The sequence below is a fragment of the Pseudomonas sp. E1MeOHC2 genome (assembly GCF_058745025.1).
The window spans coordinates 1,762,416-1,876,537 of sequence record NZ_CP196675.1 but is presented as its reverse complement, the minus strand read 5'-3'; the positions used below and the strand labels follow the sequence as shown (position 1 = coordinate 1,876,537).

The following is a 114,122-nucleotide window of genomic DNA, read 5'->3' as shown; positions in this document are numbered from 1 at the left end:
CATTTGTGCGCTGCAGCCCTTGATCACGGCATCGATGAACAACAACCCGCATGAGCGCAGTGGTCGGCAGGAGTGGCTGGGGCTTGGGGTGGGGTTCGCTGGTGTCAGCATGATCATTTTCGCAGAGCACAGCTTGTCCGCGAGTCAGCTTAGCCTCTGGCTGTACGCCCTGCCGCTCATCGCCGCGATCACACTGTCCATTGCCACCCTGTATCAGCGCCGGCAATCGATCATGGCGACCGATCACAGCAAGGACGGTCTGCTGATGCCGCTGTTTCTGCAATCGACTGCGACGCTCTTACTGCTCACGGCTACAGGCTTGCCGCTGGGTTTGATCGAAGTGCCTGCCAGCACACAGGTCTGGGCGGCTGTCGCATGGTTGACCCTGTTCTCCACGTTCATTGCCTACTTGAGCCTGTGGATATTGCTCACAAAGCTCTCGGCGACCCGCGTCTCGGCGCTGGTCTACCTGGAGCCACCTGTGACGTTGTTATGGGCGGCACTGATGTTCGGGGACGTGATCCATTGGACAACCTACGTAGGCATTGCGGTGGTCGCGGCAGGCATTGCCATTACTCGCCATCCCGGCAGGTCGCCCACGCCTGCAAATGCGCTGAGCGACACGGGTGACAGATAGAGGTTGGCGCGTGCAGCAGTGCGCTGGAACCAAACATGCGCGAGCATCTGTTTACACGGTGGCGCCTAGAACCACTCGTCTTGCATGGCTAGGCAGGTATCGTCGCGCACCTCGAGCAAGGCCAGTTCACTATGGCAGCCAGGTACTTCCCAGGTCAGGAAATAACGCGCGGCTTGTAGCTTGCCAAGGTAGAAGTCGCGGTCGGCGGGGTTGCCATTGAGCACGCCAAGCTCGGCGCGAATTGCCTGTTCCAGCCAGCGCCAGCCGATCACGCAGTGGCCGAAGGCCTTGAGGTACAAGGCCGAGTTGGCCAGTGCGGCAGTGACTTTGCCCTGGGCCAGATCGCCCAGCAGGGCGAGGGTAACGGCTTGCAGGCGATTGACCAGTTGTTCCAGTGGCTGGCGCAGGGTGTCGAGGCCTGGATGATGGCTGGCGCGCTCGGCCGTGCTGGCGATCAGGCGGATCAGTTGCTTAAGCCCGGCGCCACCATTTTGCGCAAGCTTGCGCCCGAGCAGGTCGAGCGACTGGATACCTTCAGTGCCCTCGTGGATTGGGTTCAGGCGGTTGTCGCGGTAGTACTGCTCGACCGGGTATTCGCGGGTATAGCCGTGGCCACCGAGGATCTGTATGGCCAGCTCGTTGGCTTTAAGGCAATACGCCGACGGCCAGGACTTGACGATCGGGGTCAGCAAGTCGAGCAGTGTCTGGGCCTGTTGCCGTGTGCTTTCGTCGTCGGCGGTCTGGGTGTCGTCGAACAGGCGTGCGGCATACAGGCCGAGATCGAAGGCACCTTCAACGTAAGCCTTTTGTGCCAGCAGCATGCGTTTCACGTCGCTGTGTTCAATGATAGGGACTGCGGGGCTGTGCGGGTCCTTGTTGTCCGGCAACCGTCCTTGGGAGCGTTGGCGTGCGTATTCCAGGGAGTAGAGGTAGCCGGCGTAACCCAGCATCACCGCGCCCATGCCGACGCCGATGCGTGCCTCGTTCATCATTTGGAACATGCAGGCCAAGCCCTGATGCGGTTGGCCGACCAGGTAGCCGACGCATTGGCCATGGTCACCAAAGTTGAGCGCGGTCGAGGTGGTGCCGCGCCAGCCCATCTTGTGGAACAGGCCGGCCAGCAGCACGTCGTTGCGCTCGCCACGGCTGCCGTCCTGATTGACCCGATACTTGGGCACGATGAACAGCGAGATGCCCTTCACGCCAGCTGGGGCGTCCGGCAGCTTGGCCAGGACCATGTGCACGATGTTTTCCGACAGTTCGTGGTCGCCGCCGGAGATGAAGATCTTGTTGCCCTTGAGCCGGTAGAGGCCATCGCCGGCAGGTTCTGCGCGGGTGCGGATGTCGGCCAGCGAAGAGCCCGCATGCGGTTCGGTCAGGGCCATGGTGCCGAAGTAGCGGCCTTCGATCATCGGTTGCAGGAACAGGCGCTTTTGCTCATCGGTGCCGAAGTTTTCGATCAGATTGGCCGCGCCCATGGTCAGGAATGGGTAGGCGGTGGTGCCGGCGTTGGCAGCCTGGAAGTGGGCGAAGCAGGCTTGTGAGACCAAGCTGGGCAGCTGCATGCCACCGACCTCGAAGTCGCGGTTGGCGTTGAGGAAGCCGGCTCCGAGGAAGGCATCGACGGCGGGTTTTACCTCGGGGATCAGCTCGGCGCAGCCGTCCACAAAACGCGGCTCGTTTTCATCGGCCTTGCGGTTGTGCGGGGCAAAGTACCTTTCGGCGATGGTGCGAGCCGTGGCCAGCGCGGCGTCGAAGGTCTCGCGGCTGTGCTCGGCGAAGCGCGGGCGCTGGGCCAGGGCTTCGGCGTCGAGGACTTCATAGAGTTCAAAGGCGAGGTTGCGGGGGCTGAGCAGGGTCTCGGGCATGGGGCGGTCCTTGAGCGGGCATTGGCCGAGTCTAGGTGGGAGTGCGGATTTGGGAACAGGTCAATAGATGCGGGTGATATGGGTTTAAAAGAGCCTGAATGCCTGCAAGGCTTGTGAGTGGGATGTAGGGCCTTGGGCTGACTGATCTTCTACGGTATTGCAGTCTTTGTACTTATCGAAGTCTGGCGGGCGGTGAAGCTGCAATCGTGCTTCATCTTGGGGATAAGTGAGGTAGTGCGTGTCACTAATCGAACCGCAGCGCTGGGTTGGTTTGTTTTGGGGAAGTATGGATGCTGTTTATGTGGGCTTTGTCGTGGTCGCTGGATTAAATCGGGGTGTCACGCCATTTCTTAGCGATTTCGATTCTGCGTGTTCGGCGGAATATTCGGTTAAGGCTGACAGGTGCCTGCCATTGTTCTTTCAGCGCCTATGAGATCGAGCGCCGCCCGCGCGGCGCTCGATCTGCGCCCCTCTGAAGAAACAAAGCCAGGCACCTGGCAGCCCAACCACACACTCAAACCCTATAGAAACCCCAAAAAAAAGGAGAGCCGAGGCTCTCCTTTTTCATCAACAACCCGTAGCCATCAGCCGATGGTCATCAGGCTGGCGTTACCACCCGCAGCAGCAGTATTCACACTCACCGCCCGCTCGATCACCAAGCGCTCCAGCGCAATCTGATGATCGCCGCTGGACAGCCCGTGCACACCGACGATCGCACCGGCACGCTTGGCCACCTGCTGGCACACGCTACGCAGCTGGTCCGAGTCGCCATGGTGGATCACAGCGTCGAATGCCACTTCATCCTTGTTCCAGTCCGCGACCAGCTTGACCTTGGCCTGCAGTTCACGTGGCAGGCGGGCGCGCAGGGCTTTGCCCGGTTCGCCGTCAGCCCATACCGCCGAGCTGCCAACGGCCAGGACTGCGGCAAACTGCGCCAGCAGGTCGGCTTCGTTGTCCGCCAGGCACAGTACGTGCTCGCGCGGCAGGATGGTGTAGCTGTTGCGCTCGCCGGTCGGGCCTGGCAGTAGGCGGGCAATGCCGCTTTGCGACTGGCCGGCAAACTGGGTGCACAGTGCAGCCAGGTCGGCCTGCTGGTTGCTCTCGGCCCAGGCCTTGAGGCTGTGCAGCGGCTTGATCAGCTGTTCGTGCAGGGTACGGTCGGGCTTGCCTTCACCATCCTGAAGCTGGAAGTGGCGGCCAATGGCGTCGGCCGGGCGAGTCGACAGCAGGCGGTACAGGTACAGCGGGCCGCCGGCTTTCGGACCGGTGCCGGACAGGCCTTCACCACCGAACGGTTGAACGCCGACCACCGCGCCAACGATGTTGCGGTTGACGTACATGTTGCCGGCGTTGGCGTTTTCCACCACCTTTGCAATGGTTTCGTCGATGCGGGTGTGCACACCCAGGGTCAGGCCGTAACCGGAGTTGTTGATCTGCTCGATCAGTTGATCGAGGTTGCGGCGGTTGTAGCGCACCACGTGCAGCACTGGGCCGAAGATCTCGCGTTTGAGCTCGTCGAAGCTGTCCAGCTCGATCAGGGTCGGCATGACGAAGGTGCCGCGCTTGACCTCGGCAGCATCGGCGATGGCGACTTGATAGACCGAGCGGCCTTTCTCGCGCATGCCCTGGATGTGCTTCTCGATACCCGCCTTGGCTTCGGCGTCGATCACCGGGCCGATGTCTACGGCGAGGCGGTCTGGATTGCCCAGGCGGCTTTCAGCCATGGCGCCCTTGAGCATTTCGATTACGCGGTCGGCGGAGTCTTCCTGCAGGCACAGCACGCGCAGTGCCGAGCAACGCTGGCCAGCGCTGTCGAAGGCCGACGAGACCACGTCGATCACCACCTGCTCGGTCAGTGCCGAGGAGTCGACGATCATCGCGTTCTGGCCGCCGGTTTCGGCGATCAGCGGGATCGGGCGACCCTGGTTGTCGAGGCGACCAGCGACGTTGCGCTGCAGTAGGCGGGCCACTTCGGTGGAACCAGTGAACATCACGCCTTTGACGCGCTCGTCACCGACCAGGCCGGCACCGACGGTTTCGCCACGGCCTGGCAGCAGCTGCAGCACGCCTTCGGGGATGCCGGCTTCCAGCAGCAGGCGCACGGCTTGGGCGGCGATCAGCGGGGTCTGCTCGGCTGGCTTGGCCAGTACCGGGTTGCCGGCAGCCAGGGCCGCGGCCACCTGGCCGCTGAAGATCGCCAGCGGGAAGTTCCACGGGCTGATGCACACCACTGGGCCCAGTGGGCGGTGGGCGTCGTTGCTGAAGTCGTTGCGTGCCTGCACCGCGTAGTAGCGCAGGAAGTCCACGGCCTCGCGCACTTCGGCGATGGCGTTGGCGAAGGTCTTGCCCGCCTCACGGATGAGCAAGCCCATCAGCGGCTGGATCTCGGCCTCCATCAGGTCGGCGGTGCGTTCCAGAATGGCGGCGCGCTCGGCGGGCGGGGTGGCCTGCCAGATCGGCGCGGCGTTGAGCGCGCACTGGATGGCGTTATCGACATCGGCAACAGTGGCTTCTTGCACATGGCCGACCACGTCGCGGTGGTCCGCCGGGTTCAGCACCGGCGCGGCAGCGGCCTCGCTGGCGGCGCAGGCCAGCAGCGGGGTGGCTTTCCAGTCGTTGTGGGCGGTAGCCAGCATGGCGCAGGACAGCGACGCCAGGCGGTGTTCGTTGGCCATGTCGATGCCGGCCGAGTTGGCCCGCTCAGTGCCGTACAGGTCACGCGGCAGCGGGATGCGCGGGTGCGGCAGGCCGAGGCTGCCTTCCTGGGTGCCCATGCGCTCGATGCTGGCGACCGGGTCGGCGACCAGTTCCTGGATGGAAATGGAGTGGTCGGCGATGCGGTTGACGAACGAGGTGTTGGCGCCGTTTTCAAGCAGGCGGCGGACCAGGTAGGCCAGCAGGGTTTCGTGGGTGCCGACCGGCGCATAGACGCGGCACGGACGGTTCAACTTGCCTTCGGAGATCTTGCCGACAACCTGTTCGTACAGCGGCTCGCCCATGCCGTGCAGGCACTGGAACTCGTACTGGCCCGGGTAATAGTTCTGACCGGCGATGTGGTAGATGGCCGACAGGGTGTGGGCGTTGTGGGTGGCGAACTGCGGGTAGATGGCTTCTGGCACGGCCAGCAGCTTGCGGGCGCAGGCAACGTAGGACACATCGGTGTACACCTTGCGGGTGTAGACCGGGTAGCCTTCCAGGCCTTCGACTTGGGCGCGCTTGATTTCGCTGTCCCAGTAGGCGCCTTTCACCAGGCGGATCATCAGGCGGTGGCGGCTGCGCTTGGCCAGATCGATGACGTAGTCGATTACATATGGGCAGCGCTTCTGGTAGGCCTGGATGACGAAACCGATGCCGTTCCAGCCGGCCAGCGAAGGCTCGAAGCACAGGCGTTCGAGCAGGTCGAGCGACAGCTCCAGGCGGTCGGCCTCTTCAGCGTCGATGTTCAGGCCAATGTCGTACTGCTTGGCCAGCAGGGTCAGCGATAGCAGGCGCGGGTACAGCTCTTCCATCACGCGTTCGTACTGGGCGCGGCTGTAGCGCGGGTGCAACGCCGACAGCTTGATCGAGATGCCTGGGCCTTCATAGATGCCACGGCCATGGGAGGCCTTGCCGATCGAATGGATCGCTTGCTCGTAGGACGCCAGGTACTTCTGTGCGTCGTGCTCGGTCAGTGCGGCTTCGCCGAGCATGTCGTAGGAATAACGGAAGCCCTTGGACTCGAAACGGCTGGCATTGGCCAGGGCTTCGGCGATGGTTTCACCGGTGACGAACTGTTCGCCCATCAGGCGCATGGCCATGTCGACGCCCTTGCGGATCATCGGCTCGCCGCTTTTGCCAATAATGCGGGTGAGCGAGGAGGTCAGGCCGGATTCGTTATGGGTGGACACCAGCTTGCCGGTCAGCAGCAGGCCCCAGGTCGCGGCGTTGACGAACAGCGATGGGCTGTTGCCCAGGTGCGGCTGCCAGTTGCCGGTGCTGATCTTGTCGCGGATCAGCGCGTCACGGGTGCCTTTATCAGGGATGCGCAGCAGCGCTTCGGCCAGGCACATCAGTGCCACGCCTTCCTGCGAAGACAGCGAGAATTCCTGCAGCAGGCCCTGAACGATGCCAGCACGGCCGCCAGCGCTCTTCTGGTTACGCAGTTTTTCGGCGATGCCGGCCGCCATTTTATTGGTGGCTTCTGCCAATGGCGCGCTCAGGCGGGCCTGCTCCAGCAGCATCGGAATGACTTCCTGCTCGGGGCGGCGATACGCGGCGGTGATGGCCGAGCGCAGGACCGATTGCGGCAGGATGCTTTCGGCGAACTCCAGGAAGCACTGGTGGGCGTGGTCCGCTTGTACTTCGCCGGCATCGTCGGCCAGGCTGCTGGTGTGACCGTTGAGTTCGGTCAGGGTGGCACCACCCTCGAGCTTCTCCAGGTAGTTGAAGATCGCTTGCTTGATCAACCAATGCGGCGTGCGGTCGATAGACTGCGCAGCGGCTTTGAGTCGCTCACGGGTTGGGTCGTCGAGTTTGACCCCAAGGGTGGTCGTCGCCATTTCTTATCCTCGTTATTGCCACGGCTGTGGCCTAAGCTGGCGCCAAGAGTATCTTGTAGGACATTTCGGGTGCAACCAGGTGCAACCCTAATTTTTTGTGTAAAAGGTGCAACTCGTCTGATGCGCAATTCCACACCCTGAAAAGGGTCGGATTCGGTGCGTTTTCTTCTGAAAATTACGGTTTTTGCTCCAAAAGGGAGCAAAAAAGCGGCATTTACTGAAAATGCGTCGGCGGGTGCAACTTGTAAAAGAAAAATGGTTGCACCTGCTTTGCGTTGTTGCATAGGATGCGCCGCCTGGGTGCAACCGTCTCGTGGCGGGCTGCAAGAGATAAAAACAAACGCCAGGGCACACGCATGGGCAATCCACTAACGATCACCTTCGTGATCTACATCGCGGCAATGGTGCTGATCGGCTTCGCTGCCTATCGCTCCACCAACAACCTTTCCGATTACATCCTGGGCGGTCGCAGCCTGGGTAGCGTGGTTACCGCGCTGTCCGCCGGCGCCTCCGACATGAGCGGCTGGCTGCTGATGGGCCTGCCGGGCGCCATCTACTTCTCGGGCCTGTCCGAAGCCTGGATCGCCATCGGCCTGACCGTTGGTGCCTACCTGAACTGGCTGTTCGTTGCCGGCCGCCTGCGGGTGCAGACCGAGCACAACGGCGATGCGCTGACCCTGCCGGACTACTTCTCCAGCCGTTTCGAAGACCAGAGCGGCCTGCTGCGGATCATCTCGGCCATCGTCATTCTGGTGTTCTTCACCATCTATTGCGCCTCTGGCATCGTCGCCGGTGCCCGCCTGTTCGAAAGCACCTTTGGCATGCCGTACGAGACCGCGCTGTGGGCCGGTGCTGCGGCAACCATCGCCTACACCTTCGTCGGTGGTTTCCTGGCGGTGAGCTGGACCGATACCGTGCAGGCTTCGCTGATGATCTTCGCGCTGATCCTCACCCCGGTCATCGTGCTGATCTCCACGGGCGGCTTCGACACCACCTTCCTGGCCATCGAAGCGCAGAACCCGGCGAACTTCGACATGCTCAAAGGTGCAACCTTCGTCGGCATCATCTCGCTGATGGGTTGGGGCCTGGGTTACTTCGGCCAGCCGCATATCCTGGCGCGTTTCATGGCCGCCGACTCGGTCAAGTCGATCGCCAACGCCCGCCGCATCTCCATGACCTGGATGATTCTGTGCCTGGCCGGCACTTGCGCCGTGGGCTTCTTCGGCATCGCTTACTTCTCGGCACACCCTGACCTTGCAGGCCCGGTCACCGAGAACCATGAGCGTGTGTTCATCGAGCTGGCGAAGATCCTGTTCAACCCATGGATCGCTGGCGTGCTGCTGTCGGCCATCCTGGCGGCGGTGATGAGTACCCTGAGCTGCCAGCTGCTGGTGTGTTCCAGTGCCTTGACCGAAGACTTCTACAAAGCCTTCCTGCGCAAGAATGCCTCCCAGCTTGAGCTGGTCTGGGTCGGCCGTCTGATGGTGCTGGCTGTGGCGCTGATCGCCATCGCCATGGCGGCCAACCCGGAAAACCGCGTGCTGGGCCTGGTGGCATACGCCTGGGCAGGCTTCGGCGCTGCCTTTGGTCCGGTTGTGCTGATCTCGGTGCTGTGGAAGGGCATGACCCGCAACGGCGCACTGGCCGGGATCGTGGTCGGCGCGCTGACCGTGATCTTGTGGAAGCAGATCGATACCTGGGGTTTGTACGAAATCATCCCGGGCTTCCTGTTGGCCAGCATCGCCATCTTCGTAGTGAGCAAGCTGGGCAGCCCTTCGAAGGCTATGATTCAGCGCTTCGAGACGGCTGATGCGGCGTATCACGCTGACAAGTAACACCTGCTGATTCGGTGTTGCGCTTTTCGCGGGCAAGCCCGCTCCCACCGATACGACACCCCCTTGAGGGTTGTGATGTACCGGTGGGAGCGGGCTTGCCCGCGAATGGGCCTGACGCTGATCGACAGCCAGGCCTGACTCCGCCTGCAAGGCAAGGTAAACTTGCCACCCCCGCAGGAGTTGCCATGAACTATCGTCACGCCTTCCACGCCGGCAACCACGCCGACGTCCTCAAACACATCGTGCTGACCCGCCTCATCGCCCTGATGTCGCGCAAGGAACAGCCGTTCGCCTATATCGATACCCACGCAGGCCTTGGCCTGTATGACCTGCAGGGCGACCAGGCGACCCGCACCGGTGAATACCTCGAAGGCGTTGCCCGGTTGTGGAATCGCGACGACCTGCCGGCCATGGCAGGCGATTACCTGCGCGTCATCAAGCGCCTCAATGCCGATGGCGAGCTGCGCTACTACCCAGGCTCGCCCGAGCTGGCCCGCCGCCTGATGCGTCAGCAGGACCGCGCCCTGCTCAACGAGAAGCACCCCGAAGACGGGCCGCTGCTCAAAGAGAACATGAAGAAGGACCCGCGCGTCTTCGTCCACCTGGGCGAAGGCTGGCATGTGCCGCGCGCCTTGCTGCCGGTGCAGGAAAAGCGCGCGATCATGCTGATCGACCCGCCATTCGAGCAGGCCGACGAGCTCAAGCGTTGCACCCAATCGCTGAAAGAGGCGATTGGCCGCATGCGCCAGACCGTCGCGGCCATCTGGTACCCGATCAAGGATCAGCGCTCGCTGACCCGTTTCTACCAGGACCTGACCAGCACTGGCGCCCCGAAGCTGCTGCGGGTTGAGTTGTACGTGCACCATCAGGACAGCCCACAGGGCTTGAACGGCTCTGGCCTGGCCATCGCCAACCCGCCATGGGGGCTGGAAGACGAACTCAAGGCGCTGCTGCCGTGGCTGGCGAAAGAGCTGGCGCAGACTGATGGCAGCTTCCGCATGGACTGGCTGATCGCTGAGTAAGCAGGCGCCACAAATCTCCTGTGGGAGCGGGCTTGCCCGCGAACACCGGCAAAGCCGGTGCCAAGCACCGCGGTGCCTGCTTCGCGGGCAAGCCCGCTCCCACAGGTTAATGCAGTGCCTCTGCTGATCTTTGCGTTATAATCCCGCCCTTTAGCCGCCATCCGCCCACGAGGCCGTTGGCGCATCTCTACCGAATGAAGAGGCTAATCCCTTGGCATTGACGATTCTTGGCCTGTCCGGCGCCCTTAGCCATGACCCTTCCGCGGCCCTGTACATTGACGGCAAGCTGATTGCCGCCGCCGAAGAAGAGCGCTTCGTGCGTGACAAGCATGCGAAGAACCGCATGCCCTACGAGTCGGCGAAGTTCTGCCTGGAGCAGGCCGGCATCAAGCCATCCGACGTCGACGTGGTAGCCATTCCGTTTGCCCCGATCAGCCTGTTCGGCAAGGCTCGCTGGCACTATGCCAAGCGTTACTGGTACGCCCCGGACCGCGCCCTCGACGCGATCCTGATGGGCAACCGTCGCTACAAGCGCTACCGCAAGAAGATCGTCTGGTGCCTGGAACAACTGGGCTTCGACCCGAAAAAGGTCAAGATCGAACCGGTCGAGCACCACCTGGCCCACGCCTCCAGCGCCTACCACTGCTCGGGCTTCAAGGAAAAGACCGCGATCCTCGGCATCGACGGTAAGGGCGAGTACGCCACCACCTTCTTCGGCTACGGCGAAAACGGCAAGATCCACAAGATCAAGGAATTCTTCGACCCGGACTCCCTGGGCGGCCTGTATGGCGCGATCACCGAGTTCCTCGGTTTCGAGATGCTCGACGGCGAGTTCAAGGTCATGGGCATGGCGCCGTACGGCGATGCCAGCAAATACGACTTCTCGCGCCTGGCCAGCTTCGAGAATGGCGAATTGGTGATCAACACCGAATACGCCAACGTCATCGGCCTGCGCCGCTATAAAGAGAAGGGCAAGGGTTTCTACTTCTCGCCGAAGCTGATCGAGTGGCTGGGCCCCAAGCGCGAAGGCGATATCGCCGACGAGCCATACATCCACTACGCCGCCAGCATGCAAGCGCTGTTCGAGAAGCTGGCCTTGCAGATGATCGACCACTACCTGGGCGATACCTTGAAGCAGACCGGCAAGCTGGCCTTCGCCGGCGGCTGCGCACTGAACGTCAAGCTCAACCAGAAGATCATTGCCCGCCCGGATGTTAAGGAGCTGTTCGTCCAGCCCGCTTCCGGTGATGCCGGTACTGCGGTGGGTGCCGCTGCCTATGTTTCCCACGCCCGTGGCGTGCCGGTCGAGAAGATGGAGCACGTCTACCTCGGCCCGTCGTACTCCAACGAGGACGTGATCGCTGCCTGCGCCCGCCACCCGGACCAGCCGAAGTGGCGCAAGCTTGACAACATGCCCGAGCAGATCGCCAAGATCATGGTCGACGGCAACCCGGTGGCCTGGTTCCAGGGCCGCATGGAGTTTGGCCCGCGCGCCTTGGGTGGTCGTTCGATCATCGGCTGCCCGAGCGTTGAAGGCGTGGCTGACCGCATCAACCACCAAATCAAGTTCCGCGAGCGCTGGAGACCGTTCTGCCCGTCGATGCTCGACACCGTCGCCCCGCAGATGATCAAGGTCGATCACCCGGCGCCGTTCATGACCTTCACCTTCGAAGTGGCTGAAGAGTGGAAAACCCGTGTACCGGAAGTGGTCCACGAAGACGGCACTTCGCGTGCCCAGGTGCTCAAGCGCGAGTACAACCCGCGTTACTACGACATGATGAAGGCGCTGGAAGACCTGACCGGCAACGGCGTGTCGCTGAACACCTCGCTGAACCGCCGTGGTGAACCGATGATCTGCTCGCCGACCGATGCCCTGAACATGTTCTTCGGCTCGGACCTGCAGTACCTGATCATGGAAGACATCCTGGTAGTGAAGGACGGCGCGGCCGCGTATGACCAGCCGCTCTGAACCGCGTATCCTGCAGTTCTGCCATGGCTATGACGGGCCGTTCCTGGACTGTGCCCGTCAGTACGCCAGCCTGTTCCAGGGGCGTGGCTACCAGGTCACCACGGTATTTCTCACCGGCGCCGCCGACCCGCAGGTCGCGGCGGGCTGCGCGTCGGACGAGGTGCTGTTCCTGGAGTTCAGCTCCAAGGCCGTGCGTGGCCTGAAACTCGGCGCCATCCGTGCCTTGCGGCGGATTGCGGCCGAGCGCAATTTCAGTTTCTGCATCGCCCACCGTTTCAAGCCGATCTATGTGGCCTTGCTGGGCACCGGCCTGCCGGTGATCGGCGTGCACCATGCCTTTGGCGACTACCAGCGCAAAGGGCGGCGGCTGTTTGCCAACCTGTTCAGCAAGCGCTTGAGCCTGCTGGGCGTGTCCGATGCGGTGCGTGACGACATGCGCCGCTGCCTGCCGCAGTGGCCGGCCGAACGCATCCAGACCCTGTACAACCGTATCGACATCGAGGCCCTGCAAGCTGCCTTGGTGCCACGTGACGCGGCGCGCCAGGCCCTTGGCCTGGACCCTCAGGCGTGGATCGTCGGCAACGTCGGCCGCCTGCACCCGGACAAGGACCAGGCTACGCTGTTGCGTGGTTTTGCCGAAGCGTTGCCGGGGCTTCCCGCCGGTGCGCGCCTGGCGATTTTGGGTAAAGGCCGCCTGGAAGCCACGCTCAAGGCACTGGCTGCCGAGCTCGGCATCGCCGGCCAGGTGGATTTCCTCGGCCAGGTGCCGGATGCCCGGCGCTATTTCACGGCGTTCGATGTCTTTGCCCTGAGTTCCGATCACGAGCCGTTCGGCATGGTCCTGCTCGAAGCCATGGTCGCGGGCGTACCGGTACTGGCCACGGCCTGTGGTGGTGCCCGCGAAGTGGTCGAGGGTGTTGGCGTGCTGTTCCCGCTCGGTGATGCTGTGCAGCTGGCTCAAGGCCTGAAGCATATGGCCACGCTGGACGAGCAGCAGCGCGAGGTATGCGCCGAGCACATGCTGCAACGCCTGCACCAGCGTTTCTCCGACCCCGCTGTGCGCGAAGCCTTCTGGCAACTGCCGCAGGTGCGTAGCGTGGTGGCGCAGGCGTGATGCTTAATCGTATTCAAGCCTTCCGCGAGCGCGGTTGGCAAGTCATCGACGCCAAGGCCTATGCCGAGGCTTGGGCGCGTTTTGGTGGCAGCGTTGCCACGCATCCGCAGGTGGTCGAGCAGTTGGCCGAGCTGGCGCAGATTCCCGTGCGCTACCTGGGTTGGCTGCAAGGCGGCGAGTTGAAGGCGGCAATCCCTACTTGGGGGCGCCACCTGGCGCTGTCCAAGGACGTGCTCAAACGCGCGGGCAAGAAAGGCCTGTTCGACCTGGGCAATGCCGAGATCATTCTGCCGGCCGCCGCCGATGCCGGCGCGCCGCTGCGCCATGGCGCGCGTTACCTGTCCGAGCTGAACCAGGGTCGTTTTACCGGCCTCAAGGCGCAGACCGAGCAGTTGGCCATGGCCCGCGCCCATGAAGACCTGTCGAAGAAGTTCCGTTACAACCAGCGCCGCGAGTTGCGTTTGCTGGAGGAGGCGGGCGGGGTGGTACGGCCGATCAGTGACTTTGACGCCGGCCAGATTGCCGCGATGTACCGTGAGCTGTTCCAGCGCCGCTGGGGCTTCCCGGCCACCGGTGCCGAGCGCCTGGACGAGGTGCTCGAGCGCTTGCGCGAGCTGCTGATCGGCTCGGTGCTGCTGCTGGACGACAAGCCCATCGCGATTCAGCTGGTATACCGGGTCGAAGCGCCCGAGTGGATCAGCGTCGAGTACGTCAATGGCGGCGTTGACCCTGAGACCAAGGCGTTCAGCCCTGGTAGCGTGCTGAGCTTCCTCAATACACAGGCCGCCTGGGAAGACGCCCGGGCGCGTAGCAAGCCGCTGCGGTTCTCGTTCGGTCGTGCCGACCGCGAGTACAAGGACCGTTGGTGCAACCCCGTGCCGGTGTTCCAGGCGTGAGCCGCAAACAGCAGTTGCTCAAGCGCCATCGGCGCAACAAGCGCCTGGGCCTGCTCGCAGGCCTGGTCGCGCTGATCGCGTTGGGTGTGCTGGCCTGGTGGTGGTTACCGCTTTTGTTGCTGCCGCTGGCCTGGGCCGCCCATGAGGCCTGGTTCGCTGACCACCTGTTCTACGCGCCGGGTGAGGACTACGCCTACGACTTCGGTGATCAAACCCATGCAGTGGCGGCCAGCCTGCAGGGTGGGCTGCTGAAGGCCGACGCGGCACTCAAGGGTGACGAAACCCTCGTCCTGGAGCTGCGGGTAAAGAGCAGTTGGTTGGGGCGATTCCTTGACCCTCGGGTAGAACTGTTGGCAGGTGAATTCAGTGATCGGCAGGCTTTCGAGCGCGGTGTCGATGGGCTTCGCTTCCTCAACCTGACCGGCATGGCCGCATCGCTCAAGGCCGGTACGCTGCGTGTGCGTGGCCGCCATTGTCGGCTGCAGGGCGAACCGCGCCTGTGGATAACCCCCAGCGTCGAGCTGCAGCGCCGCCGGGTGATGGTGATTGCGCCGCATGCCGATGATGCCGAACTGGCAGCTTATGGCCTGTACAGCCAAGCCGACGAAACCTGGGTGGTCACCCTGACTGCCGGCGAGATCGAAGCCGAACACTATCAACAGATGGGCCTGGGCAAGGCCGAGGCGGCGCGTCTGAAAGGGCGTTTGCGCGCCTGGGACAGCATTGCCGTACCGCGTTGGGCCGGCGTGCCGGAATCGCGTTGCGTGCAGTTGGGCTACTTCTGCCTGCAATTGCCCGCCATGCAGGCGGCGCCGGATGTGCCGGCCGCTTCACGCGAAGCCGACATGGCCGATATCCGCCCGTTCCGCCAGTTCAACCCCTTTGCGCTGCCTGCCGACAGTGATGGTGCGCCGACCTGGCACAACCTGCTGGCCGACCTGCGTGCGTTGCTGGAGATGGCCCGGCCAGAGGTGCTGGTGATGCCACACCCGCAACTCGACCCGCACCCGGACCATATCTGTGCCCAGGCTGCGGTACTGGAAGCCTTGCAGGGGCTGGCCTGGCAGCCGCAAACGCTGCTGTGCTACGCCAACCACCTGCATGACAACGACCGTTGGCCGATGGGCGACAGCGGCGACGGCGTGGCCTTGCCGCCGCAACTGAGCGCCGAGCAGCCCTGGGCGCCGTGCGCGCTGGTGCTGGACCTGCCGACCCAGCACGACAAGGCCATGGCCTTGGGCATGATGCACGACCTGCAGCCACCCGCGCCGTTCAAGCGCCGCCTGCGCCGGTTGTTGCAACGCTGGCTGGCCGGGCGCCGGCCATCGCCCTATGGCGAGAACGAATTCTTCCGCAAGGCTGTGCGCCGACATGAACTGTTCTGGCGCCGAGAGCTGTAAACAATGCCTATGGTTGACCGCGATGGCGCAGCGCGCCCAAGGAACGCAATGAAAGTCTTATTTCTGGTGCAGAAGGAACAGCGGGCGATCCTCGACCGCCTGTACGATGGCGTCGCGGCCAACTGCGAATGTGACCTGCGCTGGCTGACCAGTGAAGACCAGCGTAACCTGCGCCGCTACTTCAAGCGTGAAGTGCAGGTTGAACGTTATGACCGCATCGTGTTCTTCCTGCGCTTCAAGCAGGAGATCCGCCAGGTGGCGTTCATCCAGACGGTGCCGAACCTGGTCATCCTCGAACATGACGCCTACCAGAACTACATCCCCTGCAAGTACACCGGCAAGTTCAGCGCGCATTACCGCAAGCTGCCGTGGGCGCGGGTGATCAGTTCGGGCTACATGGTCAGCGAGCGCCTGCGCCAGGAAGGCTTTGACGCGGTCTTCGTGCCCAAGGGTTACGATGAGCGCCTGCTGACCGACCAGGGGCGTGAGCGCGATATCGAGCTGGCGTTCGTGGGCAGCACCAACAGCGTTGCCTACAGTGGGCGCAAGGCGCTGCTGGACGAGCTGGGGCGGGTCGAGAACCTGGTAGTAACCCGTACCAAGTCGGGCGAGGACTACTGCAACACGCTCAACCGTATTCGTTTCTTCGTCAGTGCCGACGTCGGCATGGGCGAATACATGATCAAGAACTTCGAGGCCATGGCCTGTGGCTGTGTGTTGCTGGCGTTCGACCAGGGCGAGGAAGAAAACCGCGCCCTGGGCCTGCAGGACATGCACAACGTGGTGTTCTACGACAGCATCCCGACCCTCCAGGAAAAGCTTCGCAGTTTGCGGGCAGACCCTGCGCTGGCCCAGCGGATTGCTGAAAACGGCCGCCATCTGGCGGTTTCTCGTTTCAGTTTCGGTGAAGTTGGACGTAGCATCGTCGACCACATGCGCCCTGCGCTCAGGCCTCATCCGCCGTTGTCTGCCTGGCAGCGGTTACGCCTGAAACTGGGCATTTAATAAAGCACTTTCGTGCCTACGGAGCGGGTGCTGGAAGTCGATTGTCGCAATGCGGAGGGAGTCCGGTGCGCTTTTCAAATGAGAGTGATGTCACGCTTGTCGTGACCAGCTGTGGGCGGTTCGAACTGCTCAAAGACACCCTTGAGAGTTTCGATCGCTACAACACTGCGCCCATTCGCGAAGTTTTCATCACCGAAGATTCAGGTGACGAAGCCGTGCATGGGGCTGTGCCAGAGCACTGGAAACCGCACTGCAAGGTGTTCGTCAATCGGCCAAAACTGGGCCAGCTGCCGTCTATCGACCTGGCCTACAGCCACGTCAAGACGCCTTACATCTTCCATTGCGAAGATGACTGGCATTTCTATCGCCAAGGCTTTGTCGAAGACTCCCGGGCGATCCTTGAGGTCAGCCCGAACCTGCTGCAGGTCTGGCTGCGCAGCCATGCCCATGACCTGTCCGTGCACAGCCCTTACATCCACCTGGGCGATCGTCAGGTGATCGCGGGTGTGCCTTGCTATCCGCTGCTTTCCGATAAGGCAGAGTGGCAAGCGTTTTCGCTCAACCCCGGCCTGCGTCGTTTGAGCGATTATCAGCGCTGTGCGCCATTTGCCGCCTATGCTGGAGAAAAGGCGCTTTCCCGTCGCTATGCTGAGTTAAATCTGACAGCGGTCACCCTGGAGGGTGACGCAGTATTGCACACTGGTTTTGGTAATCATGTGACATTGCCCGTGGAAGTGGAGCGCAAGGCCAAGCGTCGTCAACGTGATCGGATAAAGCTGGCATTGACGCTGGTGGCGGGTGCCGTGATCGGCATGGGTATCACCATTTTTGTTCAATGAAGTCGCAGTCCCACCTGACTTGAGCGGGAGAGGGGCGCTAACCCCATGAACATCGTCAATATGATGTGGGCAGGCGGTTCGCCGTACATGTCCATCCACAAGGTTCATCGGCAGGTGCTGTCTCACGCAGGGCCCGATGCCCGGATCAGCAACTGGCTGCTGCTGGGCAGCGGGCTTTGCTGTGGGCTCGGTTCGACCCGGGAGTGGCACATGCCGCCGCGTGCGCTCAAGGGGCGTCACCTGTGGCGCCTGCTGCGGCCCTGGCTGCGCATGCGTTTGCGCAAGGCACTAGCCGAGGCCCAGGCCGAGATCGTGCTGCTCGACGGCGTCGGCGTCGCGAGGCTGGTACTGCCGCTTTTGCAGCAGATTCCCGGGGTGCGTGCCAAGGTGCTGTTCCACGGCAAGACGCGCCTGACGGCGAGTGATATTCGCCTGTTGCGCGCGCTCCCGCCCGAGCGCTTGAGCATCGCCGCGGTTTCGCACACGCTTGCCGAAACCCTTGAACATGATCTCGGCAGACCGGTACAGACCTTGCGCATGGCGCTCGACCCTCGGGCCTTCGTCGAACCGCTGTTGAGCCGGGAGCAGGCCAGGCAGGCGCTGGCGTTGCTGCCAGGTAGCGGGCAAGTGCTTGGCGCGGTGGGGCGGCTGGTGGAGAGCAAAGGGTTTGAAATGCTGATCGAGGCGTTTGCCAAGGCGGTTATCCGCAAGCCCGATCTGCAGCTGGCAATTATCGGTGAAGGCCCCCTGCATGCCGTGTTGCAAGCGCGCATCGACGAGCTAGGCCTGGCCGGGCGTGTTCACCTGTGCGGCCACCGAGAAGACCTGCAACAGCTGTACCGGGCATTTGACTGGCTGCTGGTGCCTTCGCGTTCAGAGGGCCTGGGGCTGGTGGTGCAAGAGGCGGTGATGGCCGATGTGCCGGTGGTCTGTAGCGATCTGCTGGTGTTTCGTGAGCAGTTGCTGGACACCGGGGGCTACCTGCCGATTGCCGACGAGTGCGCCTGGGCCGAGGCCATAGAGCATTGCAGCGTGCCAGACAGCGCGGCCGTGGCCGCCCGGCAGCGCCAGGCGCTGGCACCGGAGCAGGCCTGGCAGGCATTTCAGAATGGTTCGCAAAGCCTGCTGCGCGGTTGACGCTCAGCGGGCCAGCAGGGCTGCCTCGAAGTCGGCGAGGGGGAACTGGTCACCCAGGTTCTCCCGCTCGATGTAGCGCACCATGTGCTGCACGTTGCGTCGAATCATGCGTGCAGACAACGGCGGGCGCAGGAAACGCATGTCGGCGACGTCGATCAACCCCAGGTGCTGATCGGGGGTGACCACGACATTGCCCAGGTGCAGCGAGCGGAAGTAGACGCCCGAGCGGTGCAGTTGGCGGATCAGATCGATCAACCGTGGCAGATAGGTGTCCCAACTGAAGTCGGCGTCGCGCGACATCTGCAACAGGGTCCGCCCGGGCAGCGGGCGATACAGCACCGCGGTTCTGCCTGGCAGGTCGAGCTTGTGCTGGCTGATCACCTCAAGGGTGGGAATGCCCAGTTGCGCCAAGCGCGCGGCGTTGTCGACGAAGCGCTGGGAGTAGGGGCGCAGCAGCGCAGATGAAATCAATCGCTTACGGCGAAAAACCTTAAGGAAATTACCATCCTTGAGCAGGTAGACTTTGGCGCCATGGCTGTCTGCCTCTAGCACCTGTGCGCCTAGTGTCAGCTGATCGAAGTCGACCTGGGTGAGCCGGGAGCATTGCATGAATAGAGCCTTGTCGTCTGGCGAGCAAAATGACCGGCAATAATGCCGAAAATAATGCGGTAGCACCATGGATGGTGTCTTTGATTCATCGGGGGAGAAGGATGTTGTATCAAAAAAACTGGGCTCGGGCCTGGTTGGGAATGGGTCTGGTCTGGTTCCTGGCGGCGATTGCATTGGCGCCCAGCAACAAGATCTACCAGCAAGGGCTGGTGTTGTTCTTGTGGTTGCCGACACTCGTGCTGGCGTGGTCTGCCCGGCAGGTGCTGGCCCAGGCCTGGCAGCGTCAACCGGCATTGTGGGGCAGTATTTTGCTGCTGTTGGCCTGGAGTGGGCTGAGCCTGGCCTGGTCGCCTGCCGAAGAGCCGGGGCGTGAAATCAAGCGTCTGATCTACATTCTGGTGTTCTTGATGGCGTTCCCGTTGCTGGCGCAGCTGGGGCTGGCCCGGGTTCGCCAATTGCTGCTGCTGGGTAGCGGTTTGCTGGCGGTCGCCGCACTGGTCTCGATCATCAACTTCTACGGGTTGCAGGGCAGATCGCTGCTGGCCCGGCTGTCGGGTATCGGTGAAATTTCCCACCCCATCCTGGGGGCCTATGTGGTCGGTGCCGCCGCGCTCTTCCTGCTGTACGAGCCGCCGCAAAAGCGCGGCATGCAGTTGCTTTGGCTGGCGGCGCTGGCCTGCCTGGGCGCCTTTGCGGTGCTCAGCCAGAGCCGTGGAGCGATCCTGGCCCTGGTGATCACGGTGGTGATCGCGCCGTTGTGGTTCCGTGATCGTCACAGCCGGGTGTTCTCGATCCTGGCGGTCATCGCCACTGGCGCTGCGTTTATTGTCATGTACGACCTGATCGCCAAGCGCGGCTCGTCCTATCGGCCGGAGATCTTCAACGCCGTGGTGGACATGATTGCCGCCCACCCGTGGACCGGCCTGGGCCTGGGCGCGGGTTACGACGTGAGCGCGGTCGGCAAGCACTTCGACCATACCCACAACATGTTCACCCACGTTGCGGTGGAGATGGGCCTGCCGGGCATGCTGCTGTGGGTGATCGTGTGGCTGTACACCCTCGGTGAAATCCTCCGGGCACGTGGCACACTGTTCGGCAAGATCCTCTTGTGCTTCTGGGTCTACTCGACCCTGGCCATGCAGTTCGATGCCGCCAGCCTCACTGGCACGCCGCGTGCGGAGTGGTTCATCAGCTGGTTGCCGGTCGGCCTGGCCATGTTGTTGCCCTGGGGGCGTGCCGAAAATGACGCGTGTGGTAAAATTTCCGGTTCAACCTGAACAGCGAGCTCGATGATGGCCGAAACACCGCGAACCGCGGAGCACACCTCCAGCCTGAAGATCTACTTCCGGCTGCTGAGCTACGTGAAACCCTATGCCGGCATTTTCCTGCTGAGCATCGTCGGTTTCGTGATCTTCGCCTCGACCCAGCCGATGCTGGCCGGCATTCTCAAGTACTTCGTCGATGGCCTGAGCAATCCGCAAGCGGTGTTGTTCCCTACCGTGCCGTACCTGCGCGACCTGCAGTTGCTGCAGGCGGTGCCATTGCTGATCATCCTGATCGCGGCCTGGCAGGGTCTGGGCTCGTTCCTGGGTAACTATTTCCTGGCCAAGGTTTCCCTGTGCCTGGTGCATGACCTGCGTGTCGAGTTGTTCAACAAGCTGTTGGTGCTGCCTAACCGCTACTTCGACAACCACAACTCGGGGCACCTGATCTCGCGCATCACCTTCAACGTGACCATGGTCACCGGGGCTGCGACCGATGCAATCAAGGTGGTGATCCGCGAGGGCTTGACCGTTGTCTTCCTGTTCGCCTACCTGCTGTGGATGAACTGGCACCTGACCCTGGTGATGGTTGCCATCCTGCCGGTGATCGCGGTGATGGTCAGCGTCGCCAGCAAGAAATTCCGCAAGCAGAGCAAGAAGATCCAGGTGGCCATGGGCGACGTGACGCACGTCGCGTCCGAGACCATCCAGGGTTATCGCGTGGTGCGCAGCTTTGGCGGCGAGGCGTACGAACAGCAGCGTTTTGGCCGTGCCAGCCAGAGCAACACCGACAAGCAGCTGCGCATGACCAAGACCGGCTCGCTGTATACGCCGATGCTGCAACTGGTGATCTACTCGGCCATGGCGGCCTTGATGTTCCTGGTGCTTTACCTTCGTGGTGATTCCACTGCCGGTGACCTGGTGGCCTACATCACCGCAGCGGGCTTGCTGCCGAAACCGATCCGCCAGTTGTCCGAAGTCAGCTCGACTATCCAGAAGGGCCTTGCTGGCGCAGAAAGCATCTTCGAGCAGCTCGACGAAGAGCCAGAGGTGGACACTGGCACCATCGAGAAGGCGCAGGTCGAAGGCCGTCTGGAAGTGCGCAACCTGAGCTTCACCTACCCAGGCACCGACCGTGAGGTGCTGAGCGACATCAGCTTTAACGCCGAGCCTGGGCAGATGATCGCCCTGGTGGGTCGCTCCGGCAGTGGCAAGTCGACCCTGGCGGCGTTGATTCCGCGCTTCTATCACCACGACAAGGGGCAGATCCTGCTCGATGGCGTGGAGATCGAAAACTATCGGCTGCGCAATCTGCGTCGCCATGTTTCCCAGGTTACCCAGCACGTCACCTTGTTCAACGACACGGTCGCCAACAACATTGCCTACGGTGATCTGGCCGGTGCGCCGCGCGAGGACATCGAGGCGGCGGCTGCCGATGCCTACGCCAAAGAGTTCGTCGACAAGCTGCCGAAGGGCTTCGACACCGAGGTCGGCGAGAACGGCGTGCTGCTTTCCGGCGGCCAGCGCCAGCGCCTGGCGATTGCACGGGCGTTGCTCAAGGATGCGCCGCTGCTGATTCTTGACGAGGCGACCTCGGCACTGGATACCGAGTCCGAGCGGCACATCCAGGCTGCACTGGATCATGTGATGGAGGGCCGTACCACGCTGGTGATCGCCCACCGCCTGTCGACCATCGAGAAGGCCGACCAGATCCTGGTCATGGACCAGGGCCGCCTCGTGGAGCGCGGCACCCATGCCGAACTGCTTCAGGCTAATGGCCATTATGCCCGCCTGCATGCCATGGGCCTGGATGAACCGGCCAAGGCCGATATCACCTGAACCTCTTTGATCGGGGCCGTGCCGGCCCCGATTGTCACCGGAATTTTCAAGGGCCCGATCTGGCCATAAAGCCGTCGCTTGCCCTGTGCTAATATCCTGCCCCTGTTCATTATTTTCATATGGGTTGCCCATGAAGTTGTCCATGCCGCGTTTCGATCAAGCCCCGGTACTGGTGGTCGGCGATGTCATGCTCGACCGCTACTGGCATGGCGGTACTTCGCGTATCTCGCCTGAAGCGCCAGTCCCGGTGGTCAAGGTCGATCAGATCGAGGATCGCCCCGGCGGCGCGGCCAACGTGGCCTTGAACATCGCCGCCCTGGGTGCGCCGGCGTCGCTGATCGGTGTCACCGGCCAGGACGAGGCGGCCGACAGCCTGGCCAACAGCCTGCAAGCCGCGGGCGTGCGCTCGGTGTTCCAGCGCATCGCGCACCAGCCGACCATCGTCAAGTTGCGGGTCATGAGCCGCCACCAGCAGCTGCTGCGTATCGATTTCGAAGAGCCGTTCGCCACCGACCCGTTGTCGCTGGGCGCAGAGGTCGACAGCTTGCTCGATGGCGTCAAGGTGCTGGTGTTGTCCGACTACGGCAAAGGCGCACTGAAAAACCACCAGAGCCTGATCCAGGCGGCGCGTGCCAAGGCCATTCCGGTGCTGGCCGACCCCAAGGGCAAGGACTTTTCCATCTACCGCGGCGCCAGCCTGATCACCCCTAACCTCAGCGAGTTCGAGGCCATTGTTGGCCGTTGCGCCGATGAGGCGGAACTGGTCGCCAAAGGCCTGCAACTGCTGCTGGACCTGGACCTGGGCGCCTTGCTGGTGACCCGTGGCGAGCATGGCATGACCCTGCTGCGTACTGGCCAGCCAGCGCTGCACCTGCCGGCCCGAGCCCGCGAAGTGTTCGATGTTACCGGTGCCGGCGATACGGTGATCTCCACCCTCGCAGCGGCCATTGCTGCCGGTGAGGACCTGCCGCACGCGGTCGCGCTGGCCAATCTGGCGGCGGGCATTGTGGTCGGCAAACTGGGTACCGCCGCGATCAGCGCACCTGAGCTGCGCCGGGCGATCCAGCGCGAGGAAGGTTCCGAGCGTGGTGTGCTGGGCCTTGAGCAATTGCTGCTGGCGATCGATGACGCACGCGCTCACAACGAGAAGATCGTCTTCACCAACGGTTGCTTCGACATTCTGCATGCCGGCCATGTCACCTACCTGGAGCAGGCGCGCGCCCAGGGCGATCGGCTGATTGTCGCGGTCAACGACGATGCGTCGGTCAGCCGCCTGAAAGGCCCGGGTCGCCCGATCAACAGCGTCGACCGCCGCATGGCTGTACTGGCAGGGCTGGGTGCTGTGGATTGGGTGATCAGCTTCCCAGAGGGTACGCCGGAAAACCTGCTAAGCCAGGTCAAGCCGGATGTGTTGGTCAAAGGCGGTGACTATGGCATCGACCAAGTGGTGGGAGCCGATATCGTCAAGGCTTATGGCGGTACCGTGAAGGTACTGGGGTTGGTCGAAAACAGCTCGACCACCGCGATTGTCGAGAAAATCCGCAAGCACTGATGTAATTGGGGCCGCAATGCGGCCCCAACATCTACTTGTGCAGCGAAGTCCGCGCTCGCTCCAGCAGCGCCCGAGCCTTGTCGCCAAACCGTTGCAGGTGTGAAGCCCGGCCAGGCTTGACCTCCACCAACCCCTGCTGCTTCACCCAATCCCGCCAGCGGATCCGCTCATCCTTCACCACCCAGCCTTCCTGCTGGGCAAAGCTCTCGGCCAGGTAAAGCCCGCGTGTGCTCGCCGGCACCAACTCGTCCTTTTTCAAGGTATAGAGTTCGGCCAAGGGTTGACCGTCCTTCAATGGCATCAGGTACAGGTCTGGGCGTTTGCGATTGAGCCGGGCCACCAGTTGGTCACCTTCCAGACGTTCATCGACATGGAACAGGCTGAGTTTCTTGGCGTCCCTGGGCACTTGCAGGCGCATGTCATAGATCAGCTGCAACGAGGCGGTCGGCAGGTGCACATAGGCGCGTGGCCGTTCGAGCAGCATCAGGTTGCCGCAATGCACCGGCCTTGCGGCGCCAGACTCAGGCGTTAGCACAAAGGGCAGTGCCTCGCGGTAGTGCAATGCGGCGGCGTAGGGGGCCGGTAGCCAGGTGTCGTTGAAACGCCCACCCAGCCAACCCTCCGGAGTTTCCAGCAGGCACTCTTCGGCCACTTCCTGGACGGCGGTGTGCAGCGGCAAGTTGAGCTCTTGAGCAGGCACATAGCCAGAAATCAGCTTCAGCACTACGTCGCCGCGGTCCTGGCGCCGCTGGCGCACCAATACCCAGTAATCACGGTTTTGCCAGTGCAGGGTCAGGCGTACCGATACGCCCAGGTTGGCCAGTTCTGCGACGAAACGATGTGCATCGGGCAACTGGATGGCCCGGCGCCGCTGTTGGGTCTGGGCGAAGTTCAGTGGCATGCCGATGCTCTGGTAGACCAGGCCTTCGGCGCTGGCCTCGACATGCAGCGGCAGTGTTTTGAAGTTGCTCGGGTTCTTGCGGATCAGCGTACGCGGCACGAGGTTCCTCCTCCTGTCGGACGCCCGCGAGGGCGGCTCAATGCTGGCCCAGAATACGGGCGACGGTGGCCACGTTGTGGGCCAGGTGCAACGGATTGATGGTGCCGACGATAGCACTGCTGACGCCTGGGTGGGCGAACAGCAGCTCGAAGCTGGCCTGCACCGGGTCGACTCCAGGTGCCAGGCAGATGTGGCCGCTGGCCAGGGCCTTTTTTACCAGAATCGCCTTGCCGTGTTCGGCAGCGTAGTCCAGCACCGGGCGTTCTGCCTGCTCGTTCAGATTGTAGGTGACCATGGCGCAGTCGCCCTGTTCCAGCGCTTTGAGGCCGCCAGCGACGGTCTTGCCGGACAGCCCAAAGCCAAGGATCTTGCCTTCTTGCTTGAGCGCGGCAAGCGTCTGGTAGACCTCCTGCTGTTCAAGGATGGCCAGGTCATTGCCGTCGGAATGCACCAGCACCAGCTCGATGTGGTCGGTTTCCAGCAGGCGCAGGCTGCGCTCCACGGAGCGGCGAGTATGGGCGGCGCTGAAGTCGAAGTGCGAGTGGCCGTTGTCGAACTCTTCGCCGACCTTGCTGACGATCACCCACTCATCACGCTGGCCGCGCAGCAGCGGGCCGAGGCGTTCTTCGCTGCGGCCGTAGGCGGGTGCGGTGTCGATCAGGTTGATACCCAGGTCGCGGGCCTGGGCCAGCAACAGGCGGGCCTCATCATCGCCGGGGATGGTGAAGCCGGTGGGGTATTTCACGCCCTGGTCGCGGCCAAGTTTGACCGTGCCCAGGCCCAGCGGCGAGACCGTGAGGCCGGTGCTGCCCAGGGGGCGATGGAAGTCGTGCAGGGTTGGCAGGCTCATGGCAGCAGTTGCTCCCAGGCTGGCACGCCCAGCGCAGGGCGAGGCAGGCCGGCGAGGTCGGCCTGCGCAGTTGGGCGGATGCCGTCGCGCTCCAGCATGGCGATTACCCGGTCGCTGAAGTCCGGGGCCAGTGCCAGCTTGGTCGGCCAGCCAACCAGCAGACGTTGCTGGTCAGCGATGAAGGCGTTATCCGGGCGCACCAGGCCGGATTGCGCAGGCTCGGCGCGATCGACACGCAAGGTTGCCCAGCGTACCTGGCCTTGGTCGACCCAAGGCAGCAGGTTGGCGATTTCCTTTTGCGCCGCTGCAATCTGCGCGGCTGGCTCGCGGGCCACGCCATCGGCTTCGGCCAGGTCGCCGCCGAGGTACCAGACCCACTGGCCGTCGGCCGCCGGGTGGGTGGTAATGGTGACGCGCGGCTTGGGCCCACCGCCCAGGCAGTGTGCATACAAAGGCTTGAGGTTCGGCCCCTTGGCCATGACCATGTGCAAGGGGCGGCGTTGCATAGCCGGCTGGTTCAGGCCCAGGGCTTGCAGTATGTCTTCGGTGCCGGCGCCAGCGCTGAGCACGATACGTTGTGCACGGATTTCACGGTCGTCCACGCGCAGGCCAACCAGCTCATCGCCTTCACGCAGGGGTTCGATACGCTCGCCAGCAAGCAGGCTGTCGCCGGCCAGCTCAGCCAGGTTGGCCAGCAGGCTGGGCACGTCGATGACCAGCTCGGCCAGGCGATAGACCTTGCCCTTGAAGGCACGGTCCTGCAGGGCAGGCGGCAGTTGCTCACCCTTGACCTGATCGACGCGGCCGCGCACGGCCTTGCTGGCGAAGAAACTGGTCAGGTTGCCGGCCAGAGTGCCGGGGGACCAGAGGTAGTGCGCATCGGACAGCAGGCGGGTCTTGCCCAGCGGCAGCTCGCCATCGCCAGCCAAGGCTTCGCGCCAGCGGCGCGGCATGTCGGCAATGGCTTCCGAGGCGCCGGTCAGGGCGCCGTGCAGCGCGTATTTGGTGCCGCCGTGGATGATGCCCTGGGACTTGATGGTTTGCTCGCCACCGAGGCTGGCGCGTTCCACCAGCACGGTCGAATACCCCTGGCGGCGCAACCGGGCATTGAGCCAGAGGCCTGCGACCCCGGCGCCGACGATCAGCACGTCAGTGGAAATGGCGGTTGGCATGGCGGTACCTCGAAGACTGGGACAGCTGGCAAGTATACAGCCCGTATCAATGCCCGGCAGTTTTCGAAAACAGCTGAATCACAACCACCCCGCCCACGATCATCGCCATGCCCAGCATTGCCGGCACATCCAGCTTCTGCCCATAAATCACCAGTGCCGCCACGCTGATCAGCACGATCCCCAGTCCCGACCAGATGGCATAGGCAATACCTACCGGAATGCTGCGCACCACCAGGGTCAACATCCAGAAGGCGATGCCATAACCGACCACCATCAACAGCAAAGGCAGCGGCGTGCTCAGGCCCTTCACCGCTTTCATGGAGGCGGTGGCGATGACTTCGGCGCAGATGGCGATGGCGAGGTAGGTGTAGGCATTCATGGCGATTCTCCGGTGACTGGTCGGGCATTCTAGACGGTGCCTGGATGGGGTAAAGTCATTACCTATCACCCCTGGAGATAGGTTGATGGCCGAACAGTGGAACCTGGAGCAACTGCGGACCTTCGTGCGTGTTGTCGAACTGCGCTCGTTTTCCGCCGTTGCCCGTGAGCAGCGTAAAGCCCAGTCGGCGGTCAGCAATGCCATTGCCTTGCTTGAGGCGGACCTGGGCGTGACCCTGTTCGACCGCAGCAGTGGCCGCCAGCCGAAACTGACCGAAAACGGCACCGCGCTGCTGGAGGACGCCCGCGAGTTGCTGCGCCAGTGCGAACGGCTGGACGGTCGCGCCTTGGCCCTGATGCGCGGCCAGGAAGCCTTGCTGCGGGTCGCCCAGGACGAGGCCATGCCCTATCAGCCGGTCATCGACAGCCTTGATGAACTGGCCAGCCGCTACCCGTACCTGGAAGTGCAACTGGCCAGCGGCGCCCAGGGCGATGTGGCACGCAAGCTGGTGGAGCGGCGTGCCGACCTTGGCCTGTTCTTTCATCATGAGAGCATGCCGGCTTCGCTGGAGCGCCGTGCTCTGGGGAGTGTGGAGATGGTCACGGTGTGCGCGATCGGCCATCCGCTCGCGCAGCAGGCAAGGGTCAACCGCCAGCAGTTGGCACGCCATCGCCAGCTCTTGATCACCCCGCAGCAGAGTGGCTACCCCGGCGGTGAGGCGATCAGCCCGCAGATCTGGCGCGCTGACAGCTTCTACGCCATGGCCGAGCTGCTGATGCGTGGCCTGGGTTGGGCGTGGTTGCCCCGGCACGTGGTGCAGTACCCCACTTACCAGGCGCAAATGGTCGAGCTCGCCAGCGAGTGGCGGCCGCCGGCACTGGTCGTAGAACTGGCCTGGCGCCGTGACGAGCCACTGGGCCCGGCCGCGCAATGGCTGGCCGAGCGCTTTGCGGTGCACCTGCGCGCGATCGGGTAAACTTCGCCGCCATGAACAGAACACTCTATACCTTGCTGTTTCACCTGGGCCTGCCGCTGGTTGCGCTGCGCCTGTTCCTGCGGGCGCGCAAGGCCCCGGCCTACGGCCAGCGCATCGGCGAGCGCTTCGCCTTCAACCTGCCAGCCATGCGCCAGGGCGGCATCTGGGTGCATGCGGTGTCGGTGGGTGAGAGCATTGCTGCAGCGCCGATGGTGCGGGCTTTGCTCAAGGCCTACCCGGACCTGCCGATCACACTCACCTGCATGACCCCGACCGGGTCCGAGCGGATACGCGCGATGTTCGCCGATGAGCCGCGTGTTCAGCATTGCTACTTGCCCTACGACCTGCCATGGGCGGCAGGGCGTTTTCTCGACCATGTGAAGCCGAAGCTGGGCATCATCATGGAAACCGAGCTGTGGCCCAACCACATCCACCAGTGTGCCAAGCGTGGCATCCCGGTGGCCCTGGCCAATGCCCGGTTGTCCGAACGCTCCGCCCGTGGATATGGGCGTTTTGCCAAGCTGACCCGGCCGATGCTCGCCGAGATGAACCTGATTGCGGTACAGACGGAGACCGAGGCCCAGCGCTTTCGCGACCTGGGTGCGCGTCCTGAATGCGTGCAGGTGACCGGTTCGATCAAGTTCGATCTGAAGATCGACGAGCAACTGCTGCCACGCGCCGAAGCGCTGCGCGAGCAATGGGGCGCACGCCAGCGCCCGGTGTGGATCGCCGCCAGTACCCATGACGGCGAGGATGCGCTGATCCTGCAGGCTCATCAGAAGCTGCTGCAGGTGCATGGCGATGCGCTGCTGATCCTGGTGCCGCGTCACCCTGAACGGTTCGATGCGGTGCATGCCTTGTGCAGCGAACAGCTCACTACCGTGCGCCGCTCTGTCGGCACCTCGGTCGATGGCCAGACCCGCGTGCTGCTCGGCGATACCATGGGCGAGTTGCTGTTTCTGTATGCCCTGGCCGATATCGCCTTTGTCGGCGGCAGCCTGGTGGCGACCGGTGGCCACAATCCGCTGGAACCTGCGGCGCTGGCATTGCCGGTGATCTTGGGGCCGCATGTGTTCAACTTCCTGGAGATCAGCGCGATGCTGAAAGAAGCCGGGGCGTTGCAGCAGATCGAGGATGCCGAAGGGCTGGCCGAGGCGGTGCGGCGGTTGATCGAATTGCCGCAGGATCGTCAGCGCATGGGCGAGGCGGGCAGGGCGGTGATGCGGGCCAATCAGGGGGCTTTGCAGCGGCTGCTGGATGGTCTAGGCAAACTCATCGGCTAAATTTTAACCCTGCGACCCGCAGCGCCCCGATCCCTGTAGGAGCGGCCTTGTGTCGCGAAAGGGCGCTCCTACAGGGGCCGTGCGTTGCCTTGAATCAGGGCCTGCGTTCGAAGTTCTTTGCTGCCGCTGCCGCCAGGTCTGGTGGCAGGAAGTCCTTGTCCGGGTTGTAGTCGGGTTTCAGGTACCGCTTAAGATCCACCAGGTCTTGCGGGCTCAAGGTCCCGGCGGCCTGCTTCAGGCTCAGGTTGTCGAGAATGTAGTCATAGCGGCTGTTGTTGTAATCACGCACCGAGGTGTACAGCTGGCGCTGAGCATCGAGCACGTCGACGATGTTGCGGGTACCGACCTGGTAGCCGATTTCGGTGGCTTCCAGTGCGCTCTGGTTGGAAATGATCGATTGTTTACGCGCCTGCACCTGTTCCACATCGGTGTTCACCGCCCGGTGCAGGTTGCGGGTGTTTTCCACCACCTGGCGGCGCAGGCTTTCGCGCTGTTGCTCGGTCTGGCTCAGGCGCTGGTAAGCCTCGCGCACTTGCGAGCTGGTCAGGCCGCCGCTGTAAATCGGGATGTTCAGCTGCAGGCCGATGCTGGTCTGCTCCACATCACTGCCGTAACGTACGTTTGGCTGCACGGGCGAGTTGGTGAAACCAAGGCTGTCGTTATCGCCTTTCTGGTATTTGGCTACCGCATCCACGGTCGGGGCGTGGCCGGCCTTGCGCTGGCGCAGGGTTTCTTCGGCGGCATTGACGGCGTAGTTGGTTGCCAGCAGGTTGAGGTTCTGGCGGGCAGCTGTCTCTACCCAGGATTTGGCGTCATTGGGCGCGGGTACCTGAATCGGCAGGGTGTGGACAACGCCCTGGATCGACGAATACTCGCGGTTGGTCAATGTCACCAGGGCTTCGAAGGCATCCTGTACCTGGCGCTCGGCGATGATCCGGTTGGCCCGGGCCGTGTCGTAGCTGGCCTGGGACTGCAAGACGTCGGTCTTGTCGGACAGGCCCACGTCGAAACGCTCGTTGGACTGGTCGAGCTGGCGCTTGAAGGCGGACTCTTCAGCCTTGGTCGCGGCCAGGTTGTCCTGGGCCCGCAGCACGGCGAAGTAGCTTTGCGCGGTCTGCAGGATGAGGTTCTGCTCGGTGGCCGACAGCTCCAGCGCCGCCTGCTCGTTGACGGCCTCGGCGGCCTGCAACTGGAACCAGCGGTCGGCACGGAACACCGGCTGCGCCAGGGTCGCACTCCAAGAATTGCCACTGCGGTTGGAGGTAATCGAGGGCTCGTCGAGCTTGGTGCGGGTATTCATCATTTCGGCACCCGCCGACAGGTTGGGCAGCAGCCCGGCACGGGCCTGCGGCACCACTTCGCGACGAGCGCCATAATCGGCGCGGGCCGCAGCAAGATCGGCGTTGTTGTCGACCGCTTCCTGGTAGACGCTGACCAGGTCGGTCTTCACCGTCGTGGGCACATCCGCTGCCCAGACCACTCCGTTGGACGCACAAGACACGGCTATCGCCAGTGAGAGTTTGCGCAGCATAGAGGCAATCCTTGTACGAAATTTAATTACTGAACTGTTGAGTATCGAGCGATGGGCCAGTGTAGTGCCATGCGTCCCCGGCAACAATCGCCCGGTACGCCTTTCATCATCGCCCGCATTTACCTGCTTGGCTTTGCCGACCACTCCAGTCTAGACTGCGCATGTTCTTGTCGGGGTGCCTTGAAGCAAAGGCTGAGATCGCAAAGTTGCGGATCCCGTTGAACCTGATCAGGTTAGCGCCTGCGTAGGGAACAAGATTGCTCACCTTCCCGGGGAGCCTCTTGTGCCAGGTCCGGGATTGTCTTAGCTGCAAGCAGCTCACGGCACCCCCATGTATCCGGCACTGCACACCCAAAAAGGGGTGCGTCCGCGTCTTTCAGGTTCTCCCCGACATTCCATCCGCTAGGAAGCTGTCTGGAGAGCCCGTGATGAGCAAACAAGAAAAAACGATCAACCTCAGCGAATCGGCACAAGTCGATCAGCAGTCCGTGCAACCGTTCCCCCGTTCGCGCAAGGTCTATGTCGAGGGCTCCCGCCCTGACATCCGCGTGCCCATGCGCGAAATCAGCCTGCACGACACCCCTACCGACTTCGGCGGCGAAACCAATGCCCCGGTGCTGGTCTACGACACTTCCGGCCCGTACACCGACCCCAACGTCATCATCGACGTGCGCAAGGGCCTGGCCGATGTGCGTTCGGCCTGGATCGACGCCCGCGGCGACACCGAGCGCCTGGGCGGCCTGAGCTCGAACTTCGGCCAGCAGCGCCTGAACGATGAAGAGCTGGCCAAGCTGCGCTTCAACCACGTGCGCAATCCGCGCCGCGCCAAGGCGGGCGTCAACGTCTCGCAGATGCACTATGCCCGCCAGGGCATCATCACCGCCGAGATGGAATACGTGGCCATCCGCGAGAACATGAAGCTGCAGGAAGCCCGTGCTGCCGGCCTGCTTGACCAGCAGCACCCTGGCCACAGCTTTGGCGCCAACATCCCGAAAGAAATCACCCCCGAGTTCGTCCGCGAGGAAATCGCCCGCGGCCGCGCGATCATCCCGGCCAACATCAACCACACCGAGCTGGAGCCGATGATTATCGGCCGCAACTTCCTGGTGAAGATCAACGGCAACATCGGCAACAGCGCCCTGGGTTCCTCGATCGAGGAAGAAGTGGCCAAGCTGACCTGGGGCATCCGCTGGGGCTCGGACACGGTCATGGACCTGTCCACCGGCAAGCACATTCACGAAACCCGCGAGTGGATCATCCGCAACTCGCCGGTGCCGATCGGTACCGTGCCGATCTACCAGGCCCTGGAAAAAGTCGGCGGCGTGGCCGAGGACCTGACCTGGGAGCTGTTCCGCGACACCCTGATCGAGCAGGCCGAGCAGGGCGTGGACTACTTCACCATCCATGCCGGTGTACTGCTGCGTTATGTACCGCTGACCGCCAAGCGCGTCACCGGCATCGTCAGCCGTGGTGGCTCGATCATGGCCAAGTGGTGCCTGGCGCATCACCAGGAAAACTTCCTGTACACCCACTTCGACGAAATTTGCGAAATCATGAAGGCCTACGACGTCAGCTTCTCGCTGGGCGATGGCCTGCGCCCGGGCTCGATTGCCGACGCCAACGATGCTGCTCAGTTCGGTGAGCTGGAAACCCTCGGCGAGCTGACCAAAATCGCCTGGAAGCACGACGTGCAATGCATGATCGAAGGCCCGGGCCACGTACCGATGCAGTTGATCAAGGAGAACATGGACAAGCAGCTGGAATGCTGCGACGAGGCGCCGTTCTACACCCTTGGCCCGCTGACCACCGACATTGCGCCGGGTTACGACCACATCACCTCGGGTATTGGTGCGGCGATGATCGGCTGGTTCGGTTGCGCCATGCTGTGCTACGTGACGCCCAAGGAGCACCTGGGCCTGCCGAACAAGGACGACGTCAAGACCGGCATCATCACCTACAAGATCGCTGCCCATGCCGCCGACCTTGCCAAGGGCCACCCAGGCGCGCAGATTCGTGACAACGCCTTGTCCAAGGCGCGTTTCGAATTCCGCTGGGAAGACCAGTTCAACCTGGGCCTCGACCCGGACACCGCCCGCGCGTACCACGACGAAACCCTGCCCAAGGAGTCGGCCAAGGTCGCGCACTTCTGCTCGATGTGCGGGCCGAAGTTCTGCTCGATGAAAATCACCCAGGAAGTGCGTGAATACGCCGCCAAGATCGAAGCCGTGGACGTGACGGTTGAAGACGGCATGCGCGAGCAGGCCGAGCGGTTCCGCCAGGAAGGCAGCCAGCTGTACAAAAAAGTGTAAGACCCGCCGCAGTACCCCTGTGTGAGCGGGCTTGCCCCGCGAAAGCGTCAGCTGGGCCAACGCGATTGGCAGGCCCGATGCCTTCGCGGGGCAAGCCCGCTCCCACCTGAGGGTGTGTGCGACTCCTCCTCTTTCCGGCGAACATGACAATGACAACCCCCAGCCATTTCTCCCCTGACCACCCGGTCCCCACCAGCCAGCGCATCTTCGGCTTTGGCGACCTTTTTGCACTGTGGTTCTCCCTCGGCATCGGCCTGATGGTGCTGCAGGTCGGCGCCATGCTCGCCCCAGGCCTGGGCCTGGCCGGCGCGGTGCTGGCCATCGCGCTCGGCACCGGTGTGGGCGTGCTGTTGCTTGGGGCGGCCGGCGTCATCGGCAGCGATACCGGCCTGTCGGCCATGGGCACCCTGCGGCTCAGCCTGGGCAGCCATGGCGCGCGGCTGCCGGCATTGCTCAACCTGCTGCAACTGGTGGGCTGGGGTTCGTTCGAGATCATCGTCATGCGCGACGCTGCCAGCCTGCTCGGTGCGCGGACGTTCGGTGAAACCAGCGCGTGGAACAGCCCCATGCTCTGGACCCTGTGTTTCGGTGCCCTGGCGACCCTGCTTGCGGTCAGCGGGCCGCTGGCGTTCGTGCGCAAGGTGTTGCGCGCGTGGGGGATCTGGGTGCTGCTGGGGGCATGCCTGTGGTTGACCTGGAACCTGTTCGCCAAGGCAGACCTGGCCGACCTGTGGCGCCGCGCCGGTGACGGCTCGATGTCACTGGCCGTTGGCTTCGACATCGTCATCGCCATGCCGCTGTCGTGGTTGCCGCTGATCGCCGACTACTCGCGGTTCGCCCGCAGTGGCAAGCGCGTCTTCGGCGGTACCGTGCTGGGCTACTTCATCGGCAATACCTGGCTGATGAGCCTGGGCGTCGCCTACACCCTGGCCTTTGCCCCCAGTGGCGAAGCCAATGCCTTGCTGCTGGCCCTGGCGGGTGCCGGGCTGGGTATTCCGTTACTGTTGATTCTGCTGGACGAGTCGGAAAAAGCCTTTGCCGATATCCACTCGGCCGCCGTCTCCACGGGCGTGCTGGTACGCCTGAAGGTTGAGCACCTGGCCTTGGCCATCGGCGTGCTGTGCACGTTGATCGCGCTGTTCGCGCCGCTGGCCCAGTACGAAAACTTCCTGCTGCTGATCGGGTCGGTGTTTGCGCCGCTGTTCGGCGTGGTGCTGATGGACCACTACGTGATCCGTCACCGCCGCTTGCCGTCGCAAATCGATGGCCTGCACTGGCAGGCGTTGCTGGCCTGGGCCGTGGGTGTGGCGGCTTATCACCTGATTGCCGCGCAAGCACCGGACCTGGGCGCGACCCTGCCGGCACTGGTGCTGGCAGGTGTGCTGCATGCGCTACTGAGCTTCAGCCGCGGCCGGGAAACAGCTCGGGCTTGATCACGCCGTTCAGGCGCGGGTAGGGGATTTTCAGCTCGACGTGGCCCATGGAATAGGGCGCGATGGCATAGACCTCATACTTGACCACCACCGCGCCGTACGTCAGGGCGATGTGCGGCGACTTCTTGAAGGGCCAGGTTTTGACGAACTCGGCGTCCTTGTCCATGCCGACGCTGATCATCCACGCGCGGTGCGATTCTTCGACGGTTTTCCAGAAGGTCTCTTCCTGGCCGGGCACCAGCATGTCCTGCAGGGTCAGTACCTTGTCCTGCTTGCGCGAATAGTTGATGAAACCGCGCCCCGGCATGCCATGGGCGCCACCGCTGTCCAGGTAGCTGGACAGCTCGATGATCACCAGTCCGTCATGCTGCTCGCGTACCTTGGCCTGCAGGTAGCTGCTGTTGCGCTTGTCGGCACTGGCCAGATACTGCTGCTCATAGGCCTGCAAGGTGGTCGGCGCGGCGCCGCGCTGGTTGTCTTCGGTCAGTTGCAGCAGGCGCTGTTCGACAATGCCGTCGAGCTTGGGCAGGGCCGGGAAGTGAATGGTGTCGATGTTAACCAGGGGGCAGTCGCTTTCGCTGCAGCCGGGTTTGACGTGCTCCCAAGCGTCGCGCTTGACCTCAAGTGGTGCTCGATAATTGGGCGTGAACAGGCTCTGGCAGGCACCCAGGGCCAGTGCCAGCACGGCCACGGAAGTCAGTTTGACAAGTGTCATGATGATCCTTGCAGAACAGGGAAAAGTCGGCCTTTGACCGTCGGCGCGACCGTCAGTTCGCCACTAAGCTAACAGACAGAAGGCGCGCTGTCCCGAGTGCGCGAACGGTCGCTAGAAAGGGGTGAAACGCGCCAACGTGCAGAGTAGGATGGCGCGATGCGGTACTTGAGGTAATGAGGATTTCCATGTCAGACACGTTGAATTCAGTCCCCAAGGCGGTCGAGATCGTCAAGCGGGCCAACTGCTTCCAGGGCTTCTACAAGCTCGACAAGGTGCACCTGCGCCACGAGCTGTTCGCCGGGGGCATGGGGCGGGAGATCAGTCGCGAGCTGTTCGTGCGTCACGATGCCGTTTGCGTGTTGCCTTACGATCCACTGCGCGATGAAGTGGTACTGATCGAGCAGTTTCGTGTCGGTGCCCTCGACAAGGTCGGCAACCCGTGGCTCATCGAGATGGTCGCCGGGCTGATCGACAAGGACGAGCAACCTGAAGAGGTTGCGCACCGCGAGGCTGAAGAAGAGGCTGGCCTGAAGTTCAGCGCCTTGTGGCCGATGACCCGCTACTTCCCGTCGCCCGGCGGCAGTGACGAATACGTCCATCTGTTCCTGGGGCGTTGCACCAGCGAGGGTGCGGGCGGCCTGCATGGTCTGGAAGAAGAGGGCGAGGACATCCGTGTACGCGTCTGGTCGTTCGAAGATGCCTTGCAGGCGGTGCGTGACGGCCGTATCTGCAACGCGGCGACGATCATTGGCCTGCAATGGCTGGCGCTCAACAGAGACGAAGTTCGAGGTATGTGGAAGTGAACCTGCTGCGCGAGCGATATCGGGTCGACCTGGTCGGGCTGCAAGCAGCCTGCGAGGCCAATTACGCCCGCTTGATGCGCTTGTTGCCTGACATGCGCACCACCCAGAGCTCGCGTCGCATCGGCATGGCCCAGGGCGATCAGATGCTCGGTGTGCTGGTGCTCGATGTGGTGCTGGCCTGCCCTTACACCACCACGCTGCACGTGCGCCAGGAGCACAGCTTGCCGTGGCTGCCGGTGCCGCACCTGGAGGTTCAGGTGTACCACGATGCGCGCATGGCCGAGGTGGTCAGTGCCGAGCATGCCCGGCGTCTGCGCAGTATCTACCCGTACCCGAATGCGGGTATGCACCAGCCGGATGAAAAAGCGCAGCTCAATCTGTTCCTCGGCGAATGGCTGAGCCACTGCCTGGCCTGCGGTCACGAATTGGCAAGCGTTCGCTGAAATGTGACGTGGGTCGGTTCCGGGTGTTTGCTCGCAACCGTTGCCCGGCCATAATTCGGGCTGAATCCGATCGAGGAGACGGCCGTTGCCGCACCTAGACCCAACCCGCCCCGTGCATGTGGTGCAACTCACCGATGCCCACCTGTTCGCCGACCCGGCCGGCACCATGCTTGGCCTGAACACCCGTGACAGCCTGCGCCATGTGGTCGCCCAGGTGCGGCGCGAGCAACCGTACATCGATCTGCTGCTGTGCACCGGGGATCTTTCCCAAGACGCCAGCGTGGCGTCCTATGAAGCGTTCCGCGAGCTGACCGGGGCGTTTGGCGTAGCGACCCGCTGGTTGCCGGGCAACCATGACGAAGCCAGGGTCATGGCCGAAATCGCGCAGGGCACAGACCTGGTACACGCGGTGACCGATTTAGGTGGCTGGCGCATCGTGATGCTCGACTCAGCGGTACTGGGGGCGACCCATGGCCTGCTTGAGGAGGCTCAGCTGAGCATTCTGGAGCACGCGTTGAAAACCGCTGGCGAGCGCCATTGCCTGGTGTGCTTGCATCATCAGCCTGTGGATATCGGCTGCGCCTGGATCGCGCCTATCGGGCTGCGCAATGCCCAGGCGCTGTTCGCCATCGTCGAACGTTATCCACAGGTGCGGGCGTTGCTCTGGGGGCATGTGCACCAGACCTGGGACGAAATGCGCGATGGGCTGCGCTTGATGGCCACGCCGTCGACCTGCATTCAGTTCGCTGCGCAAAGCGAGGACTTCAAAGTGAGCGAAGAGCAGCCTGGCTATCGCTGGATGCGCTTGCATGCCGACGGGCGGTTGGAGACCGGCGTGGAACGGGCGCGGGACTTTGAGGTGAAGCTGGATTTCGACAGCCCGGGGTATTGACGACCTGGGGGCTGCTGCGCAGCCCTTTCGCGGCGCAAGGCCGCTCCCACAGGGATAGCGTTGGCAAGCGCGAATGCATTCTTCTGTGGGAGCGGCCTTGCGCCGCGAAAGGGGGGCGAAGCGCCCCCAGGTTTTGCAGAAAGTGTTGCGAAATCCCCGTCACTGCGTCAAAAGCCGGCGAACGCGCTACACTGCGCGTCCCTGCGCCCGCAACAAGGGCGCGAAGCCGCAGATTCCGGGGGCAGCATGTCGGGTTCCATCCTCTATATCCATGGCTTCAACAGCTCGCCGCTGTCCAAGAAGGCGCGTCAGCTCGAAGCGGTCATGCAACAGCTGGGGCTGCCCGAGCAACTGCGCGTGCCGGCCTTGCACCATCATCCGCGCCAGGCCATCGCCCAACTGGAGCGCGCCATCGCCGAGCTGGGCGAGCCCTTGCTGGTCGGCAGTTCGCTCGGCGGCTACTATGCCACCTATCTGGCCGAGCGCCACGGCCTCAAGGCCTTGCTGATCAACCCGGCAGTGGCACCGCACCGCTTGTTCGATGGCTACCTCGGCACCCAGCGCAACCTCTACACCGATGAGGCCTGGGAGCTGACCCACGATCACGTGCAGGCCCTGGCCGAGCTGGAAGTGCCAGCCCCCGAGGACGCCAACCGCTATCAAGTGTGGTTGCAGACCGCCGATGAAACCCTGGACTATCGCCACGCCGAGCGCTATTACCGTGCGTGTGCCCTGCGTATCCAGGCCGGTGGCGACCATAGCTTCCAGGGCTTCGTCGAGCGCCTGCCGGCACTGCTGGCTTTCGCCGGCATTGCCCCTGGCGTGTATGCGTCGCTCGACTTTTCTGTGCTCTGACCTTGTATTCTGAGCTTCTTGCATTCACCTGACTGACGACGAGACCCCATGGCCAATCCCAGCGCTAGCGCCTATAACGCAGACGCCATCGAAGTCCTCTCGGGCCTTGATCCGGTCCGCAAGCGACCGGGCATGTACACCGATACCAGCCGACCGAACCACTTGGCCCAGGAGGTCATCGACAACAGTGTCGACGAAGCCCTGGCCGGTCATGCCCGTTCGGTGCAGGTCATCCTCCACGCCGACCACTCGCTGGAAGTCAGCGACGATGGCCGTGGTATGCCAGTGGATATTCACCCGGAAGAAGGCGTGTCCGGGGTCGAGCTGATCCTCACCAAGCTGCACGCTGGCGGCAAGTTCTCCAACAAAAACTACCAGTTCTCCGGTGGCCTGCACGGGGTGGGCATCTCGGTGGTCAACGCCCTGTCGACCCAGGTGCGCGTACGCGTCAAGCGTGACGGCAACGAGTACCAGATGACGTTCGCCGATGGCTTCAAGGCCAGCGAACTGGAAGTGGTCGGCTCGGTCGGCAAGCGCAACACCGGTACCAGCGTGTACTTCAGCCCCGACCCCAAATACTTCGATTCGCCAAAATTCTCCATCAGCCGCCTCAAGCACGTGCTCAAGGCCAAGGCCGTGTTGTGCCCGGGCCTGCTGGTCAGCTTCGAGGACAAGGCCAGCGGCGAGAAGGTCGAGTGGCATTACGAGGACGGCCTGCGTTCCTACCTGGTCGACTCGGTCAACGAGTACCTGCGCCTGCCGGACGAGCCGTTCTGCGGCAGCCTGGCCGGCAACAAGGAGGCGGTAGACTGGGCCTTGCTGTGGCTGCCCGAAGGCGGCGACAGCGTTCAGGAAAGCTACGTCAACCTGATCCCCACCGCCCAGGGCGGTACCCACGTCAACGGTCTGCGCCAAGGCCTGCTGGATGCCATGCGCGAGTTCTGCGAATTCCGCAACCTGCTGCCCCGTGGGGTCAAGCTGGCGCCGGAAGACGTCTGGGAACGCATTACCTTCGTGCTCTCGATGAAAATGCAGGAGCCGCAGTTCTCCGGGCAGACCAAAGAGCGCCTGTCGTCCCGTGAGGCGGCCGCCTTCGTTTCCGGTGTGGTCAAGGACGCCTTCAGCCTGTGGCTCAACGCCCACCCCGAGCTGGGCATGCAATTGGCGGAACTGGCCATCAGCAACGCCGGCCGTCGCCTCAAGGCCAGCAAGAAGGTCGAGCGCAAACGCATCACCCAGGGGCCGGCGCTGCCGGGCAAACTGGCGGATTGCGCGGGCCAGGACCCGATGCGCGCCGAGCTGTTCCTGGTCGAGGGTGACTCTGCCGGTGGTTCGGCCAAGCAGGCGCGGGACAAAGAGTTCCAGGCGATCCTGCCGCTGCGCGGCAAGATCCTCAACACCTGGGAAGTGGACGGTGGTGAAGTATTGGCCAGCCAGGAGGTGCACAACATCGCCGTGGCCATCGGCGTCGACCCAGGCGCCGCCGACCTGTCGCAACTGCGTTACGGCAAAATCTGCATCCTCGCCGACGCCGACTCGGATGGCTTGCACATCGCCACGCTGCTGTGCGCGCTGTTCGTCCAGCATTTCCGCCCATTGGTGGAGGCCGGTCATGTCTACGTGGCCATGCCGCCGCTCTACCGCATCGATTTGGGCAAGGAAATCTACTACGCGCTCGATGAAGCCGAACGCGATGGGATTCTCGACCGCCTGGTGGCCGAGAAGAAGCGGGGCAAGCCGCAAGTCACGCGATTCAAAGGGTTGGGCGAGATGAACCCGCCACAGCTGCGCGAAACCACCATGGACCCGAACACCCGACGCCTGGTTCAGCTGACGCTAGAAGACGTGCAGGCTACCTGCGAGCTGATGGACAAGCTGCTTGCCAAGAAGCGCGCGGGTGATCGCAAGAGCTGGCTGGAAACCAAAGGCAACCTTGCCGAGGTCATGGTTTGATTCGGCTGCTTCTCGCCGCTTGCCTTGCACTGTTTGCCTTGCCGAGCCTGGCGGGCCACTGGCCGCAGTTGAAGATGACTGCCGAGCACCCGATCGAGGGCATGCGCGGTGGCAACCTGTCCGGCCTGGCGCAGTGCCGAGGCGGGTTATGGGGCGTTTCAGATCGTGATGACGACCGCATCTACCGGTTCGATCAGCAAAATGCGGTGTGGCGCGCCCAGCCGCTGACTTTCACCCCGCCGCCGGTACCGGAGAGTGGCCTGCCGTGGGGGCTGAAGTCACGCAACTGGGCGGCCTCCTATGTTCGCGGTGGCGAGCTGGACTTCGAAGGCATCACCTGTGATCAGGCCGGTAATCTTTACCTGGTCAGCGAGGCCCACGCCGCTGTCTTGCAGATCCCCCTCGAAGGCGAGCCGGACTGGCTGAAAATCGACCCGGCCATGGTGCGACAAGCCCGGGCCAGCGGCATGCTGCTGAACTTCAACGCCTTGTTCGAAGGCCTGACGATCAACCCGGCGGGCGACCGCATTTGGCTGGCGGCCGAGCGCGAGCGCCGGGGGCTGGTGGCCATCGAGCGCCAGCAATCGGTCTGGACCTGCGGGCGCAGTTGCGTGCTGCTGAGCGAGGCGGGTGTCGAGATGCAGCCGCCACAGATGCCCAACCCGCGCGCGCTGTCGCGTGACTTTGCCGACCTGGCCTGGTTCGAGGGCAAGCTGTATACCCTGGAGCGTAACGCCTATCGTATCTGCCGCCGCGACGCGGACAGCGGTAAGGTCGAGCGTTGCTGGTCGTTTGCCGCCGATGCGCTGGTCGAGCACCGCCGCTACGATCAGCCGTTCGGCCTGGCAGAAGCCCTGGTGATCGATGCCAAAGGCGCATGGATTGGCCTGGATAACAACTTTGGCAGCCGCGCCGATGGCGAGGCGCGCCCGATCGTCTGGCGCTTCGAGGCGCCAGAGGGCGGCTGGAGCGCCAAGCCATGAGCCAGGCACCGGGCAAGCGTGCCGGCAAGGTATTGATGATCGTCGCCTGGGCGGCGGCGTTGTTCCTTGCCACACGTTTTTTCGGCCACTGGGAGGATAGCCAGCGCAATCCCAATGCCCAGGTGCAGTCATCGCGTGGCGAAGGCTTCATCGAGGTGCGCCTCTTGAGCAATGGTCAGGGGCACTTCGTGGTGGATGGCGCGATCAACGGCCAGGCCGTGCATTTCATGCTCGACACTGGCGCTACCGACGTGGCCATCCCTGAAGCACTGGCCGGTGAGCTTGACCTTGCGCGAGGCAGCCCGGTGCTGCTCAGCACCGCAAATGGTCGCACCGAAGGCTACCGTACCCGCTTGAACACCCTGCAACTGGGCGATATCCGCTTGCAGGACGTGCGCGCAACCGTGGTACCGGGCCTGGACGGCCAGACCGTGCTGCTCGGCATGAGCGCCCTGAAACAACTTGAATTTACCCAGCGCGGCGGCACCATGCTGCTGCGCCAGAACCTGAAATGACGAGGCCCGCATGAGCGACCCACTGGAACTCAGCCTCGACGGCGTCGAACGCCGCTCGCTGGCTGACTTCACCGAACAGGCCTACCTCAACTACTCCATGTACGTGATCATGGACCGGGCCCTACCGCACATCGGCGACGGCCTGAAGCCGGTGCAGCGACGCATCGTCTACGCCATGAGCGAGTTGGGGCTCGATGCCGATGCCAAGCACAAGAAGTCGGCGCGTACCGTCGGCGACGTGCTCGGCAAGTTCCACCCCCACGGCGACTCGGCCTGCTACGAAGCCATGGTGTTGATGGCGCAGCCGTTCAGCTACCGCTACACCCTGGTCGATGGCCAGGGCAACTGGGGTGCGCCGGACGATCCGAAGTCGTTCGCCGCGATGCGTTACACCGAGGCGCGCCTGTCGCGCTACGCCGAAGTGTTGCTCAACGAAGTAGGTCAGGGCACCGTGGACTGGGTGCCGAACTTCGACGGTACCCTGGAGGAGCCCGCGGTACTGCCGGCGCGGCTGCCCAACATCCTGCTCAACGGCACCACCGGTATTGCCGTGGGCATGGCCACCGACGTGCCGCCGCACAACCTGCGTGAAGTCGCCAGTGCCTGCGTGCGCCTGCTGGACGAGCCCAAGGCCACGGTCGAGCAGTTGTGCGAGCATATCCAGGGCCCGGACTACCCGACTGAAGCCGAAATCATCACGCCCCGCGCCGAGATCCTGAAGATTTACGAAACCGGGCGCGGCTCGATCCGCATGCGTGCCGTTTATCGCGTCGAAGATGGCGATGTGGTGGTCACCGCGCTGCCGCACCAGGTCTCAGGGGCCAAGGTGCTGGAGCAGATCGCCGCTCAGATGCAGGCCAAGAAGCTGCCGATGGTGGCCGACCTGCGTGACGAATCGGACCACGAGAACCCGTGCCGTATCGTCATCATCCCGCGTTCCAATCGGGTGGATGCCGACGAACTGATGCAGCATCTGTTCGCCACCACCGAGCTGGAAAGCAGCTACCGGGTCAACGTCAACATCATTGGCCTGGATGGCCGGCCGCAGTTGAAGAACCTGCGGGCACTGTTGCTGGAATGGCTGGAATTTCGCACCAATACCGTCCGCCGCCGGCTGCAGCACCGCCTGGACAAGGTCGAGAAGCGCCTGCACCTGCTTGAAGGTTTGCTGAAGGCTTTCCTCAACCTGGATGAAGTGATTCACATCATCCGCACCGAGGAGCATCCCAAGCAGGCACTGATCGAGCGCTTCCAGCTGACGGAAATCCAGGCCGACTACATTCTTGAGACCCGCCTGCGACAGCTGGCGCGCCTTGAAGAAATGAAAATTCGCGGCGAACAGGACGAACTGCTCAAGGAGCAGGCCAAGCTGCTGGCCCTGCTCGGCAGCGACGCCAAGCTGCGCAAGCTGGTCCGTACCGAACTGATCAAAGACGCCGAGACCTACGGCGACGACCGCCGTTCGCCCATCGTCGAACGTGCCGAAGCCAAGGCACTGTCGGAAAACGAGCTGATGCCGACCGAGCCGGTCACTGTCGTGTTGTCGGAAAAAGGCTGGGTGCGCTGCGCCAAGGGCCACGACATCGATGCCACCGGCCTTTCGTACAAGGCCGGCGATGGTTTCAAGGCCGCAGCCGCCGGGCGCTCCAACCAGTTTGCCGTGTTGATCGACTCCACCGGCCGCAGCTACTCGGTGGCCGCGCATACCCTGCCGTCTGCGCGGGGGCAGGGCGAGCCGCTGACCGGCCGCCTGACGCCGCCGCCTGGGGCGACATTCGAGTGCGTGCTGTTGCCTGACGATGACGCCCTGTATGTGGTGGCTTCGGATGCCGGGTACGGTTTTGTGGTCAAGGGCGAAGACCTGCAGGCCAAGAACAAGGCCGGCAAGGGCCTGCTCAGCCTGCCCAACGGGGCCAAGGTCATGACCCCGCGGCTGGTGGCCAACCGCGAGCAGGACTGGCTGGCGGCGGTCACCACCGAGGGCCGTCTGCTGGTGTTCAAGGTCAGCGACTTGCCGCAACTGGGTAAAGGCAAGGGCAACAAGATCATCGGCGTGCCGGGCGATCGGGTCGCCAGCCGTGAAGAATTTGTCACCGATTTGGCTGTAATAGCCGAAGGCGCGACCCTTGTATTGCAAGCTGGCAAGCGTACGCTATCGCTTAAAGCGGACGATCTGGAGCACTACAAGGGCGAACGGGGCCGGCGCGGCAGCAAGCTGCCACGCGGCTTCCAGCGTGTCGATGGGTTGCAGGTGGAAGGCCCGGCGTAACCCGCTGAAATGTCTGGAACGGCAATTTCAGAGCCGTTCCAGGCAGAAATGCTGGAGTCGGACAGCTATTTCGCGGATGATATGGCCCTTGCGGTGCCGGCGTGGCCGTGTGCCCGATTGAATCTACATGAGTATCACTGCGGTCTGCCTGTGGCGACCGCCTGGATGGGATGATGAAACTTCTGCGCCTTCCATTTGCGCTGTTGATGACGGGCCTTTTAGGGCTGGGCGGATGCAGCATGCATCAGCCGGTTGCCTTGTACCAGCTCGACAGCGGTGATCCCGGCCAGCCGTCGCAAAGCGCAGGCATGGCTGTGGTGCTCGGCCCGGTGTCGGTTGCCGATTACCTGCAACGCGAAACCTTCCTGCAGCGTCAGGCCGATGGCAGCCTGAGTTCGGCGACCGACGGTCGTTGGGCCGGCAGCCTCTCGTCTGACATCGACCAGTTGCTGGTGCGCCAGCTGGCCTGGCGTCTGGACAGCCAGCGCGTGGTGCTGGCTCCGGCGACCGCCGGTTTCAGCCCGGACGTGCAAGTCTTGCTGTCGATTACCCGCCTGGACTCCGGTAAGGACCAACCGGCGATTCTCGATGCCCAATGGCGCCTGCTCGACCGTCGTGGCCATGTACGTGACAACCGCATCGTTCACCTCGAACAGCAGCATGAGGGTAGCGAAGCGTCGCAGGTGCAGGCTCAAGGGCAATTGCTGCAGAAGCTGGCCGAGCAACTGAGCACGGCGGTCAAACCGTTGGCCAACCAGCCAGCCATCGCTGAAGAAGCGCCGAAAAAGCCGGCTGCACCGGTACAGGTCAAGAAGGCTCCAGAGAAGTCCAAGATCCCGATGGCTTCGCCGATCCGTACCGATATGGAAGTCTATCGGTTCTGATGGTTCCGTCAGATACGAAAAAGCCCGCACATGTGCGGGCTTTTTTTATCTGCTGCGCGGCCCTTTCGCGACGCAAGGCCGCTCCTACAAACGTCAGGCGCGGCGCTCGTGCATCCGCGCCAGCTGGCGCTCCAGCATCGACGGATACGGCTCCATCAGCCGCTCCACACAGCATGCGCCTTCCGGGCTGGCAATCGGGCGGATCCGTGCGCGCTGACGAATCAGTGCGTCATCACTGATCTGGCGCTCCACCAACAGCAGGTTGCGGCTGTGCTGCGACAGTGCCAGGGCATCCTGGGCCTTTTCGGCCATCAGCAGGTCGACCAGCTCCAGCCCTTGTAGGTCGTTGCCCAGGGCCAGGCCCAACTGCAGTTGCAGGGTAATGCCGCTGTCGGCCACTTCGATCTGCAGGGCATGGCCAAGCGCGCGCAGCAGTTCGCCACAGCAAATCGCATTGGTCAGGTAGTCCTCGCCACAGTCGCGGCTGTGGAACAGCACCAGGGTGCTGCCGTCGTTGAGCGTGTGGGTTTCACCGTCATACAGTGAGGCGGCGTGCTCCAGGCAGTCGCGGTAGCGTTCCAGCAACTCGGTCAGGCGCGTGCGCGGCAGGCGGCGCAGTTGCTCCTGAGAGCCGAGCTGCACGGCCAGCACAGCAGTGTTCTGCGGCTCGTCAGACTCGAATGGCACAGCCTTGGGCGCACTGTCCTCGTTGTCCAGCAGCCCGGCAAAGGCTTCATCGTCTTCTTCGTCAACCTGGGCGACAACCTTGGCGCGCGGGGCCGCCTTGGGCACCGGGGCGGCCTCGTGCAGGTCGTCGAAGGTGTCTTCTTCGTCCTCGTCTTCCAGCTCTGGCTCAGGCTCAGGCGGTGGCGGCGGGGCCAGGCGAGCATGCAGCTGGCGGGCGATATCGCCGATTTCGTCCTGGCGGTCAGTGGCCGGGGTGTAAGGGTGCGGGTCGCGCAGCCAGACCCGCAGCTGCAGCAGCGGCGTGGTGATGTGGCGGGCCTGGCGCAAGCTCAGGCTCAGTGCCAAGGCCAGCAGGATGGCGGCGAGGATGCCCATGCTCTGCAGGCTGATGAGCATCGGCTGCTGGAACTGGCTCATGTCCAGGCTGATGCGCAGTTGCCCGGCCGTGACATCCTGGAAGGTGATCTTGGTCTGGTACAGGCCTTCGGCTTCACCCAGCAGGCTGTTGCGTGGGCGTTGCCCGGCTTCGGCGAGGATGCGGTTGTCCACGCTGTAGATGGCCGCATGGGCCACCAGCGGGTTTTTCACCAGATTGCCCAGCAGCACGTTGAGGCTGAGGATGTCGTTTGACACCAACAGCTCAGTTGCCGACGTGGCCGTCTGCGTGGTCAGGCTCTGGCCCAAGGCGTCGGCCTGCTCGTGCATGGCCTGCTTGAACTGCAGGCCCATCACGCAGGCGTAGATGACCAGCGCCAGCGCCACCAAGAAAATGTTGGTGAAGGCGATGCGCAGCGCCAGAGGGACGCGACGTTGACTCAGGGCACGATAGATCATCAGGAAGAAGTTGTCTGGCTTGACGGGGGTGGGCCGGTTCACAGAGCTCGGCTCTTAATGGCATAAAAGTGAGGGGCAGTATAGCGACACCGGTTTTGTCGGCAAAGTATCGTTCGCGCCCGATGGTCACGGAAAATCGGTAGAATGCGCATTTTTCATCGAAGTCGGAGTCCGGTCTTGCGCGAAATCGTCCTGATCAACATCACAGGTGAAGACCGTCCAGGTCTCACTGCGGCCATCACCGGCGTCCTGCTGCAGGGTGGTGTGAACATCCTCGACATCGGCCTGGCGGTCATGCACGGCACTTTGTCGTTCGGCATTCTGGTCGATATTCCGGACAACGAAGTGGCCACCAGCCTGTTGCAAAGCGTGCAGAGCAAGGCCCATGAGCTGAATCTGCAGGCCCGCTATACGCCGATTTCCGAGGCGGATTACCAGCATTGGGCCGATGGTCACGGCGATGCGCGCCATATCGTCACCCTGCTCAGCCGCAAGATCACCCCAGAGCAATTGCAACGGGTCAGCGCGGTCATCAGCCAGTACGGCCTGACCATCGAGCGCATCGAGCGCTTGTCTGCCCGCGTGGGCCTGGATGCTGACACCGAGAACGGCAAGGCAGCCATCGAAATCTCTGTGCGCGGCGAGCCGAGCGATGGCCAGGCGCTGCGCGCGGACTTCTTTGCTCTGGCAGAAGAATTGAGTGTCGACATCGCCTTCCAGAAGGACGACCTGTTCCGTCGCAATCGCCGCCTGGCGGTGTTCGACATGGACTCGACCCTGATCGAGGCCGAAGTCATCGACGAATTGGCCAAGGCCGCGGGCGTCGGCGAGCAGGTGGCAGCGATCACCGAGCGGGCGATGCGCGGCGAACTGGACTTCCGCGCCAGCTTCAAGGAGCGCATGGCGTTGCTCAAGGGCCTGGATGTGGGGGTGCTGGATGAAATTGGCGCATCGCTGCGCTTGACCGAAGGTGCCGAGAACCTGTTCGCCGAGCTCAAGCGCCTGGGTTACAAGACTGCGATCCTGTCCGGTGGCTTCACTTACTTCGCCCGCCAGGTGCAGGCGCGCCTGGGTATCGACTACGTGTTCGCCAACGAGCTGGAAGTGGTGGACGGCAAGGTGACCGGCGTGGCCGTGGAGCCGATCGTCGATGCTCAGCGCAAGGCAGAACTGCTGCAGCAACTGGCCAGCGAAGAGGGCCTGCAACTGGACCAGACCATCGCTGTGGGTGATGGCGCCAACGACCTGCCGATGCTGTCGCTGGCGGGCCTGGGCGTGGCCTTCCGTGCCAAGCCGCTGGTGCGTCAATCGGCCAAACAGGCGATTTCGACCCTGGGGCTGGACGGTGTGCTGTATCTGCTGGGGCTGCGAGACCGCGACGCGCGCGGTTGATTCGAGCTTTTGGGGCTGCTTTGCAGCCCCAAGATCTATCAGGCAATCAAGCCTGCACAGGCGCTGCCAGTTGCTGGCCCATGCGCACCGCCGAGCCGGCCCCCAGGCTTTCAGCCCACTTCACCTGCTCTGGCCCGAACAGCACGATGGCGGTCGAACCCAGTTTGAAGCGGCCCAACTCGGCGCCTTTTTCCAGGTGGATCGGCGCACGGCTGGCTTCGTCGTAACGGAAGGTCTTCAGCTCACGCTTGGGCGGCGTTACCAGGCCTGCCCAGACCGTTTCGATCGAGGCAACGATCATTGCACCCACCAGCACCACGGCCATCGGCCCGCGCTCAGTGTCGAACAGGCAGACGACCCGCTCGTTACGGGCAAACAGCTCGGGGACGTTTTCCGCAGTGGTCTGGTTCACCGAGAACAGGCGACCCGGGACATACACCATTTCGCGCAGAGTACCGGCCAGCGGCATGTGCACACGGTGGTAATCCTTTGGCGACAGGTAGATGGTGGCAAATTCACCGCCCATGAACGGCGCAGCCATGGCCGGGTCGCCGCCCAGCAGCTCCTGCGCGCTGAAACCGTGGCCCTTGGCCTGGAAGATGCGGCCGTGCTCGATCGGGCCAAGCTGGCTGACAGCACCGTCGGCCGGGCACAGAATCGCGCCAGGGGTTTCATCCAGCGGACGGGCGCCGGGCTTCAGGGCACGGGTGAAGAACGCATTGAAGTGCTCGTAAGCGCTCAAGTCCTCGACCAGGGCCTCGGACATGTTTACCTGGTAGCGCTTGGCGAACCAGGCGGTGAAGGCATTTTTGAACCAGCGTGCACGGCACTCGGCAATGCAGCCGGCCAGCCGCGACAGCAGGTGGTGCGGCAGCAGGTACTGGCTGATGATGAACAAACGGGATTTCATGCAGGTTCCTTAAACTTCTACAGGCGTGTCCGGGTGGTTGCCCCATTCGCTCCACGAGCCGGCGTAGGCCTTGACGCGTGGGTAACCGAGGGATTTTGCCACCAGGTAGGTGAAGCCGGAGCGGCGGTGGGTCTGGCAGTGGGTGATCACTTCCTTGTCGGGGGTGATGCCCAGGTTGTTGAGGACGTCGGCGATGTCCTGGCGGATGCGCAGGTGATCGTTGAGGTCCATGCCGGCAGTCCACTCGAAGTTGATCGCGCCGGGAATGTGCCCACCCTTGGCTGCCAGCACCTTCTCGCCGCTGAATTCCTGCGGGCCGCGTGCGTCCCAGATAACCAGGTCATCGGCGCCCAGACGGCTTTGCAGGTACTCGCGGGTGGCAGTAGGTTCGCCGTGGATGTGCAGGTGCGCCGGCGCGTTACCGCTGGCAGGCACCTCGGTGGTGAGCTTGTCTGCCGGCCAGGCCTGGATACCGCCATTGAGGTAGTGGTAGGCCTTGTGGCCGATCACGTCGAGCAACCAGATGAAGCGCCCGGCCCAGCCGCCGCCTTCATCGTCATACACCACATACACGGCATCGTTGCGGTGGCCGAGTTCACTGAACAGTTTTTCCAGGTCACCCAGGGCCGGCAGCAAGCCGGGGGCGGGTGGCTGGCCCAACTGGGTACGCTTGCCTTCGACGAAGCGTGCGCCGGGGATATGGCCGCTGACATAGCGGTTGGCGCTGCTCAGGTCGACCAGGATCAGCTGTGGCGAATCCAGGCGCGGCAGCAGGTCTGCGGCTTCGATCACCAGGGGCAGGCCGGAAAAGTCAGTCATCCACGGTCTCCAGTGTGGAAAGAGGGGCGATTGTAGCGCAAGGCTCAGCCCTTGCGGTTGGCAAACACGGACAGCGCGCGTTCGATGCATTGCGCGGTTTTACCAAAGGCTTGCACGCTGATATCCGCCAGCGGTTTGCCGCTTTGGTCGGCCACCGCCAGCATCAGAACCTGGTCGTTGACTGCCAGCGAGCGCAACAGCAAGTGCTCGCTACGGAAGAACGCACGCAGCGGGGCAGGCAGCAGGGCCGAGAACTGGCTGTGGTTGTCCGGGGTAAGGCGCAGTTGCCCGGCCTGGCTCATCAGTTTTTGCAGCAACTTGCTCTGCGCTACCTGCAGGGCCATGGCCGCCGCTTCCTTGGGCAAGCCGGCGGTCTGCTGCACACGCAGGTAGTCGGTTGCCTTGTCCAGGGTCAGCAGCATGATGCGTTGCATGCCGCAAGCCAGCAGGGCCTCGCGTGCCTGGGTGGCCAGGTGCACGGTATTGGTGAACGGGCTGGGTTGCGCCAGCAGGTCCTGGCACAGCTTGCGCCAGCGGCTCAGCTCTTCGCTATTGGGCGGTGGTGGCGCCAGCATGCCCGGGTGCGGGCGGCGTTGCTGCCAGGGCCAGATCAGCGCTTCGGCCGGGTGGAACAGTGCCTGGCGCGCATGGCGGCGGGCGCTGGCCGCAGCTTGTTGGTGAACCTGTTGCTGCACGTCTTCCAGCGACGTCTGCAGGTACAGGGCGGTCAACAGTTGCCAGCGCAGCAAGTGCGGATTGTCCCAGCCTACCTGGGCTGCCAAGGCCAGGTCGTTGGCCAGTAACACGGTATTGGCCGGCTGGTTGAACCAGCGACGCAGGCCGGGTTCCTCGTCCAGGCGGTGTTGCTGGCTCAGCACGTCCTGCTCGCGGGCAATGTTGAATACCTGGGCCAATTGGTCGCGTTCGTCCAGCAGCATTCGGTAGCCCTGGGTCACCCACTGGGGCAGGCGCCAGTACTCTGCCATGGTCTGGCACAGCGCCATGATGCGCACGCCAAACAACTCCTGTTCCACCTGGGCGGCCTTCTCACCCTTGTGGATAACCCGCAACTCCCAGGTATCGAGCAGATTCGGGTAGGCCAGGGCCAGCGGCCAGAGCGGGGAGAGGAACAGCAGGCTGCCCCAGTGGATTTCTTGCCACAAGCGCGCCAGTCGGCTGGCGAACAGGCCGCTGGCCTGCTGCGAGGCGTGCTGGCTGATCAGTTGGAATTGGCTCAGTACAGGCGGGATCTCGTCGGCCGGCAGCGAGGGCAGGCGTTTGAGCAACTGTTCGATGCGCGTCAGGCCTAGCCGGTTAAGGGCGATTTCCAGGCTCTCGGCAGGCTCTGCCTGGCTGGCATTGGCCGGGTGATTGGCCTCGCGCATGACCGAAAGCACCAGTGCCGGGCTATCCTGCATCAGTTCGGCGATATCGCGCAGGGAGCGGCGGCTGTCATTTATGGCAGCCAGGACCCGGTCGTAACTCTGTTTCGGCACGGGTATGCGAACACTCTCCAGCAGCTTTACCCAGGCCTCTAACGTACGTGGCGGCTGAGCGGGCACCTTGGTTTCAATTGGCATTTTGACATCAGTCCGAACTGGCTTTTCGCTTTGAGTGGCTATAGTCTGGCGCAGTTCTGCCGATAAGTAGAAGAAGAGTTTTAAAGCTCCCGTCTCTCACCCTGACCACGACAGCAAGTGCTTTGAACCTATGGCTAAAATTATCGGCATCATCGTCGTATTCGCGAGCGTGCTCGGCGGATACGTGCTCTCCCACGGCAAGATCGCGGCGCTGATCCAGCCGTTCGAAGTGCTGATCATCGGCGGTGCGGCTTTCGGTGCATTCCTGCAGGCCAACCCTGGCCACATGACCATGCACGTCATCAAGAAGTCGATGAAGATGTTCGGCTCGCGCTTTACCCATGCCTTCTACCTGGAGGTGCTGGGCCTGGTGTACGAAATCCTCAACAAGAGCCGTCGTGAAGGCATGATGGCCATCGAGAGTGATATCGAGGACGCCGCGGCCAGCCCGATCTTCGCCAAGTACCCCACCGTGCTGGCTGATGAGCGCATGACCGCGTACGTCTGCGACTACTTGCGCATCATGTCCACCGGCAACATGGCACCGCACGAGCTCGAAGGCTTGTTCGACATGGAGCTGCTGAGCATGAAGGAGGAGCTCGAACACCCCTCCCATGCGGTGACCGGCATTGCCGACGGCATGCCGGGCTTCGGTATCGTTGCGGCCGTACTCGGCATTGTGGTGACCATGGCGTCGCTCGGCGACGGCGACCAGGCGGCCATCGGCATGCACGTGGGTGCGGCGCTGGTCGGTACCTTCTTCGGTATCTTGGCGGCCTATGGCTTCTTTGGCCCCTTGGCCAAGTGCCTGGAGCACGATGCCAAAGAAGAGCTCAACCTGTACGAGTCGATCAAAGCCTCGCTGGTTGCGTCGGCCTCCGGCATGCCGCCATCCCTGGCTGTCGAATTCGGGCGCAAGGTGCTCTACCCGAAACATCGCCCAAGTTTTGCCGAGCTGGAACAAGCGGTTCGCGGTCGCTGAGTCATGGAGAACAATCAGCCGATAATCATCAAGCGCGTCAAGCGCTTCGGCGGCGGCCACCATGGCGGCGCCTGGAAAATCGCCTTTGCCGACTTCGCCACGGCGATGATGGCGTTTTTCCTGGTGCTGTGGCTGTTATCCACAGCCACCCCTGAGCAGAAAATCGCCATTGCCGGCTACTTCCAGGACCCTATCGGGTTTTCCGAGAGCGGCACACCCTACGTCATCGACCTGGGTGGCTCGCCCGAGATGGCGCCGGATAAGACCATCAACCCTGAGGTGAGGACCGAACCGACGCAGGAATCCACGGTTCAGCTGAACAAGGACCAGGTCGAGACCATGGCCGAGCAGGTCGAGCGCGAGCGCCTTGAGCTGTTGCTGCAGGAGCTGCAGAACAAGGTCGAAGAAAACCCGCAGTTGCAGAAGTTCAAGGACCAGATCCTGTTCGAGATCACCCAGGACGGCTTGCGTATCCAGATCATGGATGCCGAGAACCGGCCAATGTTCGACCTCGGCAGCGCGCGTCTGCAGCCGTATTTCGAAGACATCCTGCTGGCCATGGCAGACACCATCAAGGCGGTGCCGAACAAGATCAGCGTCAGCGGCCACACCGATGCCAAGCCGTTCGCCGGCACCGGTGAGTTCGGCAACTGGGAGTTGTCGGCCAACCGTGCCAACGCGGCGCGGCGCGCGCTGGTAACCGGTGGCTATCCGGAGGAGCAGGTGGCCCGGGTGGTGGGTTACGCGTCGTCGTCGTTGTTCGATCGCAAGGACCCGCTGAACCCGGTCAACCGGCGCATCGACATCATCGTGCTGACCAAGAAGGCCCAGCGTGACATCGAGGGTGAGCAGGCCGCGCCGGAAACGCCACCGGCCGCGCCTGCACCTCCAGCCGAGACCGCGCCGGGGGCTTCGGCCCCGGCGGTGCCAGAGGCTGAGCAGGCGCCGATGCAGCCGCGAGAGCTGCGCCAGAAGCTGAACATCTTCGAGGATGGGACGCTGAAGATGGACGAAGCCAAAGAGCAGTGATTGATGGGGGCGGCAACGCTGCCCCCTGCATTCAAAACCCCCGGCGGATCTTGGCCTTGAGATCGGCATGAAAGAAATCGGCGTTATCCCGGTCGGCACCCAGCCCTCGCCCAGGCGGCAGTGGCATGGCCCGTTCGAACGTGCGCTCGTCGTGATAAGCACGTACGAACAGGTCGATATGCGCCCGCTCACGCATGGTCGGCCACCTGCCCAGGCATTCCGGTAGGGGTTCTGGCCCTTTGCAATAGAAGCTCACCCGGCGGCAGGCCATTGCCGCAGCCCCCAGCAGCCATGCGGTCCACCAGTCTTCGGCGGCGCCGACGGGCAATACCCCGACCCAGTGAGTCGCGTCGCTCATCTGCTGGCAGAAACTGCCATGGAGGTCATCGCGGGTCTGCCCATCGCTGTCGAACTGCACCAGTTGGGTCGGTATGCCTTCGAGCAGCAGGCGCTCATTGAGGATGAACGCGTCGAGCCGCTCTTCGTGGCGGTAGCTGATAAAAACCGGCATGGCGGTTGGCCTCTCTGATAGAAGCCATGACCATCAGCGAAAGCAGAAGAAGGGGCAATAGACGACTGGAAAACCGGAGCGATCCTACGTGCCCCGGTAATAATTCCTACAAGTCAGCTGGCCTAGTAGCTGTCTTCCGGCAGGCTGGCGATGATCGAGCGGTAGCTGTTCATGCGCTGCTGCTTGATGCGGCCATCGTCCAGCGCCTTGAGCAGCGCGCAGCCCGGCTCGCGGTCGTGTTTGCAGTCGCGGAAGCGGCAGGTGCCGAACAGGTCGCGGAACTCGATGAAACCACCTTCCACGTCATCACGGCTGACATGGCCCAGGCCGAATTCGCGAATACCCGGCGAGTCGATCAGGTCGCCACCGTTGGGGAAGTGGTACAGGCGTGCGGTGGTGGTGGTGTGCGTGCCCTGGCCGGACCATTCGGAAAGGTCACCGACACGGGTGTCGGCGGCCGGCAGCAGGCTGTTGACCAGGGACGACTTGCCCACACCTGACTGGCCGACGAACACGCTGATGTGCCCGTCCAGCATCTGCTGCAGGCGTTGCATGCCATCACCCTGGTGGGCCGAGACCTCCAGCAATGGGTAGCCGAGGTCGCGATAGACTTCGAGCAGCGCATGCAGGGCCGGGCCGTTCTCGTCGTTGATCAGGTCAGCCTTGTTCAGCAGCAGCAGCGGGCGGATACCGGCATGCTCGGCGGCTACCAGGTAGCGGTCGATCAGGTTCGGATGGGGTTCGGGCGCTGGCGCGAAGACGATCACGATCAGGTCGACGTTGGCCGCCACCGGCTTGAGCTGGCCGTGGTTGTTGGGCCGGCAGAGCTCGGTACTGCGCGGCATCTGCGCGACGATTACGCCGATGCCCTGGTTACCCGCCCGCCAGACCACGCGGTCGCCAGTGACCAGCGCAGGCAGGTTGGCCCGCAGGTGGCAGCGGAAGACCTGCCCAGCTGTATCGCCGTCCTGGGCCTCGACCTCGACCTGCACGCCAAAGTGCGCGATCACCAGGCCCAGTTGCTCTGGCCCCAGGTCGCCACCTTCCAGCTCCTGCAGCGTGTGCTGCTCGCGTTTGGCGGCGCGAGCGGCGCGCTCGTTCTGGATTTTTTCGATACGCCAGTTCTGGCGACGATTGAGCTGGCGTTTGGCCATGAAGATTCCGTGCTGGGACAGATTGAAAACGGCAGGCAGTTTAGCATGCCGGGCGGCCGACCATTCTGCTTACCTTTGCGCCGCGCATGCGCCAGCCGCCCCCGCTAGGCTACTATGACGGCCTATACGAGGAGCCCCTGCATGCACAACCCACAGAACCTGATCTGGATCGACCTGGAAATGACCGGCCTGGATCCGGACAGCGACGTCATCATCGAGATGGCCACGATTGTCACCGACAGCGATCTGAACACCCTGGCCGAAGGCCCGGTGATCGCTATTCACCACAGTGACGAAGTGCTGGCGCGCATGGACGAATGGAATACCCGTACCCATGGGGGCTCGGGGCTGACTCAGCGTGTGCGCGAGAGCAAGGTCAGCATGGCTGAGGCCGAGGCGCAGACCATCGCCTTCCTCGAACAGTGGGTGCCGAAAGGCAAGTCGCCCATCTGTGGCAACAGCATCTGCCAGGACCGCCGTTTCCTGTATCGCCACATGCGTAACCTGGAAAACTACTTCCACTACCGCAACCTCGACGTCTCGACCCTCAAGGAGCTGGCTGCACGCTGGGCGCCGAATGTGCGCGACAGTTTCAAGAAGGGTGGGACCCACCTGGCGCTGGACGATATCCGTGAGTCGATCGCCGAGCTGCGCCATTACCGCGAGCACTTCATCAAGGTGTGAACCGGGAGGGCGCAGATATTGTGTCTGCGCCCTCTTTTGGTGCCCTGGGCAACTGGTTAGACTGCGCGCCTTTCTCGCACGGACTCGCACCATGTTGTTGATGCTCTACCTCATCGCCATCACCGCTGAAGCCATGACCGGCGCATTGTCTGCTGGCCGGCGCGGCATGGACTGGTTCGGCGTGGTGTTGATTGCCTGCGTCACCGCCCTGGGTGGCGGCTCGGTGCGCGACGTGCTGCTTGGGCACTACCCGCTGACCTGGGTGAAACACCCGGAGTACCTGGTGCTGACCAGTTGCGCGGCACTGCTGACGATTTTCATCGCGCCCATGATGCGCCGACTGCGCTCGATGTTCCTGGTGCTCGACGCCCTCGGGTTGGTGGCGTTTACCTTGATCGGTTGCATGACGGCGCTGGAAATGGGGCAGGGCATGCTGGTGGCGTCGATCAGCGGAGTGATCACCGGTGTATTTGGTGGGATCTTGCGCGATATCTTCTGTAACGACATCCCGCTGGTGTTCCGCCGCGAGCTGTATGCCAGCGTGTCGTTCGCGGCGGCATGGTTCTATCTGGGCTGTGTGCACTTCCAGCTGCCGGCGGAGCAAGCCATGTTGCTGACCTTGTTTGGTGGGTTCCTGCTGCGGTTGCTGGCGATTCGGTTCCATTGGGAAATGCCTAAGTTCCACTACAACGACCAGCAGTGAGTGTTCGCCCAAGCCTTTTTGCGCTTATGAGATCGAGCGCCGCGCGGGCGGCGCTTGATCTCGCAGGCGCTGAAAACCGCCCGGCGAACTCAACGCTACCTATGCCTGCCCGTGCCGCTCCAGCGCCCACGCCACATGCTCGTGCACCAGCTCCGAGGCGTCCTCGCGCCGTGCCTTCAGGGCCTCGATCACCGGAATCGTCGAAGGCGCATTGCCCAACCCCACTGCCAGGTTACGCAACCAGCGCTCATAACCCGCGCGCCGCAAAGGCCCGCCCTCGGTCTTGCGCAGGAAAGTCTTCTCGTCCCACAAGAACATCTCGGCAAGCTCGGCATTTTCCAATCCATGCCGCGGCTGGAAGTCATTTTCCTGCGTGGGCCGGGCAAAACGGTTCCACGGGCATACGATCTGGCAGTCGTCGCATCCAAACACCCGGTTGCCCATCATCGAGCGCAACTCGACGGGAATCGCGCCCTTCAGTTCGATGGTCAGGTAGGAAATGCAGCGCCGGGCATCCAGCACATAGGGCCCGACAAAGGCCTGGGTCGGGCAGATGTCCAGGCATGCCTGGCAACGCCCGCAATGCTCGCTGGTATGGGCTTCGTCCACCGGCAACGGCAGGTCGACGAACAGCTCGGCAAGGAAAAAGTAGCTACCCGCCTTGCGGTTGAGCAGCAGGGTATTCTTGCCGATCCAACCCAGCCCGGCCTGCTCGGCAATCGCCTTTTCCAGCACCGGGGCGCTGTCGACGAAGGCCCGGTAACCGAATGGGCCAATGTCTTCCTGGATGCGATCGGCCAGGTGCTGCACGCGTTTGCGCACCAGCTTGTGGTAGTCGCGGCCCAAGGCATAGCGTGAAACGTAGGCTTTTTCCGGCTGGGCCAGGCGTTGCGCCATCTGCGTGTCGCCGGGCAAGTAGTCCATGCGGAGCGAGACCACCCGTACCGTGCCGGGGATCAACTGGTCAGGGTGCGCGCGTTTGCCGTCGTGAGCGGCCAGGTATTCCATCTCGCCCTGGTAGCCGGCGTCAAGCCAGCGCTGCAGGTGCTTTTCGTGCTCGCCAAGGTCCACACCGGCGATGCCGACATGGGCAAAACCGAGTTCTTGGCCCCAATTCTTGATCGATTGGGCCAGGGCGGCGAGGTCAAGTGTGCAAGCAGACATGGATGGGCAGGCAATACGGGCTCAGGTGCGTATAATTCTGCCAGACATTGGAGCCTTTGACCCCATGCCCCAGACCAAACACACCACCCATGCCCCACAACTGCTCAGCAGCGTGACCGTCGCGCAGCTGCCGGCAAGGCATGCGCATGCCCATAAAGGTGACTTCGGCCATGTGCTGGTGGTCGGCGGCGACCTCGGCACCGGCGGCGCGGTGCTGCTCAGCGCCGAAGCGGCGCTGCGTTGTGGCGCCGGGCTGGTCAGTGTGGCGACGCGGCCGGAACACGTTGGTGCGAGCCTGGCCCGCCTGCCGGAAACCATGTGCCTGGGTGTGAGTTCGGCCAATCAGTTGATGGGCGTGCTGGAGCGCGCCTCGGTACTAGTGGTCGGCCCAGGGCTGGGGCAGGCGGCGTGGGGCCGTAGCCTGTTGTCGGCAGTGGCTAACGCCGAGCGCCCGCAAGTTTGGGATGCCGATGCCCTGAACCTGCTGGCGCGCACGCCCCTGGCCCTGCCCAGTGGCAGCATCCTGACCCCGCACCCGGGGGAAGCGGCGCGTTTGCTGGGGGTTTCCACCGAGGCCGTGCAGGCAGACCGCCCAGGTGCTGCGCGCAAGCTGGCCCGCCGCTATGCCAGCGTCTGCGTGCTCAAGGGCGCCGGTACCCTGGTGGCCGACCCGAGCGGGCAGCTGGCGCGGTGTGATCGTGGTCATCCGGCAATGGCCGGTGCGGGCCTTGGCGACGTCCTGACCGGTGTGCTGGCGGCGCTGCTGGCTCAAGGGCTGGAAGCCTGGCATGCCGCAGGTCTGGGGGTCTGGTTGCATGCCTGTGCGGGCGAGCGCCTGGGCGTCAAGGGTAGAGGCCTGGCAGCCAGTGATCTGGCGCCGGTCATTCGTGAGTTGTTGGAGGAGCATTCTGCGTGTCTGGCTTAAACCTGTTTCTGGCCGATGAAGCGGCCATGGTCGCGTTTGGTGCGCGGCTTGCCGAAGTGACCGGCGGTCATGGCGTGATTTTTCTCGAAGGTGACCTGGGGGCGGGCAAGACCACGCTCTCGCGTGGCCTGATCCGTGGCTTGGGCCATACTGGTGCAGTCAAGAGCCCGACCTTCACCGTGGTCGAACCGTACGAGATTGGTGAGGTGCGCGCTTTCCATTTCGACCTGTACCGCCTGGTCGATCCGGAGGAGCTGGAGTACATGGGCATACGTGACTACTTCGAGGGCGATGCGCTGTGCCTGTTCGAGTGGCCACAAAAGGGCGCGGGCGTTTTGCCAAAGCCTGACCTGACCATTACCATAAGCCCCCAAGCGAGCGGACGCTCGCTGAACCTTTCGCCGCAGGGGGCTCGCGGCGAGGCTTGGTGCGTGGCACTGGGCAAACACTAAAAACAGTAAGTGGGGTAGGTATGCGCATACGCGCACTGGTCGCCATCGTTGGGCTGCTGCTGACAACGGTGACCGTTGACGCTCTGGCCGTCACTCAAGTCAAGAGCATGCGCCTGTGGCGCGCGCCAGACAACACGCGGCTGGTCTTCGACCTGTCTGGCCCCGTGCAGCACAGCGTCTTCACCCTCAGCGCACCGGATCGCCTGGTTATCGACATCAATGGCGCCACCCTGGCCGCGCCGTTGAACGTGGCCACGTCGAATACGCCGATCAGCAGTGTGCGGTCGGCCCAGCGTACGCCTACCGACCTGCGGGTGGTGGTCGACCTGAAAAAGTCGGTCACGCCCAAGAGTTTCACCCTGGCCCCCAACGCCCAGTACGGCAACCGCCTGGTGGTCGACCTGTACGACCAGGAAGCCGATGCCGTCGCTGCCACTACGCCGCCTCCGCCCCCGACCCCAGTGCAAACGCCGGTGACCACGCCTGCGGTGCCGGTGAGCCCGGCCCAGCCGGCCATCAAGCTGCCACCGGTGCCTAGCGGCAAACGTGACATCGTGGTCGCAATCGACGCCGGTCACGGCGGTGAAGACCCGGGCGCCTCCGGCTCCCGCGGCCAGCACGAAAAAGACGTCGTGTTGCAGATCGCCCAGGAACTGCAGCGCCAGATCAACAGCGAGAGGGGCTTTCGCGCCGAGCTGACCCGTACCGGTGACTACTTCATCCCGTTGCGCAAACGCACCGAAATTGCCCGCAAGAAGGGCGCCGACCTGTTCGTCTCGATCCACGCCGACGCCGCGCCGTCCAAGGCCGCCTTTGGTGCCTCGGTATTTGCCCTGTCCGACCGTGGTGCGACGTCCGAGACCGCGCGCTGGCTGGCCGACACGGAAAACCGCTCCGACCTGATCGGCGGCGCCGGCAACGTCAGCCTCGACGACAAGGACCGCATGCTGGCTGGCGTGTTGCTCGACCTGTCGATGACCGCCACCCTCAGCTCCAGCCTTAATGTGGGGCAGAAGGTGCTGGGCAACATGGGGCGCATCACTTCCCTGCACAAACAGCGTGTGGAGCAAGCAGGTTTCATGGTGCTCAAGTCGCCAGATATTCCGTCGATCCTCGTTGAAACCGGGTTTATCTCCAACGCCAACGAAGCAGCCAAACTGGCCACCCGCAGCCATCAGCAGGCCCTGGCTCGTTCGATCCATACCGGCGTGCGTCAGTTCTTCCAGCAAAATCCACCACCAGGCACGTATATCGCCTGGTTGCGCGACACCGGCAAGATCGCTGCCGGCCCACGTGAGCACACGGTGCGCCCGGGTGAAACCCTGGCCATGCTTGCGGTTCGCTATCAGGTCAGCGTGGCCAGCCTGCGCAGCACCAACAGCCTCAAGACCGATGAGCTGAAAGTCGGCCAGCGTCTGGATGTACCGGCCACCACCCTGGCTTCACAGCAATGAGTGGTGGTTCGCGCATCCAGCTGCTCAGCCCGCGGCTGGCTAACCAGATTGCCGCCGGTGAGGTGGTCGAGCGCCCGGCTTCCGTGGCCAAGGAGCTGCTGGAAAACAGCCTCGACTCCGGCGCCCGGCGCATCGACGTCGACGTCGAGCAGGGCGGGGTCAAGTTGCTGCGGGTGCGCGACGATGGCGGCGGGATTTCCGCCGATGACCTGCCGCTGGCCCTGGCCCGTCACGCCACCAGCAAGATCCGCGAACTGGAAGACCTCGAAGGCGTGCTGAGCTTGGGGTTCCGGGGCGAGGCCCTGGCCTCGATCAGTTCGGTAGCGCGCCTGACCCTGACGTCGCGCACGGCCGATGGCAGCGAAGCCTGGCAGGTCGAGACCGAAGGCCGCGACATGACCCCGCGCGTGCAACCCGCCGCGCACCCGGTCGGGACCTCGGTCGAAGTGCGTGACCTGTTCTTCAACACCCCGGCTCGGCGCAAGTTCCTCAAGGCCGAGAAGACCGAATTCGATCACCTGCAGGAAGTCATCCGTCGCCTGGCCCTGGCCCGCTTCGATGTCGCCTTCCACCTGCGCCACAACGGCAAGAGCGTCCTCAGCCTGCATGAGGCCCATGATGAAACCGCGCGTGCGCGACGGGTTGGCGCCATCTGCGGCCCGGGTTTCATGGAGCAGGCGCTGCCCATCGATGTCGAGCGCAACGGCCTGCGCCTGTGGGGCTGGGTGGGTCTGCCAACCTTCTCGCGCAGCCAGGCGGACCTGCAGTACTTCTTCGTCAACGGCCGGGCGGTGCGCGACAAGCTGGTCGCCCACGCCGTGCGCCAGGCCTACCGGGACGTGCTGTTCAACGGTCGGCATCCGACTTTTGTGCTGTTCCTCGAACTTGAGCCCAACGGCGTCGACGTCAACGTGCACCCGACCAAGCACGAAGTGCGCTTCCGCGAAGGGCGTTCGGTGCACGACTTCCTTTATGGCACCTTGCACCGTGCCCTCGCCGACGTGCGCCCCGAGGACCAGTTGGCCGCGCCTGCCGCGGCTGCCGAAATCGTCCGCCCCAGTGGCCAGCAAGCCGGTGAGTTTGGCCCGCAGGGTGAGATGCGCTTGGCCTCGCCGGTGCTCGAACAGCCTCGGGCACCGCAGTTTTCGATTTCCAATGGCGGCAGTGGCTCGGGCTATCAGTCCCAATACAGCCCGCGTGCGTCCCAGCCGTTGCCGGCAGCCGAGACTCAGGCGGTCTATCGCGAGTTCTACAAGCCGCTGAACGACGGTGCCGGTGCACCCTCGTCGCTGCCCGAAAGCCAGGGTGACATTCCGCCGCTGGGCTATGCCCTGGCTCAGCTCAAAGGCATCTACATTCTGGCCGAGAATGCTGTCGGCCTGGTGCTGGTGGACATGCATGCCGCGCACGAGCGGATTATGTACGAGCGGCTCAAGGTGGCCATGGCCAGCGAAGGCCTGAGCGGTCAGCCGCTGTTGGTGCCTGAGTCGCTGGCCTTGAGCCAGCGCGAAGCCGACTGCGCCGAAGAGCACGCGCAATGGTTCCAGCGCCTGGGCTTCGAGCTGCAGCGCCTGGGCCCCGAGACCCTGGCGATCCGACAGATCCCGGCGTTGCTCAAACAGGCCGAGGCCAACCGACTGGTGCAGGATGTACTCGCCGACCTGATGGAATACGGCACCAGCGACCGCATTCAGGCGCACCTCAACGAACTGCTCGGCACCATGGCCTGCCACGGCGCCGTGCGCGCCAACCGGCGCCTGGCCATCCCCGAGATGAACGCACTGCTGCGCGATATGGAAAACACCGAGCGCAGCGGCCAGTGCAACCATGGCCGACCGACCTGGACCCAGATGGGCCTGGACGACCTGGACAAACTTTTCCTGCGCGGTCGATGACATGAGCGGCAAGCCCCCAGCAATATTCCTGATGGGCCCGACGGCGGCCGGCAAGACTGACCTTGCCATCGAGCTGACCAAGGTCCTGCCCTGTGAGCTGATCAGCGTCGATTCGGCGCTGGTCTACCGTGGCATGGACATCGGTACCGCCAAGCCTTCCAAAGAACTGTTGGCAGCGCACCCGCACCGGCTGATCGACATTCTCGACCCGGCCGAAAGCTACTCCGCGGCGCATTTTTGCACCGATGCCTTGCAGGCCATGGCTGAAATCACCGCACGCGGCAAGATCCCGCTGCTGGTCGGCGGCACCATGCTTTATTACAAGGCCTTGATCGATGGCCTGGCGGATATGCCGGCGGCAGATGCCACCGTGCGTGCCGAACTGGAAGCTGTGGCACGTGAGCTGGGCCTGGCCGAGCTGCACCGTCAGCTGGCTGAAGTGGACCCGGAGTCGGCGGCGCGCATCCATCCGAATGACCCGCAGCGGGTGATCCGCGCGCTTGAGGTTTACCGGGTGAGCGGCGAAAGCATGACGGCTCATCGCCAGCGTCAATTCGCGGAAAGTCGCGGCGCAGACGCAGGCGCTGACGGACATTTGCCCTATACTGTCGCGAGTTTGGCGATCGCTCCTACAGATCGTCACATTTTGCATCAGCGAATTGCGTTACGATTTTCGCAGATGCTGGAACAGGGCTTCATCGACGAGGTCCGATCGCTGCGAGCCAGAAGTGACTTGCACGCCGGGTTGCCGTCTATACGGGCAGTGGGGTACAGGCAAGTCTGGGACTACCTCGATGGCAAGCTAAGTGAGAATGAGATGCAAGAACGCGGTATCATTGCCACTCGCCAGCTGGCCAAGCGGCAGTTCACCTGGTTGCGCGGTTGGTCCGACGTGCACTGGCTCGATAGCCTGGCCTGCGACAATCTGTCCCGCACCTTGAAATACCTGGGAAGCGTCTCCATATTGAGCTGAGTCCCTGCTAATTGCCGTCTATTCTTGCGAAGGGGCGGCCTAATTTATCGATTTTCTTGATTTTCTATTATTTATCCTTACAGGAGTGCGGCATATGTCAAAAGGGCATTCGCTACAAGACCCTTACTTGAACACTTTGAGAAAAGAAAAGGTTCCGGTTTCCATCTACCTGGTTAACGGGATCAAGCTGCAGGGCTCGATCGAATCCTTTGACCAGTTCGTTGTGCTGCTGAAGAACACCGTCAGCCAGATGGTGTACAAGCACGCCATTTCGACCGTGGTTCCTGCGCGTCCGGTTCGCCTGCCAAGCCCGTCCGATTCCGAACACGGTGATAGCGAGCCAGGCAACGCCTGATAGGAGCCTGCATTGTTCTTTGAGCGCCACGGTGGTGGTGAACGGGCGCTGCTCGTTCACTTGGAAGGTCAGAACCCTGAGGCGCGCGAAGACCCGCAGGAGTTTCAGGAGTTGGCTTTGTCGGCCGGGGCGGACATCGTCTCGCTGGTGACCGTGTCACGGCATCAGCCTACGGCCAAATACCTGATTGGCAGCGGCAAGGTCGAAGAACTGCGCGACCTGGTCAACGCCGATGAGGTAGACCTGGTGATATTCAATCACACCCTCACGCCTAGCCAGGAACGCAACCTCGAACGTGTCTTCGAGTGTCGCGTGCTTGATCGCACCGGCCTGATTCTCGATATTTTCGCCCAGCGGGCGCGTACCCATGAAGGCAAGCTGCAGGTCGAACTGGCCCAGCTCGAGCACATGAGCACGCGGCTGGTACGCGGCTGGACCCACCTTGAGCGGCAAAAAGGCGGTATCGGCCTGCGCGGCCCGGGGGAAACCCAGCTTGAAACCGACCGCCGTCTGCTGCGGGTGCGCCTGCGTCAGATCAAGGCACGCCTGGAGAAGGTGCGCAGCCAGCGCGAGCAGGCCCGTCGCGGCCGACGCCGCGCCGATATCCCGTCGGTTTCGCTGGTGGGTTACACCAACGCCGGCAAGTCCACCCTGTTCAACGCCCTGACCCAATCCGATGTCTACGCCGCCGACCAGCTCTTCGCCACCCTCGACCCGACCCTGCGCCGGCTCGAACTGGACGACCTTGGGCCGATCGTGCTGGCCGACACCGTCGGTTTCATTCGCCACCTGCCGCACAAGCTGGTCGAGGCTTTTCGGGCTACGCTCGAAGAGTCGAGCAACTCCGACCTGCTGCTGCATGTGATCGATGCGCATGAGCCGGACCGCATGGAGCAGATCGAACAGGTTCTGGCGGTATTGGGCGAGATCGGTGCCGAAGGCTTGCCGATCCTCGAGGTCTATAACAAACTCGACCTGCTTGAAGATGTCGAGCCGCAGATCCAGCGCGATGCCGATGGCAAGCCGGAGCGGGTCTGGGTATCGGCACGAGATGGACGTGGCCTGGAGCTGGTTGGCCAGGCGATTGCCGAGTTGCTGGGGGATGATCTGTTTGTCGGCACCCTGTGCCTGGAGCAGCGTTTTGCCCGCTTGCGCGCGCAATTCTTTGCCTTGGGTGCCGTGCAGAGTGAAGAGCATGATGAAGAAGGGCGCAGCCTGCTGAGCGTGCGACTGCCCAGGGTCGAGTTGAATCGTCTGGTCAGTCGCGAAGGCATGGAGCCGCAAGTGTTTGTCGAGCAACACACTTTGCAATAAATGCTCGTCGAGGTCGCCGGGCAGCAGTGACAGGCATTCTGTAGCATTGGACGGCGCGCCGTGGGCGCGTCTTTGCTTTATCAGATGGAGAGCGCTATGGCTTGGAACGAGCCGGGTGGCAACTCGAACAATCAGGATCCCTGGGGCGGCCGCCGTGGTGGCGGTGGCGGCGGTGGTGACAAGAAAGGTCCGCCGGATCTGGACGAGGCCTTCCGCAAACTGCAGGACAGCCTGAACGGCATGTTCGGCAGCGGCAAGAAACGTGGCGGCGGTGACCGCAGTGTCGGCAAGGGTGGCGGCTACGGCCTGCTGGGCATTGGCCTGGCGGTGCTGGCTGCAATCTGGCTGTACAGTGCCGTGTACGTGGTCGACGAGCAGGAGCAGGCCGTGGTGCTGCGCTTCGGCAAGTACTACGAGACGGTAGGTCCCGGCCTGAACATCTACTTCCCGCCGATTGATCGCAAGTACCTGGAAAACGTCACGCGTGAGCGTGCCTACACCAAGCAGGGGCAGATGCTGACCGAAGACGAGAACATCGTCGAGGTGCCGCTGACCGTCCAGTACAAGATCACCAACCTGCAGGACTTCGTGCTCAACGTCGACCAGCCCGAGGTGAGCCTGCAGCATGCGACCGACAGCGCCCTGCGCCACGTGGTGGGTTCCACCTCGATGGACCAGGTGCTGACCGAAGGCCGTGAGCAGATGGCCGTGGATATCCGCGAGCGCCTGCAGCGTTTCCTCGACAACTACCGTACCGGTATCACCGTCACCCAGGTCAACGTACAGAGCGCGGCAGCCCCGCGTGAAGTGCAGGAAGCCTTCGACGACGTGATCCGCGCCCGTGAAGATGAGCAACGTGCCCGCAACCAGGCCGAGTCCTACGCCAATGGCGTGGTGCCGGAAGCCCGTGGTCAGGCCCAGCGCATCATCGAGGACGCCAACGGTTACCGCGACGAAGTGATTGCCCGCGCCAAGGGTGAGGCGGATCGCTTCACCAAGCTGGTTACCGAGTATCACAAGGCACCTGACGTCACCCGTCAGCGTCTGTACCTGGAAACCATGCAAGAGGTTTACAGCAACTCGAGCAAGGTCATGGTGGCAACCAAGGACGGGCAGAACAACCTGCTCTACCTGCCGCTGGACAAGATGGTCGAAGGCAGCCGCAACACGTCCGCACCGACCAGCAGCGTGTCTGCGTCGGTCAACGATGCGGCCGCGCGTGCGGCGCAGGACCTGCAACAGCAACAACAGCCGCTGCGCACTAGGGAGAGCCGCTGATGAGCAATAGATCGCTGATCGCCCTGATCGCCGCTGTGGTGCTGGCCGTGGTGGCCTGGAACTGCTTCTACATCGTGGCGCAGACCGAACGTGCCGTGCTGCTGCAATTCGGTCGTGTGGTCCAGGCGGATGTCCAGCCAGGCCTGCATGTGAAGGTTCCTTATGTGAACCAGGTGCGCAAGTTCGACGCCCGTCTGATGACCCTTGATGCTCCGACCCAGCGGTTCCTCACGCTGGAGAAGAAAGCGGTCATGGTCGACGCCTACGCCAAGTGGCGCGTCAAGGATGCCGAGCGCTTCTACACCGCCACTTCCGGCCTCAAGCAGATCGCCGACGAGCGTCTGTCGCGTCGTTTGGAAAGCGGCCTGCGTGACCAGTTCGGTAAACGTACCTTGCACGAGGTGGTATCCGGTGAGCGTGACGCGCTGATGGCTGACATCACCGCTTCGCTGAACCGCATGGCCAACAAGGAGCTGGGTATCGAGGTTGTCGACGTTCGCGTCAAGGCCATCGACCTGCCGAAGGAAGTCAACCGCAGCGTGTTCGACCGTATGAGCACCGAGCGTGAGCGTGAAGCCCGCGAGCATCGCGCCAAGGGTAACGAACTGGCCGAAGGTATCCGTGCGGATGCCGATCGTCAGCGTCGTGTACTGTTGGCCGAAGCCTATCGCGAAGCTGAAGAAACCCGCGGTGATGGTGACGCCCAGGCGGCTGCCATCTACGCCAAGGCCTACAGCCAGGACGCTGATTTCTATGCGTTCCACCGTAGCCTGCAGGCGTATCGCGAGAGCTTCTCCAGCAAGAGCGACGTGCTTGTCCTGGACCCGAAGAACGAGTTCTTCCGTTACCTGGACAAGAGCAAGCCTTGATGCTCTGAGCCCGTTTTTGTTGGGGTAACGCCCCGCCTGGCAGCTAAAACACCAGGCGGGGTGCATCCTGAATGAAAAGGGGTGTATGATGAGGCAGCCGGGAAATTTCCCGGCTTTTTTGCGTCTGCAAGGTTGATTGGCAAGCCGCCAGTTGACGGTTTGGTCAGTGCGCAAGGCAATTCGAGGGTATTGGGTACGGTGGCTGCGCTGGGATCAGTGCTGCCCGCTGCTGTGCGCGATACCTGCTTTACTGACGGCTCGCCACAGGCAGGCCGCCCGGACCAGAGGGGAAATGGCGTAATGGCAACGGTAGACCGCTGGCTGCTGCCAGATGGCATCGAGGAAGTACTGCCACCTGAGGCTGCGCGTATCGAGATCGCGCGTCGCCAGGTGTTGGACCTGTTCCAGAGTTGGGGCTACGAACTGGTCGTCACCCCGCATATCGAGTACCTGGAGTCGCTGTTGACCGGCGCCGGCCAGGACCTGGATCAGCGCACCTTCAAGGTGGTCGACCCGCAGTCCGGTCGCCTGATGGGCTTTCGCGCCGACTTCACCCCGCAGGTGGCGCGTATCGACGCCCACACCCTGCGCCGTGAAGGCCCGAGCCGCCTGTGCTATGCCGGCAGCGTGCTGCATGCCCAGCCGCGTGCCCTGTCCACCTCGCGCAGCCCGATTCAGCTGGGTGCCGAGCTGTACGGCGACGCCAGCCCCACCAGCGATGTCGAAGTCATCAGCCTGATGCTCGCCACGCTGCAACTGACCGATGTCGCGGACGTGCACATGGACCTCGGCCATGTCGGCATCTACCGTGGCCTGGCGCGTGCCGCTGGCCTGTCGGGCGCGGTCGAGCAGCAGCTGTTCGACGCCCTGCAGCGCAAGTCGGTCGATGAAGTGCAGGCACTGACCGCCGACTTGCCGAAGGACTTGGGCAACATGCTGCGCGCCCTGGTCGAGCTGTGCGGTGGCCGTGAAGTGCTGGCCGAAGCCCGCGTGCGCCTGGGCCGTGCCCCGGCCAGCGTACTGGCGGCGCTGGACGACCTGCTGGCGATCGCCGATCGCCTGGCGTCGCGCTACCCGGACCTGCCGCTGTATTTCGACCTGGGCGAGCTGCGCGGTTACAACTACCACACCGGTGTGGTGTTCGCGGTGTTCGTGCCGGGCGAAGGTCAATCGATCGCCCAGGGCGGGCGCTATGACGACATCGGCGCCGATTTTGGCCGGGCACGCCCGGCCACCGGATTCTCCACGGATTTGAAGACCCTGGTCACACTGGGGCGAGCGGAGGTCGTATTGCCAACTGGCGGCATCTGGATGCCCGACAGTGGCGACGCGGCCCTCTGGCAGCAGGTCTGCCAGTTGCGCAACGAGGGCCAGCGTGTGGTTCAGGCTCTGCCTGGCCAGCCGTTGAGTGCTGCTCTCGAGGCGGATTGTGATCGGCAATTGATTCAGCAAGACGGGCGCTGGCAGGTACTGCCGCTGACCCATTGAGTTTCTGCGTCGGCAGTAGGCCGGCAACCAAGTTTGCGTGAATGAGGACCAATGTAATGGGTAAGAATGTCGTCGTCCTGGGCACCCAATGGGGTGATGAGGGCAAAGGCAAGATCGTCGATCTGCTGACCGAACATGCTGCCGCCGTAGTGCGCTACCAGGGTGGCCACAACGCGGGCCACACCCTGGTGATCAACGGTGAAAAAACCGTTCTGCACCTGATTCCGTCCGGCATCCTGCGTGAAGGCGTTCAGTGCCTGATCGGCAACGGCGTGGTCGTTGCTCCAGATGCCCTGATGCGTGAAATCACCAAGCTGGAAGAGAAGGGTGTACCGGTGCGCGAGCGCCTGCGTATCAGCCCTGCTGCTCCGCTGATTCTGTCGTACCACGTGGCCCTGGACCAGGCCCGCGAAAAAGCCCGTGGCGAAGCCAAAATCGGCACCACCGGCCGTGGCATTGGCCCAGCGTACGAAGACAAGGTCGCACGCCGTGGCCTGCGCGTTGGCGATCTGTTCCACCGTGAGCGTTTCGCCGCCAAGCTCGGTGAGCTGCTGGACTACCACAACTTCCAGCTGGTGAACTATTACAAAGAGCCGGCCATCGACTTCCAGCAGACCCTGGACGAGTGCATGGCCTACGCCGAGCAGCTCAAGCCGATGATGCTCGACGTCACCGCCGAACTGCACAACCTGCGTCGCGCCGGCAAGGACATCATGTTCGAAGGTGCCCAGGGCTCGTTGCTGGACATCGACCACGGTACCTACCCGTACGTCACCAGCTCCAACACCACTGCTGGCGGTATCTCCACCGGTTCCGGCGTTGGCCCGATGTACCTGGACTACATCCTCGGTATCACCAAGGCCTACACCACGCGCGTCGGCTCCGGTCCGTTCCCGACCGAACTGTTCGACGAGACTGGCGCCACCCTGGCCAAGCGCGGCCATGAGTTCGGTTCGACCACCGGCCGTGCCCGTCGTTGCGGCTGGTTCGATGCCGTCATCCTGCGTCGCGCCATCGACGTCAACAGCATCTCGGGCATCTGCCTGACCAAGCTGGACGTACTGGACGGCCTGGAAACCATCAACATCTGCGTTGGCTACAAGAACGAGAACGGTGCTGTCATTGACGCACCTTCCGATGCCGACAGCTACATCGGCCTGGAGCCGGTGTACGAAGAGATGCCAGGCTGGAGCGAGTCGACCCTGGGTGCCAAGACCCTGGAAGAGCTGCCAGAAGCTGCTCGCGCTTACATCAAGCGCATCGAGGAGCTGACCGGCGCGCCGATCGACATCATCTCCACCGGCCCGGACCGCAACGAGACCATCGTGCTGCGTCATCCGTTCGCCTGATCCGCTTTCACGGCTGATCTGACGCCGCGGTCCCGAAAGGGATCGCGGCGTTTTCATTTGTAGGCCTGCACCGGCCTCTTCGCGGGCAAGCCCGCTCCCACAGGATCTCTGCAGTGGCTGCAAGGTCCGTGGAGATCACTGTGGGAGCGGGCTTGCCCTGCGAAGAGGCCCGTGTAGGCAATCACCTTGCTAAAACTTGGCACATATCCCCGCTGCCCCCGGCACAACCCTTGCTGTAAGAAGTTTCTGTAGTGGCCATCAAAATAGTGGCGCCAGAAAACACGAGGGTTACACCGTGTCTGCCATCCTCTCACTGTTACGAAGCCGCCTCTTGCGGCCTGTGTTTGTTGCCCTTGGTATCGCTCTTTTGGTGCAGGTGCTGGTTGCCGTTGCGCTGACCCGAAGCACGGTCACCGCTCTGGAGGCCGACCTGGGCGAGCGGCTGGGCAATGACAGCCGCAAACTTGCCAGCGAGCTGGAGCAGGCCGGGCAGGATGTGCGCTCCGGGCTCGACAGCCTGTCCAGCAGCACCCGCCAGCGTCTGAGTGCAGGTTTGTCCGCACGCCTGCAAGACGAGCAGCAACAACTGCGCACAACGTTGGAAAAGAACCTCAAAGATTCTGCCAACGACATGGCCGAGCTGCTGGCTTCGGTCGCCCCGCGGGCTATCTGGGACAACGATGTGCCGGTGCTCTCCGACTTCGCACGCCGCGCCCAGCGCAATCCCAATGTGCTGTTCGTGGTTTACGACGACGCCCAGGGCCAGCACCTGACCCGCTACCTCAACCGGCAAAACCCGATCAACCAGGCGTTGATGGACAAGGGGCAGGGCGAGCGGGCGCTGGACAAGGTGATCGATGCGGCTCGCCGCGACCCGGCGGTGTATTTTGTCGAAGCTTCGATCAACCCCAATGGCGCGGAAATCGGCAAGGTATTGATGGGGGTTTCGACCGCCGGTGTCGATCAGGCGCTCGCGGCCCTCGACCAGCGCTTCGCCGCCCTGATCGCCAGTGGCGAGCAGTTGGTAGGCGACAGCCTCGGCGGTGCCGCCGCCGACAGTGCCAAGACCCTGCGCGAACGGCTGCAGACGGCGCAGAGCAGTGCCACGGCCATGCAGGCCAACACCGCGCAGACCGTGCGCGAGGCCGCCGCCGAACTGCGCTGGCGCATCGGCCTTGGCCTGGTCCTGGTGGGCCTGGGTGTGTTGCTGGTGGTTGCCGTGGTGCTTGGCCGCAGGGTGCTGAGCAAGCTGCGTCTGTTGATCGCTGCCCTCAACGACTTGGCTGCCGGTGAAGGAGACCTGACCAAGCGCGTCGCCCTCGACAGCCGCGATGAGATCGGTGACATGGCCTCGGCGGTCAACCGCTTTGTCGACAAGCTGCAGCCCATCGTCCGCGAGGCGGGGGAGGTGGCGCAGCGTACCGGTGTCGAGATTGGCGCCATGGCCCGGCGCAGTGCCGGTGCCGATGCCGCTGCCGCGTTGCAGCGCGATGAAGTGGCGGCCAGCCTGCGTGATCTGTCGAGCATGGCCGATGAGGCCCAGGCCGAGAGCCATGCCATGCAGTCTGCACTGCAACAGGTGGTGGATATCCGTCAGGCGACGGATGAGAACAGCCGTACCTCGACCCAGCTCGCCGGCTTGATCGAAAGCCTGGCAGGCCAGGTGGAGACCGGCTCCCATGTGATCGAACGGCTGGCCAAGCAAAGTGAGCAGATCGAGGTGGTGCTGACAGTCATCCACGGCATTGCCGAACAGACCAACTTGCTGGCGTTGAATGCGGCCATCGAGGCGGCCCGTGCCGGTGAGACGGGGCGCGGTTTTGCCGTGGTGGCCGATGAAGTGCGCGCGCTGGCGAGCAAGACGCAAAGTTCGACGGGGGATATCCAGGCGCACATCGCCGCCCTGCAAAAAGGTGCCAAAGAGGCCGTGGCGACCATCAGCCAGGCGGGGCTCAAGGCCGGCGAAGGGTTGTTGGTGCTGCGCGAAAACGAGCGCCGCCAGCAGTCGGTCCAGGTGGCGGTCGAGCAAGTGCATGCGGCGATCGGGCTGGCTACCCGCGCGGCTGAGCAGCAGGCGTACGGTGCGCAAGCGGTGCGTGGGCGGGTGGAGACTATCCACGCCCAGGCCGAACGCTCGGCTGAAGTGGTGATGCAGACCACGGCCAGCAGCAAGGTGCTGGATGACCTGGCGGCGCAGCTCCGGGCCAGCCTGGGGCAGTTCAGGGCGTAACGCCCCCAGGCTTGCGTGGCTGCTGAGATTGCTGGGGCCGCTATGCGGCCCTTTCCGACCGGTCCGGCGCCCCGGCAAGGCCGCTCCTAACTGGGCCTTTGACTTTGCTAAGCTGCTGGCGACAAATGACAAAGGGAGTTGCTCATGTCACCGGCTCTAACCCGGGTCCCCGAGAATGCTCAATTACTTGCCAGCCCGGCCCAGCTTGATTTTCTTCACTGCCATTCAGTGCCAGTAACCGCCCCGATGTCCGCCCTCGAAGCCTACTGCGCCATGACCTCGGACGTTCCGGGCTGGCTGGCGACCGCTTTTCGTCTTCGCGATGCCATATCACGCCGGTTCAACGTTACCGAGATCCAGGGTTTCTCCTTGCGCAACCCCAGCCAAGTGCCAGCGGTCGGCGAGCTCCTGGACTTTTTCACCGTCGAAGCGATCAGTCAGCAGCAACTGGTGCTGACCTCTCGTGATACGCACCTGGCGGTCATGGTGTGCATCGATCTGGTTGAGCCGGAGGCAGGCCAGCAGCGGCTGAGCGTGACAACCTCAGTGCAGTGCTTCAACCGGTTCGGGCGCCTATACATGCTGCCGGTCGGCCTGGCCCATGGCCCGATCGTCCGGCGCATGCTGCGCAATATCGAGCGGCGAAACTCAGGCCGCAAGGCGGCCTGAGCCTGCTTCAAGGCTTGCTCAGGTACATCCGCGTAGTCAGCAGATAAACCGGTAACCCCGACACCACGATCAGCAGGGCCGCGTAAGGCGCCGCAGCCGCGAATTCGACGTTGGCGGTATGCGCCCAGACCTCGGTGGCCAGGGTAGTCATGCCGGTCGGGCTGAGTAGCAGGGTAGCGGTCAGCTCCTTCATGGCATCGAGAAATACCAGGGCGAAGGCCGCCGCCAGCGCCGGGAAGATGATCGGCAGGGTCACCCGGCAGAACGCCGTGAAGCTGCTGGCACCCAGGGTGCGGGCGGCTTCTTCGAGCGTTGGCGAGGCCTTGTTCAAGGCGGTGCGCACCGGGGCCTGGGCCAGCGGCAGAAACAGCAGCGCGTAGGCCAGCAGCAACAGTGCGGTGGTCTGGTACATCGCCGGCACGTAGTGCAAAGCGAAGAACACCAGCGTCAGCGCGATCACCAGGCCTGGCAGGGCATGCAGCAGGTAGGGCAGGCGTTCGGCCCAGATCGCCAGGCGGCCTTTGTAGCGTACCACCAGGAAGCTGATCGGCAGTGCCAGCAGTACGCAGAAGCCCGCGCCACCCAGTGATACCGACAGCGAGGTGAGCAGTGCTTTGGAGATGTCTGCGACCGGGAAGGCCGCCGACGAGCCGACACTCAGCCAGTAGCCGAGCATGGCCAGCGGAATACCGCTGCCCAGCACCGCCAGGGCCACGCAGAACAGCTGCGCCAATGGCGCCCACCTGTGCAGGCGCACAGGTTGCGCGCGGCGTGCCACGCCTTGGCCGATGCGCACATGACGGGCCTTGCCGCGTACACGCAGTTCCAGCCACAGCATGATCAGGCACAGCGCCAGCAGCACGGCCGATAGCATGGCTGCGTTGGCGTTGCTGAATTCCAGCTCGAACTGCTGGTAGATCGCCGTGGTGAAGGTTTGCAGGCCGAGGATCGACAGTGCACCAAATTCCACCAGCATGTGCAGGGCGATCAGTAATGCGCCGCCCAGCATCGATGGCCACAGCAACGGCAGGGTTACCTTGATGAACACGCCCCAGCGGCTGCATCCCAGCGTACGCGCCGACTCTTCAAGCGAGGTATCGACGTTGCGCAGGGTGGCCGCCACCGGCAGGAACACCAGTGGGTACTTGGACAACGCCATGACCAGGATGGCCCCGCCAAGGCCTTCGAAGTCCGAGCTCAGCGATACCCAGGTGAAGCTGCTGACAAATGACGGCACTGCAAACGGCAAGCACAGCACCACGCCCCACAGTCGGCGGCCCGCCAGGTTGCTGCGTTCGAGCAGCCAGGCCAGGGCCAGCCCGACCACCATGCACACCAGCGTCACCCCGAACATGAGCATCAGGGTGTTGCGCATCAGGCCCCAGACGAACGGGCGCCAGAGCAGGTGCAGGGCCTCTCGCCAGCCCGCTTCCCAGGCTTTGAGGGCGACATACGCCAGTGGCAGCAGGCTCATCGCCACCAGGAACAGCACAGGCAGCACCACCCAGATCGAGGGGCGCTTGCGGCGCGGTACGTAACGTACCGGCGTCGGCTCGGACAGGGCGGCAGTCATCAGAGCAGACCGACCTCACGTTCAAGTTCCAAGGCTTCTTCGGCATTGCCGAGGTCGGCCGGGGAGATCTTCGGCGGGCGCAGCTCTTCGAACGGCTTCAGGCCACGGTCGGACACCATGCCCTTGTGCAGCGGGTATTCGGCGGTGGTCTGGGTGATCACACGCTGGCCTTCTTCGCTGGCCATCCAGTTGAGCAGGGCCTGGGCTTCCTTGGGATGCTTGCTGGCCTTGACCGCAGCGGCGCCGGAGATGGTCACCAGGCCACCGGCATCGCCGTCGGCCAGGTAGTACAGCTTGGAGTCCAGCTTGCCGCGCTCACGCTCAAGGGCATACCAGTAGTAGTTGTTCACCAGCACGGCGGCGACTTCGCCTTTTTCCACGGCTTTGAGCGCTACCATGTTGTTGGTGTAGGTCTTGCCGAAGGCTTTCAGGCCGGTCAGCCACTCTTCGGCAGCCTCACGCCCGTGCATCTTCAGAATGGCCACGGCCTGTTCCTGGAAGGCACCGCTGGTCGGCACGAAACCCACGCGGCCGTCCCACTCAGGGTCGGCGAAGTCCATTACCGATTGCGGCAGGTCTTTCTCATCGATTTTCTTGGGGTTGAACACCACCACGCGGGTACGTGCGGTGACGCCCATCCAGGTGCCGTTGGCAGCCACGTATTCCTTGGGCAGCATGTTCAAGGTGGCGTCGTCGATCTTCGCCAGCAGGCCTAGCTCGCCCAGGTTGTTCAGCGGCGGCGACTCTTCGGTGTAGATGATGTCGGCCGGCGAGCGCTCGCCTTCTTCGATGATCTGGCTGGCCAGCTGGTTGCTGCTGCCCTTGCGGATATTGATGTGAATGCCGGTCTTGGCCTCGTAGGCCTTGGCGATGGCATCACCGATTTCCTTGTGCTGCCCGTTGTACAGGGTCAGTGTGACCGGTGCGTCTGCCATGGCGGCCGGAGCGCCGATCACCAGGCTCAGTACAGCGGCGGCCAGGGTGCGCATCAGCGGTTGCGGACGGATCGTCATGCGGGTACTTCCTCGCTTACGGCTACATATTTGGAAACAATGGTAAACGAAATCGTTTCTCAAGTGGCCGTGTGACAAGAAATTCATGGGCAGACGATCGTCGAGCAGCTGAATTCTGGCCGGAGGGGAGGGCGGTAACGGAGGGATAAAAACGCAGGCAAGAAAAAACCCACTAGCAAGCTAGTGGGTTTTTATATGGTGCCCAGGAGAAGACTCGAACTTCCACGACCTTGCGGTCACTGATACCTGAAACCAGCGCGTCTACCAATTCCGCCACCTGGGCAAAGCTTTACATCGTCTGATGAAGGCGACTATCGTTCGCTTCATACAGTAGTAACAGATCCTTGGTCATCTATTACTTGATAATACTTGGTGCCCAGGAGAAGACTCGAACTTCCACGACCTTGCGGTCACTGATACCTGAAACCAGCGCGTCTACCAATTCCGCCACCTGGGCACACATTTCGTCGAGGTCACATGATGCTTTACATCGCGTTTCATCTCAACTACAACGTCGTCTGTCCGTCGTTGTGGTGCGCACTATACGGACGGTCCTGAGGGCTGTAAAGCCCCTGATCGAAAAATATTTCAAAAAATTCAACTTGTTGATTCTTCAGCCCTATTACGCCTTCCTCGACCCATCGCTGGGGGGCTGTCCAAGGCTGTCATTTCCGGTTTCAATACGCCTATGCCAGAATTCCTATCTATATACCCCAAGGTGAACCCCTTCTGATGGCCGATTGGCAATCCCTCGATCCCGAGGCCGCTCGCGAAGCGGAAAAATACGACAACCCTATCCCCAGCCGTGAGCTGATCCTCCAGCGCCTTGCCGATCGCGGCGAGCCGGCCGCCCGCGAGGAGCTGGCGGCCGAATTCGGTCTGTACGAGGAAGACCAGATTGAAGCCCTGCGCCGCCGCTTGCGTGCCATGGAGCGCGACGGCCAGCTTATCTATACCCGGCGCGGCACCTATGCCCCGGTAGACAAGCTGGACCTTATCTGTGGTCGCGTGTCCGGCCACCGCGATGGCTTTGGCTTCCTCATCCCCGATGACAAGAGCGATGACCTGTTCCTCAGTCCGTCGCAGATGCGCCTGGTGTTCGATGGCGACCGCGCCCTGGCGCGTGTCTCCGGTACCGACCGCCGTGGCCGCCGCGAAGGCGTATTGGTAGAAGTCATCTCCCGCGCCCACGAAAGCGTGGTTGGCCGCTACTACGAAGAAGGCGGTATCGGCTATGTGACGCCGGACAATCCGAAGATCCAGCAAGAAGTGCTGGTGACCGCCGGTCGCAATGGCGGCGCTAAGATCGGCCAGTTCGTCGAGATCAAGATCACTCACTGGCCAACCCCGCGTTTCCAGCCGCAAGGTGATGTGGTCGAGGTGATCGGCAACTACATGGCGCCGGGCATGGAAATCGACGTTGCCCTGCGCAGCTATGACATTCCGCACGTCTGGCCTGAAGACGTGGTCAAGGAAGCGCGCAAGTTCCGCTCCGAAGTGGAAGAGAAGGACAAGGAAAAGCGCATCGACCTGCGCCACCTGCCTTTCGTCACCATCGACGGCGAAGATGCCCGCGACTTCGACGACGCAGTCTATTGCGAGCCGTTGGGCAAGCTGCGCTTGTTCTCTGGCGGTTGGCGCCTGTACGTGGCGATTGCCGACGTTTCAAGCTACGTGCGCCTGGGCTCTGCCCTGGACGTCGAGGCCCAGCAACGTGGTAACTCGGTGTACTTCCCCGAGCGCGTGGTGCCGATGCTCCCCGAAGAGCTGTCCAACGGCCTGTGCTCGCTGAACCCGCACGTTGATCGCCTGGCCATGGTCTGCGAGATGACCATCAACAAGGCCGGCCAGATGGTCGACTACCAGTTCTACGAAGGCGTGATTCACTCCCATGCCCGCCTGACCTACAACAAGGTCAGCAGCATGCTCGAGCATGCCCGCACCCGTGAAGGGAAGGCGCTGCGCGAGCAGTACAAGGAAGTCCTGCCAGACCTCAAGAGCCTCTACGCGCTCTACAAGGTGCTGCTGGATGCGCGTCACGCCCGCGGCGCGATCGACTTCGAGACCCAGGAAACCCGCATCATCTTCGGTGATCAGCGCAAGATCGCCGAGATCCGCCCGACCGTGCGCAACGATGCCCACAAGCTGATCGAGGAATGCATGCTGGCGGCCAACGTGGCCACCGCCGAGTTCCTGCAGAAGCACGGCGTGCCGGCCCTGTACCGTGTTCACGATGGCCCGCCGCCGGAGCGCCTGGAGAAACTGCGCGCCTTCCTCGGTGAGCTGGGCTTGTCGCTGCACAAGGGCAAGGACCCGTCGCCGAAGGACTACCAGGCCCTGCTGGCAAGCATCGCCGAGCGCCCGGACTTCCACCTGATCCAGACCGTGATGCTGCGTTCGCTGAGCCAGGCGGTGTACAGCACCGACAACAACGGCCACTTCGGCCTGAATTACGAGGCTTACACCCACTTCACCTCGCCGATTCGCCGTTACCCGGATCTGCTGGTGCACCGCGCCATCCGCAGCATCATCCGCTCCAAGGTGGACACCCCACACGTCAAGCGTGCCGGCGCCATGAGCATTCCCAAGGCGCGTATCTACCCGTACGACGAGAACACCCTCGAGCAGCTTGGCGAGCAGTGCTCGATGACCGAGCGTCGCGCCGATGAGGCGACGCGCGATGTGGTCAACTGGCTCAAATGCGAGTACATGAAGGACCGCGTGGGCGAGACCTTCCCAGGCGTGATCACTGCGGTGACCGGCTTCGGGCTGTTTGTCGAGCTGACGGACATCTACGTGGAAGGCCTGGTGCACGTCAGTGCGCTGCCGGGCGACTACTACCACTTCGACCCGGTTCATCATCGCCTGTCCGGCGAGCGTACCGGGCGCAGCTTCCGCCTGGGCGACACGATCGAAGTCAAGGTCATGCGCGTCGACCTGGATGAGCGCAAGATCGACTTCGAAGTCTCCGAGAAGACCCTCAGTGGCCCGATCGGTCGCAAGCAGCGTGGCGCCGCGCCAGCGGGCGACAAGCCCGAGCAGCAGCAACCGGCCACTGAAGCGAAAGCCACGCCCAAGCCGCGCAGCCGCAAGAGCGAGGCGTCCGAGGCCTACTTCCCGAAAGATGCCGTGCAGCGTAACGCTGAAGTGCGCAAGAGCCGCGAGATGAAGAAGGCGTTGATGACCGACGCTCGTAGCGGTGCCGGCAGCAAGTCGGAGAAAGGTGGCAAGCCATCTGGCAAGCCGACCAAACATCGCAAAGGCCCGCCGAAGTCCGGTGCGCCCCGCAAGAGCAAGAGCAAGTCATGAGTCAGCTGGAAAAGATCTACGGCGTACACGCCGTGCAGGCGTTGTTGCAGCACCACCCCAAGCGGGTCAAGCAAATCTGGCTGTCGGAAGGGCGCAGCGAGCCGCGTCTGCAGAAGCTGCTGGAACTGGCGTCGGAAAACCGCGTAGCGGTCGGCCAGGCTGAACGCCGTGAGCTGGATGCCTGGGTCGAAGGCGTGCACCAGGGCGTGGTCGCCGAGGTTAGCCCGAGCCAGGTGTGGGGTGAGTTGATGCTCGAGGAATTGCTCGAGCGCACTGAAACGCCGCCGCTGATCCTGGTCCTGGACGGCGTCACCGACCCGCACAACCTCGGCGCCTGCCTGCGCACCGCCGATGCTGCCGGTGCCACGGCGGTGGTGGTGCCCAAGGACAAATCGGCGACCCTGACGCCGGTTGTGCGCAAAGTTGCCTGCGGCGCTGCGGAAACGATCCCGCTGGTGGCCGTGACCAATTTGGCGCGTACCCTTGAAAAGCTTCAGCAACGTGGGCTGTGGGTGGTTGGCACGGCTGGCGAGGCTGAGCAGGAGATCTACCAGCAGGACCTGACCGGGCCTCTGGTGATGATCATGGGGGCAGAAGGCAAAGGTATGCGCCGCCTGACCCGTGAGCATTGCGATTTTCTGGTCAAGTTGCCGATGGGCGGTAGCGTCAGCAGCCTGAACGTTTCGGTGGCGACCGGCGTTTGCCTGTTTGAGGCAGTGCGCCAGCGTCAAGCCAAGCGCTGATATTCAGTCTGTGCTGGCCTCTTCGCGGGGCAAGCCCGCTCCCACAGGATTACTGCAATGGCTGAGGTTGCAGTAGGCCTGTGGGAGCGGGCTTGCCCCGCGAAGGGTTGGTGCAGGCAAAATATGTTTCCGGCTGTTCAAATAATCGCCAATCACCTTGCTTGTCTGTCTTGCCTTCTCTACAATTGCGCCCCTTGCCGAGCTGGCAGGCGCTCATGTGCCTCCCCTCCATGGCAAGACATACAGTGTCATTCACTCCTTGTCTGACCAGCGTTCTGGCAGACTACTAACCCGTAAGGAGCATTCATGCGTCATTACGAAATCATCTTTCTGGTTCACCCGGACCAGAGCGAGCAAGTCGGCGGCATGGTTGAGCGTTACACCAAGCTGATCGAAGAAGATGGTGGCAAAATCCACCGCCTGGAAGACTGGGGCCGTCGTCAACTGGCCTACGCAATCAACAATGTTCACAAGGCTCACTACGTGATGCTGAACGTTGAGTGCACCGGCAAGGCCCTGGCCGAGCTGGAAGACAACTTCCGCTACAACGATGCCGTGATCCGTAACCTGGTCATCCGTCGCGACGAAGCCGTAACCGGTCAGTCCGAGATGCTCAAGGCAGAAGAGAACCGCAGCGAGCGCCGTGAGCGTCGTGAGCGTCCTGAGCATTCTGACTCCGCCGAAGGCGATGACAGCAATGACAGCGACTCCAGCGATAACGCTGACGAGTAATCCACGGACCTTTTGAGGAGCCTATTACATGGCACGTTTCTTCCGTCGTCGTAAATTCTGCCGCTTCACTGCTGAAGACGTGAAAGAGATCGACTTCAAAGATCTCAACACCCTGAAAGCTTACGTATCCGAAACCGGCAAGATCGTTCCAAGCCGTATCACCGGTACCAAAGCTCGTTATCAGCGTCAGCTGGCTACCGCTATCAAGCGCGCCCGCTTCCTGGCCCTGCTGCCCTACACCGACAGCCACGGCCGCTGAGACCGGGTCGTCGACAAGCAGTAAGGGATAAGCATGCGAGCGTTAGCTGATTTCATCATGCGCGGTCGTGTGCAGGCCACCCTGGTGGTGGTCATCAGTGCCGTGTTACCGCTGTTGTTCTGGTTGAGTGCCGCTGCCGGGAGCCTCGTGCTTCTGCGGCGCGGGTTCAAGGATGCTTCAACGGTCATCGCGTTCGGGCTTTTGCCTGCGGTGGCCATCTGGGCCTTTGGCGACCCAAGCACCTTGTTGGTGCTGTTAGGGACCCTGGGGCTGGCCGCCATGTTGCGTGCCGGGCATTCCTGGAGCCGGGTGTTGATGTCCAGTGTTGTGTTGGGGCTGGTTTACAGCCTCATCCTGGACACGGTACTGCGTGAAACCTTCGAGGTGTTGGCCAAGGCGCTTACACAAGCGCTGCCGCAAATCGAAGGCAAGCCGGTTATCCCCGGTGAGCTGATCGGCCCTGTGCTGGTCGCTTCAACGGCGGTGATGCTGCAGCTGTTCAGCGTGCTGGCTTTGATGCTGGCGCGTTATTGGCAGGCTGCGTTGTACAACCCTGGAGGCTTCGGTCGCGAGTTTCGCGCCCTGAAGTTGCCGCGGGTCACCATGCTGGCTCTGGTGGCAGTGATGGTGCTGGGTCCGTTCATCGGGCCACAGTTCATCGTCCTGGCCTCCGCGTCCAGCCTGGTGCTCGTCCTGGCCGGCATCGCCTTGATGCATGGGCTGGTGGCACAGGGCCGATTGGCCGGTTTCTGGCTGGTGGGCATGTACGTGACGCTGCCGCTGATCATGCAGCTGATTTATCCGTTGCTCGTGGTTTTGGCCATTGTCGACAGCCTGATTGATTTTCGCGGTCGCAAGTCCCCTGAGGGGAATGACTCCGCGAACGGTGAAGGTTAAAAGTTAAGAGGTTTTACCAAATGGAACTGATCCTGCTGGAAAAAGTCGCTAACCTGGGCAACCTGGGCGACAAAGTAAAAGTTAAGGCTGGTTACGGCCGTAACTTCCTGCTGCCATTCGGCAAGGCCACCGTTGCCAACGCCGCCAACCTGGCTGCGTTCGAAGAGCGTCGCGCCGAGCTGGAAAAAGCAGCTGCAGACCGTAAATCGTCGGCTGAAAGCCGCGCTGCCCAACTGGCCGAGCTGGAAGTGACCATCACTGCCACCGCTGGCGACGAAGGCAAGCTGTTCGGTTCGATCGGCACCCACGACATCGCTGACGCCCTGACCGCCTCCGGCGTTGAAGTGGCCAAAGCTGAAGTGCGTCTGCCGAACGGCACCATCCGTCAGGTTGGCGAATACGACGTAGCCGTGCACCTGCACAGCGACGTTGAAGCCACCGTACGTGTGGTCGTCGTAGCTGCCTAAGCTGCGCTGACTGGCTGGCCGCACGCGGCCCAGCCGGTTAACATCGGGCACGGTCCTGTCTTTTACAGGCCGTGCCCTTTGTCTTTTTCGTCCCCCAGAATTTATTCGTGGCCATGAACGAGATCACCACCTCCGAACAGCTTGACCTGCAAACCGCATCCCTTAAGGTGCCGCCGCATTCCATCGAGGCCGAACAGGCTGTGCTCGGTGGCCTGATGCTGGACAACAACGCCTGGGAGCGGGTACTGGATCAGGTGTCGGATGGCGATTTCTATCGGCATGACCACCGCCTGATCTTCCGCGCCATCCACAAGCTGGTCGACCTGAACCATCCGTTCGATGTGGTTACGTTGCACGAGCAGTTGGACAAGGAGGGCGTTTCGTCGCAAGTCGGCGGCCTGGCCTACCTGGCGGAGCTGGCCAAGAACACCCCGTCGGTGGCCAACATCAAGGCTTATGCCGCGATCATTCGCGAGCGGGCCACGTTGCGTCAGCTGATCAGCATCAGCACCGACATCGCCGACAACGCGTTCAACCCGCAAGGGCGCAATGCCGAAGAGATCCTCGACGACGCCGAGCGGCAGATCTTCCAGATCGCCGAGGCGCGGCCGAAGACCGGCGGCCCGGTGGGGGTCAACGAGCTGTTGACCAAGGCCATCGACCGCATCGACACGCTGTTCAACTCCGACAGCGACATCACCGGTATTTCCACCGGCTACACCGACCTCGATGGCAAGACCAGTGGCCTGCAGGCGGCCGACCTGATCATCGTCGCCGGCCGTCCGTCGATGGGTAAGACCACCTTCGCCATGAACCTGGTGGAAAACGCCGTGCTGCGCAGCGACAAGGCGGTGTTGGTGTTCTCCCTCGAGATGCCAGGTGAATCGCTGATCATGCGTATGCTCTCGTCCCTGGGCCGCATCGACCAGACCAAGGTGCGTTCCGGTCAGTTGGACGACGACGACTGGCCGCGCCTGACCTCGGCGGTCAACCTGCTCAACGACCGCAAGCTGTTCATCGACGACACTGCGGGCATCAGCCCATCGGAAATGCGTGCACGCACCCGTCGCCTGGCCCGTGAGCACGGCGAGATCGGCATGATCATGGTCGACTACCTGCAGCTGATGCAGATCCCGGGCTCTTCCGGTGACAACCGGACCAACGAGATTTCCGAGATCTCCCGCTCGCTCAAGGCCCTGGCCAAAGAGTTCAACTGCCCGGTCATCGCCCTGTCGCAGCTCAACCGCTCCCTGGAACAGCGGCCGAACAAACGCCCGGTGAACTCCGACTTGCGGGAATCCGGTGCAATCGAGCAGGACGCCGACGTGATCATGTTCGTTTACCGTGACGAGGTGTATCACCCGGAAACCGAGCACAAGGGCATTGCCGAAATCATCATCGGCAAACAGCGTAACGGCCCCATCGGCTTCATCCGCCTGGCCTTCATCGGCAAGTACACCCGCTTCGAGAACCTCGCGCCGGGCATGTACAACTTTGATGACGACGAATAACGCCCTACGCATAACTCACTGAGTTAACAGGTACCCTGTGGGAGCGGATTGCCGGCTACCTCAGCGTTATGAGCGGTCTCTGCTTTCACTTGGCTGACGATCCGTCCCTCGCTCATGGTGATCACCCGATCAAATCGTGACAGGGCATTCTGATCATGCGTCACGCAAATCAGGCCTCTTCCTTGGAATGTTTCGAACAGCAGATCCCAGGTAAGCGCAGCCGATCCGGCATCAAGGCCAGCTGTGGGTTCGTCAAAGAAATTGAAATTGCCGGGCTGGTTAAGCATGCGTAGCAACGTCAGTCTGCGTGCTTCTCCACCTGAAATGGATTCTGCGCGTGCATCCAGTACAAGCTCGTACCAGTCTTTGCTCAGCCCCAGGCGTTCAAGCCATCGTTCGATTTGAGCGCGATCATGAGCATGCTCAAACAGTACTGCTCGGGGCAGTGGGCCGGGTATGAAGTGCGCATCCTGAAGGCAGAGTCGTAAACGGCTGAACTGCTCACGCGCGTCGAACGCAGCCAGGCACCTGCCGTGCAGGTGAACATGCCTGCGCAACTGGAATACCGTTCCTGCCAGCGCATGCAGAAGCGTCGATTTGCCACATCCGCTCGGCCCAACCAGTGCGACTCGTTCTCCCGCACTTATTACCAAAGGCTCATCAATCTGTAGTTGCAACGCGTTTCGAGCACTGAGTTGGCAGGGGGTAATACGAAGCCCTGCGTTTTCATCTTGGGGCTCTGCCTCTATGGAGACTGTTGGGCCGAACACAGGAAGTTGGAGCCAGTGTTCGAGTTTGCGTTTGTCGAGTCGAAACTGGTCGAGTACCCTCCAGGCTTCCGCCAGTTGCGCAACCCCTGCGAGCAACCCGCTCACTAGAGTAAAGAGTGCAACAAGCTCGCCCAGGCTCAGATGCGGTGTTGTCTGGGATTGATCATGGATACCCCACAAGAGCAAACCACCACTACCCAGGCCAATGAACAGAGTGCGTAGGCCCTGTAGCCATCCGCCACTGTAGGCAACACCTACTGCTGAGTCGGCATAACCCGACAGTGTCTGGTTGACGGGAATCATTGCAGCATCCTCGGCCTTCTCCAGCTTGACTGTTGACGCGCTGGCAAAAGTATCTACCCATTGTTCCGCTAATTCGTCCTCTCGCGAGTTGACTGCCTCGATATGGGGGCGACGCCAGCGCACCAGGCGATCGTTGGCCCACAAATATGCCAAGCTCAAAGGAATGACGCCGATCAATACCGAAGTAGCACCCAAGTATGCGAAGAGCGTAATCAGCACTGCAGCTTCGGCCAATACTGGCCATGCCGAGCCAATCAGAAAGCCTAACCACCGCTCCTGTGCCGTGATCCCCCTATCCAGCACCTTTACGAGAGTTCCGCCATGGAGTTGTCCATAGGCCTCGAAGCGTTTGTCCAGCAAGCCTCGGCACCAGCGGATTGAGAGTTGTTTCACGCGTTCTTGGCAGAGGCGCGCTAGGCACCAGGCTTGCAAAGGGGTCAATGACGCTTGCAGTGCGATTAGGCATATGAAAGCTCCGAGCAGAAGCTGGGAATACGAGGCCGAAGTGGAGAGGTTGTCAATAATGTCAGCGAGAATCAGGGCAGGTACGACGGTCGCAACTTTGAGAACTAATGTCGCGCTTAGGGCGGCGAAGATGCCACGGTAGATATGCATATCATTGCCTTATGCCTTTGAATGCGCTTTGCGGCGCGACTGGAATCCCGGATCTGATCAAGTGGAACCGCTCCAAGCCGGGGATGAATACTTGCACGACCGTAGCGAGATTCGGGTGCTCAGAAAGTGTGCGATAGAATACAGTTTTATTTTGTTTTCCCAGATTGATCAGTGTGCGTTTGATCTGCCCGCTTACGCTGAGCTCAATACGCGGTGGATGGAAAGCGGGCACGGTGTACGTAGGGCATGGATGTAGAAGTGAAGCAAGGCGTGCTGAGTTGGAAAGCATCTTTTCAGCGGCGAGGTCTTCTTGTTTTTCTGTCGAGCCATAAAGCTGTTCGCACTGAATCTGCTCTGTTACAGCGCGGTACATTGCAATGGAAGGATTGATGGAGCTTCCGGAACCTACGCCGCTGAGTGAGCCTTCTTTTCTACTGCGAGCAATAGCGATGCAAAATGGAACCTCATAGAAGTCGTGGGTCAAGTAAATTTCTAGTTTCTTTGCGTGACGGAGAAGTTTGGTGTCATGAGCAAAGGTCTCTTCCAGAAACGAATTCGAAGGCCGGTAGATTTCTGGGTGTGAGGTCAGGCCACAAAGCGATAGGTAGTACATTGAAAGGGCGTGGCGTTCGACAGACTCATTTTATAGCGTGTAAGAGCGCTTCGCTCTCAGTACAGCCAAGAGCTGTACCAGAATTGGTCGCATATTTGGCCAGAAATCCTGCTGTAGTTTTCTCAATTTCATCAATGTTTCTGGATGAAGGCGCTATCAGTATCGCGGGTATTTTTATTTCGTCGTAGCTGTCCAGTGCTTGAAGCGAGAAATAAGGTATTTGGCAGTCAGACGGGATAGACTTCAATAGCCAGTCGTCTAGCGGAGCTATCGATTGCAAAATTTTGTCGCTTGCGATGAGAGTGGGAACGGCTTTATCGACGAAGTAGTGCTCCAGGCTTTCGGCAAGGGCTCCTAATTCGCAATGTTCCCCCTTTCCTGCTCCGCAAGAAACTTCTCTGTAGGCGCTGTCGTATAAGTGGCATGTGGCGACTAACTTATTATTTGTTGATAGTTTTATTTTCGAGTGAAAGCCCAAGTGCTGATGCAGTCTTATCAGGCGGTTGTATGCTTCTTCCGTTGTCAGTTCGCGTTCGGTAATCATCTCTAGTTCCTAGGTCAGGCCAGAAGGGGTTAACCCCCTTCCGGTTTATTGCTTACAGCATGTTGAGGAACTCAACCTCGGAGTCAGTGAATGTGTAGTTCATCACGTGAGGGGTCTGCAGCATGTTGATTTCAGAACGGCGACGTCCCATGGCTATTACTCCTGTAAGTTTGGTTTGATTGCGCTTTTGGCGCAGGGCCTTTGTATCACTTGTTTTTTTCTTGGTTCAAGGTCTGTCTGGCATTCGCAGTGGAAAGGTATCGTAGGAAATCTTTCTGGTATTTATAGTTATATTCCTACGGCTCAACGAAGGAGCAGAAAAATCACCCGTTAATTAACGGCTTAGCGCTTGTATAGGGCTAAGGGGGTTAAATATTTTGTAAAACACTGAAAGGATTACGATCCCTGTAACTGCGAAGCGACGCGCGGGTGGCGCTCCATCTGTTTGCTGAAGCAAATCTGTCGGCATACGACCGGGGGCACTGGAAGCTGAATTGGGGATGAAGCAGTGAGGGGCTGTCTTCAGATGGGATGAACGCTGCAAGGTGTTCGCCGCTGCGATTTCAGCGCTTATGAGATCTAGCGCCGCCCGCGGTGCTCGATTTCTGCACATCCGCAAACCCCAAGCCAGGCGCCTGGCGGCCCATACCCGATCTCCCCGCGAGCACAGCGACTGCAACTTACCCTCCAACCAATAACCCTTTTTTCGTTTGCCCCCAACCGTCGCCTCAACCCACCAATCCCAACGAATACAGTCGGATTTGATCAAAATTTGTGCTATATTCCGCGCCCGCGATTTCCCTGAACACCAGAACCGGTCACTGACATGCAAGCAGCCAAACCACTCTACGACTATCCCAAGTACTGGGCCGAATGCTTCGGGCCAGCACCGTTCCTGCCAATGAGCAGGGAGGAGATGGATCAGCTCGGCTGGGATTCCTGCGACATCATCATCGTGACCGGGGATGCCTACGTCGACCACGCCTCGTTCGGCATGGCCATCATCGGCCGTCTGCTGGAAGCCCAGGGCTTCCGGGTGGGCATCATCGCCCAGCCTAACTGGCAGTCCAAAGACGACTTCATGAAGCTGGGCGAGCCGAACCTGTTCTTCGGCGTCGCGGCCGGCAACATGGACTCGATGATCAACCGCTACACCGCGGACAAAAAGATCCGTTCCGACGATGCCTACACCCCTGGCGGCATGGCCGGCAAGCGCCCGGACCGCGCCAGCCTGGTGTACAGCCAGCGCTGCAAGGAAGCCTACAAGCACGTGCCGATCGTGCTCGGTGGCATCGAGGCTTCGCTGCGCCGCATTGCCCATTACGATTACTGGCAGGACAAGGTCCGCCATTCGATCCTGATCGACGCCAGCGCCGACATCCTGCTGTACGGCAACGCCGAGCGGGCCATTGTCGAAGTCGCCCAGCGCCTGTCCCAGGGTGAGAGCATCGAGCACATCACCGACGTGCGCGGTACCGCGTTCGTGCGCCGTGATACGCCTCAGGGCTGGTTCGAGATCGACTCCACCCGTATCGACCGCCCAGGCCGGGTCGACAAGATTATCAACCCCTACGTCAACACCCAGGACACCCAGGCCTGCGCCATCGAGCAGGCCAAAGGTGACGTGGAAGACCCGAACGAAGCCAAGGTGGTGCAGATTCTCGACAGCCCAGGCATGACCCGGGACAAGTCGGTGATCCGCCTGCCGTCGTTCGAGAAGGTGCGCAACGACCCGGTGCTGTACGCCCACGCCAACCGCGTGCTGCACCTGGAAACCAACCCAGGCAACGCCCGCGCCCTGGTGCAAAAGCATGGTGAAGTGGACGTGTGGTTCAACCCGCCACCCATCCCCATGACCACCGAAGAGATGGACTACGTGTTCGGCATGCCCTATGCGCGCATCCCGCACCCGGCCTATGGCAAGGAGCGCATCCCGGCCTACGAGATGATCCGCTTCTCGGTGAACATCATGCGTGGCTGCTTCGGTGGCTGCACCTTCTGCTCGATCACCGAGCACGAAGGGCGGATCATCCAGAACCGTTCCCACGAATCGATCCTGCACGAGATCGAGGAGATGCGTGACAAGGTGCCGGGCTTTACCGGCGTGGTCTCCGACCTTGGCGGCCCGACCGCCAACATGTACCGCATCGCCTGCAAAAGCCACGAGATCGAGAAACACTGCCGCAAGCCGTCGTGCGTGTTCCCGGGTATTTGCGAGAACCTCAACACCGACCACAGCTCGCTGATCGAGCTGTACCGCAAGGCGCGTGCCTTGCCGGGTGTGAAGAAGATCCTGATCGCCTCGGGCCTGCGCTACGACCTGGCGGTGGAATCGCCGGAGTACGTCAAGGAGCTGGTCACCCACCACGTGGGCGGCTACCTGAAGATTGCCCCGGAGCACACCGAGCGTGGCCCGCTGGACAAGATGATGAAGCCGGGCATCGGTACCTACGACCGCTTCAAGCGCATGTTCGAGAAGTTCTCGAAAGAAGCGGGCAAGGAGCAGTACCTGATCCCGTACTTCATCGCCGCGCACCCGGGTACCACCGACGAAGACATGATGAACCTGGCCCTGTGGCTCAAGGGCAACGGCTTCCGCGCCGACCAGGTGCAGGCGTTCTACCCCTCGCCAATGGCGTCGGCCACAGCCATGTACCACTCGGGCAAGAACCCGCTGCGCAAGGTGACGTACAAGAGCGAAGGGGTCGAGATCGTCAAGAGCGACGAGCAGCGTCGTCTGCACAAGGCGTTTTTGCGCTATCACGACCCAAAAGGCTGGCCGATGCTGCGTGAGGCGCTGGAGCGCATGGGCCGTGCCGATTTGATCGGGCCGGGCAAGCACCAGCTGATTCCGCTGCACCAGCCGCAGTCCGACACTTACCAGAGTGCCCGGCGCAAGAACTCGACCCCGGCCGGCAGCCACAAGGTGGGCAAGGACCAGAAGATCCTGACCCAGCACACTGGCCTGCCACCGCGTGGCAGCGATGGCAGCAAGCCGTGGGACAAGCGTGAGAAGGCCAAGGCCGAAGCATTTGCCCGCAACCAGCAGGCGGCCAAGGAGCGCAAGGAAGCGGCCAAGGGTAGCGGTAAGGGTAAGAAGCCGCGTCAGCCCGTTATTCCGCGTTGATTTCAGGGGCTGCTTTGCAGCCCTTTCGCGACACAAGGCCGTTCCTACAGAGGGCGCATTCCCCTGTAGGAGCGGCCTTGTGTCGCGAAAGGACCGCAAAGCGGTCCCAAAATCTCGAAATCAATCAGGCCGCTTGTCGACCCACTTCGGCGCCACCGGCGCGACAAATTCATTCATCCCGTCCAGCAATGCATCCGGTTGTTGACCCAGCAGCAACATGGCCCGATGCGCTGGCCGCACAAAACCTTCTTCGACTATGTGGTCGAGGAACCCGCCCAGCTTTTCATAGAAGCCATTCACATCGAGCAGCCCCAGCGGCTTGGCGTGATAGCCCAGCTGCCCCCAGGTCCACACCTCGAACAACTCCTCCAGCGTACCCAGCCCACCCGGCAGCGCGATGAACGCATCGCTGAGTTCGGCCATGCGCGCTTTGCGCGCGTGCATGCCATCGACTACTTCCAGGCGGGTCAGGCCCTTGTGGCCCACCTCGGCGTCCAGCAGGCTTTGCGGGATGATCCCGATCACTTCACCACCGGCTGCCATGGCCGCATCGGCCACCACGCCCATCAAGCCGACAGCGCCGCCACCATAGACCAGGGTCAGGCCGCGCCGGGCGATGGCCTGGCCAAGTGCGATGGCCGCTTCACGGTAGGCAGGGTTGGCGCCGATGCTGGCGCCGCAGAAGACACAAACAGAACGTACAGGCATTGCTCATCTCCAGTCACTCAGGGTGACAGGGTACGGCGCATGCGTGGCAGTTCCAAGGCCGCTTTCATTCCGGGCGGGAGAATTCGCAGACGGCGCCAGTGGCACCCTGGGCATAGGCGGCAAGCAGGCTGTTGATGAAGCTGGGCATGCGCATTTGGTATTGCTCCTAAATGAGAGGTTGTCCCATCCTCCAATAAAAGGGCATGATGTGCCCTTAGATTGGTTGTATACAATCCATTGAACAATTCAACTGGCTGGCCACTTGACACCCCCTTGACCCATATCAGCAAGGGGCTGAACGGTTTCAGGCAGTCTCGCAATTGATAAAACCCTGCCAAGGAGATTCATGATGTTTGCGAAAGCTGTAGCGGTATCCCTGCTGACCCTCGCCAGCGCCTCTGTCTTCGCAGCCGAGTGCTCGGTGACTGTCGAATCGACGGACCAGATGTCCTATACCACCAAGGAATTCACCGTCGACAAGAGCTGCAAGGAGTTCACCGTCAAATTGACCCACTCCGGCAACCTGCCGAAGAACGTCATGGGCCATAACCTGGTGATCAGCAAGACTGCCGACATGCAGGGTATTGCCACCGAAGGCATGGGCCAGGGCATCGAGAAGGGCTATCTGAAAGAAGATAACGCCAACATCATTGCCCACACGGCGATGATCGGTGCACCTGAGAAAGAAACCGAAGTGAAGTTCGACACCTCCAAGCTGGAAGCCGGTGGCGACTACAGCTTCTTCTGCACCTTCCCGGGCCACATCTCGATGATGAAAGGCAAGGTTGTCGTCAAGTAATGACTTGAGGCAATAGGAGGGCTTTGCCCTCCATTCGCGGGGCAAGCCCGCTCCCACACAGATTCCGTACTGAACTCAGACTAGCGGGGTATCTGTGGGAGCGGGCTTGCCCCGCGAAGCTTTTAGGGGGCGAACGGCAGTTCGCGCTTGTGTTGGGTCTTGCGGTAGGTCGCGACGATGATGTCGAACGCCACCTGATCGACCGGCAGCCCATGCAGGAACGCATCGATCTGCTGGTAGGTCACCCCATGCGAAGCCTCGTCCGGCTTGCCCGGCTCCAGGTCTTCCAGGTCCGCAGTCGGTACTTTCTCCACCAGCGACTCCGGCGCACCAAAGCGGCGCGCAATCGCCCGTACCTGGTTCTTCACCAGCCCGCTCAGCGGTGCCAGGTCGCATGCGCCATCACCAAACTTGGTAAAGAAACCCATCACCGCTTCGGCCGCATGATCAGTGCCGATCACAAGGCCCGCACGGGCACCGGCAATGGTGTATTGGGCGACCATGCGGGTACGCGCCTTGACGTTGCCGACAACGAAATCCACCAGCGTCGGCGAGCCGTTCTTCAACTCCACCACTTCAGCTGCCAATGCCCTCACTGCCGGGGCGATATCCACAGTGTGCACTTCATCGGCCTTGATCACTTCAAGGCACGCCTGGGCGTCATGCTCGTCATGCTGCACCTGATAGGGCAAGCGTACGGCAATGAAGGTGTAGGCCTTATCGCCGGTTTCAGCGCGTAGCTCGTTGATCGCGCGCTGGGCAAGCAGGGCAGCGGTCAGTGAGTCGACGCCGCCGCTGATGCCCAATACCAGCGTCTTGAGCCGGGCATTGGCCAGGCAGCCCTTGATGAACGCCACACGCCGGGCCACTTCGTTGTCGAGCGCGGCGGCATCGGCGAACGGCGGCTGCACTTTGAGCGCTTGGGCAATCTCTCGCTGAACGGCTTGCATGGGTTACTCCTTGCTGGGGATTTTGAAAACGTGGCGCATGTAGGCAACGAAATTCTCGTCGCGGCATTGGGTCTTGGCCGCCTCGTCCGAGATCTTCGCCACCGGCGAGCCGTTGCAGTCGGTCATTTTAAGCACGATGTTCATCGGTGCCACACCCGGTATGTCGCAGGTCAGGTTGGTACCAATGCCGAAACTGACGTTGATGCGACCGCGCAGAGCGCGGAAGATTTCCAGCGAGCGGGTCAGGTTGAGGCCGTCGGAAAACACCAGGGTCTTGGTCATCGGGTCGATGCCCAGCTTCTGATAATGGACGATGGCTTTTTCCGCCCAGGCCACCGGCTCGCCCGAGTCGTGGCGCAGGCCGTCGAAGAGCTTGGCGAAGTACAGGTCGAAATCGTTGAGGAAGGCGTCCATGGTGATGCAGTCGGTCAGGGCGATGCCCAGCAGGCCGCGGTACTCGCGTACCCAGCAGTCCAGCGCGGCGCTCTGGCTGTCGATCAACCGCGGGCCGAGCTGTTGGTGGGCCATGATCCATTCGTGGGCCATGGTGCCCAGCGGCTTGATATCCAGTTTCCATGCCAGGTCGACGTTGCTGGTGCCAACGAAACGGGCCGGGAAGTCATCGCGCAGTACCCGTACCACCTCTTCCTGCACACGGCTGGAAAAACGCCGGCGGGTACCGAAGTCGGCCACCTGCAGGTCGGCCAGCTCGTCGTCACTGGCATGGGCGCGCAACCAATCGAACTTGCGGTACAGCTGGTCACGGGCTTCAGCCAGGCGCATGTGCGGGTGCAGGTGACGGTTGCGCACTTCGCTGATGATGGCCAGCAAGGGCACTTCGAAGAGGATCACGTGCAGCCAAGGGCCACGCAGGCGCAGAAACAGTTGATCGTGTTCGATACCGATGTGCACGTAGCGCAGGTTGAAGCGGAACAGGCGCAAAAACCGCAGGAAGTCGGGCTTGAGGAAGCTGATGCGTTCTAGAAAGGCCAGTTGGCCCTCATCCAGGGTCAGCTCGCTGAGCAGTTCGAGCTGGTTGCGAATCTCGCCGAGGTACGGGCGCAGGTCTTCGCCGTTGCGGCAGCGGAACTCCCATTCCACGTCGGCGTCCGGGTAGTTGTGCAGCACGCCCTGCATCATGGTGAGTTTGTAGAAGTCGGTGTCGAGCAGGTTGTGCACGATGCGCTCGGCGAATGCGCTTTCGCTCATCAGGGGGCTCCAAAGCGGCGAATGGCGGCCATTGTGCCAGTCTTTTGCAATTTCATGTTTCTGTGCGGCCCATTCGCGGGCAAGCCCGCTCCCAGGCTGGGCATCGAGAATGCCAAAACAGGTTTTTTTCCGTGCACCAGCTAGCCTTCAAACGGTGCTGCCTGTAGCAGTCGCGCACCAGCGGTGTGCACTTCGGTGACGTCGGCTGTTACAGGGCGGTTGCACGTAAACACTTGCCAGGGTTGCAATGATGGCACTTAACGGTTGCTCCTTGTCTGTACGAGTGGTGGCGCCTGCCGCAGGGCAGACGGTTGCACGCTCAATAAAGAAAAGGCCGTCGGTCGCCTGCCGGCTACCTTCACAGTGTGTTTTCCCGGAATACAAAACCAATGGCACGGCCCTTGCTCAGAGCACAGGGTTGAGAAGTTGTAGTGCCAACCAAAAAAAACTCTAGGAGCACCACCTCATGTCGCAGACGTTTTACAAGAAAGGTTTCCTGGCTCTGGCCGTAGCTACAGCACTGGGTGTTTCTTCGTATGTTCAGGCCGACATCAAGATCGGCGTCGCAGGCCCGATGACCGGTGCCAACGCAGCGTTTGGCGAGCAGTACATGAAAGGTGCCCAGGCGGCAGCCGACAAGATCAACGCCGAAGGCGGGGTCAACGGCGAGAAGATCGTCCTGGTAAAAGGCGATGACGCCTGCGAACCCAAGCAGGCCGTGGCCGTGGCCAACCGCCTGGCCGATCAGGACAAGGTCGTCGGTGTGGTGGGGCACTTCTGTTCTTCCAACACCATCCCGGCGTCCGAGGTGTATGACGAAGCGGGCATCATCGCCATTACCCCCGGTTCGACCAACCCACAGGTGACCGAGCGCGGGCTCAGCGGCATGTTCCGCATGTGCGGCCGTGACGACCAGCAAGGCATCGTTGCCGGTGACTACATCGTCGATGTGCTCAAGGGCAAGAAGGTTGCCGTGCTGCACGACAAGGACACCTACGGCCAAGGCCTGGCCGATGCCACCAAGGCGCAGCTGGAGAAGCGCGGCGTCAAGCCTGTGCTGTACGAGGGCCTGACCCGCGGCGAGAAAGACTTCAGCGCCGTGGTCACCAAGATCCGTTCCACCGGCGCCGATGTGGTCTATTTCGGTGGCCTGCACCCCGAAGCCGGCCCACTGGTACGCCAGCTGCGCGAACAAGGCCTGAAGGACGTCAAGTTCATGTCCGATGACGGCATCGTCACCGATGAGCTGGTCTCCACGGCTGGTGGCCCGCAGTACGTCGATGGCGTGTACATGACCTTCGGCGCCGACCCACGCCTGTTGCCCGACAGCAAGGCCGTTGTGGAAGAGTTCCGCAAGAACGGTACCGAGCCTGAAGGCTACACCCTGTACGCCTATGCCTCGCTGCAGGCACTTGCCGCCGCATTCAACGGCGCCAAGTCGAACAAAGGCGAGGACGCCGCCAAGTGGCTCAAGGCCAACCCGGTCAAGACCGTCATGGGCGAGAAAAAGTGGGACAGCAAGGGCGACCTGACCGTGTCCGACTACGTGGTCTACCAGTGGGACAAGGACGGCAAGTACCACCAGCTGGATAAACAAAAATAATAACGGCAGCCAGCCCGGGCACGTGCCCGGGCCAATGCCCCTGCGGTACCTGTCTTTATTCGGAGATCTGCACAGTTCTGCGCTGCGAGGGCCGCTTCATCCGGGACCTGCCGTGGTCGGCACTTGTGCAGTCTCACTCAGGTGAGATTGCGTTATGGATGGTATTTTCCTGCAGCAACTGGTCAACGGCCTGACCCTCGGGTCGGTCTATGGCCTGATCGCCATCGGCTACACAATGGTCTATGGCATTATCGGCATGATCAACTTCGCGCACGGCGAGGTGTATATGATTTCCGCGTACCTCGCGGCAATCAGCCTGGCATTGCTGGCCTATTTCGGCGTCGAGTCGTTCCCGCTACTCATGCTGGGCACACTGTTGTTCACCGTCGTCGTCACGGGCGTTTATGGCTTCACCATCGAACGCATCGCCTACAAGCCCCTGCGCAACTCCACCCGGCTGGCACCGCTGATCAGTGCCATCGGCATTTCGTTGATCCTGCAAAACTACGCACAGATCAGCCAGGGCGCTCGCCAGCAAGGCGTGCCGACCCTGCTTGAAGGCGCCATGCGGGTAGAGGTGGGCACAGGCTTCGTGCAACTGACCTACACCAAGATCTTCATCCTGATTGCCGCGTTCGTCGGCATGGGCCTGCTCACCTACGTGATCAAGTACACCAAGCTCGGCCGCATGTGCCGCGCCACGCAGCAAGACCGCAAGATGGCCTCGATCCTGGGCATCAACACCGACCGGGTGATTTCCTACGTGTTCGTCATCGGTGCGGTAATGGCCGCCCTGGCCGGCGTGCTGATCACCATGAACTACGGCACCTTCGACTTCTATGCCGGCTTCATCATCGGCATCAAGGCGTTCACGGCGGCCGTACTGGGCGGCATCGGCTCGCTACCGGGGGCCATGCTCGGCGGCATCATCCTGGGCATCTCCGAGTCGCTGTTCTCTGGCCTGATCAACTCCGACTACAAGGACGTGTTCAGCTTCTCGCTGCTGGTGATGATCCTCATCTTCCGTCCCCAAGGCCTGTTGGGTCGCCCGCTCGTGGCTAAGGTGTGAACATGTCCACTGCCAAAACTGCCCCTGTTTCCGAAACCACCGGTTTCGACCTCAAACGCAGCCTGCTGGAGACCTTAGTCGCCGGCCTGCTGGCGCTTATTGTCTTTGGCCCTGTCGTCGGCGTGGTGCTCGACGGCTACACCTTCAATGCCGAACCCCGCCGTGTGGCCTGGCTGGTCGGCGGCGTGATGGTCGGGCGCTTCCTGCTCAGTTTGTACCTGCAGACGGGCGTCGGGCGCCGCATGCTCCAGGGCTTCGACAGCGGTGGCTCGGGCGTGCATGTCAACGCACCGAACTACAAGTCGCGCCTGCGCTACATCATCCCGGCGCTGATCGTGATCGCCATCGTGTTCCCGATCTTTGCCAACAAGTACCTGCTGACCGTGGTCATCCTCGGCCTGATCTACGTATTGCTGGGCCTTGGCCTGAACATCGTGGTCGGCCTGGCGGGGCTGCTCGACCTGGGTTACGTGGCGTTCTACGCCATCGGTGCCTACGGCCTGGCGCTGGGCTACCAGTACCTCGGCCTGGGCTTCTGGAGCGTGCTGCCACTGGCGGCCATCGCCGCAGCGCTGGCGGGGTGCATACTCGGCTTCCCGGTGTTACGCATGCACGGTGACTACTTGGCGATCGTGACCCTGGGCTTTGGCGAGATCATCCGTCTGATATTGAACAACTGGTTGTCGTTCACCGGCGGGCCGAACGGCATGCCGGCGCCGTCGCCAACCTTTTTCGGCTTGGAGTTCGGCCGTCGGGCCAAGGACGGCGGGGTGCCGATCCACGAGTTCCTCGGCATCGATTACAACGCCAACCTGAAGTTCGTGTTCATCTACGCCGTGCTGTTCCTGGTGGTGCTGGCAGTGCTGTACATCAAGCACCGGTTGACGCGCATGCCGGTCGGCCGCGCCTGGGAAGCGCTGCGCGAAGACGAAATCGCCTGCCGCTCGATGGGCCTGAACCACGTGCTGGTCAAGCTCTCGGCGTTCACCCTCGGGGCATCCACTGCGGGCCTTGCCGGTGTGTTCTTTGCCACTTACCAGGGCTTCGTCAACCCGTCTTCATTCACCTTCTTCGAGTCGGCGTTGATCCTCGCCATTGTCGTACTGGGCGGCATGGGCTCGACCGTCGGTGTGGTGATCGCGGCATTCGTGCTGACTGTGGCGCCAGAGCTGCTGCGCAGCTTCTCCGAATACCGGGTGTTGCTGTTTGGCGTATTGATGGTGTTGATGATGATCTGGCGACCGCGTGGGCTGATCCGCATCAGCCGTACCGGTGTGGTCCCGCGTAAAGGAGTGGCGCCATGAGCGACGATATCATTCTGTCGGTCGACAACCTGATGATGCAGTTTGGCGGCATCAAGGCGCTGAGCGACGTGAGCCTCAAGGTCCGGCGCAACCAGATCTTCGCGCTGATCGGCCCCAACGGTGCTGGCAAGACCACGGTGTTCAACTGCCTGACCGGTTTCTACAAGGCCAGCGGTGGGCGTATTGAGCTGAACGTGCGCGGCAGCCAGACCAACGTCATCCAGTTGCTCGGCGAGCGCTTCCAGCCGGCGGACTTTGTTTCGCCTGCCCGCTTTGCCAACCGCCTGTACTACAAGATGTTCGGCGGCACCCACCTGGTCAACCGCGCGGGGCTTGCCCGAACCTTCCAGAACATTCGCCTGTTCAAGGAAATGTCGGTAGTGGAGAACCTGCTGGTGGCCCAGCACATGTGGGTCAACCGCAACCTGCTGGCCGGGGTGCTCAACACCAAGGCCTACCGCAAGGCCGAGAGCGATGCGCTGGACCATGCGTTCTACTGGCTGGAGGTGGTCGACCTGGTCGACTGCGCCAACCGCCTGGCCGGTGAGTTGTCTTACGGCCAGCAGCGTCGCCTGGAGATTGCCCGGGCCATGTGCACGCGGCCTAAGATCATCTGCCTGGACGAGCCGGCCGCCGGCCTCAACCCGCAGGAAACCGAGGCCCTGAGTGGCATGATCCGCGTGCTGCGTGACGAGCATGACATCACCGTGGTGCTGATCGAACACGACATGGGCATGGTCATGAGCATCTCCGACCATATCGTCGTGCTCGACCATGGCAACGTGATCGCCGAAGGCGCGCCACAGGAAATCCGCAACAACCCGACGGTGATTGCCGCCTACCTGGGTGCAGACGAAGAGGAACTGGTATGAGTGCACCCATTCTCGAACTGAAAGACCTGGATGTGTTCTACGGGCCGATCCAGGCCCTGAAGAAGGTGTCGATGCACATCAACGAGGGCGAGACAGTGAGCCTGATCGGCGCCAACGGTGCCGGCAAGTCGACCCTGCTGATGTCGATTTTCGGCCAACCGCGCGCGTCGTCGGGGCACATCGTGTACCGCGGTACCGACATCACCCGCAAGTCCTCGCACTACATCGCCTCCAACGGTATCGCCCAGTCGCCGGAAGGGCGGCGGGTGTTCCCCGACATGACGGTCGAGGAAAACCTGATGATGGGCACCATCCCGATTGGCGACAAATATGCCAAGGAGGACATGGAGCGCATGTACGAGCTGTTCCCACGGCTGAAGGAGCGGCGTACCCAGCGGGCGATGACCATGTCGGGCGGTGAGCAGCAGATGCTCGCCATCGCCCGTGCGCTGATGAGCCGACCGAAGTTGCTGCTGCTCGATGAGCCGTCACTGGGGTTGGCGCCGATCGTGGTCAAGCAGATCTTCTCGACCTTGCGTGAACTGGCCAAGACCGGGATGACCATTTTCCTGGTGGAGCAGAACGCCAACCATGCGCTGAAGCTGTCGGACCGTGCGTATGTGATGGTCAACGGGCAGATCCGCATGACCGGGACGGGGCAGGAGTTGTTGGTGAACGAAGAAGTGCGCAGCGCTTATCTGGGCGGGCACTGAGGTGTAATTCGGGGCTGCAAGTCAGCCCCAATCACTCTAACCACAGATGTGGACAACTTGTCGCACATCGTGCTCAAGCCGACTTACAACCTCATCGCAAGCCATTGTTTCCACAGCCGTCTTTTACCCACGGATAATGTGGAGCTGCCTGTGGAAAACATGGGTGCACCTCGCTAGAGCCCTTTGTTATCAAGCCCTGCATGGTGTTGATCATTTTTTGATCGCTTTGCTCTTGTGGATGATTTTCCAGCGGATTTTACCCACACCCTGCTGTGCGCAAGTAGCCTGAAAGCCTGTGGATAAATCTGTGTAAAAACGTTGGACAGACCGCTGCAAGCGGCATGATTGAAAGCTTTGCGCCATCACTGCAGATGATATCCACCGACCGCTGATGGCTGAAAGGGTTCCGCCAAGCACAAGAGTTGCCCCCAATCCGTGGGGAAAGCCTTGTGGATAACGTGCGCATAGCTGGCGCCAGGCCGTCTGCAACGGGGCTTTGACCAAAGTGATCAATATTTGATCAGTTGCTTCAATAGCTTGCTGCCTGCAGGGTACGAAGGCATGCTGCAACCCCCTGCCGACATTAATCCACAGCGAGGAACAGAGCATGACGTCCACCGTATTCATCACTGGCGCGACTTCTGGTTTCGGTGAAGCCACTGCCCGACGTTTCGCCGAGGCCGGCTGGAAGCTGATCCTCACGGGCCGCCGCAAGGAACGCCTGGACGCCCTGTGCGCCGAACTGTCGGCCAAGACCGAAGTACACGGGCTGGTGCTGGATGTGCGCGACCGGAATGCCATGGAGCATGCCATCGCCACGCTGCCGCCTGGTTTCGACACGCTACGCGGCCTGGTCAACAATGCAGGCCTCGCGCTGGGCGTCGATGCGGCGCAAAACTGCAGCCTGGACGACTGGGAAACCATGGTCGACACCAACATCAAGGGCCTGATCTACACCACGCGTCTGCTGCTGCCCCGGCTGATCGCCCACGGCCGCGGCGCGTCGATCCTCAACGTAGGCTCGGTGGCAGGCAATTACCCGTACCCGGGCAGCAACGTGTATGGCGGCACCAAGGCGTTTGTCGGGCAGTTCTCGCTGAGCCTGCGTTGCGACCTGCGCGGCACGGGCGTGCGTGTCAGCAACATCGAGCCGGGGCTGTGCGAGAGTGAGTTTTCGCTGGTGCGCTTTGGGGGCGATCAGGCCAAGTATGACGCGACCTACGCCGGTGCCGAGCCGATCCAGCCGCAGGATATTGCCGAGACCATTTTCTGGATCCTCAACCAGCCGGCGCACATCAACATCAACAGCCTGGAGCTGATGCCGGTGAGCCAGGACTGGGCTGGGTTCTCGATCGACCGTTCGGTCAAAGGTTAATCCGAAGGCCTCTTCGCGGGGCAAGCCCGCTCCCACAGGTAAAGCGCCGTGCACAAATACCTGTGGGAGCGGGCTTGCCCCGCGAATGCGTTAGCTCAAGCGCTGCAAGCCTTCCAGGCAAGTCGCCAAGTGATAAGGCGTAGTCGAAGGCATGTCATGCCGGCTGACGGCACCCTCACTGTCCCGGCACTCATACCAGCCGCCATCATGCAGGAACCGCTGCTCCAGCGCCCGCAACTGCGCAGCCAGCTTCGCTTCACTCCCCGCGCGTAATACCAGCGCCCGCAAGTACTCCGCCTGGGCCCAGATCCGCTGGGTGGCATCGATCACCTTGCCGTCCACTGCCAACATCGCCAATACGGCCGAATCCTTCACTCCGCACTGTTCGGCATAATCGAACGCGCGGGCAATCGAAGCGTGCAGTGGGGTTTCGCGTAGCAGTGCCGAGGTATCGAGCAGATAGAACCACTCGAATTGATGGCCGGGTTCGAACCAGTTATCCACAGCCCCGCGTGGTTTTTCCAGCATCAGGCCATGCTGCGGTTCGATGAACTGCGCCTGCAGGGCATCGCACAGTTGCAGCAACGCCTGCTGCACGCCGTGATCTTCACGCACGGCAAGCACCTGCAGGAAAGCTTCGGCCAGGTGCATCTGCGGGTTCTGCAGCGGGCCGCTGCCCAGGTCGGCCCAGTCTTCACCGAGGCTGGCCTCGTACAGGCCGTCGTCGCGGGCGAACTGCTCACTGACGATTTCCAGGGCAGCGTTCAGCGCGGAGGCCACCAGGCTGTCGCCGACCTTGCCCCAGTAATGCGCGCAGGCAAACACGATGAACGCGTGGGTGTAGAGGTCTTTGCGGCGGTCCAGCGGCTTGCCTTCGGCATCGATGCTGTAGAACCAGCCGCCGTGTTCGGCATCATGAAAATGCCGCTGCAGCGAGCGGAACAACGCCGCCGCCCGCTCTGCCGCACCCGGTTGCTCGATGCGGCTGCTGAACAGGTACAGCTGGCGCGCACAGGCCATCGCCCGGTAGCGCTGAACCGGCAATGGCCGGTGCTGGGCATCCAGGGCCTCAAAGGGCAGGGCCATTTCGATATTCCAGCCCGGGCCTTGCCACAACGGCACGATACGCTCGGCGAAGTGCTGGTTGAAGCGGGCCAGTTCGGGCGGGGTGGGGCGGGGGTCGGACATGAAAGCGCTCGTCACAATCGGGCAGTGCGCCATGGTAGCAGAACTGGGGTTTTGGGTTGTTTACGTGGGCCTCTTCGCGGGCAAGCCCCCGCTCCTACAGGTCGTTGAACTGCTCTTGAAAACGGTGCCATTCGTGTGGGAGCGGGCTTGCCCGCGAAGAGGCCTGTACAGCCCAAAGATCAGCTCGGGTTGCTCAGCCCTTGCCAATGCCGTGCGCCGACGAAGATGAAGCGCAACTGCTGGGTGATCTTTTCCTGTGCGGTCAGGGCCTGTGGATAACCCGCGTCTGGGTTGTCGATCAGCTCGGGCAGGGTGGCGAACACCGTCTTCACCACAAGGTCGGCCATCACCGCCAGCGCCGCGCCGTCCAGGTGTTGCCAACGTTTCATGCGCGCGAGGTCAGTGGCCAGGTCGTCACTGATGTCTTGGCGCAGGCGTGCAATCGCCTGGCGAACCGCCTGCGAGCCGCCGTATTGCTCACGGGCCAGGAACAGGAACTGGGCCCGGTGGGCGGCGACCACGTCGAGGAAGATACGCACCGAGGCGTCGGTGATGCCGCCAAACTCGAATTCGTTCTGGCGCACCAGGCGGATAGTCTGTCGGAAGGTGGTATCGACCTCGGCCACCAGGGCCAGGCCGAGAGCGTCCATGTCGGAAAAATGCCGGTAGAAACCGGTCGGCACGATACCCGCCGTTTTCGCCACTTCGCGCAGGCTGATGCTGCCGAAGCCACGGCCACTCTCCATGAGCTGGCAGGCGGCATCGAGCAGGGCCTGGCGGGTCTGTAGCTTCTGTTCGGCACGCGGCAGCATGGGTCAGGATTCTGTGTCGGTCGAGGCAGGGCACTCTAGATAATAAAACGAAGCCCGGTCAATGGACCGGGCTTGGAGGTGAGCAGGCATTGTGCTGCAGGTTGTTCTTTTCGGCCATGGCGATCAGCTCACACGGCTGAGTTCAACCAGGCGATCCGAGCCACCTTCAGCTACGCGGCCACTTTGTTCGATCAAGCGGTCCGAGCCACCTTCAGCAACACGGCCACTTTGTTCGATCAGTCGGTCCGAGCCACCTTCAGCTACGCGGCCACTTTGTTCGATCAGGCGGTCCGAGCCACCTTCGGCAACGCGGCCACTTTGTTCGATGAGGCGATCAGAACCACCTTCGGCAACGGTTTTCAGCGGCTGGGCGATTTCAGCGGCGCTGGAGCGCGATTCGGCGGACAGGTGCTGATCGGCAGCTGGCAGGGCGAAGGCGTTGGCAGCAAGGATGGACAGGGTCAGGGTCAGCAGGTGGCGTTTCATGATTTCGGTGCTCCTCTGGGGGGCTGGAAAGTGGGTACGGAGCCAATGCTACGCCCGGTAACGCCAGAGAAAAGTTCATAAGGATAATGGTAACAATCGACAGCATTGATAGAGGTCGCCAGAGGCTCTAAAGCGGCTATCTCGACGTGAATAGTGGCTGTTTGCCTCTATCTTTGGCGAGTAACGCTACACCGCTGGCCTGACCAAATGCTGAGCAAGAAGCCAGGAAAAACTTCGCTATCATGGCGCCACAGATAAAACCCAGCGGGTTTTCATCAGTCCGAGTTAATGAGTGCCATCGGCACCCGCTACGTGCCATGCCGTCAGGAGAATCACGCAATGACGCGACCCGCCAGAATCCTCGTCTGGACCCTTGCCACCCTGTTGACCCTGCTGGCCATACTGGTGGTGGTAATCGCCACCTTCGACTGGAACCGCGTCAAGCCGTTGCTCAACGAGAAGGTCTCCGAGGCCCTGCACCGGCCTTTCGCAATCAATGGCAACCTTGCAGTGCAGTGGCGTACCGAACCTGAAGAAGGCGGTTGGCGCGCGTGGGTGCCTTGGCCGCACTTCATCGCCGAAGACCTGACCCTGGGCAACCCCGAGTGGCTCAAGGCGCCGACCATGGTCGGCCTCGAACGTGTCGAGTTACGCCTGGCGCCGCTGCCGCTGGTGTTCCAGCAGATCGTCATCCCGCGTATCAACCTGACCAAACCGACCGCCAGCCTTACCCGCCTGGCCGACGGCCGTGCCAACTGGGCCTTCGACTTCGGTCCCAAGGACGAACACGCAGAGCCCTCGAAATGGCAGCTGGATATCGGCGCCATTGGTTTTGATCAAGGCAATGTCAGCCTCGACGACCAGACCCTGAAGACCAGCATGAAGGTGCAGATCGACCCGCTGGGCAAGCCGATCCCGTTCAGCGACATCGTCGGCAAGGCACATGCCGAGCAAACCGGCGGTGCCCAGGACTATGCCTTCGGCCTCAAGGCGCAGGGCCGCTACAAAGGCCAGCCGGTGTCCGGCACTGGCAAGATCGGTGGCCTGCTGGCACTGCAGGACGCCAGCCAACCCTTCCCCTTGCAGGCCGACGTACGCATCGCCGATACCCATGTGGTGCTTGCCGGTACCCTGACCGACCCGCGCAACCTTGGCGCGCTTGATCTGCGCCTGCGGCTGTCCGGCAAAAGCCTGGGCAACCTCTACCCGCTGACCGGCGTGACCTTGCCGGATACACCGGCCTACGCCACCGACGGCCACCTCAATGCCAACCTGCATGCCGCGCAGGGCGCGACCTTCAATTACCAAGGCTTCAACGGCAAGATTGGCGACAGTGATATCCACGGTGACCTGGCCTTCGTCGCCAGCCAGCCACGGCCCAAGCTGTCCGGTAAGCTGGTCTCGAACCAGCTGTTGTTCAAGGACCTGGCGCCGCTGATCGGGGCCGATTCCAACGCCGAACAGAAGGCACGCGGCGGGGCCAGCAAGCAGCCGGCAGGCAAGGTGCTGCCGGTGGAGGAGTTCCGTACCGAACGCTGGCGGGCCATGGATGCCGACGTCGAATTTGCCGGTAAGCGCATCGTCCACAGTGAACAATTGCCGTTCAATGACCTGTCTGCCCACGTGATTCTGGAAGATGGCCTGCTGCGCCTGGAACCGCTGCGCTTTGGCGTGGCTGGCGGCAACCTGGCCTCCAGGATCCGCCTGGACGGGCGCAGCGTACCCTTGCAGGGCCGCGCGCAGCTGACTGCGCGGGGCTTCAAGCTCAAGCAGTTGTTCCCCAGTTTTGCGCCGATGCAGACCAGCTTTGGCGAACTCAACGGCGATGCAGACATCACCGGCCGCGGTAACTCGGTCGCAGCGCTGCTGGGCACGGCCAATGGCGACCTGCGCATGCTGATCAATGATGGCGCGATCAGCCGCAGCCTGATGGAAATCGCCGGGTTGAACGTGGGCAACTACGTGATTGGCAAGTTGTTCGGCGACGAGGATGTGCAGATCAACTGCGCGGCGGCCGATGTCGGCATCAAGGATGGGCTGGCGACAACGCGCCTGTTCATCTTCGATACCGAGAACGCGATTATCTACATCAATGGCACGGCCAACTTTGCCAGTGAGCAGCTTGATCTGAAGATCACCCCGGAATCCAAAGGCCTGCGGCTGTTCTCGTTGCGTTCGCCGCTGTATGTACGGGGGCCATTCGCCAAGCCCAGTGCGGGTGTGCAGGCGCTGCCGTTGGCCTTGCGTGGTGCGGGGATGGTGGCATTAGGGGTGGTCGCGGGGCCGGCGGCGGGGCTGCTGGCATTGATCGCGCCGAGCAGTGGGGATGAGCCTAATCAGTGCACGCCGTTGTTGCAGCAGATGAAGGCGGGCAAGGCGCCGACTGAGGTCAAAGGCAAGAAATAGGTGAAGGGGGGCCGCTTTGCGGCCCATTCCGGCCGGTCCGGCGCCCCGGCAAGGCCGCTCCCACAGGTTCAGGCTTTGCGGAGCACTTGTGGGAGCGGCCTTGTGCCGCGAAAGGGCTGCAAAGCAGCCCCAGCGATTACAGCCCTTGCAGCAGATCGGACATATCGTCCGCATGCTCTTCTTCCTGCGCCAGGATGTCTTCGAAGATACGCCGCGTGGTCGGGTCGCTATCCCCAATGTACTGAATGATCTCCCGGTAGCTGTCGATCGCGATGCGTTCGGCGACCAGGTCTTCCAGCACCATTTCTTTCAGATTACTGCCCGCCACGTACTGGGCATGGGAATTCTTGGTCAGGTTATCCGGGTTGAAATCCGGCTCGCCACCCAACTGCACGATCCGCTCGGCCAGCTTGTCGGCATGCTCGGCTTCCTGGTTGGCATGTTCGAGAAACTCCTCGGCCGCAACGCTGGCCTTGATACCGCTGGCCATGAAGTAGTGGCGCTTGTAACGCAGCACGCAGACCAGCTCGGTAGCCAGCGACTCGTTCAGCAGGCGCAGGATTTGGGTACGGTCGGCGTGGTAACCCTCGGTCACCGCGCCTTGCTCGACGTGCTGGCGGGCACGTTCGCGCAGGGTTTTCACATCGGTCAGTTCAACGTTGCTCATGGTTATCTCCAAACGGATCAGGACGGGGGGTCAAGGTGTACCGAAGGCTCACGCGCCGTGGACGGCGTCGCTGTCCTCTTCTCGTTGCTTGCAGGTCTTGAAGCCCTTCGCATCGACATGCCCGGTGGCGTCGAAACGCACGTAGTAGGGCTGCTGCTGGCCGTCGCGGTTGAGGATGTAGTCGTTGCAGGTGCCCCCATGCGGCAGGTCGATCACGTTGGAGGGGCTACCACCGATGGCAATGACCTTCTGCATGGTCATGCCGTGTTCGACCTGCTTGACCAGCGGCTCATCGCGGTAAGTGACGTAATCCACCGGGTTTTCCGGGCGGCTGCCGCAGGCGGCGAGGGTTGCGCTGGCCAGAAGGATTGCCAGGGTCTGCTTGTACATGGTCCCGCTCCTTGCTCAGGGGTTTGTTCTGGTTTGGAACCGCGCGGCGCGTCAGGAGTTCGATTGCGATGGTCATCGAAGCCGCTGTAGTGTGGGCCGTCGTCCACGGAGAGGGGCAGGGCAATGGGGCAGGAACTGGCTACGCGATACCCTGTGGTGCTGGTGCCGGGCATGCTCGGTTTCGTTCGGGTGCTGCTCTACCCCTACTGGTTCGGGATTGTGCCGGCCTTGCGCAAGGGCGGCGCGCGGGTACATGCCGTGCAGGTGTCGCCGTTGCATTCCAGCGAAGTACGCGGCGAGCAGTTGCTGGCGATCATCGAAGACATCTGCCAGCGCAGCGGCGCGCCCAAGGTCAACCTCATCGGCCATAGCCAGGGCGCCCTGGATGCGCGCTATGCGGCCGCCAAACGGCCCGACCGGGTGGCTTCGGTGACGTCGGTGGCCGGGCCCAATCATGGCTCTGAACTGGCCGATCACCTGGAACGCACGGCGCCTGGCGATTCACCTCAGGGGCGTATTCTCAAGGCCGTGCTGCATGGCCTGGCGGTGCTGCTGGTAGGGCTCGAAACCGGTTGGCGGCGTGACCGCTTGCCCATCGATGTGCACGCCTCGCACCAGTCGCTGACCAGCGCCGGGGTGGCGCTGTTCAACCAGGCGTATCCACAGGGCCTGCCCGACACCTGGGGCGGTGAAGGGCCGGCCGAGGTCAATGGCGTGCGCTACTACTCCTGGTCGGGCACCTTGCAGCCCGGCCTTACCGACCAGGGGCGCAACCGTTTTGACGGCAGCAACCGCTTTTGCCGCCTGTTCGCCCGCAGTTTCGTCAAGGAAAAAGGCCATTGTGATGGCATGGTCGGGCGCTTCAGCTCACACCTGGGGCAGGTGATCGGTGATGACTATCCGCTCGACCACCTGGACATCGTCAACCAGTCGCTGGGGGCGGTGGGCAAGGGCGCGGAACCGGTGCGGCTGTTCACCGAGCACGCGGCCCGGCTCAAGGCTGCGGGGTTGTAAGGCGGCGCACGGGTGTGGTCCAGCGTTCGGCAAGAATCACCCCGACCAGGGTCAGCACGCCGCCGACCAGGTGGTAGCTGGCCAGTTGTTCCTCCAGCACCACGGCGGCGATCAAGGCGGTTGCCAGTGGCAGCAGGTTGAAGAACAGTGTGGTGCGGCTTGGCCCCAGGCGATGCACGGCTTGCATCCATACCAGCGGTGCGATCATCGAGGCCAGCACGCAAGCGTACAGCACCAGGCCGATGTTGCGAGCGTTCAGCCCGGTCTTCTGCGACAGCAGGAACAGCGGCAGCAACACAACGATGGCCACCAGCACCTGCAAGTACAACAACTGCAAGGGCGGCAGGCGCAGCTGCCATTTCTTCAGCAGGAAGCTGTACAGCGCGTAGGCCAGGGTGGCCACCAGCATCAGCAGGTCGCCGCTGTTCAGGCCCTGCTCCAGCAAGGCACCTGGTTGGCCCGCACTGACCACTTCCAGCACGCCGAAGAACGACACCACCGCGCCGGCCAAAGCACCGTAGCTCAGGCGCTGACCGAGCCAGGCGATGGACAGGGCCAGCGACATCAACGGCATCAGCGAGAGGATGATGCCCATGTTGGTGGCGCTGGTGATGCTGGCGGCGAAGTACGCCAGGCTCTGGTACAGGGCCATGCCCAGCACGCCGAGGACGAACACCTTGCCCAGGTGCGGGCGGATGGCGGCGCGGTTGCGCCACACGGCGGGCAGCAGAAACGGGGTGAACAGCAGGCCAGCCAGCAGCCAGCGGTAGAAACCGATCTCGGCGGGGTGGATGGCACCGGCGGACAGCTTGGTGACCACGGTGTTGCCAGCCCAGATGAGGATGGCGAGGAGGGGGAAGGTGTAGTTCATATCGCGGTTACTCGGTTTGGCCAGGTTGGGGCTGCCTTGCAGCCCTTCGCGGGTAAGCCCACTCCCACAGATACAGGGGCAGCGCTCTAGCTGTGGGAGCGGGCTTGCCCGCGAAGGCCTGCGCAGCAGGCCCCGATAGCCCGGTATTATCCGCTGTCTGTTCACAAGCCTATACTTGTATCCAGACAACCCGCCCTTTGAAGCAGACAGCATGCCGCGCAAATACCTTGTCATCCCAGGTTTCGACCAACTCCCGGCGCCGGTGTACTTTCGCCACGACGAATTCGGCGCTCGCACCCACAGCGCCCCCCACTGCCACGCCTGGGGCCAGCTGAACTACGCCGCCCACGGCGTCATGCACCTGGACGTCGAAGGCCAGCGTTTCCTTTCGCCGCCGCACTATGCCGTGTGGGTGCCGCCGGGCACCGAACATGGCTGTTACAACCCACAGGCCATCGTCTATCGCTCGGTCTACCTGGACCGCAGCCTGTGCGCCGACCTGCCGCAACAGCCGTGCAGCCTGGTCATCAGCGATATCCTCAAGGCCATCCTCGGCGACTTCGCTCGGCGTGAGCTGAGCGTGGCGCAGGACGAGCGCGACCAGCGCCTGGTGCAGGTGCTGCTCGACCAGTTGCTGCTGGCGCCGACCCAGACCTGCTACCTGCCCTTCGCCCGCAGCGAGGGCCTGGGCCAGGTGCTCGACGGTTTGAGCCACGCCCCGGGTGACAATCGCCCGCTGGCCGACTGGGCGGCGCAGGTGCATGTCAGCGAACGGACCCTGGCCCGTCAGTTCATCCGCGAACTGGGCATCAGTTTTGGCGAGTGGCGCCTGCGCCTGCGCTTTCTGCGGGCTATCGAGGCGCTGGAAGCGGGCTTGCCTATCCAGGCCATTGCCTTCGACCTCGGCTACAGCAGCGCCTCGGCATTCATTGCCATGTTCCAGCGCCAGGCCCACTGCACCCCGGAGCAGTACCGGCGTCAGGCGCGGGCTGGGGTGTAAGCATTTTTGTCTACACTCAGTTGCACCACCGTGCATTGGGCGCGGAGACCAGGAGACCACTCCATGAAGCTGTTGCAAATGCCATTGCTGGTATTGGCTGTGTTGTTCAGCGCGCAGGGATTCGCCGCCACCGCGCAACAGGAAAAGATGACCACGTGCAATGCCGACGCCACCGCCAAGGCGCTCAAGGGCGATGAGCGCAAGGCGTTCATGAGCAACTGCCTGAAGAAGAGCGTGCCTGCCACCCAGCAGGAAAAGATGAAGACCTGCAACGCCGATGCCAGCACCAAAGCACTCAAGGGTGACGAACGCAAGGCGTTCATGAGCGACTGCCTTAAGAAGAAATGACCTGCGCCTATGCCTGTAGGACGAAGGCTGGCAGACTGCGGGTCTTTTCCGTTGTCTGCCCCTGAGGCTGTATGACTTTCACCCCCCGCCAGGTCACCTTGGCCAGTTGGATCATCGTGTTTGCCGGCCTGTTGCTGGCGCTGCCCCTGAAGCTGCTGCCGAGCCTGCTTGCCGGTTTGCTGGTGTTCGAACTGGTCAACATGCTCACGCCGCGGTTGCAGCCACTGATCGCCGGGCAACGCGCCCGCTGGCTGGCCGTGGCCCTGCTCGGCACCTTGGTGGTCAGTACCCTGACCCTGCTGATCGCTGGCGCGTTCAGCTTCCTGCTGCACGAGGCGGAGAACCCCGGGGCTTCGCTGGACAAGTTCATGGCCCTGGTCGAGCGGGCCCGTGGGCAGTTGCCGCCGTTCATCGAAGGCTACCTGCCGGCCAGTGCCGCCGAGTTCAAAGTGGCCATCGGCGACTGGCTCAAGAGCCACCTGGGCGAGCTGCAACTGGTGGGCAAGGGCATGGCGCACATGTTCGTCACCTTGCTGATCGGCATGATCCTCGGGGCCATCGTTGCCCTGCAGCGTATCCCTGACATTTCTCGGCGCAAGCCGTTGGCGGCAGCCTTGTTCGAACGCCTGAGCCTGCTGGTGCAGGCGTTTCGCAACATTGTCTTCGCGCAGATCAAGATCTCGCTGCTCAACACCACCTTCACGGGTATTTTCCTGGCCGTGGTGCTGCCGATGTTTGGTGTGCACCTGCCGCTGACCAAGACGCTGATCGTGCTGACCTTCCTGCTCGGCCTGCTGCCGGTGATCGGCAACCTGATGTCCAACACCCTGATCACCATTGTCGGGCTGTCATTGTCGATCTGGGTGGCGATGGCGGCGTTGGGGTATCTGATCGTTATCCACAAAGTCGAGTACTTCCTCAACGCGCGGATCGTGGGCGGGCAGATCAGTGCCAAGTCGTGGGAGCTGCTGCTGGCGATGCTGGTGTTCGAGGCGGCATTCGGCTTGCCGGGGGTGGTGGCGGGGCCGATCTACTATGCCTACCTGAAGAGTGAGCTTAAGCGGGTGGAGCTGGTCTAACCTGAATGGGCCTCTTCGGGGCAAGCCCGCTTCCACAGGTACACCACAGTGTTCAAGTACAGTGGAGTACCAGTGGGAGCGGGTTTGCCCCGCGAAGAGGCCCACTCAGGCGGTAGAGAAAACCTCAGGCTGTCCCGTACCGCTTGCGCGCCTCGATCGCCAACCCGCTACCAATGCTGCCGAAGATATTGCCTTCCACATGCCGCGCATTAGGCAGCATCGCCGCCACGCTGTTACGCAGCGCCGGAATCCCGCTCGAACCGCCGGTAAAGAACACCGTATCCACCTGCTCTTCGCTCACCCCGGCCTTGTTCAGCAGCTCGCTGACGCTGCCGCGCACGCGCTCCAGCAGGCCATTGATGGCGTCTTCGAACACCGCGCGGGTCAGCTGTGCCGTCAGCTCAGGCTCTACCCGGCGCAGGTCGATGTGGCGGCTGTCGTGCTCGGTCAGCTCGATCTTGCTGGCTTCCACTTCCATCGCCAACCAGTGGCCAGCACGTTGCTCAATCAGCTGGAACAGGCGGTCGATACCCAGGGTGTCCTCGATGTCATAGCGCATGTTGCCCAAGGCCAGCTGCGACTTTTGCGAATACAGGGCGTTGATGGTGTGCCAGGTGGCCAGGTTCAGGTGGTAGCTGGTCGGCATCAACGCGCCGCTCTTCATCCGGCTGCCATAGCCGAACAGCGGCATCACGCCCTGTAGGCTCAGCTGCTTGTCGAAATCGGTACCGCCAATGTGCACACCGCCGGTGGCGAGGATATCGCTTTGGCGTTCGGCCACCAGGTGGCGCTCGGGCGACAGGCGGATCAGGGTAAAGTCGGAGGTACCGCCGCCGATATCGACGATCAGTACCAGCTCTTCACGGCTGATGCTCGACTCGTAGTCGAAGGCTGCGGCAATCGGTTCGTACTGGAACGACACGTCCTTGAAACCGATCTTGCGCGCCACGTCGGCCAGGGTGTCCTCGGCTTCCTGGTCGGCGGCCGGGTCTTCATCGACAAAAAACACCGGGCGACCCAGCACGACTTGCTCGAAGCTGCGCTCGGCGGCAGTTTCGGCGCGCTTTTTCAGCTCGCCGATAAACATGCCCAGCAGGTCCTTGAACGGCAGGGCGCTGCCCAGCACGCTGGTGTCGTGCTTGATCAGCTTGGAACCGAGCAGGCTCTTGAGCGAGCGCATCAGGCGGCCTTCGTAGCCTTCCAGGTACTCGTGCAACGCCAGGCGGCCATACACCGGGCGACGCTCCTCGATGTTGAAGAAGACCACCGAAGGCAGGGTGATCTTGCCGTCTTCCAGGGCAATCAGCGACTCGACACCGGGGCGGTGCCAGCCGACCGTGGAGTTGGAGGTGCCAAAGTCGATGCCAAGGGCGCGGGCCGGGGATACGTCAGACATGGGAAAAAAACTTCCGGAGGCAAAACGGCCGCGCAGTTTATGCCAGTTGGCAACAGAATCAAGACCAGTCGTCTGCCATGCAGCAATCCCAAGCGGGCCTTGAAAGGCTATGCTTGACCCCTATCTTCAGTTGCAACACGCAAATTCACATTGGTGATCCATAAATGGACTTCAAAGACTATTACAAGATACTCGGCGTAGAGCCCACGGCGGATGACAAGGCCATCAAGGCCGCGTACCGCAAGCTGGCACGCAAGTATCACCCCGATGTCAGCAAGGAGCGCGACGCCGAGGACAAATTCAAAGAGGCCAACGAGGCCTACGAAGTGCTGGGCGACGCGCAGAAACGTGCCGAATTCGACGAGATCCGCAAGTACGGCGGCCAGCATGGCCGGCCGTTCCAGGCACCGCCAGGCTGGGAAAACCGGGGCGGTGGTGCGGGCGGTGGTTTCGAAGGCGGCGACTTCTCCGACTTCTTCAGCTCGATTTTTGGCGCACGAGGGGGCAGCCCGTTTGGCGGCGCCCGGCAACAGCGCAGCGCAGGCAGGCGAGGGCAGGACGTGGAGCTGGAACTGGCGGTTTTCCTTGAGGAAACCCTGAGCAAGGAATCCAAGCAGATCAGCTTCCAAGTGCCGCAAACCAATGCCGCCGGGCAGCGCACCGGGTTCACCACCAAGACCCTGAACGTCAAGATCCCCGCCGGGGTGACCGACGGCGAGCGCATCCGCCTCAAGGGCCAGGGTGCACCAGGCAGTGGCGGCGGGGCCAATGGCGACCTGTTCCTGACCATTCGCATGGCACCGCATCCGCTGTTCGATGTCGAAGGTCATGACTTGATCATCACGGTGCCATTGGCACCGTGGGAGGCTGCGCTGGGCGCCAAGGTGGCGGTGCCGACCTTGGACGGCAAGATCAACCTGACCATCCGCCCCGACAGCCAGAGCGGCCAGCGCCTGCGTGTGCCGGGCAAGGGCCTGGCCAACAAGCACGGCGAGCGTGGCAACCTCTATGCGCAGCTCAAAGTGGTCATGCCGACTGCATCCGACGCGTCTACCCGTGAACTGTGGGCCAAGCTTTCCGAGACGGCCGCGTTCAACCCGAGGGCACAATGGAGTAAGTGATCATGAGCAGCACCCTGATCGTTCAACTGGACATGCGCACCCTTTGCCAGGAGGCCGACATCACGGCCGACTACGTGGTCGAGATCGTCGAGCACGGTATTGTTGAACCGAAAGGGCGAACGCCGGAGGACTGGCTGTTCGATGATCAGGCGCCGCTGCTGGCCAAGCGGGCGGCGAAGCTGCACCAGGAGCTGGAGCTGGAGTGGGAAGGCGTGGCGCTGGCGCTGGAGCTGTTGCAGGAAGTGCAGCAGTTGCGCAGTGAGAACAGCATGCTGAGGCAGCGGCTGGGGCGGTTTACCCAGATGTAGATGTGTTTGCCTGTCAGGGCCTCTTCGCGGGGCAAGCCCGCTCCCACAGTAACTCCACTCACTCTGAATGCAGTGGGGTACCTGTGGGAGATGCTCAAGCAGCGGCTGGGGCGGTTTACACAGATGTAGATGTGTTTGCCTGTCAGGGCCTCTTCGCGGGGCAAGCCCGCTCCCACAGTTACTCCACTCAATCTGAATGCAGTGGGGTACCTGTGGGAGCGGGCTTGCCCCGCGAAGAGGCCGGTGCAGGCAGCATAAAGCTTAAGCGGGCTCAGCCCCTGGATTCAGCACCAACTGCATGAAGGTCAAATCCAGCCACCGCCCAAACTTCACCCCCACCTGCGGCATCTGCCCGGTCACCACGAACCCCAGCCGTTCGTGCAGGCGTACCGACGCCGCATTGCCACTTTCGATCGCCGCCACCATCACATGCTTGCCACAGCCCCGCGCGCGCTCGATCAATGCGACCATCAACTGCGGCCCCAGGCCTTTGCCGCGCTGGTCGCCACGAATGTACACCGAGTGCTCCACGGTGTTGCGAAACCCTTCGAACGGCCGCCAGTCGCCGAACGATGCATAGCCCAGCACGCCCGTCTCATCTACCGCCACCAGAATCGGGTAGCCCTGCTGTGCGCGGGCCTCGAACCAGGCCTGGCGGTTGGCCAGGTCCACCGGGGTTTCGTTCCAGATCGCCGTGGTGTTACGCACGGCGTCGTTGTAGATGTCGAGGATGCCCTGCACGTCGGCGGGCAAGGCGTCGCGAATTTCCTGGCTCATTGCAGCGTCTCACAAGGTCGATGGGCGCAGATTAAATGGTTACCAGCCCGCGTACACCTTCTGCCTGCATGTTTTCCCCGCGCCCGCGCTGGATGATCTCGCCACGGGCCATTACCAGATACTGGTCGGCCAGTGCTTCGGCGAAATCGTAGAACTGCTCCACCAGCAAGATGGCCATGTCGCCACGTTCGGCGAGGCGCCGGATGACCGCGCCGATTTCCTTGATCACCGAGGGCTGTATGCCTTCGGTGGGCTCGTCGAGGATCAACAGGCGTGGCCGGCTGGCCAGCGCTCGGCCAATGGCCAGCTGTTGCTGCTGGCCGCCGGATAAGTCGCCGCCCCGGCGCTGTTTCATTTGTTCGAGTACCGGGAACAATTCGTAGATGAAGGCGGGCACTTCACGGGCCTCGCGGGCGGGGAAGCGCGACAGGCCCATCAGCAGGTTTTCCTCGACGGTCAGGCGCGGGAAGATCTCGCGGCCCTGGGGCACATAGGCAATGCCGGCCTGGACCCGTTGCTGGGGCTTGAGCGTGGTGATCGGCTTGCCTTCCCATTCGACGCTGCCTTCGCGGGCGGCGACCAGGCCCATCAGGCAGCGCAGCAGGGTGGTCTTGCCCACGCCGTTGCGGCCCAGCAGGCAGGTGACTTCGCCGACCTTGGCCTCGAAGGACAGGCCGCGCAGGATGTGGCTGCCGCCGTAGTATTGGTGCAGGG

100 protein-coding genes, 2 tRNA genes, 2 pseudogenes and 1 riboswitch (2 of these 105 cut by a window edge) are annotated in these 114,122 nt (G+C 62.4%); of the genes and pseudogenes, 67 read left to right on the top strand and 37 right to left on the bottom strand.

Going from position 1 to position 114,122, the window contains the following annotated elements:
* Positions 1-637, top strand: partial view of a DMT family transporter gene (locus ACSSU5_RS08380; RefSeq protein ID WP_264311312.1) — the 3' portion only. Its footprint begins 296 nt before the window's first position; the window shows 637 of its 933 coding nt (coding positions 297-933); the start codon falls outside the window, past its left edge; the stop codon is at positions 635-637.
* Between the two features lie 65 nt (positions 638-702).
* Here ACSSU5_RS08380 and ACSSU5_RS08375 read toward each other — a convergent pair whose 3' ends face one another.
* Both ACSSU5_RS08375 and putA read right to left on the bottom strand, forming a co-directional pair.
* Positions 703-2,505: an acyl-CoA dehydrogenase gene (locus tag ACSSU5_RS08375; RefSeq protein WP_492560984.1), complete on the bottom strand. Its 1,803-nt coding sequence runs from the start codon at positions 2,503-2,505 to the stop codon at positions 703-705.
* A gap of 584 nt (positions 2,506-3,089) precedes the next feature.
* Positions 3,090-7,043, bottom strand: coding sequence for a trifunctional transcriptional regulator/proline dehydrogenase/L-glutamate gamma-semialdehyde dehydrogenase (gene putA / locus ACSSU5_RS08370; RefSeq protein ID WP_492560983.1), 3,954 nt, complete (start codon positions 7,041-7,043; stop codon positions 3,090-3,092).
* A 356-nt stretch (positions 7,044-7,399) separates the two neighbouring features.
* On the opposite strand from putA, the gene putP reads away from it, so the two are divergent.
* From putP to ACSSU5_RS08325, 9 genes are all read left to right on the top strand, one after another.
* Positions 7,400-8,878 (top strand): sodium/proline symporter PutP, encoded by a 1,479-nt coding sequence (putP, locus tag ACSSU5_RS08365; RefSeq protein WP_264311315.1) that lies wholly within the window; start codon positions 7,400-7,402, stop codon positions 8,876-8,878.
* A 185-nt stretch (positions 8,879-9,063) separates the two neighbouring features.
* The gene (locus ACSSU5_RS08360) at positions 9,064-9,900 is read left to right on the top strand and encodes a 23S rRNA (adenine(2030)-N(6))-methyltransferase RlmJ (RefSeq protein ID WP_492560982.1); all 837 of its coding nucleotides are present in this window, start codon (positions 9,064-9,066) and stop codon (positions 9,898-9,900) included.
* Between the two features lie 211 nt (positions 9,901-10,111).
* Positions 10,112-11,869 carry a carbamoyltransferase family protein gene (locus ACSSU5_RS08355; RefSeq protein ID WP_186677315.1) on the top strand — a complete coding sequence of 586 codons (1,758 nt, stop codon included), beginning with the start codon at positions 10,112-10,114 and terminating at the stop codon, positions 11,867-11,869.
* Positions 11,853-12,983, top strand: coding sequence for a glycosyltransferase (locus tag ACSSU5_RS08350; protein ID WP_492560981.1), 1,131 nt, complete (start codon positions 11,853-11,855; stop codon positions 12,981-12,983). The genes ACSSU5_RS08355 and ACSSU5_RS08350 overlap by 17 nt, the downstream gene beginning before the upstream one ends.
* Positions 12,983-13,879: an antimicrobial resistance protein Mig-14 gene (locus ACSSU5_RS08345; protein ID WP_264311319.1), complete on the top strand. Its 897-nt coding sequence runs from the start codon at positions 12,983-12,985 to the stop codon at positions 13,877-13,879. Before ACSSU5_RS08350 ends, ACSSU5_RS08345 begins: the two co-directional genes overlap by 1 nt.
* Positions 13,876-15,279: a PIG-L deacetylase family protein gene (locus tag ACSSU5_RS08340; protein WP_492560980.1), complete on the top strand. Its 1,404-nt coding sequence runs from the start codon at positions 13,876-13,878 to the stop codon at positions 15,277-15,279. The genes ACSSU5_RS08345 and ACSSU5_RS08340 overlap by 4 nt, the downstream gene beginning before the upstream one ends.
* Positions 15,280-15,327: 48 nt before the next feature.
* Positions 15,328-16,284 carry a glycosyltransferase gene (locus ACSSU5_RS08335; protein WP_264311321.1) on the top strand — a complete coding sequence of 319 codons (957 nt, stop codon included), beginning with the start codon at positions 15,328-15,330 and terminating at the stop codon, positions 16,282-16,284.
* A gap of 65 nt (positions 16,285-16,349) precedes the next feature.
* Positions 16,350-17,123, top strand: a complete 774-nt coding sequence (locus tag ACSSU5_RS08330; RefSeq protein ID WP_264311322.1) for a glycosyltransferase family 2 protein — start codon at positions 16,350-16,352, stop codon at positions 17,121-17,123.
* Between the two features lie 45 nt (positions 17,124-17,168).
* A complete protein-coding gene (locus ACSSU5_RS08325) occupies positions 17,169-18,260 on the top strand; it encodes a glycosyltransferase (RefSeq protein ID WP_492560979.1) in 1,092 nt (363 codons plus the stop codon).
* 3 nt (positions 18,261-18,263) lie between these two features.
* Here the strand turns inward: ACSSU5_RS08325 and ACSSU5_RS08320 are convergent, their stop codons facing one another.
* Positions 18,264-18,869: a toluene tolerance protein gene (locus ACSSU5_RS08320; RefSeq protein WP_264311324.1), complete on the bottom strand. Its 606-nt coding sequence runs from the start codon at positions 18,867-18,869 to the stop codon at positions 18,264-18,266.
* 101 nt (positions 18,870-18,970) lie between these two features.
* Here ACSSU5_RS08320 and ACSSU5_RS08315 point away from each other — a divergent pair, with 101 nt between their 5' ends.
* From ACSSU5_RS08315 to hldE, 3 genes are all read left to right on the top strand, one after another.
* Entirely contained in the window at positions 18,971-20,146 is a 1,176-nt protein-coding gene (locus ACSSU5_RS08315) for an O-antigen ligase family protein (RefSeq protein ID WP_492560978.1), read from the top strand.
* A 15-nt stretch (positions 20,147-20,161) separates the two neighbouring features.
* Entirely contained in the window at positions 20,162-21,970 is a 1,809-nt protein-coding gene (gene msbA, locus ACSSU5_RS08310; RefSeq protein ID WP_264311326.1) for a lipid A export permease/ATP-binding protein MsbA, read from the top strand.
* Between the two features lie 130 nt (positions 21,971-22,100).
* A complete protein-coding gene (gene hldE / locus ACSSU5_RS08305; RefSeq protein ID WP_264311327.1) occupies positions 22,101-23,522 on the top strand; it encodes a bifunctional D-glycero-beta-D-manno-heptose-7-phosphate kinase/D-glycero-beta-D-manno-heptose 1-phosphate adenylyltransferase HldE in 1,422 nt (473 codons plus the stop codon).
* Between the two features lie 31 nt (positions 23,523-23,553).
* Here the strand turns inward: hldE and ACSSU5_RS08300 are convergent, their stop codons facing one another.
* Genes ACSSU5_RS08300 through ACSSU5_RS08285 form a run of 4 tightly spaced genes read right to left on the bottom strand, consistent with a single transcriptional unit; the run spans position 23,554 to position 26,923 of the window.
* A complete protein-coding gene (locus tag ACSSU5_RS08300) occupies positions 23,554-24,522 on the bottom strand; it encodes a metal ABC transporter ATPase (protein WP_264311328.1) in 969 nt (322 codons plus the stop codon).
* 37 nt (positions 24,523-24,559) lie between these two features.
* Positions 24,560-25,372, bottom strand: coding sequence for an aldo/keto reductase (locus tag ACSSU5_RS08295; RefSeq protein ID WP_492560977.1), 813 nt, complete (start codon positions 25,370-25,372; stop codon positions 24,560-24,562).
* Positions 25,369-26,544 (bottom strand): NAD(P)/FAD-dependent oxidoreductase, encoded by a 1,176-nt coding sequence (locus ACSSU5_RS08290; protein ID WP_264311330.1) that lies wholly within the window; start codon positions 26,542-26,544, stop codon positions 25,369-25,371. The genes ACSSU5_RS08295 and ACSSU5_RS08290 overlap by 4 nt, the downstream gene beginning before the upstream one ends.
* A 46-nt stretch (positions 26,545-26,590) precedes the next feature.
* Complete coding sequence (locus ACSSU5_RS08285) at positions 26,591-26,923, bottom strand: DMT family transporter (protein ID WP_008095055.1); 333 nt, start codon at positions 26,921-26,923, stop codon at positions 26,591-26,593.
* A gap of 85 nt (positions 26,924-27,008) precedes the next feature.
* Here ACSSU5_RS08285 and ACSSU5_RS08280 point away from each other — a divergent pair, with 85 nt between their 5' ends.
* Complete coding sequence (locus ACSSU5_RS08280; RefSeq protein ID WP_264311331.1) at positions 27,009-27,899, top strand: LysR family transcriptional regulator; 891 nt, start codon at positions 27,009-27,011, stop codon at positions 27,897-27,899.
* Positions 27,900-27,910: 11 nt separating this feature from the next.
* Positions 27,911-29,182: a lipid IV(A) 3-deoxy-D-manno-octulosonic acid transferase gene (gene waaA, locus ACSSU5_RS08275; protein WP_492560976.1), complete on the top strand. Its 1,272-nt coding sequence runs from the start codon at positions 27,911-27,913 to the stop codon at positions 29,180-29,182.
* Positions 29,183-29,276: 94 nt separating this feature from the next.
* Here the strand turns inward: waaA and ACSSU5_RS08270 are convergent, their stop codons facing one another.
* Complete coding sequence (locus tag ACSSU5_RS08270; RefSeq protein WP_264311333.1) at positions 29,277-30,713, bottom strand: TolC family outer membrane protein; 1,437 nt, start codon at positions 30,711-30,713, stop codon at positions 29,277-29,279.
* 161 nt (positions 30,714-30,874) lie between these two features.
* Positions 30,875-30,981, top strand: a riboswitch (TPP riboswitch).
* A 160-nt stretch (positions 30,982-31,141) separates the two neighbouring features.
* Here ACSSU5_RS08270 and thiC point away from each other — a divergent pair.
* Positions 31,142-33,022 carry a phosphomethylpyrimidine synthase ThiC gene (gene thiC / locus ACSSU5_RS08265; protein ID WP_492560975.1) on the top strand — a complete coding sequence of 627 codons (1,881 nt, stop codon included), beginning with the start codon at positions 31,142-31,144 and terminating at the stop codon, positions 33,020-33,022.
* A 149-nt stretch (positions 33,023-33,171) separates the two neighbouring features.
* Positions 33,172-34,455: a putative hydroxymethylpyrimidine transporter CytX gene (cytX, locus tag ACSSU5_RS08260; protein WP_264311335.1), complete on the top strand. Its 1,284-nt coding sequence runs from the start codon at positions 33,172-33,174 to the stop codon at positions 34,453-34,455.
* Here the strand turns inward: cytX and ACSSU5_RS08255 are convergent.
* Positions 34,424-35,170 carry an RsiV family protein gene (locus ACSSU5_RS08255; protein WP_264311336.1) on the bottom strand — a complete coding sequence of 249 codons (747 nt, stop codon included), beginning with the start codon at positions 35,168-35,170 and terminating at the stop codon, positions 34,424-34,426. The two genes, cytX and ACSSU5_RS08255, sit on opposite strands and share 32 nt — an antisense overlap.
* A gap of 185 nt (positions 35,171-35,355) precedes the next feature.
* Between ACSSU5_RS08255 and ACSSU5_RS08250 the strand changes: the two genes are divergently transcribed.
* From ACSSU5_RS08250 to ACSSU5_RS08210, 9 genes are all read left to right on the top strand, one after another.
* Complete coding sequence (locus tag ACSSU5_RS08250; RefSeq protein ID WP_264311337.1) at positions 35,356-35,973, top strand: NUDIX domain-containing protein; 618 nt, start codon at positions 35,356-35,358, stop codon at positions 35,971-35,973.
* The gene (locus tag ACSSU5_RS08245) at positions 35,964-36,416 is read left to right on the top strand and encodes a DUF1249 domain-containing protein (protein WP_264311338.1); all 453 of its coding nucleotides are present in this window, start codon (positions 35,964-35,966) and stop codon (positions 36,414-36,416) included. The genes ACSSU5_RS08250 and ACSSU5_RS08245 overlap by 10 nt, the downstream gene beginning before the upstream one ends.
* A gap of 85 nt (positions 36,417-36,501) precedes the next feature.
* Positions 36,502-37,308 (top strand): 3',5'-cyclic-AMP phosphodiesterase, encoded by an 807-nt coding sequence (cpdA, locus tag ACSSU5_RS08240; protein ID WP_492560974.1) that lies wholly within the window; start codon positions 36,502-36,504, stop codon positions 37,306-37,308.
* A 246-nt stretch (positions 37,309-37,554) separates the two neighbouring features.
* Complete coding sequence (locus ACSSU5_RS08235; RefSeq protein WP_264311340.1) at positions 37,555-38,163, top strand: YqiA/YcfP family alpha/beta fold hydrolase; 609 nt, start codon at positions 37,555-37,557, stop codon at positions 38,161-38,163.
* A 48-nt stretch (positions 38,164-38,211) separates the two neighbouring features.
* On the top strand, positions 38,212-40,116 hold the full coding sequence (parE, locus tag ACSSU5_RS08230; RefSeq protein ID WP_264311341.1) for a DNA topoisomerase IV subunit B: 1,905 nt from the start codon (positions 38,212-38,214) through the stop codon (positions 40,114-40,116).
* The gene (locus tag ACSSU5_RS08225) at positions 40,113-41,099 is read left to right on the top strand and encodes an esterase-like activity of phytase family protein (RefSeq protein WP_264311342.1); all 987 of its coding nucleotides are present in this window, start codon (positions 40,113-40,115) and stop codon (positions 41,097-41,099) included. The genes parE and ACSSU5_RS08225 overlap by 4 nt, the downstream gene beginning before the upstream one ends.
* Complete coding sequence (locus ACSSU5_RS08220) at positions 41,096-41,614, top strand: retropepsin-like aspartic protease family protein (RefSeq protein ID WP_492560973.1); 519 nt, start codon at positions 41,096-41,098, stop codon at positions 41,612-41,614. Before ACSSU5_RS08225 ends, ACSSU5_RS08220 begins: the two co-directional genes overlap by 4 nt.
* 10 nt (positions 41,615-41,624) lie before the next feature.
* Positions 41,625-43,883 carry a DNA topoisomerase IV subunit A gene (parC, locus tag ACSSU5_RS08215; protein WP_264311344.1) on the top strand — a complete coding sequence of 753 codons (2,259 nt, stop codon included), beginning with the start codon at positions 41,625-41,627 and terminating at the stop codon, positions 43,881-43,883.
* Between the two features lie 173 nt (positions 43,884-44,056).
* Positions 44,057-44,767: a PqiC family protein gene (locus tag ACSSU5_RS08210; protein WP_027592513.1), complete on the top strand. Its 711-nt coding sequence runs from the start codon at positions 44,057-44,059 to the stop codon at positions 44,765-44,767.
* A gap of 93 nt (positions 44,768-44,860) precedes the next feature.
* On the opposite strand, the gene ACSSU5_RS08205 is transcribed toward ACSSU5_RS08210, so the two are convergent.
* Entirely contained in the window at positions 44,861-46,330 is a 1,470-nt protein-coding gene (locus tag ACSSU5_RS08205) for a histidine kinase (RefSeq protein ID WP_492560972.1), read from the bottom strand.
* Positions 46,331-46,465: 135 nt separating this feature from the next.
* Between ACSSU5_RS08205 and serB the strand changes: the two genes are divergently transcribed.
* Positions 46,466-47,680 carry a phosphoserine phosphatase SerB gene (serB, locus tag ACSSU5_RS08200; RefSeq protein WP_264311346.1) on the top strand — a complete coding sequence of 405 codons (1,215 nt, stop codon included), beginning with the start codon at positions 46,466-46,468 and terminating at the stop codon, positions 47,678-47,680.
* 46 nt (positions 47,681-47,726) lie between these two features.
* Here serB and asd read toward each other — a convergent pair whose 3' ends face one another.
* From asd to ACSSU5_RS08185, 3 genes are read right to left on the bottom strand one after another with little or no spacing between them, the layout of a single operon-like run.
* Entirely contained in the window at positions 47,727-48,590 is an 864-nt protein-coding gene (asd, locus tag ACSSU5_RS08195; protein ID WP_264311347.1) for an archaetidylserine decarboxylase, read from the bottom strand.
* Between the two features lie 9 nt (positions 48,591-48,599).
* Complete coding sequence (locus tag ACSSU5_RS08190; RefSeq protein WP_264311348.1) at positions 48,600-49,409, bottom strand: rhodanese-like domain-containing protein; 810 nt, start codon at positions 49,407-49,409, stop codon at positions 48,600-48,602.
* Positions 49,410-49,453: 44 nt separating this feature from the next.
* Entirely contained in the window at positions 49,454-50,989 is a 1,536-nt protein-coding gene (locus ACSSU5_RS08185) for an HDOD domain-containing protein (RefSeq protein WP_492560971.1), read from the bottom strand.
* Between the two features lie 130 nt (positions 50,990-51,119).
* Between ACSSU5_RS08185 and motA the strand changes: the two genes are divergently transcribed.
* Together motA and motB are read left to right on the top strand one after the other, a co-directional pair.
* The gene (gene motA, locus ACSSU5_RS08180; RefSeq protein ID WP_264311350.1) at positions 51,120-51,971 is read left to right on the top strand and encodes a flagellar motor stator protein MotA; all 852 of its coding nucleotides are present in this window, start codon (positions 51,120-51,122) and stop codon (positions 51,969-51,971) included.
* Positions 51,972-51,974: 3 nt separating this feature from the next.
* Positions 51,975-53,000 (top strand): flagellar motor protein MotB, encoded by a 1,026-nt coding sequence (gene motB / locus ACSSU5_RS08175; protein WP_264311351.1) that lies wholly within the window; start codon positions 51,975-51,977, stop codon positions 52,998-53,000.
* A gap of 31 nt (positions 53,001-53,031) precedes the next feature.
* On the opposite strand, the gene ACSSU5_RS08170 is transcribed toward motB, so the two are convergent.
* Positions 53,032-53,511 carry a molecular chaperone Tir gene (locus tag ACSSU5_RS08170; protein ID WP_264311352.1) on the bottom strand — a complete coding sequence of 160 codons (480 nt, stop codon included), beginning with the start codon at positions 53,509-53,511 and terminating at the stop codon, positions 53,032-53,034.
* Positions 53,512-53,633: 122 nt separating this feature from the next.
* Positions 53,634-54,665, bottom strand: coding sequence for a small ribosomal subunit biogenesis GTPase RsgA (rsgA, locus tag ACSSU5_RS08165; RefSeq protein WP_264311353.1), 1,032 nt, complete (start codon positions 54,663-54,665; stop codon positions 53,634-53,636).
* Between the two features lie 141 nt (positions 54,666-54,806).
* On the opposite strand from rsgA, the gene orn reads away from it, so the two are divergent.
* Both orn and ACSSU5_RS08155 read left to right on the top strand, forming a co-directional pair.
* Positions 54,807-55,349: an oligoribonuclease gene (gene orn / locus ACSSU5_RS08160; protein ID WP_264311354.1), complete on the top strand. Its 543-nt coding sequence runs from the start codon at positions 54,807-54,809 to the stop codon at positions 55,347-55,349.
* 91 nt (positions 55,350-55,440) lie between these two features.
* Entirely contained in the window at positions 55,441-56,052 is a 612-nt protein-coding gene (locus ACSSU5_RS08155; protein ID WP_027592524.1) for a trimeric intracellular cation channel family protein, read from the top strand.
* A gap of 99 nt (positions 56,053-56,151) precedes the next feature.
* Here ACSSU5_RS08155 and queG read toward each other — a convergent pair whose 3' ends face one another.
* Positions 56,152-57,216 carry a tRNA epoxyqueuosine(34) reductase QueG gene (gene queG / locus ACSSU5_RS08150; protein WP_492560970.1) on the bottom strand — a complete coding sequence of 355 codons (1,065 nt, stop codon included), beginning with the start codon at positions 57,214-57,216 and terminating at the stop codon, positions 56,152-56,154.
* 64 nt (positions 57,217-57,280) lie between these two features.
* On the opposite strand from queG, the gene ACSSU5_RS08145 reads away from it, so the two are divergent.
* From ACSSU5_RS08145 to ACSSU5_RS08080, 14 genes and pseudogenes are all read left to right on the top strand, one after another.
* Positions 57,281-58,141, top strand: a complete 861-nt coding sequence (locus tag ACSSU5_RS08145) for an NAD(P)H-hydrate dehydratase (RefSeq protein WP_492560969.1) — start codon at positions 57,281-57,283, stop codon at positions 58,139-58,141.
* Positions 58,129-58,593: a tRNA (adenosine(37)-N6)-threonylcarbamoyltransferase complex ATPase subunit type 1 TsaE gene (gene tsaE / locus ACSSU5_RS08140; RefSeq protein WP_099430583.1), complete on the top strand. Its 465-nt coding sequence runs from the start codon at positions 58,129-58,131 to the stop codon at positions 58,591-58,593. The genes ACSSU5_RS08145 and tsaE overlap by 13 nt, the downstream gene beginning before the upstream one ends.
* Before the next feature lie 20 nt (positions 58,594-58,613).
* Complete coding sequence (locus ACSSU5_RS08135) at positions 58,614-60,047, top strand: N-acetylmuramoyl-L-alanine amidase (protein WP_492560968.1); 1,434 nt, start codon at positions 58,614-58,616, stop codon at positions 60,045-60,047.
* Positions 60,044-61,942 (top strand): DNA mismatch repair endonuclease MutL, encoded by a 1,899-nt coding sequence (gene mutL, locus ACSSU5_RS08130; RefSeq protein WP_492560967.1) that lies wholly within the window; start codon positions 60,044-60,046, stop codon positions 61,940-61,942. The genes ACSSU5_RS08135 and mutL overlap by 4 nt, the downstream gene beginning before the upstream one ends.
* A gap of 1 nt (position 61,943) precedes the next feature.
* Entirely contained in the window at positions 61,944-62,915 is a 972-nt protein-coding gene (miaA, locus tag ACSSU5_RS08125) for a tRNA (adenosine(37)-N6)-dimethylallyltransferase MiaA (protein WP_492560966.1), read from the top strand.
* A gap of 94 nt (positions 62,916-63,009) precedes the next feature.
* Positions 63,010-63,270 carry an RNA chaperone Hfq gene (gene hfq / locus ACSSU5_RS08120; RefSeq protein ID WP_003258160.1) on the top strand — a complete coding sequence of 87 codons (261 nt, stop codon included), beginning with the start codon at positions 63,010-63,012 and terminating at the stop codon, positions 63,268-63,270.
* A 12-nt stretch (positions 63,271-63,282) separates the two neighbouring features.
* On the top strand, positions 63,283-64,584 hold the full coding sequence (hflX, locus tag ACSSU5_RS08115; RefSeq protein WP_264311360.1) for a ribosome rescue GTPase HflX: 1,302 nt from the start codon (positions 63,283-63,285) through the stop codon (positions 64,582-64,584).
* A 96-nt stretch (positions 64,585-64,680) separates the two neighbouring features.
* Complete coding sequence (gene hflK / locus ACSSU5_RS08110; protein WP_264311361.1) at positions 64,681-65,862, top strand: FtsH protease activity modulator HflK; 1,182 nt, start codon at positions 64,681-64,683, stop codon at positions 65,860-65,862.
* Positions 65,862-66,731: a protease modulator HflC gene (gene hflC, locus ACSSU5_RS08105; protein WP_264311362.1), complete on the top strand. Its 870-nt coding sequence runs from the start codon at positions 65,862-65,864 to the stop codon at positions 66,729-66,731. Before hflK ends, hflC begins: the two co-directional genes overlap by 1 nt.
* 300 nt (positions 66,732-67,031) lie before the next feature.
* Positions 67,032-68,219, top strand: coding sequence for an ATP phosphoribosyltransferase regulatory subunit (locus ACSSU5_RS08100; RefSeq protein WP_264311363.1), 1,188 nt, complete (start codon positions 67,032-67,034; stop codon positions 68,217-68,219).
* Positions 68,220-68,275: 56 nt separating this feature from the next.
* A complete protein-coding gene (locus ACSSU5_RS08095) occupies positions 68,276-69,568 on the top strand; it encodes an adenylosuccinate synthase (protein WP_008095424.1) in 1,293 nt (430 codons plus the stop codon).
* 631 nt (positions 69,569-70,199) lie between these two features.
* Positions 70,200-70,892 (top strand): annotated as a pseudogene (locus ACSSU5_RS08090) (methyl-accepting chemotaxis protein); the annotation flags it as partial.
* A gap of 21 nt (positions 70,893-70,913) precedes the next feature.
* Entirely contained in the window at positions 70,914-71,798 is an 885-nt protein-coding gene (locus ACSSU5_RS08085; protein WP_492561307.1) for a methyl-accepting chemotaxis protein, read from the top strand.
* A 144-nt stretch (positions 71,799-71,942) separates the two neighbouring features.
* Complete coding sequence (locus tag ACSSU5_RS08080; RefSeq protein WP_492560965.1) at positions 71,943-72,467, top strand: DUF2867 domain-containing protein; 525 nt, start codon at positions 71,943-71,945, stop codon at positions 72,465-72,467.
* A 7-nt stretch (positions 72,468-72,474) separates the two neighbouring features.
* On the opposite strand, the gene ACSSU5_RS08075 is transcribed toward ACSSU5_RS08080, so the two are convergent.
* From ACSSU5_RS08075 to ACSSU5_RS08060, 4 genes are all read right to left on the bottom strand, one after another.
* Positions 72,475-74,040, bottom strand: coding sequence for an ABC transporter permease (locus ACSSU5_RS08075; protein ID WP_264311367.1), 1,566 nt, complete (start codon positions 74,038-74,040; stop codon positions 72,475-72,477).
* Positions 74,040-75,053: an extracellular solute-binding protein gene (locus ACSSU5_RS08070; protein WP_492560964.1), complete on the bottom strand. Its 1,014-nt coding sequence runs from the start codon at positions 75,051-75,053 to the stop codon at positions 74,040-74,042. The genes ACSSU5_RS08075 and ACSSU5_RS08070 overlap by 1 nt, the downstream gene beginning before the upstream one ends.
* 196 nt (positions 75,054-75,249) lie before the next feature.
* Positions 75,250-75,336: transfer RNA gene (locus ACSSU5_RS08065), tRNA-Leu, on the bottom strand.
* Between the two features lie 87 nt (positions 75,337-75,423).
* Positions 75,424-75,510 (bottom strand) — tRNA-Leu (locus tag ACSSU5_RS08060).
* Positions 75,511-75,785: 275 nt separating this feature from the next.
* Between ACSSU5_RS08060 and rnr the strand changes: the two genes are divergently transcribed.
* The 7 genes from rnr to dnaB all read left to right on the top strand — a co-directional run bounded on the left by rnr (position 75,786) and on the right by dnaB (position 82,971).
* A complete protein-coding gene (gene rnr, locus ACSSU5_RS08055; protein WP_264311369.1) occupies positions 75,786-78,362 on the top strand; it encodes a ribonuclease R in 2,577 nt (858 codons plus the stop codon).
* Entirely contained in the window at positions 78,359-79,105 is a 747-nt protein-coding gene (gene rlmB / locus ACSSU5_RS08050; RefSeq protein ID WP_264311370.1) for a 23S rRNA (guanosine(2251)-2'-O)-methyltransferase RlmB, read from the top strand. Before rnr ends, rlmB begins: the two co-directional genes overlap by 4 nt.
* 306 nt (positions 79,106-79,411) lie before the next feature.
* Positions 79,412-79,837, top strand: coding sequence for a 30S ribosomal protein S6 (gene rpsF, locus ACSSU5_RS08045; RefSeq protein ID WP_033701800.1), 426 nt, complete (start codon positions 79,412-79,414; stop codon positions 79,835-79,837).
* Positions 79,838-79,865: 28 nt separating this feature from the next.
* Complete coding sequence (gene rpsR, locus ACSSU5_RS08040) at positions 79,866-80,096, top strand: 30S ribosomal protein S18 (RefSeq protein WP_003249563.1); 231 nt, start codon at positions 79,866-79,868, stop codon at positions 80,094-80,096.
* 33 nt (positions 80,097-80,129) lie between these two features.
* Entirely contained in the window at positions 80,130-80,993 is an 864-nt protein-coding gene (locus ACSSU5_RS08035) for a hypothetical protein (RefSeq protein WP_492560963.1), read from the top strand.
* Positions 80,994-81,013: 20 nt separating this feature from the next.
* On the top strand, positions 81,014-81,460 hold the full coding sequence (gene rplI, locus ACSSU5_RS08030; RefSeq protein ID WP_012316464.1) for a 50S ribosomal protein L9: 447 nt from the start codon (positions 81,014-81,016) through the stop codon (positions 81,458-81,460).
* A 113-nt stretch (positions 81,461-81,573) separates the two neighbouring features.
* Positions 81,574-82,971, top strand: a complete 1,398-nt coding sequence (dnaB, locus tag ACSSU5_RS08025) for a replicative DNA helicase (protein WP_264311372.1) — start codon at positions 81,574-81,576, stop codon at positions 82,969-82,971.
* A 23-nt stretch (positions 82,972-82,994) separates the two neighbouring features.
* Here the strand turns inward: dnaB and ACSSU5_RS08020 are convergent, their stop codons facing one another.
* From ACSSU5_RS08020 to ACSSU5_RS08005, 4 genes and pseudogenes are all read right to left on the bottom strand, one after another.
* Positions 82,995-84,659, bottom strand: a complete 1,665-nt coding sequence (locus ACSSU5_RS08020) for an ATP-binding cassette domain-containing protein (protein WP_492560962.1) — start codon at positions 84,657-84,659, stop codon at positions 82,995-82,997.
* A 1-nt stretch (position 84,660) separates the two neighbouring features.
* Positions 84,661-85,287, bottom strand: a pseudogene (locus tag ACSSU5_RS08015) (YcaO-like family protein); the annotation flags it as partial.
* Positions 85,288-85,297: 10 nt separating this feature from the next.
* Positions 85,298-85,816 carry a hypothetical protein gene (locus tag ACSSU5_RS08010; RefSeq protein WP_492560961.1) on the bottom strand — a complete coding sequence of 173 codons (519 nt, stop codon included), beginning with the start codon at positions 85,814-85,816 and terminating at the stop codon, positions 85,298-85,300.
* 52 nt (positions 85,817-85,868) lie between these two features.
* Positions 85,869-85,967: an alginate O-acetyltransferase gene (locus tag ACSSU5_RS08005; RefSeq protein ID WP_492560960.1), complete on the bottom strand. Its 99-nt coding sequence runs from the start codon at positions 85,965-85,967 to the stop codon at positions 85,869-85,871.
* Positions 85,968-86,642: 675 nt separating this feature from the next.
* On the opposite strand from ACSSU5_RS08005, the gene ACSSU5_RS08000 reads away from it, so the two are divergent.
* Positions 86,643-88,943 (top strand): YgiQ family radical SAM protein, encoded by a 2,301-nt coding sequence (locus tag ACSSU5_RS08000; protein WP_264311373.1) that lies wholly within the window; start codon positions 86,643-86,645, stop codon positions 88,941-88,943.
* 120 nt (positions 88,944-89,063) lie between these two features.
* Here the strand turns inward: ACSSU5_RS08000 and ACSSU5_RS07995 are convergent, their stop codons facing one another.
* Positions 89,064-89,651 (bottom strand): cytokinin riboside 5'-monophosphate phosphoribohydrolase, encoded by a 588-nt coding sequence (locus tag ACSSU5_RS07995; RefSeq protein ID WP_264311374.1) that lies wholly within the window; start codon positions 89,649-89,651, stop codon positions 89,064-89,066.
* A gap of 349 nt (positions 89,652-90,000) precedes the next feature.
* Here ACSSU5_RS07995 and azu point away from each other — a divergent pair, with 349 nt between their 5' ends.
* Positions 90,001-90,450, top strand: coding sequence for an azurin (gene azu / locus ACSSU5_RS07990; RefSeq protein ID WP_264314012.1), 450 nt, complete (start codon positions 90,001-90,003; stop codon positions 90,448-90,450).
* 122 nt (positions 90,451-90,572) lie between these two features.
* Here azu and nadE read toward each other — a convergent pair whose 3' ends face one another.
* Entirely contained in the window at positions 90,573-91,400 is an 828-nt protein-coding gene (gene nadE / locus ACSSU5_RS07985; protein ID WP_264311375.1) for an NAD(+) synthase, read from the bottom strand.
* A gap of 3 nt (positions 91,401-91,403) precedes the next feature.
* Positions 91,404-92,609, bottom strand: a complete 1,206-nt coding sequence (pncB, locus tag ACSSU5_RS07980) for a nicotinate phosphoribosyltransferase (protein WP_264311376.1) — start codon at positions 92,607-92,609, stop codon at positions 91,404-91,406.
* A gap of 466 nt (positions 92,610-93,075) precedes the next feature.
* Here pncB and ACSSU5_RS07975 point away from each other — a divergent pair, with 466 nt between their 5' ends.
* The 5 genes from ACSSU5_RS07975 (at position 93,076) to ACSSU5_RS07955 (ending at position 98,170) form a co-directional block, all read left to right on the top strand.
* Positions 93,076-94,212, top strand: coding sequence for a branched-chain amino acid ABC transporter substrate-binding protein (locus ACSSU5_RS07975; RefSeq protein ID WP_264311377.1), 1,137 nt, complete (start codon positions 93,076-93,078; stop codon positions 94,210-94,212).
* 154 nt (positions 94,213-94,366) lie between these two features.
* Positions 94,367-95,281 (top strand): ABC transporter permease subunit, encoded by a 915-nt coding sequence (locus ACSSU5_RS07970; RefSeq protein WP_264311378.1) that lies wholly within the window; start codon positions 94,367-94,369, stop codon positions 95,279-95,281.
* Positions 95,282-95,283: 2 nt separating this feature from the next.
* Positions 95,284-96,585: a high-affinity branched-chain amino acid ABC transporter permease LivM gene (livM, locus tag ACSSU5_RS07965; protein WP_492560959.1), complete on the top strand. Its 1,302-nt coding sequence runs from the start codon at positions 95,284-95,286 to the stop codon at positions 96,583-96,585.
* Positions 96,582-97,457, top strand: coding sequence for an ABC transporter ATP-binding protein (locus ACSSU5_RS07960; protein ID WP_264311380.1), 876 nt, complete (start codon positions 96,582-96,584; stop codon positions 97,455-97,457). The genes livM and ACSSU5_RS07960 overlap by 4 nt, the downstream gene beginning before the upstream one ends.
* Positions 97,454-98,170 carry an ABC transporter ATP-binding protein gene (locus tag ACSSU5_RS07955; RefSeq protein WP_264311381.1) on the top strand — a complete coding sequence of 239 codons (717 nt, stop codon included), beginning with the start codon at positions 97,454-97,456 and terminating at the stop codon, positions 98,168-98,170. Before ACSSU5_RS07960 ends, ACSSU5_RS07955 begins: the two co-directional genes overlap by 4 nt.
* Positions 98,171-98,380: 210 nt before the next feature.
* Here the strand turns inward: ACSSU5_RS07955 and ACSSU5_RS07950 are convergent, their stop codons facing one another.
* Entirely contained in the window at positions 98,381-98,797 is a 417-nt protein-coding gene (locus ACSSU5_RS07950; protein ID WP_492560958.1) for a hypothetical protein, read from the bottom strand.
* On the opposite strand from ACSSU5_RS07950, the gene ACSSU5_RS07945 reads away from it, so the two are divergent.
* Entirely contained in the window at positions 98,778-99,545 is a 768-nt protein-coding gene (locus tag ACSSU5_RS07945) for an SDR family oxidoreductase (protein WP_492560957.1), read from the top strand. The genes ACSSU5_RS07950 and ACSSU5_RS07945 overlap by 20 nt on opposite strands.
* 90 nt (positions 99,546-99,635) lie before the next feature.
* Here the strand turns inward: ACSSU5_RS07945 and ACSSU5_RS07940 are convergent, their stop codons facing one another.
* The 3 genes from ACSSU5_RS07940 to ACSSU5_RS07930 form a co-directional block, all read right to left on the bottom strand.
* Entirely contained in the window at positions 99,636-100,733 is a 1,098-nt protein-coding gene (locus ACSSU5_RS07940; protein WP_492560956.1) for an AGE family epimerase/isomerase, read from the bottom strand.
* A gap of 179 nt (positions 100,734-100,912) precedes the next feature.
* Positions 100,913-101,545 carry a TetR family transcriptional regulator gene (locus ACSSU5_RS07935; RefSeq protein WP_264311384.1) on the bottom strand — a complete coding sequence of 211 codons (633 nt, stop codon included), beginning with the start codon at positions 101,543-101,545 and terminating at the stop codon, positions 100,913-100,915.
* Positions 101,546-101,668: 123 nt separating this feature from the next.
* Positions 101,669-102,031: a hypothetical protein gene (locus tag ACSSU5_RS07930; RefSeq protein WP_492560955.1), complete on the bottom strand. Its 363-nt coding sequence runs from the start codon at positions 102,029-102,031 to the stop codon at positions 101,669-101,671.
* A 339-nt stretch (positions 102,032-102,370) separates the two neighbouring features.
* Here ACSSU5_RS07930 and ACSSU5_RS07925 point away from each other — a divergent pair, with 339 nt between their 5' ends.
* Positions 102,371-104,437, top strand: a complete 2,067-nt coding sequence (locus ACSSU5_RS07925; protein WP_492560954.1) for an AsmA family protein — start codon at positions 102,371-102,373, stop codon at positions 104,435-104,437.
* 136 nt (positions 104,438-104,573) lie between these two features.
* On the opposite strand, the gene ACSSU5_RS07920 is transcribed toward ACSSU5_RS07925, so the two are convergent.
* Positions 104,574-105,104 (bottom strand): ferritin-like domain-containing protein, encoded by a 531-nt coding sequence (locus ACSSU5_RS07920; protein WP_492560953.1) that lies wholly within the window; start codon positions 105,102-105,104, stop codon positions 104,574-104,576.
* A 48-nt stretch (positions 105,105-105,152) separates the two neighbouring features.
* Positions 105,153-105,494 (bottom strand): osmotically-inducible lipoprotein OsmE, encoded by a 342-nt coding sequence (osmE, locus tag ACSSU5_RS07915; protein WP_264311387.1) that lies wholly within the window; start codon positions 105,492-105,494, stop codon positions 105,153-105,155.
* A gap of 123 nt (positions 105,495-105,617) precedes the next feature.
* Here osmE and ACSSU5_RS07910 point away from each other — a divergent pair, with 123 nt between their 5' ends.
* Complete coding sequence (locus ACSSU5_RS07910; RefSeq protein WP_264311388.1) at positions 105,618-106,508, top strand: esterase/lipase family protein; 891 nt, start codon at positions 105,618-105,620, stop codon at positions 106,506-106,508.
* On the opposite strand, the gene ACSSU5_RS07905 is transcribed toward ACSSU5_RS07910, so the two are convergent.
* Entirely contained in the window at positions 106,489-107,379 is an 891-nt protein-coding gene (locus tag ACSSU5_RS07905) for a DMT family transporter (RefSeq protein WP_492560952.1), read from the bottom strand. The genes ACSSU5_RS07910 and ACSSU5_RS07905 overlap by 20 nt on opposite strands.
* A 211-nt stretch (positions 107,380-107,590) precedes the next feature.
* Between ACSSU5_RS07905 and ACSSU5_RS07900 the strand changes: the two genes are divergently transcribed.
* The 3 genes from ACSSU5_RS07900 (at position 107,591) to ACSSU5_RS07890 (ending at position 109,806) form a co-directional block, all read left to right on the top strand.
* The gene (locus tag ACSSU5_RS07900) at positions 107,591-108,379 is read left to right on the top strand and encodes an AraC family transcriptional regulator (RefSeq protein ID WP_264311390.1); all 789 of its coding nucleotides are present in this window, start codon (positions 107,591-107,593) and stop codon (positions 108,377-108,379) included.
* A 63-nt stretch (positions 108,380-108,442) separates the two neighbouring features.
* Positions 108,443-108,727, top strand: coding sequence for a PsiF family protein (locus ACSSU5_RS07895; protein ID WP_264311391.1), 285 nt, complete (start codon positions 108,443-108,445; stop codon positions 108,725-108,727).
* Positions 108,728-108,798: 71 nt separating this feature from the next.
* A complete protein-coding gene (locus tag ACSSU5_RS07890) occupies positions 108,799-109,806 on the top strand; it encodes an AI-2E family transporter (RefSeq protein WP_264311392.1) in 1,008 nt (335 codons plus the stop codon).
* A gap of 124 nt (positions 109,807-109,930) precedes the next feature.
* Here ACSSU5_RS07890 and ACSSU5_RS07885 read toward each other — a convergent pair whose 3' ends face one another.
* A complete protein-coding gene (locus tag ACSSU5_RS07885; protein WP_492560951.1) occupies positions 109,931-111,202 on the bottom strand; it encodes an Hsp70 family protein in 1,272 nt (423 codons plus the stop codon).
* A gap of 164 nt (positions 111,203-111,366) precedes the next feature.
* Between ACSSU5_RS07885 and cbpA the strand changes: the two genes are divergently transcribed.
* On the top strand, positions 111,367-112,323 hold the full coding sequence (gene cbpA / locus ACSSU5_RS07880) for a curved DNA-binding protein (protein ID WP_264311394.1): 957 nt from the start codon (positions 111,367-111,369) through the stop codon (positions 112,321-112,323).
* A 2-nt stretch (positions 112,324-112,325) separates the two neighbouring features.
* Positions 112,326-112,631: a chaperone modulator CbpM gene (locus ACSSU5_RS07875; RefSeq protein WP_264311395.1), complete on the top strand. Its 306-nt coding sequence runs from the start codon at positions 112,326-112,328 to the stop codon at positions 112,629-112,631.
* 261 nt (positions 112,632-112,892) lie between these two features.
* Here ACSSU5_RS07875 and ACSSU5_RS07870 read toward each other — a convergent pair whose 3' ends face one another.
* Together ACSSU5_RS07870 and urtE are read right to left on the bottom strand one after the other, a co-directional pair.
* On the bottom strand, positions 112,893-113,408 hold the full coding sequence (locus ACSSU5_RS07870; RefSeq protein WP_492560950.1) for a GNAT family N-acetyltransferase: 516 nt from the start codon (positions 113,406-113,408) through the stop codon (positions 112,893-112,895).
* A 31-nt stretch (positions 113,409-113,439) separates the two neighbouring features.
* Positions 113,440-114,122 carry the 3' portion of an urea ABC transporter ATP-binding subunit UrtE gene (gene urtE, locus ACSSU5_RS07865; protein ID WP_264311397.1) on the bottom strand. The gene runs 16 nt beyond the window's last position, so the window shows 683 of its 699 coding nt (coding positions 17-699); its start codon lies beyond the right edge, outside the window — the gene reads right to left on this strand; its stop codon occupies positions 113,440-113,442.

Coding starts and splice junctions, on each gene's coding strand:
- ACSSU5_RS08375 (WP_492560984.1), bottom strand. CDS start 2,505: ATGCCCGAGACCCTGCTCAGCCCCCGCAACCTCGCCTTTGAACTCTAT.
- putA (WP_492560983.1), bottom strand. CDS start 7,043: ATGGCGACGACCACCCTTGGGGTCAAACTCGACGACCCAACCCGTGAG.
- putP (WP_264311315.1), top strand. CDS start 7,400: ATGGGCAATCCACTAACGATCACCTTCGTGATCTACATCGCGGCAATG.
- ACSSU5_RS08360 (WP_492560982.1), top strand. CDS start 9,064: ATGAACTATCGTCACGCCTTCCACGCCGGCAACCACGCCGACGTCCTC.
- ACSSU5_RS08350 (WP_492560981.1), top strand. CDS start 11,853: ATGACCAGCCGCTCTGAACCGCGTATCCTGCAGTTCTGCCATGGCTAT.
- ACSSU5_RS08345 (WP_264311319.1), top strand. CDS start 12,983: ATGCTTAATCGTATTCAAGCCTTCCGCGAGCGCGGTTGGCAAGTCATC.
- ACSSU5_RS08335 (WP_264311321.1), top strand. CDS start 15,328: ATGAAAGTCTTATTTCTGGTGCAGAAGGAACAGCGGGCGATCCTCGAC.
- ACSSU5_RS08325 (WP_492560979.1), top strand. CDS start 17,169: ATGAACATCGTCAATATGATGTGGGCAGGCGGTTCGCCGTACATGTCC.
- ACSSU5_RS08320 (WP_264311324.1), bottom strand. CDS start 18,869: ATGCAATGCTCCCGGCTCACCCAGGTCGACTTCGATCAGCTGACACTA.
- ACSSU5_RS08315 (WP_492560978.1), top strand. CDS start 18,971: ATGTTGTATCAAAAAAACTGGGCTCGGGCCTGGTTGGGAATGGGTCTG.
- msbA (WP_264311326.1), top strand. CDS start 20,162: ATGGCCGAAACACCGCGAACCGCGGAGCACACCTCCAGCCTGAAGATC.
- hldE (WP_264311327.1), top strand. CDS start 22,101: ATGAAGTTGTCCATGCCGCGTTTCGATCAAGCCCCGGTACTGGTGGTC.
- ACSSU5_RS08295 (WP_492560977.1), bottom strand. CDS start 25,372: ATGAGCCTGCCAACCCTGCACGACTTCCATCGCCCCCTGGGCAGCACC.
- ACSSU5_RS08290 (WP_264311330.1), bottom strand. CDS start 26,544: ATGCCAACCGCCATTTCCACTGACGTGCTGATCGTCGGCGCCGGGGTC.
- ACSSU5_RS08285 (WP_008095055.1), bottom strand. CDS start 26,923: ATGAATGCCTACACCTACCTCGCCATCGCCATCTGCGCCGAAGTCATC.
- ACSSU5_RS08280 (WP_264311331.1), top strand. CDS start 27,009: ATGGCCGAACAGTGGAACCTGGAGCAACTGCGGACCTTCGTGCGTGTT.
- waaA (WP_492560976.1), top strand. CDS start 27,911: ATGAACAGAACACTCTATACCTTGCTGTTTCACCTGGGCCTGCCGCTG.
- ACSSU5_RS08270 (WP_264311333.1), bottom strand. CDS start 30,713: ATGCTGCGCAAACTCTCACTGGCGATAGCCGTGTCTTGTGCGTCCAAC.
- thiC (WP_492560975.1), top strand. CDS start 31,142: ATGAGCAAACAAGAAAAAACGATCAACCTCAGCGAATCGGCACAAGTC.
- cytX (WP_264311335.1), top strand. CDS start 33,172: ATGACAACCCCCAGCCATTTCTCCCCTGACCACCCGGTCCCCACCAGC.
- ACSSU5_RS08255 (WP_264311336.1), bottom strand. CDS start 35,170: ATGACACTTGTCAAACTGACTTCCGTGGCCGTGCTGGCACTGGCCCTG.
- ACSSU5_RS08250 (WP_264311337.1), top strand. CDS start 35,356: ATGTCAGACACGTTGAATTCAGTCCCCAAGGCGGTCGAGATCGTCAAG.
- ACSSU5_RS08235 (WP_264311340.1), top strand. CDS start 37,555: ATGTCGGGTTCCATCCTCTATATCCATGGCTTCAACAGCTCGCCGCTG.
- parE (WP_264311341.1), top strand. CDS start 38,212: ATGGCCAATCCCAGCGCTAGCGCCTATAACGCAGACGCCATCGAAGTC.
- ACSSU5_RS08220 (WP_492560973.1), top strand. CDS start 41,096: ATGAGCCAGGCACCGGGCAAGCGTGCCGGCAAGGTATTGATGATCGTC.
- parC (WP_264311344.1), top strand. CDS start 41,625: ATGAGCGACCCACTGGAACTCAGCCTCGACGGCGTCGAACGCCGCTCG.
- ACSSU5_RS08210 (WP_027592513.1), top strand. CDS start 44,057: ATGAAACTTCTGCGCCTTCCATTTGCGCTGTTGATGACGGGCCTTTTA.
- asd (WP_264311347.1), bottom strand. CDS start 48,590: ATGAAATCCCGTTTGTTCATCATCAGCCAGTACCTGCTGCCGCACCAC.
- ACSSU5_RS08190 (WP_264311348.1), bottom strand. CDS start 49,409: ATGACTGACTTTTCCGGCCTGCCCCTGGTGATCGAAGCCGCAGACCTG.
- ACSSU5_RS08185 (WP_492560971.1), bottom strand. CDS start 50,989: ATGCCAATTGAAACCAAGGTGCCCGCTCAGCCGCCACGTACGTTAGAG.
- motA (WP_264311350.1), top strand. CDS start 51,120: ATGGCTAAAATTATCGGCATCATCGTCGTATTCGCGAGCGTGCTCGGC.
- motB (WP_264311351.1), top strand. CDS start 51,975: ATGGAGAACAATCAGCCGATAATCATCAAGCGCGTCAAGCGCTTCGGC.
- ACSSU5_RS08170 (WP_264311352.1), bottom strand. CDS start 53,511: ATGCCGGTTTTTATCAGCTACCGCCACGAAGAGCGGCTCGACGCGTTC.
- rsgA (WP_264311353.1), bottom strand. CDS start 54,665: ATGGCCAAACGCCAGCTCAATCGTCGCCAGAACTGGCGTATCGAAAAA.
- orn (WP_264311354.1), top strand. CDS start 54,807: ATGCACAACCCACAGAACCTGATCTGGATCGACCTGGAAATGACCGGC.
- ACSSU5_RS08155 (WP_027592524.1), top strand. CDS start 55,441: ATGTTGTTGATGCTCTACCTCATCGCCATCACCGCTGAAGCCATGACC.
- queG (WP_492560970.1), bottom strand. CDS start 57,216: ATGTCTGCTTGCACACTTGACCTCGCCGCCCTGGCCCAATCGATCAAG.
- ACSSU5_RS08145 (WP_492560969.1), top strand. CDS start 57,281: ATGCCCCAGACCAAACACACCACCCATGCCCCACAACTGCTCAGCAGC.
- ACSSU5_RS08135 (WP_492560968.1), top strand. CDS start 58,614: ATGCGCATACGCGCACTGGTCGCCATCGTTGGGCTGCTGCTGACAACG.
- mutL (WP_492560967.1), top strand. CDS start 60,044: ATGAGTGGTGGTTCGCGCATCCAGCTGCTCAGCCCGCGGCTGGCTAAC.
- miaA (WP_492560966.1), top strand. CDS start 61,944: ATGAGCGGCAAGCCCCCAGCAATATTCCTGATGGGCCCGACGGCGGCC.
- hfq (WP_003258160.1), top strand. CDS start 63,010: ATGTCAAAAGGGCATTCGCTACAAGACCCTTACTTGAACACTTTGAGA.
- hflK (WP_264311361.1), top strand. CDS start 64,681: ATGGCTTGGAACGAGCCGGGTGGCAACTCGAACAATCAGGATCCCTGG.
- hflC (WP_264311362.1), top strand. CDS start 65,862: ATGAGCAATAGATCGCTGATCGCCCTGATCGCCGCTGTGGTGCTGGCC.
- ACSSU5_RS08100 (WP_264311363.1), top strand. CDS start 67,032: ATGGCAACGGTAGACCGCTGGCTGCTGCCAGATGGCATCGAGGAAGTA.
- ACSSU5_RS08095 (WP_008095424.1), top strand. CDS start 68,276: ATGGGTAAGAATGTCGTCGTCCTGGGCACCCAATGGGGTGATGAGGGC.
- ACSSU5_RS08085 (WP_492561307.1), top strand. CDS start 70,914: ATGGCCTCGGCGGTCAACCGCTTTGTCGACAAGCTGCAGCCCATCGTC.
- ACSSU5_RS08080 (WP_492560965.1), top strand. CDS start 71,943: ATGTCACCGGCTCTAACCCGGGTCCCCGAGAATGCTCAATTACTTGCC.
- ACSSU5_RS08075 (WP_264311367.1), bottom strand. CDS start 74,040: ATGACTGCCGCCCTGTCCGAGCCGACGCCGGTACGTTACGTACCGCGC.
- ACSSU5_RS08070 (WP_492560964.1), bottom strand. CDS start 75,053: ATGACGATCCGTCCGCAACCGCTGATGCGCACCCTGGCCGCCGCTGTA.
- rnr (WP_264311369.1), top strand. CDS start 75,786: ATGGCCGATTGGCAATCCCTCGATCCCGAGGCCGCTCGCGAAGCGGAA.
- rlmB (WP_264311370.1), top strand. CDS start 78,359: ATGAGTCAGCTGGAAAAGATCTACGGCGTACACGCCGTGCAGGCGTTG.
- rpsF (WP_033701800.1), top strand. CDS start 79,412: ATGCGTCATTACGAAATCATCTTTCTGGTTCACCCGGACCAGAGCGAG.
- rpsR (WP_003249563.1), top strand. CDS start 79,866: ATGGCACGTTTCTTCCGTCGTCGTAAATTCTGCCGCTTCACTGCTGAA.
- ACSSU5_RS08035 (WP_492560963.1), top strand. CDS start 80,130: ATGCGAGCGTTAGCTGATTTCATCATGCGCGGTCGTGTGCAGGCCACC.
- rplI (WP_012316464.1), top strand. CDS start 81,014: ATGGAACTGATCCTGCTGGAAAAAGTCGCTAACCTGGGCAACCTGGGC.
- dnaB (WP_264311372.1), top strand. CDS start 81,574: ATGAACGAGATCACCACCTCCGAACAGCTTGACCTGCAAACCGCATCC.
- ACSSU5_RS08020 (WP_492560962.1), bottom strand. CDS start 84,659: ATGCATATCTACCGTGGCATCTTCGCCGCCCTAAGCGCGACATTAGTT.
- ACSSU5_RS08010 (WP_492560961.1), bottom strand. CDS start 85,816: ATGATTACCGAACGCGAACTGACAACGGAAGAAGCATACAACCGCCTG.
- ACSSU5_RS08005 (WP_492560960.1), bottom strand. CDS start 85,967: ATGGGACGTCGCCGTTCTGAAATCAACATGCTGCAGACCCCTCACGTG.
- ACSSU5_RS08000 (WP_264311373.1), top strand. CDS start 86,643: ATGCAAGCAGCCAAACCACTCTACGACTATCCCAAGTACTGGGCCGAA.
- ACSSU5_RS07995 (WP_264311374.1), bottom strand. CDS start 89,651: ATGCCTGTACGTTCTGTTTGTGTCTTCTGCGGCGCCAGCATCGGCGCC.
- azu (WP_264314012.1), top strand. CDS start 90,001: ATGTTTGCGAAAGCTGTAGCGGTATCCCTGCTGACCCTCGCCAGCGCC.
- nadE (WP_264311375.1), bottom strand. CDS start 91,400: ATGCAAGCCGTTCAGCGAGAGATTGCCCAAGCGCTCAAAGTGCAGCCG.
- pncB (WP_264311376.1), bottom strand. CDS start 92,609: ATGAGCGAAAGCGCATTCGCCGAGCGCATCGTGCACAACCTGCTCGAC.
- ACSSU5_RS07975 (WP_264311377.1), top strand. CDS start 93,076: ATGTCGCAGACGTTTTACAAGAAAGGTTTCCTGGCTCTGGCCGTAGCT.
- ACSSU5_RS07970 (WP_264311378.1), top strand. CDS start 94,367: ATGGATGGTATTTTCCTGCAGCAACTGGTCAACGGCCTGACCCTCGGG.
- livM (WP_492560959.1), top strand. CDS start 95,284: ATGTCCACTGCCAAAACTGCCCCTGTTTCCGAAACCACCGGTTTCGAC.
- ACSSU5_RS07960 (WP_264311380.1), top strand. CDS start 96,582: ATGAGCGACGATATCATTCTGTCGGTCGACAACCTGATGATGCAGTTT.
- ACSSU5_RS07955 (WP_264311381.1), top strand. CDS start 97,454: ATGAGTGCACCCATTCTCGAACTGAAAGACCTGGATGTGTTCTACGGG.
- ACSSU5_RS07945 (WP_492560957.1), top strand. CDS start 98,778: ATGACGTCCACCGTATTCATCACTGGCGCGACTTCTGGTTTCGGTGAA.
- ACSSU5_RS07950 (WP_492560958.1), bottom strand. CDS start 98,797: ATGAATACGGTGGACGTCATGCTCTGTTCCTCGCTGTGGATTAATGTC.
- ACSSU5_RS07940 (WP_492560956.1), bottom strand. CDS start 100,733: ATGTCCGACCCCCGCCCCACCCCGCCCGAACTGGCCCGCTTCAACCAG.
- ACSSU5_RS07935 (WP_264311384.1), bottom strand. CDS start 101,545: ATGCTGCCGCGTGCCGAACAGAAGCTACAGACCCGCCAGGCCCTGCTC.
- ACSSU5_RS07930 (WP_492560955.1), bottom strand. CDS start 102,031: ATGAAACGCCACCTGCTGACCCTGACCCTGTCCATCCTTGCTGCCAAC.
- ACSSU5_RS07925 (WP_492560954.1), top strand. CDS start 102,371: ATGACGCGACCCGCCAGAATCCTCGTCTGGACCCTTGCCACCCTGTTG.
- ACSSU5_RS07920 (WP_492560953.1), bottom strand. CDS start 105,104: ATGAGCAACGTTGAACTGACCGATGTGAAAACCCTGCGCGAACGTGCC.
- osmE (WP_264311387.1), bottom strand. CDS start 105,494: ATGTACAAGCAGACCCTGGCAATCCTTCTGGCCAGCGCAACCCTCGCC.
- ACSSU5_RS07910 (WP_264311388.1), top strand. CDS start 105,618: ATGGGGCAGGAACTGGCTACGCGATACCCTGTGGTGCTGGTGCCGGGC.
- ACSSU5_RS07905 (WP_492560952.1), bottom strand. CDS start 107,379: ATGAACTACACCTTCCCCCTCCTCGCCATCCTCATCTGGGCTGGCAAC.
- ACSSU5_RS07900 (WP_264311390.1), top strand. CDS start 107,591: ATGCCGCGCAAATACCTTGTCATCCCAGGTTTCGACCAACTCCCGGCG.
- ACSSU5_RS07895 (WP_264311391.1), top strand. CDS start 108,443: ATGAAGCTGTTGCAAATGCCATTGCTGGTATTGGCTGTGTTGTTCAGC.
- ACSSU5_RS07890 (WP_264311392.1), top strand. CDS start 108,799: ATGACTTTCACCCCCCGCCAGGTCACCTTGGCCAGTTGGATCATCGTG.
- ACSSU5_RS07885 (WP_492560951.1), bottom strand. CDS start 111,202: ATGTCTGACGTATCCCCGGCCCGCGCCCTTGGCATCGACTTTGGCACC.
- cbpA (WP_264311394.1), top strand. CDS start 111,367: ATGGACTTCAAAGACTATTACAAGATACTCGGCGTAGAGCCCACGGCG.
- ACSSU5_RS07875 (WP_264311395.1), top strand. CDS start 112,326: ATGAGCAGCACCCTGATCGTTCAACTGGACATGCGCACCCTTTGCCAG.
- ACSSU5_RS07870 (WP_492560950.1), bottom strand. CDS start 113,408: ATGAGCCAGGAAATTCGCGACGCCTTGCCCGCCGACGTGCAGGGCATC.